Source organism: Roseovarius litoreus (assembly GCF_900142765.1).
GTDB classification, from domain to species: Bacteria; Pseudomonadota; Alphaproteobacteria; order Rhodobacterales; family Rhodobacteraceae; genus Roseovarius; species Roseovarius litoreus.
The window spans coordinates 1-112384 of the sequence record NZ_FRCB01000006.1 but is presented as its reverse complement, the minus strand read 5'-3'; the positions used below and the strand labels follow the sequence as shown (position 1 = coordinate 112384).

Sequence of the window (112384 nt, the reverse complement as noted above, 5' to 3'; positions counted from 1 at the left end):
GTTTCAGTGTCGAGCCAGATAGCGAAGTTCTCATGTGTGAAGACACCAAGAGAGAACTCGTTCGAAACGTCTTTCGCATCGACACCATCGAACCTGTATGCGCTTTGCGGTCCGAGATCTTCTGGACCTTTTGGCACAGGGTCACCCCAGGCAATGCGGCTTCCCTCGTCGGTGATCTGCAAGCCAAACACATCGTCAGGCGCAGCATTGGACCATGTGCCGGATGTACTTATATCAACCGTCGCCGCGTGCGCCATTGCGCCGGTCATGCAGGTAGCGGTTAGCATTATTGCTGCTGTCAGTTTCATCTTGTTTTCCTCAATGTGATCAGGCGCATTACAGGTTCGAACAAATATCGCAGGGCACGGCGTGGAGCGTCACCGCCTCAACCGGCGGGGCCTCTTCCACCACCGGCTCCACCACCGGCGCCGCCACCGGCTCCACCACCAGCGCCGCCACCGGCTCCACCACCAGCGCCGCCACCAGCGCCACCACCGGCTCCACCACCAGCGCCACCACCGGCTCCACCACCAGCGCCGCCACCGGCTCCACCACCAGCGCCGCCACCAGCGCCACCACCGGCTCCACCACCAGCGCCACCGCCGCCACGGCCACCTGCGCCGCCGACTCCCCCAGGGCCTCCGCCGCCATCGGCGCCGACACCCGGCCCGTTGCCGACGCCCGATGCGGCGGCAGTCGAGAAGGTCTCGACCTCGGTCAGCACAACGGCCAGACCGGGACATGCCAACTGGGTTTCGGCGAGGATGGATGCGAAACTGGCGCTGCGCTGAAGCTGGGCGACAAATCCACGGGTCACGCGATCACATTCGCACAGCTCTTCGACGGATTGCGTCGTCATGGCCGTCCAGGCGGTGCATCTTGTATCAGCGATTGCAGGGGCGGCCAAAGTTGCCAGAGAGCAAAATGCTCCAATCGTGGTCCAAGCCACAAATTTGCGTTTCAAAGTTATTCTCCCAAAGTCTGCTCTTTACGCCCCCACAGCGGAACACAAACTTTCACCTAATAAATGGTCTACACGTTATAACTGATCTAAACATTTTCGATTCTTAACGCATTCCCGCCAGATTTTCGACACATTCTGCCTGTTTCCAGAATGAAGGATTCGCGTATATATCAAAATGTTGATTTTTATCAGTGTAAATCACAACATATAGTGTGATTGTTGACAAATCTGGATATAAACTTTTTCCATTTTGGAAACGGCGTGACGCAATCTGCGTTTCACACGGCCGTGCAATGAGCCGGCGATGCGCCGAAAGTGCTCATATTTGAAACAATAAAGCCGCGCGCCACGCTTGCGCGGGGCGTGCGGCCTCCGGTCTTTCAGGTAAGTTTAGCTGGGTCAGCCTTGCTGAAAACCACCGACCCAGCTTCGTGGGTTTTGCGGGTTCTGCATTCTCAGAAAGATATATCTCGAGGATCGCCAATCGCGGATATCGTTAGTCAGATTGTCCAGCAGCAGGTCGCCCCGATCCGATCGGTAGACCAGGACGGCATGCGGCACCCTTTTGCGGTCAAGGACCGTCGCCAGCAACAGTTTGCGGTGATCCACGCCAAGGCGCACCAACTCGCGTTTCTTAAGAAGAGCGAAATCTTCGCAATCGCCCCCCGACGCCGTCGGCAAGGACCAGTAATCCCCGCTGCGGAACTGGCCACGGTCCGAGGCGGGCTTCACCGATGCATTGACCTGAGTGTTGATCTGTTTGACCAATGCCAGTTCTTGCTCGACGCTGAGCGATGCCTTGACCTGACCGCCACAAGCCCAATCGTATTTCGCGCAGATATTCCTTGCTCCGTTCGGCGGCGGCATCTCGACGCTTGCAAGCAGGAAGGTGTTGCCCGCGGTCGCGGCAGCGGCAGACATCACCATGCCGATCGCCCCGAAAAGAAGGGAGCGTGGCGCTTGGGACATTAAAAACTTCTGAATGATATGCATCTTACAGGTATCCTCACTATCGCGACAAATGGTCGACAGCGCCGAAACTCGGCATGGCGATACCGCAAGATCCGTGCCAAAGATGACGTAAGTTTGGCGAAACTATTTTGATCTCATGGCGCGGCCCGAGGCACAGAAGATCGCGGAGCGACCCTGTAAACGAGGCTTGATGCGAAATGAAAGGCGCGCTTCAGCCGCGCTCGACCAGCACCGAACCCACCGAGTATCCCGCCCCGAAGGAACAGATCAGACCGGCATCACCCGGCTGCAGGTCACTGGAATACTTGGAAAACGCGATGATCGACCCCGCGGACGAGGTATTGGCGTAATCCTGCAGGATATTGGGCTGTTCGTCGGGTTCGGGCACGCGGCCCATGACCTTCTTGCCGATGAAATCGTTCATCGACTTGTTCGCCTGATGCAGCCAAAGACGCCGCAGATCGCTGGCCTCCACGGATTCGTCCCACAGATGCGCCGCAATATGCGCCGAGACCATGGGCAGCACTTCCTTGAAGACCTTACGGCCTTCCTGCATGAACTGCATGTCGCGGCGATCCTTCAAGCCATCGGGCCGGGTGCGGCGCAGAAACCCGTTATTGTTGCGGATATTGTTGGAAAACTGCGTGGCGCAGCGCGTGGAGCGCACGACGAAATGTGCGCCTTTGGCGTCTTCGGCGCGTTCCAGAACAAGCGCCGTGCAGACATCTCCGAAGATGAAATGACAATCCCTGTCGCGCCATTCCAGATGGCCCGAGCAGATCTCGGGACTGACCACCAGCGCACAGCGCACTGACCCAGAGCGGATCATGTCGGAGGCCGCCTGAATGCCGAAAGTGGCCGAGGAACAGGCGACATTCATATCGAACGCAAAGCCGCCAGCCCCCAGAAGCTGTTGAATTTCAATGGCAATAGCGGGATAGGGGCGCTCATGGTTCGAGGCGGCACAGATCACCAGATCGACCTCATCGGCGCGCCGCCCGGCTTGTTCAAGCGCCTTGCGCCCGGCATCCAGCGCCATCTCTGCCATGATCGACGGCTCATCATCGCTTCGCTGGCGAAACTGTGGATGCATCACGGCAGGGTCCAGAACGCCGGTTTTGTCCATGACATGACGTTGCTCTATCCCCGAGGCTCCGAGGATGAATTCCGACGAAGACGGCGCCTTGGCCGAAACGTGGCCCGCCGCGATGGCGTCGGCGTTTTCGGCATTGAAACGCTCGGCATAGGCGTTGAAGGCAGCGACCAGCTCATCATTTGTGATAACCTGATCGGGCGTGAAAACGCCGCTGCCTGTAATGGCGGGTCTGTGCATCGGGCCCCTCCTCCGGATGACGCCATCAGATCATCCGATGGCTGCCGCAAGGTCAAGCGTGACGGCGCGGCAGCCCGGCTTTGATGCGTCTAATTCACAAGGTTCGGTGGCGTTTCGCCGTGCAAGGCCGCGTAAAGGTTATCGACCGCCATCATCCCCATCGCCTCGCGCACCTCGAGCGCGGCCGTGCCCAGATGCGGCAAGAGCGTCACGTTTTCCATGCTGCGCAAGGCATTTGGAACCTCGGGTTCGTGCTCATAGACATCCAAGCCAGCGCCTGCGATGCGACCAACCTGCAGCGCGGCGATCAGCGCCACCTCGTTGACCACGTCGCCACGGGCAATGTTGACGAAATGCGCGGTTGGCTTCATCGCGGCAAAAAGATCGGCGCCGATCATATGGTGCGTCTCGGCCCCACCCGGCACGGCGACAACGACGATATCGGCCTGTTCGGCCAGCGATTGCAGGCTGTCGGCGCGCGTGGCGGGAAAGGCCAACTCCTTTTCCGAGCGGTTGTAATAGACCACATCCATCCCGAACCCCATATGACAGCGCTGTGCGATCGCCTGACCGATCCGGCCCATGCCGATGATCCCCACCGTCTTGCCCGAGACATGCATGCCCAACATCTGCGTGGGGTGCCAGCCTTCCCATTTGCCGGCGCGCACCAGCCGCTCGCCCTCGCCAGCGCGGCGCGCACTCATCAGGATCAGGGTCATGGCGATATCGGCGGTGGCATCGGTGACGGCGCCAGGGGTGTTGGTGACCATGACGCCCGCCGCGCGGGCGGCGCGCACGTCGATATGGTTGTATCCCACCCCGAAATTGGCCAGCACCTTGCAGCGCGGGTTCTCGGTATCCAAAAACACCTCGGCCGAGAACATGTCGCCAAGCGTTGGCAAAACCCCATCATAGAGTGCCAGCGCGGCGCGCATCTGCCCTATCTTGAGTGGCGCGGTCTCTTCACGCACTTCGACCTCGTCGAAGAGATCCCGGGCACGCGCAAGAACGCGGTCTGGCAGGGGGCGGGTCAGGTATACGCGGCTCAATGCATCTTCTCCCCGTTGGGCACAGGTTTGTCGGGGGCCAGCAATACGATCTGGCCTTTTTCATCGGACAGGCCAAGCACCAGCACTTCGGACATGAAGGGGCCGATCTGGCGGGCCGGAAAGTTGGTGACGGCGATCACCTGACGCCCCGGCAGGTCGTCGGGGCTGTAATGCGCGGTGATCTGAGCACTGGTTTTCTTTTCGCCAAGCTCGGGTCCGAAGTCGATCCATAGCTTGATCGCGGGTTTGCGAGCCTCGGGGAAGGGTTCGGCGCGGATCACGGTGCCGACGCGGATATCGACCTTGAGGAAATCGTCGATCGAGATCAGGTCAGCCATTGCGCAGCTCCCGCGAGCGGTCGGCGGCGGCGGCGATGGTCTTTTTCATCAATAAAGGCAAGCCCTTGGCCTCGTCCATCAGCACCTCGAGACCGGCCTGCGTGGTGCCGTTGGGGCTTGTGACATTGACCCTGAGCTGCGCGGGCGTCTCGTCGGCGGCTTCGGCCAAGGCGCCGGCGCCGGCGACGGTGGCTTGGGCCAGCTGCATTGCAAGCTCGGGCGAGAGGCCCTGGGCTTCGCCGGCGCGGGCCATGCATTCTATCATGTGGAACACGTAGGCCGGACCGGAGCCGGAGACGCCGGTGACGGCATCCATCTGGTCCTCGTGATCGAGGCGCACCACCTGTCCTACGGCGGAAAGAAGCGTTTCGGCCAGATCAAGATGTTGTGGCCGGGCATGGGCGTTTCCGATGATCGCAGTGATGCCCCGACCCACGGCGGCGGGGGTGTTGGGCATCGCGCGGATGATCGGGCTTTGCGCGCCAAGTTCTTGTTCAAAAGAGGAAATCGGCGTTCCGGCAGCGACCGAGACAAAGAGCGTTTCGGCATTGCCCATCGCCGCAATGGCGGGAAGGGCATCCCCCATCATCTGGGGTTTGACGGCGATCAGCACGATGGCGGGGCTGGCGGGCAGATCGGTGTTGATGTTCACACCGGTCGATTGCAGCCACTCCGAGGGGTTGGGATCGATCACCCAGACGGATTTGGGGGGCAGTCCGCCGGACAGCCAGCCCTGCAGCATGGCCGATCCCATCTTGCCACAGCCCAATAAAACAAGGCCGCGGCGGGCCAATTCGTCCATATCCATGATCCGATTCCCATTCCCAATTTATGATCATGGTAGGGATACGCGCGGCGCCGGGGGTGTGCAATGGCGCCGCGGAGAGGGTTTTGGGCGGTCAGGCGCGGCCGAAAGCTTCGGCGATGGCGACCTGAATGGCCTGTTCCGGAGTTTGATCGCCCCAGACAACCAATTGAAAAGCCGGATAAAAACGCTCGCAATTGGTGAAGGCGGCATGAATCAGGGTGTCCACCTGATCGGGGCTGACGGCTTGGGCGCCGGTCATCACCAGACCGTAGCGGTAGACCATCAGTTTCTGTTCGTCCCAATAGGTGAAAGCGCCGGCCCAGCACTGATCGTTCACATCGTTAAGTATATGATAAAGTGCAGGAATTTTTTCTTCGGGAGGTTCCATCTCGAAGGTGCAGACCATGCGGAGGGTTTCATCATAGGAGGACCAGGCCAGCGTGATCGAGTAGGTGCGCCACTGGCCCTCTACGGCCATTGCGATCTGATCGTCGCCGATACGATCAAATTCCCAGTCGTGATGTTCGGCAAGATGTTCAACGATATCAATCGGATGGAGATCTTCCTGCAAGAACTGCTCGGACAGTGCCATGGCGCCACCTCATTTTGCTGTAGCGCCGGGGCTTTGCAGCGCCCCAAGCGCTAGGTGCCTGCTCTAAGGAAGGGGGAGGATTCCACCCGTCCTACAAGATATGGTGCGTGGTTTGGCATACCCTGTAAAGCTATTTGTTGAGGATAACCGCAATAAGTTGTGGATGACTTGAAAATGGCCTCAAGATGCAGCAGGCTGATCCAGAGGCGATATACACCAGTGTGACAAAGGCATGACAGCATGGCCCCGTCGCCGGAAAAAATGCGTAGGTTTGGTACAAATCCTACACGGGTTTGGGACGAAATAAGACGAGCGAAACGGGAGTTGTGTCCATCCCGTACACAACTCCCGTATTTCGCCCCCTGCGCGCCCCCTGCCCGCCCCCGCCGCAGATATCGGCCGGGCGCGTGCCCGAGGGGCATGGCGGCGCATGAGAACGTGACGCGGTCGTGATGATCGACCGGACGACGCGGGTCAGGCCCGGCCCACGGGCGAGGCGAAGAGGAAGTCCATACCGCCCATCGCGTCGATCTCGGACAGGAGGGTGGAGAGTTGCGAAAGCGTGTCGCGCAGCTCGGCGACAATCTGGGCACGTTCGGCCGGGTCGGACACTTGGCTCAGCTCTTCGCGCAGGCGGCGGGCCTGCGCCAGCATGTCTTCCAGAGCCCGCAGAAGATCGGAGGCTGGGTCGCAGTCGGTCATCGCGGACCATCCAAGAAAGGCTGACGGCAGGCTGCGCAACCTTGGGGGGCAACGGTATTTTCAGGTTCCTCGTCCACGCGCAAGCCACGATATTTGCGTCACCATTTACACATTGTGTAATCAATTAACCTTCTGGTCAACAACGGAGTTTCGTGCAAACTCGCGCCTGTGACACAGTTCAGTTTCGACATCCTGAGAGACGGTATCAACGAGGGCATCGCCCGGCACGGGTTGCGAGGCTATGCGCGGAAGCTGGGCATCGATCTGAACATGCTGCGCAGCATCCGGGACGGTCGCGATATCCAGACATCGAAACTGGTCGAGGTGTTGGACGCGATGGGCTTGCGGCTGACGCTGCACGATAATGGCGCGGAGCCGCGCAACGCCGCGCAACCGGGATTCGGCGAGCCGGGCGGCGGGGCCGAGGGGCCGAAACCGGGCTTTCTGCCGATTCCGTTCCACCCCAGCGAGCGGCGCTATGGGCAGACCGCGCCGATCGGCCTTGCGCGCGAGTGGCTGGAGATGCGCGGGCTGACGCCCGAAAAGCTGAGTTTCGTGATCGCGCCGGATGACCGGCTGTCACCGCTGGTGGTCGAGGGGGCGCTGTGCCTTGTCGATGGCGGGCAGCGCAAGGTCACGGGCCACGCGATCCGGGCCTATCTGCGCAACGGGCAGCTGGGGATGAGTTATGTGTCTCAGCCTGAGCCGGGGCTGATGGTTCTGTCGGGGCTGAAACGCTCCGAGCCGCCTTGTGTGGTCCGGGGTCCGGCGCTGGACGCCCTGACGATCCTGGGAACCGTGGTCTGGCGCGGGGCGGACACGGAAGCGGACAGCGGCACGAACACGGGCGTGCGGGCGCCCGCGCCCGAGGAGTAGAGCGCCGATCAGCCGCGAGATGCGGCTTCGAGGGCGTCGAGGCGGGCTTTCAGCGCCTCGTTTTCCTCGCGGGCCTTCTGAGCCATGGCGCGCACGGCGTCGAATTCCTCGCGGGTGACGAAATCACGGTCCGCCAGCCAGCGGTCGATCATGGATTTCATCGCAGTCTCGGCCTCTTCGCGCGCACCCTGAGCGACGCCCATGGCGTTGGTCATGAGTTGCGAGATATCGTCCAGAACCTTGTTGCGGGTTTGCATGGGTCTCTCCGGCGTTACAGTTTCCCCCTATATGGAGCCTGCGCCCGGCCGGGACAAGGATTGACTTCTTTCGACAACCAAAGGCACACAGACGCGCATGAAGGCCATGATCCCCTTTCCAGATATCTCGCCGGAGATTTTCACCATCGCGCTGTTCGGGATGGAATTTTCGCTGCGCTGGTATGCGCTGGCCTATATCGCGGGGATCGTGATCGGCTGGCGGCTGGTGGTGGCGGCGGTGCGCCGGCCGCATCTGTGGCCGAACGGCGCGGCGCCGATGGATGCGCGCGCGGTCGAGGACCTGCTGACATGGGTGATCCTTGGGGTGATCCTTGGCGGGCGGCTGGGATTCGTGCTGTTTTACCAGCCGGGCTATTATCTGGCGCATCCGCTTGAAATCCTGCAGGTCTGGCAAGGCGGCATGGCGTTTCATGGCGGGCTTCTGGGTGTGGTGGTGGCCTGTATCCTGTTCGCGCGCAAACGCGGCATCCCGATGCTGTCGGTGGCCGATGCGCTGTGCATGGCGACGCCGGTGGGGCTGCTGCTGGGGCGGATCGCGAATTTCATCAATGCCGAGCTTTGGGGGCGGCCCACGGACCTGCCTTGGGGCGTCGTTTTCCCGACGGCGCGGGCGCAGGATTGCCCGGGTATCGAGGGACCCTGCGCACGGCATCCGTCGCAATTATATGAGGCGGGGCTGGAAGGGCTTCTGCTGGGGGCGATCCTTTTGTGGATGGTCTGGGGGCGCGGCGCGCTCAAGCGGCCCGGTCTGGTGGCGGGCGTGTTCTTTGCGGGCTATGGGCTGTCGCGTTTCGTGGTGGAGTTCGTGCGGCAGGCGGATGCGCAGTTCATCACGCCCGACAACCCGATGGGCTATGCCTGGCAGATGGGACAGCTGGGGCTGAGCATGGGGCAGATCCTGTCGCTGCCGATGGTGGTGCTGGGTCTGGTGCTGATCGTGCGGGCGCGTCGCGCGGGCGCATGAGCGGGCTGCGCGATATCCTGATCGCACGCATCCGGGCGGACGGGCCGATGACGCTGGCCGAGTATATGGCCGACTGCCTGATGCATCCAGAACATGGCTATTACGCCACGCGCGACCCGCTGGGGGCGGCGGGCGATTTCACCACGGCGCCGGAAATCAGCCAGATGTTCGGAGAGCTTCTGGGCCTGTCGCTGGCGCAGGCGTGGATGGATCAGGGATCGCCGGAGGGGGTCACGCTGGCGGAATGCGGGCCGGGGCGCGGGACGCTGATGGCCGATGTGCTGCGCGCAACAAGGGCGGTGCCGGGGTTTCACGCGGCGATGCGGGTGCATCTGGTCGAGACCTCGCCCACGCTCAGGGCGGTGCAGGGGGCGACGCTGAGTAGGGCTTTGGGACGCGATGACATCACGTGGCACGATCATGTGGATGCGCTTCCCGATGCGCCGCTGTTTTTGCTGGCCAACGAGTTCTTCGACGCGCTGCCGATCCGGCAGCTTCAACGCGAGGGCGGGATGTGGCGCGAACGCTGTGTCGGGCTGAGCGGCGACGCGCTGGCCCTTGGGTTGAGCGCGCCCAAGCCGGTGGCGGCGCTGGCGCATCGGATGGAGGACACGCGCGATGGCGATATCGTCGAGATCTGCGTGGGCGCGCAGGCCATGGCGGGGGCGATCGGCGCGCGAATCGGGGCACGGGGCGGGGCGGCGCTGATCGTGGATTATGGCGACTGGCGGTCCCTGGGCGATACGTTTCAGGCGGTGGCGGGGCATGAAGCCGCCGATCCGCTGGCCGATCCCGGCGGGGCGGATCTGACCGCGCATGTGGATTTCGAGGCGCTGGCGCAGGCCGCTGCCCCGGCAAAGCATAGCCGTCTGACCCCGCAGGGGGTGTTTCTGGAGCGGCTGGGCATCACCGCGCGGGCGCAGGCGCTGGCGCATGGGCTTGAGGGTGCGGCGCTGGACGCGCATGTCGCGGCACATCGGCGCTTGACCCATCCCGCGGAAATGGGGACGGTCTTCAAGGTACTTGGGCTTTTCCCCGAAACGGCGGCGCCGCCGCCCGGACTTGAGACATGACGCTGGAAATCATCACCGCCGACAGCCTGTCGCCCTTCCGTCACGGGTTCTTCACCCGGCGCGGAGGCGCGTCTTCGGGGGTGTTCCAGGGCCTGAATTGCGGGCCGGGATCGTCGGACCAGTCCGAGATCGTGAGCATCAACCGCGCGAGGGTGGCCACGGCGATGGGGGTGGCGCCCGATCATCTGGTGACGCTGCACCAGGTGCATTCGGCGGATGTGATCCCGGTGAGCGGGCCATTGACCGAACGCCCGCGCGCCGACGCTCTGGTGAGCGCCACACCGGGCGTGGCGCTGGCAGTACTGACCGCCGATTGCCAGCCGGTGCTGTTCGCAGACCCGGATGCAGGCGTCGTGGGTGCGGCCCATGCAGGCTGGCGCGGCGCGCTGGACGGTGTGCTGGAGGCCACGGTCGACGCGATGGAGGCACTGGGCGCCAAGCGCTGCGCGATCCGGGCCGTCATCGGACCGTCGATCAGCCAGAGGACCTATGAGGTGGGGCCGGAACTGCTTGAGGATTTCATGGCCGATGACGCGGGCAATGCCCGTTTCTTCGCCAATGGAGAGGGCGACCGGTATCTGTTCGATCTGCCGGGCTTTGGGCTGCACAGGCTGCGGCAGGCCGGGGTCGGTCAGTGCGAATGGACGCGGCATTGCACCTATTCGGACCCGGAGCGGTTCTTTTCCTATCGCCGCACGACCCATGCGGGAGAGGCGGATTACGGGCGGTTGATCTCGGTCATCCGGATCTGAGGCGGGCGGATCCGAGATTGGGGCCGATCCGGGGCGGACACGTCCACAGGATTGCCAAAATTGGGGCTGGGACACAGCCGGGCGTGACTGCCTGACTCCCCTCAAGCACCTGATTTAAAAAGAAATTCCGAAATGCGGTCCAATTTCACAATTCGCCCGGCGGATTGGCAAAAAAATTGCACCTCCGCGTGTCGCGGTCAAATCGCGGCCCCAAAGCGCGGGCATAGTGATGCCGATGACGGACAAAGCGTCGAGCAGTGACAGTTGTATGAGGACAAGACCATGAAAAAGCGTTGGATGAAATCGGTGATCGAGACGAGCATGCAGCCGTTGCCCGCCCTGCCCTTTGGCCGCAATGCACGGCGCAAGGCCGAAACGCGCGCAGCCTGAGGCGGCAAGAGGGCCGACACAGCAGCGGCCCGATGTGATCCGGGACAGGCAGAGCGGCACAGCCGCGCGCCTGAGGTACGAATGCACACGGTTTCATGTCCTTTTGTCGTCGTCGGTGGGGGCCGGCGCGGTTGTAACGAGCCTGAAGGTGACACAACATGACGATCCCCTATTCGGCGGCCTCGATCGGAGTGGGCCGTCGCCCCGAAGACAGAACGCAGCCGGGCGGCGATACCCCGGCCAGCGGCACCGCGCGCAAGGCGCGGATGCTGCGCAAATATCGCATCATGGCGGAACTGGCGGACGGTTCGATCCAGGATTCCGAGAATATCGGGCCTGCGATCCCTGCCTTTGAATGCGCCTTTTCCGCCTTTGCGCGCGGCACGCTCATCCGCACGCCCCAGGGACAGGTCGCGGTCGAGGACCTGATGCCCGGCTGCGAGATCGACACCGCCGAGTATGGTCCGCAAAAGCTGATCTGGATCGGGTCGATGACGATGGTGCCGAATGTCGCGGGCGTGCCGGCACCGACATGCCGGGTCACCCGGATCATGCCGGATGCCTTTGGCATGGAGCGCCCGATGACCAATCTGATGGCGGGGCCCGGCGCGCGGCTCTTGTCGCGCCCGGCCAATCTGCGGGACAGTTTCGGCGGCGACCGGGTGCTGAGCCCGGTGCGCGATCTGGCCGATGGGGTCAATGTGGTCGAGATCACGCCGCCTGCGGCGATCACGGTCTATCACCTGTGCCTGCAGCAGCATGCCACGATCACCGCCGGGGGGCTGGACTTCGAGACATTCCACCCCGGCATCGGCTTCGAGCGGCAGATGGGGGCGCAGATGCTGGACCTGTTCCTGTCGTTCTTCCCGCATATCCGCGCGCCCGGGGATTTCGGCCCCCTGGCGCATCTGCGGCTGCCCTTCAGCTGGGGCGGGCAGATCGACGCCGCCTGAGGCGGCGCTGCCGAGGCTTGCCCGACGAACGGGGTGTCAGGCCGACTTGTTCAGCCGCGCTTCGAGAATGTCGAAAGGCACGCCCGGTTCATCCTTGGCGCCGCGGATCACGAGCGAGGTCTTGACGCTGGCCACATTGTCGGCGGCGGTCAGCTCTTCGGTCAGGAAGCGCTGAAAGGTGCTGAGATCGGGGGCCACGCATTTGAGGATGAAATCCACCTCGCCATTGAGCATGTGACACTCGCGCACCAAGGGCCAGTTGCGGCACCGGGTCTCGAAGGCGCTCAGATCGGCCTCGGCCTGACTTTGCAGACCGACCATCGCGAAGACCTGCACTTCGAAGCCCAGCTCGCGCGGATCGACATCGGCGTGATAGCCGCGAATATAGCCCTGCTCCTCGAGCGTGCGGACCCGGCGCAGACAGGGCGGCGCCGAGATTCCGACGCGGCGCGCCAGCTCCACATTGGTCATCCGTCCATCTGCCTGAAGTTCGGACAGAATCTTGCGATCGATCTCGTCCAGACGGGTTGCGGACATGATTCGCTCCAATGGTTTGAATTGGTGAAAGTTATAACGCCACCGCAGGCGCGCGCAATATTATTTCAATAACTCGCAACTTTGTTAGGCGCAACCGGAGAAATCAGGACAGAATGACTGTCTTTTCGGGGTGAAATCCCCGTGAAAATGGTCAATTCGGGCAGGAATGTGTTCTCCAAATGGTCAAAACGTGGTATTCTCATACCGTTTGATAGAGGGCAAACCCGTGTTTTGTGTAGCGGGTGCCGTCGTCTCGCGCCTGTTCCCATGTGCCTTGTTTCCTGTTCCCCGTGACGTCGGCTGTCGCTGCTTTTGACGCGGTCAATTATGGGCCGTTGCGGCCCTGAAAACATTTGAAAAGGGGGATACCCATGATTAAACACTTTATAGGTGCTATCACGATAGCCACCGCCGCGCTTACCGCGCAATCCAGCTACGCTGTGACTAACACTCAAGCCGATGTTGTTTTCATCGTCGATGAATCTGGCTCCATGGCAGGCGAGCAGGATTTTTTGGCCAGTACTATCACATCGCTGAACAGCGCACTCGGATTGGCAAATGTCACTGATGTGAAATATGGCGTGATCGGGTTCGGTGGCAGTACGGCAACCGGTGGCCTTTATGATGCTCCAAGACTTGTCACCGGTCTGACCACCGTAGATGCAGCGAAAACTGGAATCGAATCGTTGATCACTTCCGGTGGTTTCGAGGATGGATATGATGCGATCAAATTCGCGTTCGACAACCTCAGCTTTCGAGCCGGCGCTGCGCGAAACTTCATTTTGGTGACCGATGAAAACCGCGACGACACGCCCGGATCGACCAACACGATGTCGAGCATTGCATCTCTTCTTTCCAGCACCAAAACAGTCCTCAACGCGATTCTGAATGTAAGTTCCATCGAGGACGGGAACGGCAACACGACAGGTGTAATCGGCATCAACAATAACAATGATGCGTACACCGCCGATGGTTCAGGTGGCTTTTTCACAACCGCTCTTGGAACTCTGAATTCATCCTCGAACTCACTGGATTACGACAGCCTAGCGTTGAATTCCGGCGGTGCCGTTTGGGATCTAAACGTCCTTCGGCAAGCAGACGAGACAAATAAGTGGAATGATTCATTCAGCTCTGCATTCATTGACATCAAGGTGCAGGAAATCACCACCCAGCCCCCCTCGGGCCAGATACCGCTGCCGGCCGGTGGCTGGCTCTTGCTGACCGGTCTGGGCGGGCTGGCGGCGCTGCGTCGCAAGCGTCGGGCAGCCTGAGAGCGCCTCAGAACCTGAAAATCACCCAAGGGCCCGCCGCATCGCCGCGCGGGCCCTTCTTTCATCTCGCATGGGGTTTCCCCCGGACGCGGGCAAGGCTATATCCGGCCTGACCCGACCATACGGAGAGCCCAGATGTCCGAGACGCGCCACACCAAATGCCTCATCATAGGGTCCGGCCCCGCCGGTTATACGGCAGGCGTCTATGCCAGCCGCGCCATGCTGGAGCCGATCCTCGTGCAGGGGATCGAGCCGGGCGGGCAGCTGACCACCACCACCGAGGTCGAGAACTGGCCCGGCGACACCGAAGTGCAGGGCCCCGACCTTATGGTGCGGATGCAGGACCATGCGAAAGCGATGGGCTGCGAGATCATCGGCGACATCATCACCGAGCTCGATGTCGAGGCGCGGCCCTTCGTGGCCCGGGGAGACAGCGGCGCCACCTATACGGCGGATTCGGTGATCCTGGCGACGGGCGCGCGGGCCAAATGGCTGGGCCTGCCCTCGGAAGAGGCCTACAAGGGCTTCGGGGTCTCGGCCTGCGCCACCTGCGACGGGTTCTTCTATCGCGGCGAGGAGATCGTGGTGGTCGGCGGCGGCAACACCGCCGTGGAAGAGGCGCTGTTCCTGACCAATTTCGCCTCGAAAGTGACGCTCATCCACCGCCGCGACACGCTGCGCGCCGAACAGATCCTGCAGAACCGTTTGTTCAAGCACCCCAAGATCGAGACGCTTTGGTTCCACGAATTGCAGGAGGTGCTGGGCGAGGACGCCCCCAAGGGCGTCACCGGCATACGGGTCAAGAACACCCAGACCGGAGAGACACGCGACATCCCCTGCAAGGGCGTGTTCATCGCCATCGGCCACGCGCCGGCAAGCGAGCTGGTCAAGGGCAAGCTCGACATGCATCACGGCGATTACGTCAAGGTGGAGCCCGGCAGCACCCGCACCTCGATCCCCGGCATCTTCGCCGCCGGCGACCTGACGGATCATGTCTATCGCCAGGCGGTGACCAGCGCCGGAATGGGCTGCATGGCGGCCCTCGATGCCGAGAAATTCATCGCCGAACTAGAGAGCTGACGCCCGCGACATATGGGGGCTCTGCCCCCAACGTTGAAATCCTTGGGGGATTTCAACGCCTCCCCCGGGATATTTCCGGCCAGAAGAAACGCGGGCGCAGGCCCTCTTTCATCGTTCCCCAAATACTCCCGCCGGAGGCATCCGCGGCCTGCCCCACGCACTGACACGAGGATGGGCGGACAATAGAGAACCGGCGCGGGCGGGGCCTGCGCCGGTCTGGTGTCATCGGGGACGAGCCGGGGCTCAGTTGGGGATCACCTCGCCCGTCGGATGGGGTGTCGTGGATGTCTCCGCAGGCAGGAGCGGGTAGATCACCTCGGGCATCTTGCCGGTCAGCGCGCCGAGGAAAGCCACGATGTCATCGACCTCTGCGTCAGAGAGCTCGGCGCCCAATTGCGAGGTGCCCATGATCGCCACGGCGACACGAAGGTCCCACACCTTGCCGGAATGGAAATAGGGCGCGGTCTGGTCGATATTGCGCAGAGGCGAGGCGCGGAACACATAGGAATCGTCCGCCGTCTTGGTGACTTCGAACCGCCCCCTGTCATCGGGCGGCAGCACGTCGGCGCCGGGCTTTTCGATCAGGCCGAAGGGGAAATAGCCCGTGCCGCCCAGGTTGACGCCGTTATGGCAGGCCGAGCAGCCTTTTTCCATGAACAGATCGAGCCCCGCTTTCTGCTGATCGGTGAGCGCGTTGTCGTCGCCATTGAGGAAGGCATCGAACGGCGCGGGCGTGATCAGGGTGGCCTCGAACGCCTCGATCGCCTTGGCGAAATTGTCGAAGGTCACGGGATCGTCCTGACCGGGGAAGGAGGCGCGGAACCACTCCTGATATTGCGGCATGGAATTCAACGTGGCGAGCACGTTGTCGGGGGTGTTGGCCATTTCGACGCCTGCCTGCACCGGGCCCTTGGCCTGTTCGGCAAGATCGGCGGCGCGGCCATCCCAGAACTGCGCTTCGTTGAAGACGGCGTTGAGCACGGTGGGCGAGTTGCGCGGCCCCTGCTGCCAGCCATGGCCGATCGAGGTGGGCATGTTGTCATCGCCGCCGGTCGCCAGGTTATGGCAGGAATTGCACGAGAACACCCCCGAGGCCGACATCCGGGGATCGAAGAACAGCGCCTTGCCGAGATCGACCTTTTCATCGGTGATGATGTTGTCGTTCAGCGCCGGGACGGTCGAGGGCAGGGCCGCGAACATCTCGAGCGCGCGATCGCGCAAATCGGAGGCGTGGACGCCGCTTGCGACGGCGATGGCGATGGCGGACACGGTTCCCAGCGTGAGGGGGCGGTGTGAGGGCATTGAGGTCTCCAGGCAGTTGATATCGGTCGCGCGTCTGGAAGTATTCTAAGTCGAAGATGTGATCGTGGGTTTGATCTGGGTCAGATGAGCGCCGCGTTTCGCACCCGGCGGCTGCGACAAAACATCCTTCCGCCCAAGGCCCGGATGGTGGCATTGCTGCCTCGTTTCACGAAAAGGTCCAACTCAGCCTTGAATCCGGCCACAATGCGGGGCTAAGCCGCGTATCAGACAGGCGGTGCCCGGCCCGGGCGCCGCACATTCATGCAACAGCCATTCGAGAGTTCCGATGTACCAGCAAAATCTGGCCCCTATCCCCGAGTTGTTCGTTTCGTACGAGTCCGCCCAGAAGCTGAAGATCGAGGCCGGCGATCTGACAAGCTGGGATCTGACACCGCGTCAGATCTGCGATCTGGAACTGCTCATGAATGGCGGGTTCAACCCGTTGAAAGGTTTTCTGAGCGAGGCCGATTACGACAGCGTCGTCGAGACCATGCGGCTGGCCGATGGCACGCTCTGGCCGATGCCGATCACGCTCGATGTCTCGGAAAGCTTTGCCGAAAAGCTGGAGCTTGGGCAGGATATCGCGCTGCGCGATCAGGAGGGCGTGATCCTTGGCACTATGACGGTCACCGACCGCTGGACACCCGACAAGGCGCGGGAGGCCGAGAAGGTCTTTGGCGCGGATGATCTGGCGCATCCGGCGGTGAACTACCTGCACAACACGGCCGGCAAGGTCTATCTGGGTGGGCCGGTCACCGGCATCCAGCAACCCGTGCATTACGATTTCCGGGGGCGCCGCGACACGCCCAACGAATTGCGCGCGCTCTTTCGCAAGCTGGGCTGGCGCAAGGTCGTGGCCTTCCAGACCCGCAACCCGCTGCACCGCGCGCATCAGGAGCTGACCTTCCGCGCGGCACGCGAAGCGCAGGCCAACCTGCTGATCCATCCGGTCGTGGGCATGACCAAGCCGGGCGATGTGGATCATTTCACCCGGGTGCGCTGCTATGAGGCGGTGCTGGACAAATACCCCAACGCCACCACCACGATGAGCCTGCTGAACCTTGCGATGCGCATGGCCGGCCCGAGAGAGGCGGTGTGGCACGGGCTGATCCGGCGCAACCACGGCTGCACGCATTTCATCGTCGGGCGCGACCATGCCGGCCCCGGCAAGAACAGCGCCGGAGAGGATTTCTATGGCCCCTACGATGCGCAGGATCTGTTCCGCGAGCACGAGGCCGAGATCGGCATCGAAATGGTCGATTTCAAGCAAATGGTTTATGTGCAGGAGCGCGCCCAATACGAGGCGATCGACGAGATCGAGGATCGCGACACTGTCACCATCCTGAACATTTCGGGCACCGAGCTGCGCCGCCGGTTGCAGGAAGGGCTGGAGATTCCGGACTGGTTCTCGTTCCCCGAGGTGGTGGCCGAGTTGCGCCGCACCCGTCCGCCGCGCAGCCAGCAGGGCTTTACCGTGTTCTTCACCGGCTTTTCCGGATCGGGCAAATCGACCATCGCCAACGCGCTGATGGTCAAGCTGATGGAGATGGGCGGGCGCCCGGTGACGCTTCTGGATGGCGATATCGTGCGCAAGAACCTGTCGTCGGAGCTGGGCTTTTCCAAGGAGCACCGCGATCTGAACATCCGGCGCATCGGCTATGTCGCCTCGGAGATCACCAAGAATGGCGGCATCGCGATCTGCGCGCCGATCGCGCCCTATGCCACGACGCGGCGGGCCGTGCGCGAGGAGATCGAGCAATATGGCGCCTTTGTCGAGGTGCATGTCGCCACCAGCCTCGAGGAATGCGAACGGCGCGACCGCAAGGGGCTGTACCGGCTGGCGCGCGAAGGCAAGATCAAGGAATTCACCGGCATTTCGGACCCCTATGACGTGCCGGAAGATCCCGAATTGCGGGTCGAGACCGAGAATGTCGAAGTCGACAACTGCGCGCATCAGGTGCTTCTGAAGCTGGAGCAGATGGGGCTGATCGCGGGCTGAGGCCGGATCGGAACTGTCAAAGGGTTCTCACGCGAAGGGCCGCCCGGATCGGGGCGGCCCTTTGGCTTGAAAGCGGTGAAGCGCTCGGCGTGCAAGGCGCAAGCGGCGCCCGCGCTTTAGTGGACGGTGACCGGGGTCATGTTGTTCTGACGCGCCAGCACGAAGGCCAGACGGCGGTCGCGCACCAGCGCCAGACGCTCGCCTTCCGCGGAATGGAGCGCATAGAGCGTCGTGCTGCCCATCGCCTGCTCACGCATGTCCTCGGGCAGGTCGGCCACGTGTACGGGCCGGACATAGACGATGGGACGGCCCTCGTCGGCACCGAAATCATATCTTGTCTGCATCTTGCATTACCCCTTGTTGATCCGGATTCTCTGCACCACGGGTTCCGGCTCGGCGCGGGTCAGGTCCACATGCAGCAGACCGTTTTCCATGATCGCCTCGCCCACCTCGACACCGTCTGCCAGCACGAAGGAGCGCTGGAACTGGCGGGCCGCGATGCCACGATGGAGATAGATCCGGGTATCGGCGTCATCGCCCTGCCGGCCACGGATCACCAGTTGGCGATCCTCGACCGTGATCGACAGATCATCCTCGGAAAACCCGGCCACGGCCAAGGTGATCCGGTACGACGTCTGCGACGTCTGTTCGATATTGAACGGAGGATAGCCCTCATTGCCGGATTTCGCGCTGCGTTCCAGCATACGCTCAAGCTGCTCGAACCCCAGCATGTAAGGGTGCGACCCCAGCGTCAGTTTCGTCATCGACACGTCCTTCATCAAAGCGACAGTCCCTGCCGGACCCCGTTCTGGCGATCCGACGCCTTGAATATGGGCATCGAAAAGGACGGGTGCAAGGGCTTTGCCTGCGGGGGCAAAAGCGGTATCTTCAATGGCCCGGAGTTTGAAAGGAATCACGCAGATGAACGCCTTCAGCGATCTGTCCATGAAGTCGGACGAGGTGCTGCGCGTCGAGCTGGAGGAATTCCGCCGCCAGCATCGCGATCTCGACGAGGCGATCGGCGCTCTGCAGGCCATGGGCTCGGGCGATCCGCTGACGATCAAGCGGCTGAAAAAGCAGAAACTGCAGCTCAAGGACCGGATCGCCTATATCGAGGACCGGCTCTATCCCGACATCATCGCGTAACCGTGCAGGCGTGCGGAGCCTGCGTGACAGGGCAGGATCGACAGGGCCCGGTTGACAGGGTCCGGACCACGGGGGCGGCCTATCCCGGTCTGTCTGATTGCACCTGCCTGCGCGATGGGTATAGTGCGCGCGCAGACGGCAGGAGGCCAGTGACATGGGCAAGGTCAAAGTGGGCATCATCATGGGCAGCCAGTCGGACTGGCCGACCATGCGCGCGGCCGCGGATATTCTGGACGAGCTCGACGTGCCTTACGAGGCGAAGATCGTCTCGGCGCATCGCACCCCGGACAGGTTGTGGGACTATGGCCGCAGCGCCGCCGACCGTGGCCTTCAGGTGATTATCGCAGGTGCGGGCGGTGCCGCGCATCTGCCCGGCATGATGGCGTCGAAAACGCGGGTGCCGGTGATCGGCGTGCCGGTGCAGACCAAGGCGCTGTCCGGTGTCGACAGTCTTTATTCCATCGTGCAGATGCCGCGTGGCTTTCCGGTGGCCACAATGGCGATCGGTGCGGCGGGTGCTGCCAATGCAGGGCTGATGGCGGCGGCGATCCTCGCCAATGGCGATCCGTCGCTGGCCCAGCGCCTCGATGCGTGGCGTGCCGCGCTTTCGGCCTCCATTCCGGACGAGCCTCAAGATGACTGATCCCCTGACGACCGGCGCCACCATCGGTATCCTTGGCGGCGGCCAGCTGGGCCGCATGCTGTCGGTTGCCGCCTCGCGTCTCGGCTTCAAGACCTGTGTGTTCGAGCCGGGCGGCGATTGCCCGGCGAGCCATGTCTCGAACTACCATTTCCAGGCCGAGTACGAGGACGAGGACGCGCTGCGCCGCTTTGCCGCCGCGGTCGATGTGGTGACCTATGAATTCGAGAATATCCCGACCTCGGCGCTGGATGTGCTGGACAGCTTCGGCAAACCCGTACGGCCGGGGCGCAACGCGCTGCGGATCAGCCAGGACCGGCTGACCGAAAAGGCGTTCCTGTCGGAGCTGGGGCTGGCCACAGCCCCCTTTGCGGCGGTGGATGACGAGATCGATCTGGCCGAGGCGATCGCCGAGATCGGACTGCCCGCGATCCTCAAGACCCGGCGCTTCGGCTATGACGGCAAGGGGCAGGCGCGGATCATGACGCCCGAGGATGCCGATCAGGCGCTGGCCGATATGGGCGGGCAGCCCGCGATCCTCGAAGGCTTCGTGACCTTCAGCCATGAAGTCTCGGTGATCGGCGCGCGCAATGCGGCGGGCGATGTGGCCTGCTTTGATCCGGGCGAAAACGTGCATGAGGGCGGGATCCTGCGGACCACCACCGTGCCCGCCCGGCTGAGTGCCGCGCAGCGCACCGATGCGGTGCTGCTGACGGGACGCATTCTCAACAAGCTGGATTACGTGGGCGTGATGGGTGTGGAATTGTTCGTCACGGGCACAGGCCTGATCGTGAATGAAATCGCCCCGCGCGTGCATAATTCAGGACACTGGACCCAGCAGGGCTGCGCGATCGACCAGTTCGAGCAGCATATCCGCGCGGTCGCAGGCTGGCCCCTGGGCGATGGCAGCCGCTATGCGGATGTGGTGATGGAAAACCTGATCGGGGATGACATGGCGCGCCTTGCGCAAATCGCCGCAGAACCGGCAGCCTCGATCCATCTTTACGGCAAATCAGACGTGAAACCGGGCCGCAAGATGGGCCATGTGAACCGCATCACCCGGGGCTGATTCCCTGAAGGAAAACGCCGCGCGCGACTGGGGGCCCTGCCCCCAGACCCCCGGGATATTTTCGGCCAGAAGAAACGCGCGCGCGGCGCGTCTTTCATCGTTCCCGAAATACTCCCGCCGGAGGCATCCGCGACCTGCCACATCGCGTCAGCTTATGAAGCGGGCGGCCAGCTCGCCACTGAGATAGCTGACACAGCCACCCGAGAGTGTCGCACGGACTGTGCGGGTTTCGGCGTCGAGCACGAGGATATCGGCGCGCTGCCCAGGCGTCAGGCTGCCGCGATCGGTAAGCCCGAGAACCGCCGCCGGGCCTGCCGAGACGAGCCGCCAGGCGTCGGCGATGGGCAGCAGGCCCGCATCGGAGACGAGGAAGGCGGCGCGGCGCAAGGAGGGGTAGTGGTAGTCCGAGGCCAGCGCCGTGCACAGGCCCATGGCAATGAGGTCCGTTGCGCTGACATTGCCGTTGTGAGAGCCGCCGCGCACCACATTGGGCGCGCCGAGGATCACCGCATCGCCTGCGGCATGGGCCGCTTCGGCGGCTGCGAGGGTTTCGGGGAATTCGGAAATGCGCACGCCACGGGCGCGCCATTCGGCACGGGTTTCGGGGGTGCGGTCGTCATGGCTGCCCATGATCACGCCGGCTGCCGACAGATCGGCGCAGAGCGCATCGAGCGCGGGCGGCAGTTGGGGCATCCGCGCATGCAGGGCATGCATGTATTCGAGATGTTTTTCCGGGTTGCGGCCGATCCGGAGCGCCTGCCCCGTCAGGCGCGGCGGGCGTTTGCCTTGCGCCAGCGCCTCATGCGGGAGATGGTCGTTGAACACCACGTAAGGAATGGCATGGGCCGCCACCAGCGCCTGCAGCGCGGGGTAATCCTCGAGCATGGGCGTCTCGAAGCGGAGTTGGGCCAGCAGTCGGGTGACCAGACGCGGGCGGACCTGATCCAGCGCGGCGAGCACCCGGCGCGCGAAATCGGGGCCACGCATCCCGCCTTCCCAGCTGTAGAACTGGGCCAGAATGGCTGTGGTGATGCCGTTGGCGGCGAGCTCGGCCTCGGCGGCGATCAGCCCCTGATCCAGGTCCTTCATGGCGCCGCGCCGCGGGGCCAGGTGTTTTTCGAACGCATCGCCATGGATGTCGACGATCCCCGGCAGCACCAGATAGCCCGACAGGTCCACGACGCGCCCGACTTCACCCTCGACGATCCGGCCCGAGGACAGCGACAGGGGCGCGTCGCACAGCCCTTCGGGCAGCAGCACGCGGGCGCCCACCAGGTGCAGGTCCGGCAGGATCATCACTCGGTCCCCCAGATCAGATCGCCGAGGGTCAGGTCGTGATCGAAGCGGCCGAGGCGCAGGAATTCCAGCGTCTGGGCGATCACGAGGGGGTTGTTCATCATGAAGGTATGGGTCACCGGCAGCGTGATGTGATCGGCCATGCCCTCGACGCGGGTGGAGGCGACCGAGACCTTGCCATCGTCCGGGCCGTCGATCAGGCTGGAGAAATAGGGGTTGAGCGAGCGGGTTCCGGCGATCACGCCAAGCTCGAAATCTACCGGGGGCAGGCCTTCGGGCAGGCCGTCCGCGCCGGTTTCGAGCTGCATCCCCGCAGGTCCGTTGAGCCACGCGAAAAGATCGAGCCCACCCAATTCGTCCACCAACTCGGAGCCGTGATTTGGGGGGCCGAGCATCACGACGCGCCCCATGCGCGAGGGCCGGTTGTCGCGCAGCCAATGGCGCAGCAGGATGCCGCCCATCGAATGGGTGACGAAATGCACCCGCGCCGCGCCGCAGACCCGGACCGCGTAGGGCAGGGTTTCCTCGGCCAGCGTCGCGATATCGAGCTTGGTGGAGGGGTAATCGGTGCGGAACGTGGCATAGCCCGCGGCCTGGAGCGCCTCATCCATCACCAGAAAGGACGCGTCGGTGCGCGCCAGCCCGTGCAGCATCACCACGCAATCGGCGGCGCCGGGGCCGGGCTGATCGGCAGGGGGATCGGCGGGGGCGGCGTCCTGGGCTGCGAGCGGTGCGGCAAGGGGGGCGACCGTGAGCAGCAGCAGGGCAAGGGCGGTGAGCATTGCTTTCATGGCATCCGAGATAGGCGCATTTGGCGCCGGACAACAGCCCCAAACGCAGATCGGGGCGGTTTGGAGCGGATCAAAAAAGGGCCGCCCCGAAGGACGGCCCGATCGCTTTGCGCACTGCGCGGATGATTACATCATGCCGCCCATGCCGCCCATGTCGGGCATGCCGCCACCGGCGCCAGCGCCGTCTTTCTGGGGCTTGTCGGCGACCATCGCTTCGGTGGTGATCAGCAGGCCTGCGACGGAGGCCGCATCCTCGAGCGCGGTGCGCACGACCTTGGCCGGGTCGATCACGCCGAACTTGAACATGTCGCCATATTCTTCGGTCTGCGCGTTGTAGCCGAACTTCAGATCGTTGCTTTCGCGGATCTTGCCAGCCACGACCGAGCCGTCGACGCCGGCATTCTCGGCGATCTGACGCAGCGGAGCCTCGAGCGCCAGGCGCACGATTTCGATGCCGCGCATCTGGTCGGCATTGGCGCCCTTGAGGCCATCGAGCGTCTTGGCGCCCTGGATCAGGGCCACGCCGCCACCGACAACGATGCCTTCCTGAACGGCGGCACGGGTCGCGTTCAGAGCGTCATCGACACGGTCCTTGCGCTCTTTCACTTCGACTTCGGTCATGCCACCGACGCGGATCACGGCAACACCGCCGGCCAGTTTGGCCACGCGTTCCTGCAGCTTTTCGCGGTCATAGTCGCTGGTGGTTTCTTCGATCTGGGTGCGGATCTGACCAACGCGGGCTTCGATCTCGGCCTTGTTGCCGGCACCGTCGACGATGGTGGTTTCGTCCTTGGTGATCGACACTTTCTTGGCCGAACCCAGCATGTCCATGGTGACCGACTCGAGCTTCATGCCGAGGTCTTCGCTGATGACCTGACCGCCGGTCAGGATCGCGATATCCTGCAGCATCGCCTTGCGGCGATCGCCGAAGCCGGGTGCCTTGACAGCCGCGATCTTGAGGCCGCCGCGCAGCTTGTTGACCACGAGGGTGGCCAGGGCTTCGCCTTCGACATCTTCCGCGATGATCAGCAGGGGTTTCTGCGACTGGATCACCTGCTCGAGCAGGGGAACCATCGGCTGCAGCGAGCTGAGTTTCTTCTCGTGCAGCAGGATGAGGCAGTCTTCCAGCTCGGCGATCATCTTGTCGGAGTTGGTCACGAAATAGGGGCTGAGGTAGCCACGGTCGAACTGCATGCCTTCGACCACGTCGGTTTCGGTCTCGAGGCCCTTGTTCTCTTCGACGGTGATGACGCCGTCATTGCCGACTTTCTGCATCGCGTCGGCGATCTGGCGGCCGATTTCGGCTTCGCCGTTGGCCGAGATGGTGCCGACCTGAGCGACTTCGTCCGAGTTTTCGACCGGGCGGGCCGCGTCCTTGATCGCGGTGACGACCTTGGCTGTCGCGAGGTCAATACCGCGCTTGAGGTCCATCGGGTTCATGCCGGCGGCAACCGCCTTCATGCCTTCGCGGACGATGGCCTGGGCCAGAACGGTGGCGGTGGTGGTGCCGTCGCCGGCTTCATCGTTGGTGCGCGATGCGACTTCCTTGACCATCTGCGCGCCCATGTTCTCGAACTTGTCTTCCAGTTCGATTTCCTTGGCGACAGAGACACCGTCCTTGGTGATGCGCGGAGCGCCGAAGGACTTGTCGAGAACCACGTTGCGGCCTTTGGGGCCGAGGGTCACCTTGACCGCGTCGGCCAGGATGTTGACACCGCGAAGCATCTTGTTGCGGGCTTCGGTGTTGAATTTGACGTCTTTTGCAGACATGTCGATCTCTCCTGACTATCAGTTCAGTGTTGTTCGGAAAAAGCGGATCAGGCGATGACGCCCAGGATGTCGCTTTCCTTCATGATGAGCAGCTCTTCACCATCGAGGGTGATTTCGGTGCCCGACCACTTGCCGAACAGAACCTTGTCGCCGGCCTTGACGGCCATCTCGATCAGTTCGCCACTGTCCTTGCGGGCGCCTTCACCGATGGCGACGACTTCACCCTCCTGGGGCTTTTCTTTCGCGCTTTCGGGGATGATAAGCCCGCCTGCGGTTTTCTCTTCGCTTTCAACGCGGCGGACGAGCACACGATCGTGCAGCGGTTTGAATGCCATGTCTTTGGCTCCTTGGCTCAAAGTTATTACCTGATGGACCCTCATGGGGCCGTTAGCACTCACCCTGTTCGAGTGCTAACGGCGGATAGGTAAGGAGTTGCCAAGGGGCTGTCAACGCCCCGTCGTGCATTTTTTTGCACGCCGCAAGATTGCCACCCGAGCCAGGCGCCCCTAGCTTTTGGCAAACCCTTTGCCGGAGGCCGTCCCCGTGTCACGTATCCTGTTTGCCCTGCTTGTGTTTCTCGCGCCCCTGAGCGTCGCGGCCGCCCCCACGCAATGCGACGGCACCGACCTGATCGCCGCCCTGCCCCAAGAGGCGCAAGCCGATCTGCGCGCCGAGGCGATGGACATGCCCTATCCCGAGGGGCTGCTCTGGCGGGCGACGCGGGGCGACACCGAGATCACGCTCTTTGGCACCTATCATTTCCCGCATGAGGCGACAGAGGCCCATCTTGAGGCGCTGCGCCCGCTCATCGCGGAGGCCGAGGCGGTCTATCTGGAGATCTCGAACGCCGATCAGGACGCGATGCAGGAGGCGCTGGCGGAAGATCCGTCGCTCATGTTCATCACCGAAGGCCCCACCCTGCCCGATCTGCTGGGCGAGGACGACTGGGCGCTGTTCGCAGAAGAGATGCGCGCCCGCGCGATCCCGCCGTTCTTTGCCGCGAGGTTCAAGCCGGTCTGGGCGGCGATGATGATGGGGATCGGCCCCTGCGAGGCGCGCAATGGCGCCATGGACGGGGACGGGATCGACCATCTGATCGGGGTGTATGCCGGCGAGCTGGGCAATCCATCGCGCTCGCTGGAAGATTTTCGCGTGCTGATGGGCATGCTGGACGGGTTCGAGATGGACGAGCAGCTTGAAATGATCCGGCTGTTCTTTGCCTGGACAGGCAGCCCGGACGACATGGCCTATACGCTGCGCCAGAGATATCTGGCCGAGGAGATCGCGTTGATCTGGGCCTATTCCAAGAGGGTCTCGCTGGACTTCGGGGGCGACAGTGCGGCACAGGATTTCGAGCAGTTCGAAGAGATGCTGCTGACCCGGCGCAACAAGGACTGGATCGAGGTGCTGAGCGCAGCCCCTGAACGCCGGCTGTTCGTGGCGGCGGGTGCGGCGCATCTGCCGGGAGAGACAGGCGTTCTGCGCCTGCTGGAAAACGAGGGGTTCACGATCGAGCGTCTGCCGTTCGATCCGTGATCTCGGCCCGGCCTGCATCGCTGAGCGCATAGACGCCGCGCGCGACACGCGCGAACCAGCCGTGATGATTGTCGGCCATGATCCGTGTCGCGCGCCCCACACCGGTCGCGCGGGCCACCGCCGCACCCTGAAGCGGGCCATGTGCCGCCAGATGCGCCGCACAGCGCAGCGCGTCCTGCCGGTAGGCGGTCATCACCTGCCCCCGCGTGCCCCCGGCATTGGGATCGCCCTCGCGCGCCGCGAACTCGCCCAGAAGGGCGGCGCGGCGGCGGGCCGACCGGCGAGGCACGAAGGGCGCGGGATCGCAATGCAGCTGCACGAAGCCATCCTCGGTGCGCACGCTGAGCACGCCCAGCCCGAGACGGCGGCAGAGGCCCAGATTGCCCTTGAACGCCCGCCAGCCCGCCCGGCCCCGCCAGCGCGGCACCGCGACATAGACACAATCGGTGATCGCCTGACGGGCCACGGCCTGTTGCAGGAGGGTCAGCGAAAAGCCGGTTTTCAACTCAACCACCACAGGCTCGGCGCCGTCGCGGATGGCCAGAACGTCGGCCGCGCCCACCTCGGCCTTGACGGTATAGCCGAGCGCTTCAAGCCATGTCTTGACGGGGGGATACAGCGCGGTTTCGGCGGGTTTGCTCATGCGTGCAAAATGGCCGCAACGCGCATGGGTGACAAGCCCGCCCTGCCCTCATATAAGGCGCGCAAATCCGATCCAAACCCGTAAGGACAGTGACAATGACGACGCTTGTTTTCGGCCATAAATCCCCCGACACCGATTCCACCGGATCGCCGATCCTGTGGGCCTGGTATCTCAACGAGGTGGACGGCACCGACGCCGAGCCGGTTCTTCTGGGCGAGCCCAACACCGAGGCCGCCTTCATGCTGGAGCGCTGGTCGCTGCCCAAGCCGCGCATCATCGCCGATGTCGAGCCGGGCCAGCCCTGCGTGATCGTGGACACCAACAACCCCGCCGAACTGCCGGGTGCGATCAACGAGGCCGATATTCAAGGGATCATCGACCATCACAAGCTGGTGGGCGGGCTGGAGACCAAAGGCCCGATCGACATCACCGTGCGCCCGCTGGCCTGCACGGCGACGATCATGGTCGATCTGATGGGCGAGCATGCCGCCAAGATGCCCGACGCGATGAAGGGGGCCGCGCTGACCTGCATCCTGTCGGACACGCTTGAGTTCCGCAGCCCCACCACCACCGCGCATGACCGCGCCGTGGCCGAGCGTCTGGCCGCCGATCTGGGGGTCGATATCGCCAGCTATGCCGCCGAGATGTTCGCCGCCAAATCCGACGTGTCGGCGTTTTCGGATGCCGAGCTGTTGCGCATGGACAGCAAGGAATACGAGGTCGCGGGCACGAAATTCCGTGTCTCGGTGCTGGAGACGACGGCGCCGGCCACGGTGCTCGATCGCAAGGACAGCCTGATGCAGAGCATGCAGGACGTTGCCGCCGAAGATGGCGTGGATCAGGTTCTGCTGTTCGTGGTGGATATCCTGAACGAAGAGGCCACGCTGCTGGTGCCCAACGATCTGGTCAAGACGCTGGCCGAGAAAAGCTTTGGCGCGACTGTCGCGGGTGACCATGTGGTGCTGCCCGGCGTGATGAGCCGCAAGAAGCAGATCATCCCAAACCTCGCTCTCTGAGCAAGGCAGGGTCTGGGTTCGAGGGGCGTCCCGAGGGGCGCCCCTTTTTCTGTGTCTGGATCAGAGCGCCTGTTTGGGCCGCACCACATGGAAGGCGCCATGCATGTAGGTGAGCGGCCGTTCCCCGGCATTGGAAATTCCCGACACCGCCCCGATGCAGATCTGATGCGTGGCGTGGTTGTAGGTTTTCTGCAGCGTGCAGGTAAAGGCCGTGGCCCGTGGCAGGATCGGCCCGAATTCGTTGGGCGTGGCGATGACGCCATGAAAGCGATCGGGGTTTTCATGGTCGAACGCCCCCGCAAAGCGCTGCGCCACATCCACCGCGTCCTCGGGCAGGACATTGACGGTGAAGGTGCCGTTATCGGCCACTGCAAGCGCGATTCGGCTATCCGCCTTGAGGCACACGAGCACCGCCGGAGGGTCGGCGGAAAGCGAGGTGAAGGCGCTGACGGTCGCGCCCATCAGCCCGCCCGGGCCATCGGTGGTGACGACGGTCACCGTCGAGGCCACCTGCCGCATGGCGGCGACGAAAGCATCCCGCGCAGCGGTCATGCCTGCACCCCGGTTTCGAGTTCTGGCCGTGTCATTCGGTTCATGGTCCCCTGATTTCAACGGCATGTGCGGCCACGTCAATGTGCGCGCGAACATGCATTGCGCAACAGATAGTGGGTTTGCCGCCGATGCCCAAATCTTTCTTCGGGAAAGCTTGAGGCCCTTGCGGCCACACCCCATCACAGGACGGATTTTCAAGGTGGCCATTGCGGCGCGGGCCTGCCATAGCTGAGGCGTTTTTCGTCCCCAAGCTGCGCAGGCCCGTTCCATGACCCAGATCATCCAGTCGCTCTCCGAGATTTCCGACCGTTATGACGCGCTCTTCGTCGATCTTTGGGGGTGCCTGCATAATGGCGTGACCGCCTTTCCCGAGGCGGTCGCGGCCTTGCGGGCCTATCGCGAGGGTGGCGGGACCGTGGTTCTGGTGACCAATTCGCCGCGCCCCCGTGCCGGGGTGGAAAAACAGCTTGTGAGCTTTGATGTGCCGACCGATTGCTGGGATGTCATCACCACATCCGGCGACAGCGCGCGCGCGGCGATGTTTCAGGGGGCCGTCGGCGAGAAGGTCTATTTCATCGGCGAAGCGCGCGACACGAAATTTTTCGAGCCGCTGGAAGTGATCAAGGATCCCGTCGAGATCGAGACCGTGCCCCTGCAGGAGGCCCAAGGCATCGTCTGCACCGGGCCGTTCGATCCGATGGCCGATCCGTCGGAGTATCGCGCCGATTTCCTCTATGCAAAGACCAAGGGGATGAAGCTGCTCTGTGCCAATCCCGATATCGTGGTGGACCGGGGCGAGCGGCGCGAATGGTGCGCCGGCGCGCTGGCGCGGCTGTATACCGAGATGGGGGGCGAGAGCCTTTATTTCGGCAAGCCGCACCCGCCGATCTATGATCTGGCCCGCCGCCGTCTGGCCGCGATGGGGCGCGATGCCGAGACGGCCTCGATTCTGGCGATCGGTGACGGCATCCAGACCGATATCGCGGGCGCCGTGGGCGAGGATATCGATTCGCTGTTCATCACCGGCGGGCTGGCCGCGAAAGAGACGAAAACCAACCGGCATCCCGACGAAAGCGCGCTTGAGGCCTATCTTCAGGACGAGCAGATGCACCCCACCTATGCGATCGGCTTTTTGCGTTAAAGCGTTCCTTGAGCAGAAAAGGCTTGATTTTCTGCATCTGCAAAGTAATAAAGTTCCAACTTTGAGCGGCTGAGTGTCGCGATTATTACCCACCAGCCGGTCAGGAGGGGCGAATGTTGGACAACATGCCACGCGGAACCATCACCATCGAGCAAATCGAGATGGGCATGACCCGCAGCCTGCGCAAAGTCGTCACCGACGAGGATATCGAGATGTTCGCGCAGGTCTCGACCGACCGGAACCCGGTGCATCTGGACGATGCCTATGCGCAGGACACCATTTTCGAGGGCCGGATCGCCCACGGGATGCTGACCGCCGGGCTGATTTCGGCGGTGATCGGGGAACAGCTTCCGGGGCACGGTACGGTCTATATGGGCCAGACACTCAAGTTTTTGGCACCCGTGCGGCCCGGCGACATGGTGCTGGCCGAGGTCGAGGTGATCGGCATCGACCATGCCAAGCGCCGCGTGCAACTGGATTGCCGCTGTCTGGTCAACGGCAAGAAGGTGCTGATCGGCGAGGCCACGGTGCTGGCGCCATCGGGCAAATTCGACTGATCCTGCGCGCCATCCCGCCGCAAAACAGGGACGCTCCGCCTGCCCCTTGATCGGGCGGGCGCCCGTTGTGGTACACTTCTCCCCCATCCGGGCGCGTGCATCGCACCGTCCCGGTCAAAGGAGGAGACATCATGCAAACCGCAAAGACAACGGAATATGCCCGCGCGCTTCTGTCGTCCTATGGATCGAAGGCGCCGGTGATCGCCGCCCGCAGGATGCGCGAATCGGACGAGGCCGGCGAGACGCAGGAAGCCGAAAACTGGAAGCGTATCCGGTTGGCCATCGCCGAGATGCGCGGCCCGCATCAAAGCTGATCGCGAGGCACGGGACGCGGGCGCGTATCGCGCTTGCACCTGCGCGGACATGGGGCTACCCCTGCGCCATGCAGATTGTCCGCGACTATGACTATGTGGATCAGGCCGACCGGGGCGCATCCGTCGCCATCGGCAATTTCGACGGCGTGCATCTGGGTCATCAATCGGTGATCGACATCGCCCGCGAGCATGCCGCGGCACTGGGCGCGCCGCTCGGGGTGCTGACCTTCGAGCCGCACCCGAGGGAATATTTCGCCCCCGATTCGCCCCCCTTCCGGCTGATGAGCCGCGAGGCGCGCGCGCATCGCCTGCAGAAACTCGGGATCGAAAAGCTCTATGAGCTGAATTTCAACGCCGCGATGGCGGCCCTTTCGCCCTATGAGTTCGCGCGCAACGTGATCGCGCGCGGGCTTGGGTTGCGCCATGTGGTGGTGGGCGCGGATTTCTGTTTCGGCAAGGGGCGCGCGGGCGACGCGCGCGATCTGGAGCGGTTCGGCCGCGAGATGGGATTCGGCGTGACCATCGCAGAGTTGCTCGAGGGGCGGACCGGGCAGGTCTCGTCGACCGCGATCCGCGCCGCCCTGTCCGAAGGACGCCCGCGCGACGCCGCCGCCATGCTGGGGCACTGGCACCGGATCGACGGCCCGGTGGTGGGGGGTGAACAGCGGGGCCGCGAATTGGGCTATCCGACCGCGAACATGTCGATCGAAGGGCTGCATCCGCCGCGCTTCGGCGTCTATGCCGTGCTGGTCGAGGTGCGCGACGGCCCCCATGCCGGGCAGTATCACGGCGCGGCCTCGCTCGGCGTGCGACCGATGTTTCATGGTGAGGTGCCCAATCTCGAGACCTTCATCTTCGACTTCTCCGGCGATCTTTATGGCGCGGAGCTGTCGGTCGCGCTGGTGGAGTACCTGCGCCCCGAAGCCACCTTCGACAGTCTCGAGGCCTTCATCGCGCAGATGGATGCCGACTGCGCCCGCGCCCGCGACATCCTTGGCGCGTCATGAGCGACGATCCGATCGACCGCACGGGCCTTGCGCCGCGCTACTGGGAAACCAAGCCCCTGTCGCGCATGACCCGCCACGAATGGGAGGCGCTCTGCGATGGCTGCGGCAAATGCTGCCTCAACAAGCTCGAAGATGACGAGACCGGCGAGGTGGCGCTGACCCGCGTCGCCTGTCGCCTGTTCGACGACAGCACCTGCCGCTGTGCACAATACGATATCCGCCACCAGTTCGTGCCGGAATGCATCACGCTGGATGCGCGAAACCTTGAGGGCCATCTCTACTGGATGCCCGAAACCTGCGCCTACAAGCTGCTCCATCACGGCAAGCCGCTTTACGACTGGCACCCGCTGATCTCGGGCGATCCGGACAGCGTGCACCGCGCCGGCGTATCGGTGCAGAACGCCACCATCCCCGAGTTCGAGGTCGATGAGGACGACTGGGAAGACCATCTGATCGAGGAGCCAGGCACATGACATTCGCCTCCGACAATTGCGGTCCCGCACATCCGCGGATCATCGAGGCCCTGGCGCGTGCGAATGACGGCTATGCCGCGTCCTATGGCGCGGATGATCTGATGGCGCAGACCCGCGCCCGCCTGCGCGAGATCTTCGAGGCCCCCGAGGCGATGGTGCATCTGGTGGCCACCGGCACCGCGGCCAATGCGCTGGCGCTGGCGACGCTGGCACAGCCCTGGCAGACGATCTATTGCACCCCGCTCGCCCATATCAACTGCGACGAATGCCAGGCGCCGGAATTCTATACCGGCGGCTGCAAATTGTCGCTGGTTGGCGAGGCCGACAAGATGACCCCGACAGAGCTGTCCGCCGCCATCGCCGAGGCGGGCCATGGCAATGTGCATGTCGCCCAGCCCGGCCCGGTCTCGCTCACGCAGGTGACGGAAATGGGCCGGCTCTACACGCTCGAGGAATTGCAGGCCCTCTCGGGCGTGGCGGCGGCGCATGGGCTGCCGGTGCATCTGGATGGCGCGCGCTTTGCCAATGCGCTGGTGGCGCTTGGCTGCACCCCCGCCGAGATGACATGGAAGGCCGGGATCGACGCGGTCAGCTTCGGTGGCACCAAGAACGGCTGTCTCGGCGTCGAGGCGGTGATCGTCTTCAACCCCGTCCATTCGTGGGAATTCGAGCTGCGCCGCAAGCGTGCGGGACATCTGTTTTCCAAGCACCGGTTCCTCTCGGCGCAGATGCTGGCCTATCTCGCCGATGATCTGTGGCTCGACATGGCGCGCGCCGCCAATGCGCGCGCCGCGCGTCTGGCCGAGGGGCTGCGCAGCCTGCCGGACTGCGCCTTCCTGGCTGAACCTCAGGCCAACATGATCTTCGCCACCCTGCCCCGCGCCACCCATCAGCGCCTGCATGCGGCAGGTGCGCCTTACGGTTTGCGCGCGGGCCAGCTTGATGGCGCGGACCCGGCAGAGCCGCTGTCGATGCGGCTGGTCTGCGACTGGTCGGTCAGCGAGGCGGCGATCGACAGCTTCGTAGAGGCCGCGCGCGGCTAAAGCGTTTCGCGAAAACCCCAATCCCATATTTTCGCGAAATGCGGTGCTCGGTTCAATCGGTGCACGCGTTCCGCCTGTCGCTGAAGCCTCAGGCTAAAGGCGGAACGCTTTAGACCCGTCCGGCGCTCGCGTTTCTTCTGGCCTGAAATATCCCGGGGGAGTCGTTGAAATCCCCCTCTTCGGGATTTCAACGACGGGGGCTGGCCCCCAAATGCCCCGCTCAGACCCCGTCGAAAAACCGCTGCAGTTCCGAGGCCACCTGGCGCGGATGAGTGATCGGCGCCATATGGCCCGCACCACCGATCATCGCGCGCGCAGCATGCGGCAGGCGCGCGGCCAACCCCTCGGCGATCGCCTCGGTGATGCCGGGCGAGGCGCTGCCGCCCAGAAGCAGCACCGGGCAGGCCACGCGATCCAGACCGCCGGGGGTCAGCACCCCCGCCACATCCTCCATCAAGGCGGGCGCTGCCGCGTCGATCATGGGAATGGTGCGCGCGAGTGCTGCGCGCGCGGTCTCGGGCAGCGTGTCCCAGTCGCGCCCATCGCCCCAGATCGCGGTGAATTCCCGCGCCGCGGTCACGGCATCGCCTGCGGCGATGGCACGCGCATAGCCAGACATATCCGCCTCGTAGCGCGCCCGCGCCCCCGGATCATCCGCGAAGGCCACGGCGAAGAGCACCGGCTCGATCAGCACCAGCGAGCGCACCAGGTCCGGGCGTTCCACCGCCAGCCGCAGGGCCACGGTGGCCCCGAAGGAATGCCCCATCAGATCGACCGTCCCGGTGGCGATCTCTCCACTTGCCTCGGCGGCAAGATCGGTCGCGAAATCAAGCGCCATGGCGGCACTCAGGCCCTGCACCTCGCCCATGCCGGCATCCCATGGCGCCGTTTGCCCGTGCCCCGGCAGATCGAAGGCAATGAGCGTCATCCGCTCGGCCAGCCGGGCACCAAGACCGGCCCAGCTTCCGGCATGGGCCAGCGAGCAATGGATCGCGAGAACCCGGCGCGGGCCGTGCCCGAATGTCGTCCAGTGGGTCTCGATCCCCGCCCGCAGATCGCGCGGCATGGCTCAGAGCTTGCCCGCCAGATGCAGGTCCAGATCCCCCAGCCTGTCCTGTCCCCAAAAGCTTTGGCCGGTATCGACCACGTAGAACGGCGCCCCGAACACATTGGCCGCGACCGCCCGTTCCAGGTTGGCGGCATAGGTTTCCGCCCCGCTCAGAAGCCCGCTATCGGCCAGCGCCGGATCGAACCCCGCCGCCTGCAGGCAGTCGCGGATGACCTCGTCCTCGGCGATGTCGCGCTCTTCCAGCCAGCAAGCGCGCAGGATGCTGTGCACCAGCTTGCCCATATCGCCGCCGCCCGCCTCTTGGGCTGCGATGATCGCATAGGACGAGGGCGCGGCATTGGTCGGCCAATGGGCGGGCTGGAGGTTCAGCGCCATCTCCAGCTTGCGGGCCTGACGCGGCAATTCCTGATCGCGATAGGCCCGGCGCGAGGGGTGGCGATCCTTGGGCGCCTGACCGCCGGTGCGCGGGAAAAGCTGCATGATGTCCAGCGGGCGATAGGTGATGCTGGCGCCATGCCGGTCCGCGATCTCTTCCAGCCGCTCTCCTGCCAGATAGGCATAGGGCGACAATGTCGTGAAATAATAGTCGATATGGGCCATTTTTGCGGACTCCCCGGTTGGCACAGCTTTGCCCGACGCTACGCCCATGCTAAGCGGAGTTCAACGTCACGAATCTGTCATCTGCAGCCACTCCGGGGACATTCCTTCATGCCGACAACACCCGAGCCGAAACTCATCACCGGCAACGCCAACAAGCAGCTTTCCACGGCGATCGCCCGCCGCATGTCCATGCATCGCGGCGTGAATGTCGGACTGGTCGACGCCCGGGTCGAGCGGTTCAACGATCAGGAAATCTTCGTCGAGGTCTACGAGAATGTCCGGGGCGAGGATATGTTCATCGTCCAGTCCACCTCGAACCCGGCGAATGACAACCTGATGGAACTGCTGATCATGACCGACGCGCTGCGCCGCTCCTCGGCCAAGCGCATTACGGCGGTGATCCCCTATTTCGGCTATGCGCGGCAGGATCGCCGCTCCAAGGCGCGGACGCCGATCTCGGCCAAGCTGGTGGCGAACATGCTGGTCGGTGCGGGCATCGAGCGGGTGCTGACGATGGACCTGCACGCCACGCAGATCCAGGGGTTCTTCGACATCCCCGTGGACAACCTTTATGCGGCGCCGGTCTTTGCGCTGGATATCAAGCAGCAATTCAGCGCCACGATGGACGACGTGATGGTCGTCTCACCCGATGTGGGCGGGGTGGCGCGGGCGCGCGAACTGGCCAAGCGGATCGAAGCGCCGCTGTCGATCGTGGACAAGCGCCGCGAAAAGGCGGGCGAGATCGCCGAAATGACCATCATCGGCGAGGTGGCCGGCAAGAAATGCATCATCGTCGACGATATCTGCGACACCGCAGGGACATTGTGCAAGGCGGCGCAAGTGCTGATGGATAACGGCGCCTCGGAAGTTCACGCCTATATCACGCACGGGGTTCTGTCCGGCCCGGCCGTGGACCGGATCACCAAATCGGTCATGAAATCACTGGTCATCACCGACACGATCCAGCCGACCGAGGCGGTCAAGGGCGCGGCGAACATCCGGATCATCCCCACCGCGCCGATCTTCGCGCAGGCGATCCTGAACATCTGGAACGGCACGTCGGTGTCGTCGCTCTTCGAAACCGAGACGCTGGAGCCGATCTACGAAGGTCAGTTCGGCGGCTGAGGCAGGTACCGGGCGCGTCGGCCCGCAAGGGCCGGCAAGCCTTTGGCGTGGCAGGCAAAAGGATCAGTAAAGGTCCCAGTCGTCCTCATGCGCCAATTCGCCGATCGCCATCCAGCGGATGCGCGAGCGCGCCACGCGCGTATCGCCCCATGTGCGGAACACGATGTCGAAGCCGGTCGTGGTGATCTTTTCGGCGGCCACATCGGCGCGCGCGTTGGTGGCGCTGTCCATATCCCACATCGACAACGAGACATGCACCACAGGCGGGGTCTTGAACGGCTCGGAAAAGCGCAGGCTCTTGCGGCGCTCCCGCGGGCCGTTGCCGGTCCACATGACACCGCCATCCTCGTAATCCGAGAACAGCACGTCTTCGCCCTGATCTATGCCGATGGTGCGGCTCGTAAGATGCTTCATTTGCTCAACCTGTCATCGAAGCGAGACTAGTATCGGTTTGGGGCAAAATTTGGAACCAAAAAAGGAAAAGGGCCCACTATGGAGCCCTTTTCGACATCCGGAACCGGGCTGTGCTCAGTTGGGCGACAGGCCGATGTGATCGCCCATGGCGACCATGTCGGACAGGAGCTTGGCCGCGTCATCCACCGGGCCGGGCTCGTTGACGAAGGTTTCCTGCGCCTTGGCCAGCTTTTCGGTCGCTTCGTCCACCAGCGCCTTGTACTGCGCTTGCGTGATCTCGTCGCGCGGGATCGCACGCTCGGCAAGCACCGAGACGCTGCCGCCGTCGATCTCGGCGAAGCCGCCGGTCACGACGTAATCGGCGGTCCCGTTCGGACCGGTCACCGTCACGATACCGGGGCGCAGGGTCGTGATAAGCGGGCTGTGCTGGGCCATGGCCGTCAGGTCGCCTTCCGCGCCGGGAATGCGAACTTCGGTCGCGTCCACCGACACAAGACGCCGCTCGGGCGACACCAGATCGAAATGCACTGTATCAGCCATTCATGGGCCTCCTTGTGAGGCCCCCGCAAGCGCCGGACGGTTCGGTCCGACACGCACGGGGGCAGCAGTCATCAGGCTGCGTCAGCCGCCATCTTCTCGGCCTTGGCCTTCACTTCGTCGATGCCACCGACCATGTAGAAGGCGCCTTCGGGCAGATGGTCATACTCGCCGGCGACCACGGCCTTGAAGGACGAGATCGTTTCTTCCAGCGGCACCTGAACGCCGTCGGAGCCGGTGAACACCTTGGCCACGTCGAAGGGCTGCGAGAGGAAGCGCTGGATTTTCCGGGCGCGGGCCACGGTCAGCTTGTCCTCTTCGCTCAGTTCGTCCATGCCAAGAATGGCGATGATGTCCTGCAGCGACTTGTAGCGCTGAAGGATACCCTGAACGTCGCGGGCCACCTTGTAATGCTCTTCGCCCACGATGGAGGGGTCCATCAGGCGCGAGGTGCTGTCCAGCGGGTCCACGGCCGGGTAGATACCCAGTTCCGAAATCGCACGCGACAGAACGGTCGTGGCGTCGAGGTGGGCGAAGGTCGTGGCCGGGGCCGGGTCGGTAAGGTCGTCCGCGGGAACGTAGACGGCCTGGATCGAGGTGATCGACCCCGCCTTGGTCGAGGTGATGCGCTCCTGCATGGCGCCCATGTCGGTCGCCAGCGTCGGCTGATAGCCCACGGCCGAAGGAATACGGCCGAGAAGCGCCGACACTTCCGAGCCCGCCTGCGTGAAGCGGAAGATGTTGTCCACGAAGAACAGAACGTCGGTACCGGACTGGTCGCGGAACTGCTCGGCGAGCGTCAGACCGGTCAGGGCGACGCGGGCACGCGCACCCGGCGGCTCGTTCATCTGGCCATAGACCAGGGCCACCTGGCTTTCGGGCAGGTTGTCGGGCTTGATCACGTTGGATTCGATCATCTCGTGATAGAGGTCGTTGCCTTCACGGGTCCGTTCACCCACACCGGCGAAGACCGAGTAGCCCGAGTGCACCTTGGCGATGTTGTTGATCAGTTCCATGATGAGAACCGTCTTGCCCACGCCGGCGCCGCCGAACAGGCCGATCTTGCCGCCCTTGGCATAGGGAGCCAGCAGGTCGATCACCTTGATGCCGGTGACCAGAACCTCGGATTCGGTGGACTGTTCGCTGAATTCGGGGGCGGGCTGGTGGATCGAGCGCATTTCCTTGGCGACGATCGGCGCACCTTCGTCAACGGGCTCGCCCACGACGTTGAGGATGCGGCCCAGGGTGACATCGCCCACCGGAATGGTGATCGGACCACCGGTATCGGTCACGGTCTGACCGCGCACCAGACCTTCGGTTGCGTCCATCGCGATGGTGCGGACGGTGTTTTCGCCCAGGTGCTGCGCCACTTCCAGAACAAGGCGCTTGCCGTTGTTGTCGGTGTCCAGCGCGTTGAGGATTTCGGGCAGGTGATCTTCGAACTGAACGTCCACCACGGCGCCGATCACCTGGGTGATTGTGCCTTTTGCGTTTGCCATATCTCGTCTCTCCGGTTTCGTCAGAGCGCCTCGGCGCCCGAAATGATTTCAATAAGCTCGTTCGTGATGACGGCCTGACGCGAGCGGTTGTACTCGATTGTCAGCTTGTCGATCATGTCGCCGGCGTTGCGGGTGGCGTTGTCCATGGCGGACATCCGGGCACCCTGTTCCGAGGCCCCGTTCTCCAGCAGGGCGCTGAAGATCGCCGTGGCCACGCCGCGCGGCAGAAGATCGGCAAGGATCGCCTCCTCGTCGGGCTCATAGTCGTAGACAACGCCCGCTTCGGGGGCGTCATCGGCGGCAGCCTGGTCCACTTCGAACGGGATCACCTGCTGCATCGTCGGGATCTGGCTCACGACGTTCTCGAACTTCGAATAGAAGATCTTCGCGACATCGAATTCGCCCGCATCGAAGCGGTCCAGAACTTGGGCCGCGATCGCCTGGGCGTCCGCATAGCCGATATTCTTGACGTCGCTCAGATCGACATGGTGGATGAAGTGATCGCGCAGGTCGCGCTTGAGCGCGTCGCGCCCCTTCTTGCCCACCGTGATGATCTTGACGGTCTTGCCCTTGGCCAGCAGTTTTTCCGCCTCGACCCGCGCCTTCTTGGCGATGTTCGAGTTGAAGCCACCGCAGAGGCCACGCTCGGCGGTCATGACCACCAGCAGATGAACGTCATCCGAGCCGGTCCCGCGCAACAGGCGCGGTGCGCTGTCGCTGTCGCCCACAGAGGCGGCCAGCTTGCCCATCACCGCGTTGAAACGCTCGGTGTAGGGACGCGACATTTCTGCCGCGTCCTGCGCCCGACGCAATTTCGCCGCGGCCACCATCTGCATGGCCTTGGTGATCTTGCGGGTCGATTTGACCGACGCGATCCGGTTTTTCAGGTCCTTGAGATTCGGCATTGCCTTATCTCCCCCTTATGCGAAGTCGGCGGCGAATTCGTCCAGCGCTGCCTTGATCTTGTCCTCGGCTTCACCCTTGATCTTGGGGTCTTGCGTCGTGATGTGATCCAGCAGATCCTGATGCTTGCTGCGCAGGTGGTTCAGCAGACCCTGCTCGAAGCGGCCCACCTGATCGACGGCGATCTTGTCCAGATACCCCTTGGTACCGGCATAGATGACGCAGACGATTTCAGCGTTGGTCAGGGGCGAATATTGCGGCTGCTTCATCAGCTCGGTCAGGCGCGCACCACGGTTCAGCAGCTGCTGGGTCGCGGCGTCGAGGTCCGAACCGAACTGGGCGAAGGCGGCCATCTCGCGATACTGCGCCAGCTCCAGTTTCACCGGACCCGCGACCGACTTCATCGCGTTGGTCTGCGCCGACGAACCCACGCGGCTCACCGACAGACCGGTGTTCACGGCGGGGCGGATGCCCTGGTAGAACAGCTCGGTCTCGAGGAAGATCTGACCGTCGGTGATCGAGATCACGTTGGTCGGAATGAAGGCCGACACGTCACCGCCCTGGGTTTCGATGATCGGCAGCGCCGTCAGCGACCCCGAGCCGTTGTCTTCGTTCAGCTTGGCCGAACGCTCGAGCAGGCGGGAATGGAGATAGAACACGTCACCCGGATAGGCTTCGCGGCCCGGCGGACGACGCAGCAGCAGCGACATCTGACGATAGGCCACGGCCTGCTTGGACAGATCGTCATAGACGATCAGGGCATGACGGCCATTGTCGCGGAAATGCTCGGCCATCGCGGTGGCGGCATATGGGGCAAGGAACTGCATCGGCGCGGGGTCCGATGCGGTCGCGGCGACGATGATCGAATAGTCGATCGCACCCGATTCCTCGAGTTTCTTCACCAGCTGCGCCACGGTCGAGCGCTTCTGACCGACGGCGACATAGACGCAGTAGAGCTTCTTGCTCTCGTCGTCGCCGGCGGCGTCGTTGTAGGATTTCTGGTTCAGGATCGTGTCCAGAGCAACGGCGGTCTTGCCGGTCTGACGGTCACCGATGATCAGCTCGCGCTGGCCACGGCCGATCGGGATCATGGCGTCGACCGATTTCAGGCCGGTCGCCATCGGCTCGTGCACCGATTTACGCGGGATGATGCCCGGCGCCTTGCTGTCGGCGATGCCGCGGTTCTTGGTCTTGATCGGGCCTTTGCCATCCAGCGGATTGCCCAGACCGTCAACGACGCGACCCAGCAGCTCGTCGCCGATCGGAACGTCCACGATCGACTTGGTGCGCTTGACGGTGTCGCCTTCGCCGATTTCACGGTCGGACCCGAAGATCACGACGCCGACATTGTCCGTCTCGAGGTTCAGGGCCATGCCCATGACACCGCCGGGGAATTCGACCAGCTCGCCGGCCTGGACATTGTCCAGCCCGTGCACGCGCGCGATGCCATCTCCCACCGACAGAACCCGTCCAACCTCTGCAACCTCGGCCTCCTGGCCGAAATTCTTGATCTGGTCCTTAAGGATCGCAGAAATCTCTGCAGCTTGGATACCCATTTATCCGACCTCTTTCATTGCATTCTGTAGGGAATTCAGGCGCGAGCGGATCGAGGTGTCGATCATTTTCGAGCCCACCTTTACGACGAGACCGCCGATGAGACTTTCATCGACGGTCGCATTGATCTTGACGTCCTTGCCGACACGGGCGGTCAGCGTCTTGGCCAGCTTGTCGGACTGCGCCTTGGTCAGCGCCTTGGCGCTGGTCACGTCGGCGGTCACTTCACCCTTGTCGTCGGCGATCATCGCGCTGAGATGCTTCAGCAGATGCGGCAGAACGAACAGACGACGCTTGCCCGCCATGACCGCCAGGCCATTGGCCACAACGGTCTCGAGCTTCATCTTCTTGGCGATCGCATCCATGACCTTGGCCTGATCGGCCCGTGCCAGAACGGGCGACGAGATCACGTCGCGCAGTTCCGCACTTTCGGCCAGTGCGGCACGCAGATCGTCGATGTTGGATTCAAGCTTGGGCAGAGACTTGCTCTCTTTCGCAATCTCGAAAATGGCGGTGGCATAGCGCTCGGCGATGCCGGAGGAGATCGAAGCTGGTTCGGACACGTCCACCCTTCCGATTTTCTGGCCCCGGGTTGCAGTACGACGGATCGCGCCGTCCCGGGGGAGTTGACAGGCGTTCAAGTTTTCAAAACACCGGAATTCGGCGTGGGTGTAGCAGAGCCTTGCGCACCTAGCAAGCTACACGATCCGCGTTACCTGAAGCTGAATTTTCCATGATTTCAGATACTTGCCGATCCTGCGACCGTTTGCGCTCATTTTACCTACCGAAAAAGTCGCGAATTTCCACATATTTCGCGATTCCTGTGCACAAGCCCTGTGCAATACCGCCCCGCACACGTTAACGCTATCAACCAGCAGCCGTCTTTTCCTTGCACAATAAGGCGTGTATCCGGACGCTGCGGCAAGGCGCGGCAGTTCCACGGCGCGCCCGCACGATCCGATCCGTCCCACACCCGGCGCAAAAGGCCCCAATGACGCAGCGCATCACAACCGTTCTGACCCTTGCCCTGGCGCTCACGATCGCCTGGGGCACGCTCAGCCCGCCCGGTGGCGCCGGCATCCCCTGGCCTTTGAGCGACAAGCAGATCCATGCGCTGGCCTTCTGCCTTCTGGTGCTGCCCCTGTCGCTGACGCGGCCTGCGTCGATCCGCTGGCTGGCGCCTTGCGCCTTTGCCTATGGCGCGGCGATCGAACTGATCCAGCCGTTTGTCGGGCGCAGCGCGGAATGGGGCGATCTTCTGGCCGACGGGATCGGCATTGCGATCGGGATCGTGCCGGGGCTGATCCGTGCGCGCCTTGGCCGCGCCGCCTGATCGCGCGGCAGGGCGCGCTTCGCTCAGATCGGTTTCGCCTCGGGCTTGGGTTTGGGCTTGAGCGCCTCGAGCGGCTTGCGCACCGTCTCGCGCAGACCCGGACCCGACGAGGCATGCACCCGCTTGGTCGCCTCCACCAGCAGAACGCCCCCCGACAGCACCACCGACATCTTCACCCCCAGGGTTTCCCAGAACATCGAGGTCTTGCGCCAGATCCGCCGCTCCGAGGGCGGCTGATAAAGCGTCGTGGCATGGCGCAGCGGCAGGAAATTGTGCAGCTTCAATTGGCTTTCAAGCTGCGACTGGCTGTAGGGCCGGCCAAAGCCGAACGGCGTACGATCCGAGCGCGACCACAGCCCCGCCCGGTTCGGCACGATGAACAGCGCCGATCCCCCCGGCCCCAGCACGCGCCAGCATTCCTCCAGAAGCGCGCCGGGATTCTCGCTGGTCTCCAGCCCGTGCACCACCAGAAGCTTGTCCACATGCCCGGTTTCCAGCGGCCACATGGTTTCCTCGCACAGCACCGACACGTTGGGCAGGCCCTGCGGCCAGGCGATCACCCCCTGCGGCCCCGGCATGAGGCCGATCACCCGACGGGCATCCTCGAGGTAAGGCCTCAGGAACGGCACCGCAAAGCCATAACCCGCCACCGTCTGCCCATGCGCCTCGGGCCAGAAGGACAGCACTTCCTTTCGCACAGCCGCCTGTGCCGCGCGCCCCAACTGGCTGCGATAATAGAAGTTGCGAAGGTCCTGCACGTCGAGATGCATTGCAGACGGGTCCATGATCGGTCACTCTTGACGCTAACATTAACCGGCAAAGGGGAAAACACCATGGCCTTGCAGATCGAAACCATTCCCTGCCTGTCCGACAACTATGCCTTTCTGGCGCATGATCCCGACACCGGGCAGACCGCCGCGATCGACGTGCCCGACGCGGCCCCGATCCTCGCCATGCTCGAAGAGAACGACTGGACGCTCAGCCATGTGCTGCTGACGCATCATCACGCCGACCATGTTCAGGGGCTCGAGGCCCTGCTCGAGGCCGCGCCCGCCAAGGTCGTGGGGGCCGCCGCCGATGCGCACCGCCTGCCGCCGCTCGACATCGCGGTGGCGGATGGCGACAGCATCATCATCGGCAATCTCATCGCCGAGGTGATCGAGGTGCCGGGGCATACCGTGGGCCATATCGCCTTCTATTTCCCCGAAAGTGCCGCGCTCTTCAGTGCGGACAGCCTGATGGCGCTTGGCTGCGGCCGGGTGTTCGAAGGGACCATGGACCAGATGTATGACAGCCTCTCGCGCCTGGCTGCACTGCCCTCGGATACGACCGTCTATTCGGGCCATGAATACACGCAGGCCAATGCCAAATTCGCGCTGACCATTGACCCCGCGAACGCAGCGCTTACATCCCGTGCAGCCGCGATCGACGCGGCGCGCGAAAAAGGCCATCCTACCGTGCCCTCGAAACTGTCCGAGGAGCTGGCCACAAACCCGTTTCTGCGGGCGTCCGATCCGGACATTCAGGCCCATCTCGGCATGGTCGGGGCCGATCCTGCCAAGGTGTTCGCCGAAATCCGCGGGCGCAAGGATCGGTTCTGACGAACCAGATGCCGCAAATGCAGTCTTCTGCCATCAAAAGTGACCGGGCGGCTCCAGAAAAAACTTGAAGAGTCGTCCATATCGACCAAACTTTAATACTATGAGGCCAAGGTCGTCGGCATCCCGCCACGGCCCAGATCAGAAGGAGCACGACGTGCCTTCATTTTCGAACACGCTGGAACAGGCAATTCACGCGGCTTTGGCCTTGGCCAATGCGCGTCAGCACGAGTTCGCGACGCTCGAGCATCTTCTGCTCGCGCTGATCGACGAGCCTGACGCCGCGCGCGTTCTAAAGGCGTGCAGCGTCGACACCGAGGATCTTCGCGGCACGCTCGTGGAATTCATCGACGACGACCTGTCCAATCTCGTCACCGACATCGAAGGATCCGAAGCGGTGCCGACCGCCGCCTTCCAGCGCGTGATCCAGCGCGCGGCGATCCATGTGCAATCCTCGGGCCGGACCGAAGTGACGGGCGCCAATGTGCTTGTCGCCATCTTCGCCGAGCGTGAGTCGAACGCGGCCTATTTCCTGCAGGAGCAGGACATGACCCGGTATGACGCGGTGAATTTCATCGCGCATGGCGTGGCCAAGGACCCGGCCTATGGCGAATCCCGGCGCATCACCGGCGCCAGCGAATCCGAAAGCGAGAACACCCGCCGCGAACAGGAACCCGAGGCTGTCGAAGCCGGGGAATCCGCGCTGGCCAAGTATTGCGTCGACCTCAACGAGAAATCCCGCCGTGGCGATATCGACCCGCTGATCGGCCGCGACTCCGAGGTCGAGCGCTGCATTCAGGTGCTCTGCCGTCGGCGCAAGAACAACCCGCTTCTGGTGGGCGATCCCGGCGTCGGCAAGACCGCCATCGCCGAAGGTCTCGCCCTCAAGATCGTGCGCGGCCAGACCCCCGAAGTGCTGTCCAATACCACGATCTTCTCGCTCGACATGGGCGCCTTGCTGGCGGGCACCCGCTATCGCGGCGATTTCGAAGAGCGGCTCAAGGCCGTGGTGAACGAGCTTGAAAGCCACCCCGACGCGGTGCTCTTCATCGACGAGATTCACACCGTGATCGGTGCGGGCGCCACATCGGGCGGTGCGATGGATGCCTCGAACCTGCTCAAACCCGCGCTGCAGGGCGGCAAGCTGCGCTGCATGGGCTCGACCACGTTCAAGGAATTCCGCCAGCATTTCGAAAAGGACCGCGCGCTGTCGCGCCGGTTCCAGAAGATCGACGTGGTTGAGCCGACCACCGATGACGCCATCAAGATCCTCAAGGGTCTCAAGCCCTATTTCGAAGAGCATCACAGCGTCAAATACACCAATGACGCCATCAAGTCGGCGGTGGATCTGTCGGCGCGCTATATCACCGACCGCAAATTGCCGGACAAGGCGATCGACGTGATCGACGAGGCGGGCGCTGCGCAACATCTGGTGGCCGCCTCCAAGCGCCGCAAATCCATCGGCGCCAAGGAGATCGAGGCTGTCGTGGCCAAGATTGCCCGCATCCCGCCGAAAAGCGTGTCCAAGGACGATGCCGAAGTTCTCAAGGATCTGGAAAAGACCCTCAAGCGCGTCGTCTTCGGTCAGGATCCCGCGATCGAGGCGCTGGCCAGCTCCATCAAGCTGGCGCGCGCCGGGCTGCGTGAACCCGACAAGCCGATCGGCAACTATCTCTTTGCCGGCCCGACCGGCGTTGGCAAGACCGAGGTGGCCAAGCAGCTCGCCGACACGCTGGGTGTCGAACTGCTGCGCTTCGACATGTCCGAATACATGGAGAAACACGCCGTTTCGCGCCTGATCGGTGCGCCCCCGGGCTATGTCGGCTTCGATCAGGGCGGTCTGCTGACCGACGGGGTCGATCAGCACCCGCATTGCGTGCTGCTGCTGGACGAAATCGAGAAGGCACATCCAGACGTGTTCAACATCCTGCTGCAGGTGATGGACCACGGCACCCTGACCGATCACAACGGGCGGTCGGTGGATTTCCGCAATGTCGTGCTCATCATGACCTCGAACGCCGGCGCCGCCGAGCAGGCGAAAGCCGCGATCGGCTTTGGCCGCGACCGCCGCGAGGGCGAGGATACCGCCGCGATCGAACGGACCTTCACCCCGGAATTCCGCAACCGTCTGGATGCGGTGATTTCCTTCGGTCCGCTGCCGAAAGAGGTGATCCTCCAGGTGGTCGAGAAATTCGTCCTGCAGCTCGAAGCACAGCTGATGGATCGCAACGTCTCGATCGAACTGACGCAGCCTGCCGCCGAATGGCTCGCCGACAAGGGCTATGACGACAAGATGGGCGCCCGCCCGCTGGCCCGCGTCATCCAGGAGCACATCAAGAAGCCGCTGGCCGAGGAACTGCTGTTCGGCAAGCTGGCCAAGGGTGGCCTCGTTCAGGTCGGCATCAAGGACGACAAGATCGACCTGCGCATCGAAGGCCCGGACCGGCCGCGCCTGTCGGGCAAGAAGCCGCCCCTTCTGACCGCGGACTGATGCGCCCGCTCAACGGGGCAGGGTTTGCCCTTGCGATCAGCCTCCTGTCGGCCGCCGTTCCCGCGGCGGCCGAACCTCCGGTCTTGGACCTGCCCATCGACTGCGTTCTCGGGCAGACCTGCTATGTCGAGGATTATGTCGACGCCGATCCCGGCCCCGGGCAGCGCGATTACACCTGCGGTCTCAAAAGCCGTGACGACCACCGCGGCACCGATATCGTACTGATTTCCTTCGAAGCGATGGAGGCCGGTGTCAACGTGCTGGCCGCCGCCCCCGGCACAGTCGCCGCCACCCGCGACGGGATGGAGGATGTCGCCGTCACCGACGCCACCCGCGCCTCGATCGAAGGGCGCGAATGCGGCAACGCGGTGCGCATCGACCACGGCGGCGGCTGGCAGACGCTCTATTGCCACATGGCGCGCGGCAGCATCACGGTCGAGACCGGCCAGCAGGTCGCGGCGGGCGATGTGCTGGGCCTCGTCGGTCTCAGCGGTCTGACCAATGTGCCGCATGTGCATCTGGGCGTGCTCAAGGACGGTGCCATCGTCGACCCGTTCAACCCCGAAAACCGCGATACATGCGGCGTGAATGCAGGCGACGGGCTCTGGCGGGACGCGCCGGATTATGACCGTGCGGGGCTTTTCACCGCAGGCTTTTCGAACGGTGTGCCCGATTTCGAGGATGTGAAATCCGGCGCCGCCCGCCTGCCCGCCGCCACGCCCGACACGCCTCTCGTGCTTTATGGTCATGTCTTTTACGCCCGCCCGGGCGATGTGATGACGCTCACCGCCTCCGGCCCCGAGGGCGAGGTGTTCGCCCATGAGGTCACGCTCGAGGATCCGCAAGCCCAGCTTTTTCGCGCCTATGGCCGCCGCGCGCCGCAGTCGGGCTGGCAGCCGGGCGCGTATCGCGGCTATGTCCAACTGACGCGCGAGGGTCGCCTGATCGCCGTGCGCCACGCCGATATCACCATCAGCCCGAACTGATCCCGGCCCTCACTTGCCGGTGACCTACTTGCCGGTGAATTTCAACTCGATGCGACGGTTCTGCGCGCGAGCCTCGGGCGTGTCGTCCGGATTGACCGGCTGATACTGCCCGAACCCGTTGGCCGAGAGCCGCTCGGGCGGCAATCCCAGCGTGTCGATCATGTAGCGCACCACCGACAGGGCGCGCGCCATGCTCAATTCCCAGTTATCCTCGAAGGCAGCACCCGGGCGCACCGGCACATCGTCGGTATGCCCGTCCACCTGCAAGACCCAGTCGATCCCCTCGGGGATATCGTCGGTGACGCTGCGGAAGATTTCCGCGACCTTGGCAACCTCCCTCTGACCCGCGCCTGACAATTCCGCCTCACCGGGCGCAAACAGCACCTCGGAGGAAAACACGAACCGATCGCCTTCGATGCGGATGCCCTCCTGCGCGCCCAGAACATCGCGCAGCCGTCCAAAGAATTCCGACCGATACCGCTCGAGATCGGCATTCTGCTCTTCCAGCAAGCGGGCGCGCGCCTCTTCGGCCTCTCGGCGGCGGCGCTCTTCGGCGGCGACCCGCGCCAGCGCCGTGTTCAACTCGTTGCCCAGCGACTGCAGCTGCACATCCTGCGCCGCCTCGCGCGCCTTGGCGTCATCAAGAAGCGCCTGAAGCTGGCCCAGCTGATCGCGCAGCGCCGCCACCTGCCTGTTCAACAACGCCTGTTGCTTCTGCGCTTCGCTCGCCAGCTCCTGCTGGTCGGCCAGCCGGTCCCGGGCCTGCGCCAGAAGGGCCGCGCGCGCCTCGGCTTCGGTCAGGGCGGTGTCGGCCTGCTCTTCGGCGGCCAGTTTCTCCGCCAGCGCCGCCGTCAGACGCGCGCGCAACTCTTCGGCCTCCATCGACTGCGCCTCGGTCTGGGACAGCCGAGCCTCAAGCTCGGCGATCCGCGCATCCTTGGCCGCCAGCGTCTCATCGGCAGTCTCGCGCGCCGCAAGCGCCGCGGCCAGCCGCGCATCCAGATCCTCCTGCGCATCCTCGGCAGCCGCCAGCAGGGTCAGCGTGTCCTCGGCGCGGCGGCGCTGTTCCTCCAGCGCAAGGGTCATGGCGGTCAGTTCCGCATCGGCGTTCTGCAATCTTGCGCGCAGCGCCTCGGCGGCGGCGGCCTCGGCCAGTCGCGCCTGTTCCTCTTGGCTCAGTTCGGCCTCCAGATCGGCCACTTGCGCACTCAGCGCGGCGCGCGCCTCGTCGCTTTGCTCGGCCTCGGTCCGCAGATCGGCGATCAGCGCCTCCAGCGCCTCGCGGCGGGCCGCGGCCAGTCGCGCGGCCTCGGCCTGTGCATCCACCTCGCCGCGCAGATCCGCCAGCGCCAGTTGCAAAGCCTCCTGCTCGGACAACAGCTCGGCGCGTTGTCCTTCCAGATCGGCCACCTGCCCGAGCGCCTGATCGCGCGCGGCCAACAACCCGGCCACCTGTTCCTCGAAACTGGCGATCCGGGTGCGGGCCTCGTCCAGGGCCAACTCCTGCGAGGCGATCAGCGCCGCCTGCGCCTCCTGGCGCTCGCGCGCATCACTCAAGGTGCTGCTCAGTTCCCCGACCCGTTCGGTCAGCGTGGCATTGCGGTCCTGCTCCAGCCCCAGCGCCTCGGCCAGTGCGGCCACTTCGGCGGACAGCTCGTCCAATTCGCTCGCCTGTCCGCTGATGGTTTCGCGCAGCACGAATTGCACGACCATGAAGATCGTCAGAACGAACATCAGCACCAGCAAAAGCCCGGTCATCGCATCCACGAAACCCGGCCAGATCGAGGCCTGGAACCGTGCACCTGTGCGCCGGGAAAGCGCCATCGCCTAGCTCTCCTGCCTGTCGCCCGGACCCTGCGCCGGATCGCGCGCCGTATCACGGGCCAGATCACGGGCCGGGCTGCGCATCTGGTTGAACACCCGCGTCAGCGCCGCCAGATCGGTGCGCAACTCGGTCATCGTCTCCTGCCGGCCGGCGCTGATTTCTTCGAGGATGCGCAGCATCTGCACATCGATCGACCGGAGCCGCATCCGGCTTTCGGCATCCAGACCGTCACCGCCATGGGCCTGACGCTCGTACATGACTTCGATCAACCGCTCCTGCCCCTCGGCAACCCGGCTCAACGCGGCGGTGATCGGGTTTGTATCGCTCATCCGGTGCGTCAGACGTTCGATCGAATCCGCCAGCACGCCCAGCTTTTCATCCACCATGGCGCGGCTGACATCCGATTGGGTCAGCATCATCTGCAGGCTTTCCATCTGCTCGGCCATCTGGTCCAGCACGGGGGCCATGACATGCGCCTCGCCGCCCTGTTCGCCGTCACCACTGGAAAATCCCACCCGCGTGATGGTGGACATCCATTCCTCCAACTCGCGATAGAACCGGTTCTGCCCATGGCTTGCGAATAGCTCCAGAAGACCCACCACCAGCGATCCCGCCAGCCCCAGCAGCGACGAGGCAAAGGCCACGCCCATCCCGCCCAGCTGCGCCTCAAGCCCGGTCATCAGGCGGTTGAACACATCCACACCGCCCTCACCCTCCTGCGGCGCAAGGCTGCGGATGGTGTCCACCACGGCCGGAACCGTGGTCGCAAGACCATAGAACGTGCCCAGAAGACCAAGGAAGATGAGCATGTTGACGATATACCGGGTGATCTCCCGCTCTTCGTCGATCCGCTGCGCCACCGAATCGAGGATCGACCGCGCCGATCCCGAAGCGATCTGCATCCGCTTGCCGCGCTGGCGCAGCAAGGTGGCCAGCGGCGCCAGCAATTGCGGCGCCTTGACCATCTCGTGGCCGGGATGCTGTGCGGCGAATCCTTCGATCCAGCGCACCGATCCGATCAGCTGAACCACCTGCCAGAAACAGGCCACCACCCCGATGCAGAAGACGAACAGGATGAACCCGTTCAGCCACGGGTTCGCCTCGAAGACCGGCATCACCCTCGGCGCCGCCAGAACGGCCCCGGCCCCGGTCAGGCCAAGCACCACCAGCATCAGAACGATCTGGCGTACGGGACGTGAAAAATGCGGCTCGACCTCACGGTCCGGCTGGCCCATCTGGACGGCTCCCGGCTCTGACTTTCGTTGGGCCAACCCTACGCGCACGGACCGGTCAAGCCAAGGATTTATACGCTCAAGGCGCGCACTCTGCGCGCGAGCCAGTCCAACTCCGCATCGATGATGCCCAACTCGCCCAAGTGTGCGGCGGTGTTGAACAGATATTCGGTGTTCGGCCCCCGCCCGCCGACCGCCCGCGCGATGATCCGCGCCTGTTCCTCAAGGTCCAGACCCCCGCAATACTGCACGTGATCGGGGTCGATCACATAGGTCACCGCCTCGACCCTGCGGCCATCCGCCAGATCGATCTCGAGCATCTTCTCCAGATAGGCCGACGACACCAGCTCGCGCTCGCGCAGATAGGCCAGAACCGCCTCGGACCGATCCTCCGCCACCGACAGCGCGACACCGTGGCATTGCGCCTCCGCCTGCGCATCCAGCGCCAGCACCAGCCCCGGCTCTTCGGGCGTGCCGCGATGATGGATCGAGCGCATGCAGAAACTGCGGTGATAGCCCGGCAGCGTCGCGATCACCCTGTCCTGCACCTCGAAGCCCGGGTTCCACACCAGCGATCCATAACCGAACACCCACATCTGCATTTTGCTGTTCCTCTTGCTTTGGACGCCTTAAAGCGGTCCGCCTTTGACCTGAGGCATCAGCTAAAGGCGGAACGCGTGCAACGATTGAACGGAACACTGCATTTCGCGAAAATCTGTGATTCAGGTTTTCCGCGAAACGCTTTAAACACCATGCGCAGACAGCATGAAAGAGGCAGGAATGCTCAGAGGTCTTATCGGTCTTATGATGGTCGCGGCATTGGCGTGGTCGGGCTATTGGTTCATCATATCCTCCAGCCTTCAGCAGGGCTTCGAGGACTGGTTCGACGCGCGTCGCGCCGAAGGCTGGGTGGCCGATTACGGCGCGCTCGGCGTTCAGGGCTTTCCCAACCGGATCGACACGGTGATCGACGATCTTGACCTCGCCGATCCCGACACCGGGCTCGCCTGGAGCGCGCCGCGCTTCCAGATCAACGCCCTCAGCTACCGGCCCAATCACGTCATCGCCGTCTGGCCGAACAGCCAGCGCCTCGCCACCCCGCTCGAGAAATACGAGATCGAAAGTTCCGACATGCGCGCGAGCCTGGTGCTCGCCCCCGACGCCCAGTTGCAGATCGACCGCACGGCGCTGACCGCCGAGACGCTGGTGATCCGCGCGCTCGCGGGCGAAGGCCAGACCAGGATACAGGCGCTGCGTCTCGCGGCCGAGCATGTGCCGATACAGAACGCCGCCACCTACCGCCTTGGTCTGGCCGCCGAGGGTCTGGTCCCGTCGCTGCCATGGCGCAGAACGGTCGATCCCGACGGCTCGCTGCCCGAAAGTTTCGATGCGGTCAGCGCCGACATGACGGTCGAGTTCGACAAACCATGGGATCGCAGCGCCATCGAGGTCGCCCGCCCGCAACCCCGGCAGATCACCCTGAAACTGGCCGAGGCCCGTTGGGGCCGGCTGGAGCTTCAGGCCGCCGGCGAGCTCAGCGTCGATGCCCAGGGCCTGCCCACCGGCGAGATCACCATCAAGGCCCGCAACTGGCGTGAAATCCTTCAGGTTTCGGTCGCGGCGGGCGCGATTTCACCGGGTCTGGCCGGGGCGCTCGAAGATGGTCTGTCGCTGCTGTCGCAGCTGTCGGGCAATCCCAACACGCTGGATATTCCGCTTGGATTCCGCAACGGGCGCATGCTGCTTGGCCCCGTGCCGATCGGCCCTGCCCCGGTGTTGCGCCTGCGGTAAGCCGCCCTCCCAAAGACGGGGGCCCTGCCCCCGACGTTGAAATCCTTGGGGATTTCAACGTGCCCCCGGGATACTTGGGGCCAGAAGAAGCCGCCGCCGGTGCAGGCAAAAGAACAAAACTGCGTTTCTTCTGGCTTTAAGTATCCAAATCCCACCGGTCGAGTTACGACAGGTCACCGGCAATAGGGGCCGTATCCGTGATCGGCGGTGTCGAAATGAAAATGATCGCGGTGGTGGCGATCGGATTCGGGGCCAAGCACCGTGCCGAAGGGGCCACAGGCCGAGCGGTGCAGCTTGCGCAGCACGCGCCCCTTGCGGCCCTTGTCCCAATCCTCGAGCACCGAGATTTCCGATCCATCGGCCAGTTGGATCGCAGCGATGTCGATGGCGCGGCCCTTGGCATGTTCCGACAGGCGCCCGCCAGGCTGATGGTTGCGCGTCCGGCAGGCGTAATGCGCAGCCACCCGGATGCCGGTGGCGCCGCCGCCCATATTGCCCACCGTGGGCGTCATGTCGCGCGCGACCCAGTCGTTGAGGGTGCGCGCTGTCTGGCAATTCATGATCGACCCCTGGCTGAGCGTGATCCCGCCGACCGAGCGCACGCGCACCGCACTCGAGACCCCGCAGCCGCCTGAACTTGCCTGCGTGGTATCGGGATAGCTGCCCACGACTTCGCCCTTGATCGCGGGATTGCCGCAGACCGATCCGCGCGTGGAAGTCACCGGCTCGTCACCGCCGCGGCCGCCACCACCACCGGGCAGCAGAGAGCAGCCCATCAGAATGAGCGGGAAAAACAAGGCTTTACGCATGGGGTTACCCCTTTTTTACTCGTCCGAAATCCGGGGCATCGGTGTCCTGACCGGCCTCGATGATGCCGCGCCGGATGGCGCGGGTGCGGGTAAAATACGCGAAGAGGTGATCGCCGTCACCGGTGCGGATCGCGCGTTGCAGCGCAAACAGCTCTTCGGTGAAGCGTCCGAGGATTTCCAGCGTCGCCTCCTTGTTGTTCAGGAAGACATCGCGCCACATGGTCGGGTCGCTGGCCGCGATCCGGGTGAAATCACGGAAACCCGCGGCGGAATACTTGATCACCTCGCTGTCGGTGACGCGGCGCAGGTCATCGGCCACGCCGACCATCGTATAGGCAATCAGGTGTGGCGCATGGCTGGTGACGGCCAGCACCAGATCGTGATGCTCGGCATCCATCTCGTCGGTCTGCGCGCCCATCCCCTGCCAAAGCCGGGCGACGCGGGCCACCGCGTCGGGGTCGCTGCCGGTATCGGGCACGATCAGGCACCAGCGGTTGTCGAACAATTCGGCAAAGCCCGAGCGCGGGCCGGAATGTTCGGTCCCGGCCAGCGGATGGGCGGGGACGAAATGCACGCCTTGCGGCAGATGCGGCGCCACCGCCTCGATCACCGCCTTCTTGACCGAGCCGACATCGCTGACCGTGGCCCCGGGCTTGAGCGCCGGGGCGATCTCGGCGGCGACAGCGCCCATGGCGCCCACCGGCACGCAGAGCACCACCAGATCGGCGCCTTCGACCGCCTCGGCAGCACTGTCGCAGACCCGGTCGCACAGCCCGATCTCGCGCGCGGTGGCGCGGGTCTCCGAGGAGCGGGCATAGCCCGTCACCTCGCCGGCAAGGCCGCCGCGTTTCATCGCCCAGAACATCGACGAGGCGATCAGCCCCAGACCGATCAGCGCGACCCTGTCATAGACCGGCGCCATCACTCATCCCCCATGAACTGCCCCACCGCATGGGCCACCCGGCGGCAGCTTGGCTCGTCGCCCACGGTGATGCGCAGGCAGTTGGGCAGCTTGTAGCCCGCCACCCGCCGCACGATCAGCCCCTCGGATTTCAGATACTCGTCGCAGGCCTCGGCATCGGCGCGGCTTGGAAAGCGGGCGAGGATGAAATTGGCCATCGACGTATCCGAGGCCACGCCATGCCCGGCCAGCGCTTCGGCAAGCCAGGCACGCATGCGGGTGTTGTCGTTGCGGCATTTCTCGGCCCAGGCGGTGTCGCGCACCGCGGCCTCGGCGGTGACAAGCGCCGCCTGGCTGAGATTGAACGGGCCGCGGATACGGTTGAGCACGTCGATCACATGGCCCGGACCATAGCCCCAGCCGACCCGCAGACCGCCCAGACCGTAAAGCTTCGAGAAGGTGCGCGTCATCACGACATTGTCGCGCCGGTCCACAAGGCCCGCGCCGCCGTCATAGCCTTCGACATATTCGGCATAGGCGCCGTCGATCACCAGCAGGGTCTGCGGCGGCAGGCCGTCAGCAAGCCGGGTCAGCTCGCCCTCGCCGATCATCGTGCCGGTGGGGTTGTTGGGGTTGGCGACGAAAACCAGCCGGGTCCGCTCGGTGCAGGCGGCGAGAATCGCGTCCACATCGGTCACCCGCTCACGCTCGCGCACCTCGACGGGGGTGGCGCCATTGGCCATCGCCCCGATCTTGTAGAGCGCAAACCCGTGTTCGGTATGGATCACCTCATCGCCCGGCCCGGCATAGGCCTGACACAGAAAGGCGATGATCTCGTCACTGCCCACACCACAGATCACCCGCGCGGGGTCCACGCCGTGCACCTGGCCGATCGCCTCTCGCAGCGACGCGTGATCGGTCGAGGGATAGCGATGCAGATCGAACGCCGCCTTGCGAAACGCCTCCTTTGCGGCCTCGCTCGGGCCGAAAGGGTTTTCGTTCGAACTCAGCTTGACCACATTGGTCAGCCCCTCCACGTGGCTTGCGCCCCCCTGGTAGAGCTCGATATCCATGATGCCCGGCTGCGGCGTGATCTTCGTCATGATCGGTTCTCCTTGCCCTCGGTGTTCTAGCCTTGCCCCTGTGACTTGACCAGCCGGAAAAGCCCGATCCCGTGGCAAAGAAAAAGGCCGCGGCGGTTCCCCGTCGCGGCCCTCAGAAAGATATCTGCGACGCTTTAGTTCTGCGCGTAGAATTCGATGACGAGGTTCGGTTCCATGATCACCGGATAGGGCACATCGGCCAGACCGGGGGTGCGCACGAATGTCGCAACCATCTTGGAGTGATCCACCTCGAGATAATCGGGCACGTCACGCTCGGCCAGCTGCACCGCCTCGAGAAGCACGGCCAGCTGCTTGGAGCGGTTGCGCACCTCGATCACGTCGCCTTCCTGCACGCGGTAGGAAGGGATGTTGACCTTGCGGCCATTCACGCGGACATGGCCATGGTTCACGAACTGGCGGGCGGCGAACATGGTCGGCACGAACTTGGCGCGATAGACCACGGCGTCCAGACGACGCTCCAGCAGACCCACCAGAAGCTCACCCGTGTCACCGCGCTGACGCTCGGCATCGCGGAAGATGCGGCGGAACTGCTTTTCGGTCAGGTCGCCATAATAGCCCTTGAGCTTCTGCTTGGCGCGCAGCTGCAGGCCGAAATCCGAAATCTTGCCCTTGCGGCGCTGGCCGTGCTGGCCGGGGCCGTATTCGCGGCGGTTGACGGGCGATTTGGGGCGACCCCAGATGTTTTCGCCCATGCGGCGGTCGATCTTGTACTTGGCAGACGTGCGTTTGGTCACGGCTGATCTCCTTCTATGTGGTTCAGAAGGGCGTTGTCCTCTGCGTTGCGGATCAGATCCGGGCGGCCGACAGGCATCCCCTTGCGGGGGCCACCAACACCAATGAAAGCGCGCTTATACGCCCGTCGGGTCCAGAGTCAACCCGCCATGCCAGCTGATCTCGGGGCGGCCCGGTTCAGGCCGCCTCGTGCATCAGGATCGCCGCCTCCGAGGTGCTCAGGCAGCGCCGCGCAAACCGGCCATAGCTCTCGGGCCGGTCTTGCAGATCGGGCTCGCGCTCCAGCAGGCGCTTGCGGTCCCTCTCGCTCAACGTGGACAGGGCCGTGCCTGCGGGATGGAAACTTTCGGTCTCGACGCCATTGGCCCACAGGACCTGATGACGCGGCAACAACAGGTGAATATACGTCACCTCGCGCGCCATGACATCCACCACCACCGTCCGGTTATTGACCAGATCGCGCGCCGCGACCAGCACCTCCGAAGTATTGAACAGCGCCTGCGCCACCCGGCCCTTGACCAGCATCCGGTGCCCCGGCGACACCAGCAATTCTCTCTGCGGCCGGTCGATGCCCAGCGCGCCCGCGCTGATGCGGATCGGGCGCAGATGCGGCATCGCGAACAGGCGCGCACCGCTCATCCGGCGGCAGCCAACCCATTCGATCGGCTGCGCGCCATCGTCCTTGGTCTGCACCATGTCGCCTTCGCGCAGCTCTTCCACCAGCCTCGGCCCCTCGGGCGTCTCGATCCGCGTGCCGGGGGTGAAACAGATCACGCCTCCGGTTTCCGGGCCCGTACCCGACAGATGATCCATCCGCTCCATGGTGTGATGCACCACCCACATCTCGGTATGCGCGGGCGGGATACGATCCACGAACATCAGCAAGGGCGGCGTGCCGCCTCCGATCTCGATCACCGTGACCGTGTAACTCTGCGCGCCATCACTCACCACGAAGCCGCAATCGATCAGCGGGTCGTCTACGGTAACCTCGTTCAGATTTCTGGTATTGGTCTTGACCGCGCCCACCAAGCGCCGCACCAGCCGCGCAGCCCGTTTGCGACAGTCGATCTCTCCGTTTGCCCCTTCAAGCCGCAGTATTTCGCTCGGTCCATCCACCCTCACGACATCACCGCTCCAGGACCATGCGGCCCCGACGCTAAGCGTGTGTAAGGGAGCGGCGTTCAAACCGTCCACTTCCGTCTGCGACCAGGAGATGACAAACGCGCCACGAAAGCACGTATTCATTGCCTGTATAACCTGCCTTTAGTTTTTTTATTATCTAAAGATATAACAGACGGCCCACACTCTGCAAAGCCTGTAAACCCCTAAACAATCAGAATTTTATTCCCAGTCGCACAGAACCAACAAATTGGTTCTCGCGCTGCGCTTTGAATTCCTTGTCCAGCCAGGTCAGACCATAGAACAGCTCTGTGCCCCCCTCACCCTGCCAATGCGCCCCGGCCCTGACCCTCGTGCGCGCATCGGTCAGCTGATACCCCCGGCTCTTTGGCAGGAATTCGCTATGCTCCACATGCGCGATATCGGCGCCCAGAATGAACGACAGGCCCAGCCCCTCGCCCGGTATCGTGCGATAGCGTTGCCCCGACACCGGATCGCGCACCATAAGGCCCCCTTCGCCCAGCGACCCGATCACCATGTCGGCGCCCACTCTCAGCAAGGTCTCGGCGCCGACGCGCCCCTCGATGAAGGGCCGGATGCGCACCGGCCCGCCCATGCGGTATTCGCGCCCGATCTCGGCCACGGCGGTTGGAAAGACCTCGTTGCCGATCTGGGCGCGGCGCACCTGCAACGATGGATCGGTGCCATCGACCACGTTATGAACCGTCCGCTGAATATCCGTCAGACCCGTCTGCGATCCGGTCACCACCAGATCACCGCCCAGCGCGACCTCGGTCTGTCCGGCGTTGAAATGCGTGTGCAGGCCGAAGGACAGCGCATTGGCCAGCGGGCGGTCGCCCGCCGCGGGCCGGCGCAGATCCTCGGGCGCGATGATCTCGGCGTTCAGGCGCAGTTCCAGAAGGTCGCCGGCGCGCTCGGGCGCCCGGCCCTGCCAGTCACGGCTCCAGACATAGCTCGCCGCCACCGATCCGGTGCGCCAGCGATCATTGCCATCGCCGAACAGGTCGTTGGTCAAAAGACGGCCATGGCCCAAACGGTCGTAGCCATTCGCATCCGCCGCAGCCGGCGCCATGATGGCCCCGCAAAGAAGACACATTGTCAAGAAAGCATAGACGGGGCGCATCCCAAGTTCCCTTTACCTGTCGCCCCCCCGGACGCGTTTCTTTTAGCAGGGAATTTCCCCGCCGGTGATCCCTTTTTCGCAGGTGATCGACAGGATGTGGCGATTCTGCCGCAGGCTGAGCGGGCGGCGCAACGCACGCCCTGTTCACAGGCGCGATGCACCGATCCCGCACCGACGCGATACCGACGTGATACCGACGTGATACCGAAGCGGTTTTTTGCCATTTTTCAGAAGGTTAAGGGTGATTCGCCCCTCACAGCTCCCGCAACCAGAATTGCAGCGCATGTTCAGTTTCGCCCGGCTGGTCGATATCCTTCCAGCCGAACCGGGCCACCACCCCCTCCAGAGGCGCATATCCCCGCTTGCGCCAGAACGGGTCAAGCGGTTGATATTCCTCGGGTTTGAGCGGGTGATCAGCGGGCCTTACGACACTGCAGAACGCCGCATAGCGCCGCTCCATCGCACGCGCATGATCCTCGCGCGCGTCGAAAAACGCGTGCCCGATCCCCTGCCCGCGATATCCCGGCAGAAGAACGCTTTCGGCGCAATAGAAAACCTCTTTCAGATCAATACCTTGCCCCTCAAAGGCCGCCGCGAAATCCTGCGCGTGATCCTCCATCGGCGTCCCCGTCGACGCCCCCACCAGCCGGTCCCCATCGAAGGCACCCACCAGAATGGCGGCCTCGCTATCCCTGTAGGTCTGCAGGTACCGCGCCTCATAGGCCGCGTCCCCGTCATAGAGATAAGGCCAGGCCCGAAACACCTCGATCCTCAGCCTCGCGACATCCTCCAGCGCCCGCGCCAGATCGTCTCCGGTCAGCCGCGCGACGCGGATCACCTCAGCCCCCCACCTGCCGGATCCAGTCCGCCAGGTTGTAATAGGTCACGACGCGAGTTATCTTCCCGTTTTCCAAAGAAAAAAACGATCCGGCCGGCAAACGGTAGGTTTGCCCGCTGGCCTCTGGCAGCCCCTCATCGGTCTGCAGATAGGTGCCGTTGACGATGAATTCCGCCGCCGCGCGCGTCCCGCCTTCGGCCTCGAAAATGACCATATCGGTCAGCTCCTCGCGATAGCAGCGGTTCATATGCTCGCAGAACGCCCGGAACGCCGCCTTGCCACGCCGCACCTGCCCTTCATTGACATGATGCGCCACATCCTCGTCCAGACAGGCCAGCATCCCCTCGACATCGCCGCGCCCAAAGGCCTCGAAATAGGCTTTGACTGTTGAATTCATTCGATTTCCCTCGGTTCGCCCCACCGGTCCTTGAGGTGAGAGATGATCTGGTCGCGGGTCTGCCGATAGGCGTCCATCTTGGCCTCGCGCGTCTCGCCAAGCCCTGTCGGGTCCATGATCGGCCAATAGAGCACATCCAGATGAAACACCCGCGTCAGCTCCAGCGCCCTGCGCTGGCTGGCCGGGCTGAGCGCGACGATCAGATCGAAAGACGACAGGTCATCGCCCCATTGCTCCATCTCGTCGAAACTGCGCGTGCGGTGCCGGGCCAGCTCGACCCCGATCTCCTTGCAGACCGCGATCGAGAAACCGTCGATTTCCATATCGCCCTTGACGCCGGCGGACTGGACGTAAGTATCTGACCCATAGAACTTTTTCATGATGCCTTCGGCCATCGGCGACCGAACGGCATTATGGTCGCAGCAAAAGAGCACCGATTGTGGAAGCTCTTCGGCCATGCTCTCTCAGCCCCCGAAATGCAGGACGCAAATCAGCGTGAAAAGCCGCCGCGCCGTATCGGTGTCCACATCCGCCTTGCCGTCCAGCCGCTCTTCCAGAATGCGCGCACCCTCGTTGTGGATGCCGCGCCGGGCCATGTCGATCGTCTCGATCTGGGCGGGCGGCAGGTTCTTGACCGCGTCGAAATAGCTTTCGCAGATCTGCCAGTAATCCTTGACCACCTGCCGGAACGGGCTGAGCGACAGATGGAACTCCGCCGCCGGCTGATCGTCCTCGGTGCGGATGTCGAACACCAGCCGCTTGTCGCGGATCGACAAACCAACCCGGTAAGGCCCATCCGGCGTCACCCGGTCATCTCGCTTGGGCAGCGCGAACGAGTTTTCCTCGATCAGGTCGAACATGGCGACCTTACGTTCCTGTTCGATTTCGGGCGTGGGGGGCGGCAGGTTGGCGTCGTCCAACTCTATATGACAGATACGCGACATGGTCTCAGTGCTCGTTCAGATGGTTGAGGCGCGCAGTGACCGACAGTCCATGCGCCTCGAGGCTTTCGGAAATGGCCAGCGTCTCGGCCGCGGGACCGATGGCGCGCAAGGCCGCAGGCGTCATGCGGGCCATTGTGGTCCGCTTCACGAAATCCATCACGCTCAGACCCGACGAAAACCGCGCCGAACGCGCCGTGGGCAGCACATGGTTCGGCCCGCCCACGTAATCGCCGATCGCCTCGGGGGTCCATGCGCCAAGGAAAATCGCCCCGGCATGGGGGATCTTGTCGGCCAGACCTTCGGCATCGGCCACGCATAATTCCAGGTGTTCCGGCGCGATGCGGTTGGCCAGCTCTGCGGCGCGCTCCATGTCAGGCACGGTGATGATCGCGCCATTGTCGCGCCAGCTTGCCCCGGCGATCTCGCGCCGTTCCAGCGTATGCAGATAGCGCGTGATCGCGGCCTCCACGGCCTTGGCCATCGCCGGATCGTCGGTAATCAGGATCGACTGCGCGCTTTCGTCATGCTCCGCCTGGCTCAGCAGGTCCAGCGCGATCCAGTCGGGGTTGTTGTCGCGATCCGCGATCACCAGAATCTCCGAAGGTCCCGCGATCATGTCGATGCCCACACGCCCGAACACCCGCCGCTTGGCCGCCGCCACATAGGCATTGCCCGGCCCGGTGATCTTGTCCACCGGCGCGATGGTCTCGGTGCCATAGGCCAGCGCCGCAATCGCCTGCGCGCCGCCGATCCGGTAAATCTCGTCCACCCCCGAGATGCGCGCCGCCAGCAGGACCAGCGGATTGACCTGCCCATCGGGCGTGGGCACCGTGATGGCCAACCGCCCGACGCCCGCCACCTTGGCGGGAACCGCGTTCATCAGGACCGAAGACGGATAGGACGCAAGCCCCCCCGGCACATAAAGCCCCGCCGCCGACACCGGCGTCCAGCGCCAGCCAAGCGTCGCGCCGGCCTCATCGGTCCAGCTGGCATCCTGCGGCAATTGCCGTTCGTGATAGGCGCGGATCCGGTCCGCCGCCACCTGCAGCGCCTCGCGCTCATGGCGCGGCACATCGGCGATCAGCGCATCGATTTCTTCGGTCGAGAACCGAAGGGTCTCCGGTGTCAGGTCCAACCGGTCGAATTTCGCCGTCAACTCGATCAAAGCCGCGTCGCCGCGCGCGCGCACATCCGCGATGATCGCGGCCACCGTGTCATCCACATCGGCTGACTCTTCGCGCTTGGCCCCCAGCAGGGCTGCAAAGCGCGCATCGAAATCCGGGCTGTCGGCATCCAGAAAAACGGGCATTTCTCGTCTCCTTGCAGGCCGAACCCTTAGAACGAAGTGGGGCGCTTCACAAGCCACATGGCCCACCCCGCACAATCAAAACAACGCACCATTGACGCCCGTCAAAGCATGAACGCCAACGGATGCAAAGATGGCACCGGCAGACGCATCAGCAAAGCGCGCGACCTGAACCAAGGGAGATAAGGATGTTTTTTGCAAAGCAACACGGACTGGGAATTCTGGCAGCCCTCACACTGGCGGGGGCCGCAATAGCGGACGAGACCGGCAAGGAAGAATACATGAGCAGTTGTGCCTCATGCCACGGCGAAGCCGCCGACGGCAACGGGCCGCTGGCCGATCTGATGACGGTGACCGTGCCGCCGCTGACCAATCTCAGCGCACAGAATGACGGGGAATTCCCGATGCTGACCGTGATCCAGACGATCGACGGACGACAGGGCATCAAGGGCCACGGCTATCCCATGCCGGTCTGGGGCAAGCGGTTCCAGGCGGATATGGTAGATGCCGGACCCTATGGCCGCGAAGTGATGGTGCGCGGGCGTATCCTGTCGCTGGCGCTCTATCTGGAATCGATCCAGCAATAACGCCGTCACGGCTCGTGGCGCGGCACCTTGCGCGATGGCGCGCGATAGGGCCGCGTCACGTCTTTCAGCGTGACCTCGAGCGCCTCGATCTCAAGCCGGATCGCACCATCGCCCGCCAGTGTCAGCAGCACATGCCCCGCGCCTTCCTCGCCCGGCTCGAAGGTGACCGACAGCAGGGACAGGATGGTGTCGCGGTCGTCCCGGTCGATGCCTTGGCTCGCCACCTTCAGAACATTGTCGATCACCAGAACCGACTGCACCCGTTCGGGATCGTGCCGCCGCCGCCCCTCGTCTTCCCAGCGAAACCGGTTCAGCAGCAGCGCAAAGCGCCGCTCGGCCGGGCGCCACGTCATCTCGGTGATCGGAAAGATCGCATCCTGCGCAAGCGACGACATCACCTGCAGATCGTCCGGATCGAGCGCGCCAAGGTTCAGCGGCGCCTCGCGGCCCTCTTCGAATGTGGCGTCTCGTGTCATTGCCCCGATACCCGCTCTATATGGGCGCCCACATTGCCAAGCTTCTCCTCGACCCTCTCATATCCCCGATCGAGGTGGTAGACCCGATTGACGATCGTCTCGCCCTCGGCGGCCAGTCCGGCCAGAATCAGCGAGACACTGGCACGCAGATCGGTGGCCATCACCGGCGCGCCCTTCAGGCGCTCCACCCCGGTCACCCGCGCAACGCCGCCCTGCACGTCGATGCGAGCTCCCATCCGCATCAGTTCGGGCGCATGCATGAAGCGGTTCTCGAAGATCCGCTCTTCCAGAACGCTGGTGCCCTCGGCTGTGCACATCAGCGCCATCATCTGCGCCTGCAGATCGGTGGGAAAGCCGGGGAAAGGCTCGGTGACCACATCGACCGCCTTCACCCGCCCATCGCCGCGCGTCACCAGCAGGCCCTTTTCGGTTTCGGTCACATCGATCCCGGCCTCGTGCAGCTTTTCGCAGAACGCCCCCACCAGATCCATGCGCCCGCCAAGACACTCGACCTCGCCACCGCAGATCGCGGGGGCCAGCATATATGTGCCCAACTCGATGCGGTCGGCGACAACCGGATGGGTCGCCCCGTTGAGCCGGTCAACGCCCTCGATGGTGATCGTGCCGGTGCCCTCGCCTTCGATCTGCGCGCCCATGCGCCGCAGGCAGACGGCCAGATCGACGATTTCGGGTTCGCGCGCGGCATTCTTCAGAACGGTCGTTCCCTTGGCCAGCGTCGCCGCCATGAGCGCGTTTTCCGTGGCCCCCACCGACACCAGCGGAAACTCCACGATGCCACCTTTCAACCCTCCGGGCGCGCGGGCATGCACATAGCCTTCCTTCAGCTCAAGCTGCGCGCCCATCGCCTCGAGCGCGCGCAAATGCAAATCGACGGGCCGCGCGCCGATGGCGCACCCGCCCGGCAGCGACACCACCGCATGACCATCGCGCGCCAGCATCGGCCCCAGCACGAGGATCGAGGCGCGCATCTTGCGGACGATCTCGTAATCGGCCACGTGATTGTCCAGCGCATGGCTCGACATCACCAGAACCTGCCCGCCCTGCAATTGCGTCACCTCGGCGCCAAGCGATTGCAGCAGCAGCGACATGGTCTTGATGTCGCTCAGCCGCGGCGCATTGGTCAGGGTCAGCGGTTCTTCGCTCAGAAGCGTGGCGGGCATCAGTGTAAGACACGCGTTCTTTGCGCCGGCGATCGGGATCTGGCCCTTCAACGGACCATTGCCCGTGACGATAATCGAATCCATCTGCTCTAGTCCTTGTCCTCGGGGGCCTCTGGCCTGTCCGCCGCCTCGTCACCGGATCGGGCGCGTGCCTGCGCCTTACGTCGCGCAAGATTGGCCTTCAAGGCCGATTTCAAACGGTCTTCCCGGCTTTGCGCCGCGGTCGCGGCCTTTTTTATGGGGTCTTTCGGGTTCATTCTCCCTCTCTACAGCAGGGCTCAAAAAGCGTCCAGATTGGGCTTGCACCATTTGGAATTAGGGTCTAAGCACCGCGCCACACGTTGCTGCTGTAGCTCAGTGGTAGAGCGCACCCTTGGTAAGGGTGAGGTCGGGAGTTCAATCCTCCCCAGCAGCACCACCTCCCCTACGGCAGTTTGGCGCTGATGGCCGGGAAACACCCCCTTTCACCGGGTGCGGTGGCCCTCTATAACAGCATGTGGCCCCGACCATCCGAGTCGTGGGCCTTTAACTATTGACGACAGGACGCTGACCCATATGGCAATATTCCGAAACATCCCCGGTCTCTTCTCATCGGACATGGCAATCGACCTGGGCACCGCGAATACGCTGGTCTACGTCAAGGGGCGCGGCATCATCCTGTCGGAACCCTCGGTGGTCGCCTACCACGTCAAGGACGGCGTCAAGAAGGTGCTCGCCGTCGGCGAAGACGCCAAGCTGATGCTGGGCCGGACCCCCGGCTCGATCGAGGCGATCCGCCCGATGCGCGAAGGGGTGATCGCCGATTTCGACACCGCCGAAGCGATGATCAAGCACTTCATCCGCAAGGTTCACAAGCGCTCGACCTTTTCCAAGCCCAAGATCATCGTCTGTGTGCCGCATGGCGCCACACCTGTGGAAAAACGGGCGATCCGCCAGTCGGTCCTGTCGGCAGGCGCGCGCCGCGCCGGCCTGATCGCCGAACCCATCGCCGCCGCCATCGGCGCCGGCATGCCGATCACCGATCCCACCGGCTCGATGGTGGTCGATATCGGCGGCGGCACCACCGAAGTGGCGGTCCTGTCGCTTGGGGATATCGTCTATGCGCGCTCGGTGCGTGTCGGCGGTGACCGTATGGACGAGGCGATCATCAGCTATCTGCGCCGGCAGCAGAACCTTCTGGTGGGCGAATCCACTGCGGAACGGATCAAGACCTCGATCGGCACGGCGCGGATGCCCGATGACGGGCGCGGCACCTCGATGAAGATCCGGGGCCGCGATCTGTTGAACGGCGTGCCCAAGGAAACCGAGATCAGCCAGGCCCAGGTGGCCGAGGCGCTGGCCGAACCCGTGCAGGCGATCTGCGAGGCGGTGATGACCGCGCTCGAAGCCACCCCGCCCGATCTGGCCGCCGATATCGTCGATCGCGGCGTCATGCTCACCGGGGGCGGCGCGCTTCTGGGGGATCTGGATCTGGCGCTGCGCGAACAGACCGGCCTTGCCGTTTCGATCGCCGATGACAGCCTCAACTGTGTGGCCCTCGGCACCGGCAAGGCGCTCGAGTTCGAAAAGCAATTGCGCCACGCGATTGACTACGACAGCTGAAGCACCCAACCTTTGCATGGAAGGGGGCACCGTTGGCAAGGGACCGCGCAAAGGCTGACGACTACACCGGACCGCTCAAGCGTCTGCTGATCGGTGTTATTTTGTTGTGCCTGATCGCCCTGTTCCTTCTGTGGCGCATCGACAGCCCCCGGGTCGAACGGTTCCGCGCTCAGGTGATCGACACGGTCGTGCCCAGCTTCGACTGGGCCATGGCCCCGGTGACCGCGACGGTCAACATCCTGCGCGACTTCCAGAGTTATCAGCGCATCTATCGCCAGAACCAGGAATTGCGCCGCGAATTGCAGCAGATGAAAGCCTGGAGAGAGGCCGCTCTGCAACTCGAACAGGAAAACGCCCGCCTTCTGGACCTCAACAACGTGCAGCTCGATCCGCGCCTGACCTATGTCACCGGCGTCGTGATGGCCGATAGCGGCTCGCCCTTCCGGCAATCGGTGCTGCTGAATGTCGGCGGGCGCGATGGCATCGTCGATGGCTGGGCCGCGATGGACGGGCTGGGCCTCGTGGGGCGCATCTCGGGCGTGGGCGACAGGACCGCCCGGGTGGTGTTGCTGACCGACACCTCCAGCCGCATCCCCGTGACGGTGCAGCCCTCGGGCCAACGCGCCCTGCTGATCGGCGACAACAGCGCAGCGCCCTATGTCGATTTCATCGAAACCCCCGATCAGGTGCGCCCCGGCGACCGCATACTCACCTCGGGCGATGGCGGGGTGTTCCCCGCCGGTCTGCTGGTCGGGCAACTGGCGCAGGATCCCGGTGGCCGGATGCGCGCACGACTTGCCGCCGATTACGAACGGCTCGAGTTTCTGCGCGTGCTGCGCAGCTACGGCACCGAAACCATCGGCGATCCGGGCCGCCTGATCGCGCCGGCAAGCCTGCCCGAAAGCTCGGGCGGCCCCGATCCCGAAGCCGCGCCCGACGCCGCCCCGACGCCTGTGGAGGCCGGCAATGGCTGAGCGCAGACACCAAAGCCGCTGGGCCATGCGCATGCTCTTCGGGGTGCTCTGCCTGCTGCTGATCTTCCTGCACCTCTTGCCGCTGCAACTCCTGCCGCGGGGCTGGGCCGGGCCGGATGTCATGCTCGCCCTGACCTTCGCATGGGTGCTCAGGCGCCCTGATTTCGTGCCGCCCCTGCTGATCGCCGGACTGTTTTTGCTGACCGATCTGCTGTTTCAGCGCCCGCCGGGCCTCTGGGCGGCGCTGGTCCTGCTCGGCAGTCAGACCCTGCGCGCCCGTGAACCGGGCCTGCGCGATCTGACCTTCGCGGTGGAATGGGTCAGCGTCGCCACGACGCTGGTCGCCATGACGCTTGGCTACCGCATCATCCTTGCGATCCTGATGGTGGATCAGGCGCCGCTCGGCCTCAGCCTGATGCAGCTGGTCCTGACGCTCATGGTCTATCCCGTGGTCGCGCTGATCTCTCACACCGCCTTCGGGGTCCGCAAGATCGCCCCCGGCGATATCGACGCATTCGAGAGCCGCGCATGAGACGCCCTCCCAAGGATAACGCCGAAAGCCAGCGCCGGATCACCCGGCGCGGCCTGATCGTGGGCGGCGCGATGGCCGGCTTCGTCGGCCTGCTGGCGCTTCGGATGCGCTTCATGCAGGTCGAACAGGCCGATCAATTCCGCCTTCTGGCCGATGAAAACCGCATCAATATCCGCCTCATTCCCCCGGCGCGGGGCCGGATCTTCGATCGCGACGGCGCCATCGTGGCGGAAAACGTGCCCAGCTACCGCATCACCATGGTCCGCGAAGAGGCCGGCGATGTCGACGAGGTGATTTCCCGGCTGGCCAGACTGGTCGAACTGGACCCCGCCGAACTCGAGCGCGCCCGCCGCGCCCTGAACGAGCTGCGTGGCGACACGCCCGTCACCATCGCCGACCGCGTGACATGGGAAGACATAAGCCGCGTCGCCGTCAACACCCCCGCCCTGCCGGGCGTGACCCCCGAAGTGGGCCTCTCGCGGCGCTATCCCCAGGGGCCCGATTATGCCCATGTCGTGGGCTATGTCGGGCCGGTCAGCGAACGCGATCTGGAACGGATCGACGCGCCCGACCAACTGCTGCTGATCCCGCGCTTCCAGATCGGCAAGATCGGCCTCGAAGCCCGCCAAGAAGACCTTCTGCGTGGCAAGGCCGGCACAAAGCGGGTCGAGGTGAACGCCTCGGGCCGGGTCATGCGCGAACTGGACCGGGTCGAGGGCGAGGCCGGCGCCGATGTCCAGATCACCATAGACAACGACCTGCAATCCTATATCCATGCCCGCCTTTATGGCGAAAGCGCCGCCGCCGTGGTGATGGATTGCGAAACCGGCGATCTGCTGGCCTGCGCCTCGGCACCCAGCTTCGATCCCAACCTCTTCGTGCGCGGCATCTCGGTCGCCGATTACCAGGCGCTTCTGGACAACAAGTATCGCCCCCTGCCCAACAAGGCGGTGCAGGGGATGTATCCCCCCGGCTCGACCTTCAAGATGGTCACCGCGCTCGCCGCACTCGAAGACGGGCAGGTCGATCTCAACGAAACCGTCTACTGCCCCGGTCATCTCGAGGTCAGTGGCCGCCGCTTTCACTGCTGGAAACGCTCGGGCCATGGCAACATGGACATGCACGGATCACTGGTCGAAAGCTGCGATGTCTATTACTACGATGTCGCCCTGCGCACCGGGATCGAAAAGATAAGCGCCATGGCCCGCCGCCTTGGCCTCGGAGAGCAGTTCGACCTGCCGCTCACCTCGGTCGCCGCCGGCCTCATGCCCGACCGCGACTGGAAGCGCGCCAACCGTGGCGAGGACTGGGTGATCGGCGACAGCGTCAACGCCGCGATCGGTCAGGGCTTCGTTCTGTCCACCCCGCTGCAACTGGCGGTGATGACGGCCCGGCTCGCCACCAATCGCGCCGTCATGCCCCGACTCGTCAAATCCATCGACGGGGTCGAACAACCGATCCGCCCGCCCGAAGATCTGGGCCTGAACGAAAACATCCTGCGCGAGGTGCGCAAGGCGATGTTCGACGTGTCCAACCATCGTCGTGGCACCGCCTATTCCAGCCGCATCATCGAAGACGCCTTCCGCATGGCCGGCAAGACCGGCACCAGCCAGGTGCGCAACATCACCGCCGCCGAACGCGCGCGCGGCGTGACCCGCAATGCCGACCTGCCCTGGGAACGCCGCGACCACGCGCTTTACGTGAATTACGCGCCCTATGACGCGCCCCGGATCGCGGTGGCGGTGGTGGTCGAGCATGGCGGCGGCGGCTCGACCGCGGCCGCACCCATCGCGCGCGACATCACCCTGCAGGCGCTCTATGGCGAAGACCCGCCGCTTGCCGCCTATCCCGCCAAGGATCGCGCCCGCATCGAGACCCAGCAGGAAGAGCTGCGCCGCGCCCGCCCGGATCCCTCCCGCGACGGGAGCGACCGCGCATGAGCTATCTTGAATACACCGTCAAGACGACGCCCACGGGCCTGCGCAAGATCCTCTATCTCAACTGGCCCCTTGTGATCCTTCTGACCGCCGTGGCGGGTGTCGGCTTCCTGATGCTCTACTCGGTGGCCGGCGGCTCTTTCCGCCCCTGGCTCGAGCCGCAGATGAAACGCTACGCGCTGGGCCTTTCGGTGATGCTGGTCGTGGCCATGGTGCCGATCTGGTTCTGGCGCAACATGGCCGTGCTGGCCTATGGCGTGTCGCTGGTGCTGCTGATCGCGGTCGAGTTCTTCGGCACCGTCGGCATGGGCGCGCAGCGCTGGATCGATCTGGGCTTCATGCGGCTGCAACCCTCCGAGCTGATGAAGATCACGCTCGTAATGATGCTGGCCACCTATTACGACTGGCTGCCGATGAGCCGTGTGTCGCGCCCCTTGTGGGTGCTGGCGCCGGTAGGGCTGATCCTTCTGCCGGTGGCGCTGGTGTTGCGCCAGCCCGATCTGGGCACCTCGATCCTGCTGCTCGCGGCCGGGGGCATGTTGATGTTCGTGGCCGGCGTCCACTGGGCCTATTTCGCCGTGGTGGTGGCGCTGGGGATCTCGCTGATCGCCGCCGTGTTCCAGAGCCGCGGCACCGACTGGCAGATGCTGGCCGATTACCAGTATCGCCGCATCGACACGTTTCTCGATCCCTCCTCCGATCCGCTGGGCGCGGGCTATCACATCACCCAGTCCAAGATCGCCCTCGGCTCGGGCGGCTGGACGGGGCGCGGCTTCATGCAAGGCACTCAGTCGCGCCTGAACTTCCTGCCCGAGAAACATACCGATTTCATCTTCACCACCCTGGCCGAGGAATTCGGCTTCATCGGCGGCATCTCCCTTCTGGGGCTCTACACGCTGATCCTGGTGTTCTGCATCGCCACGGCCCTGTCCAACCGCGATCGCTTTTCCTCGCTTCTGACCCTCGGGGTCGCGGTCACGTTCTTCCTGTTCTTCGCCGTCAACATGTCGATGGTCATGGGGCTCGCGCCCGTCGTCGGCGTGCCCCTGCCCCTGGTCAGCTATGGCGGATCGGCGATGCTGGTGCTGATGATCGCCTTCGGCCTCGTGCAAAGCGCCCATATCCACAAACCAAGGTAATGCAATGACCCTCAACATCCTCTTCGCAGCCGCTTCGGAGCGCTGGGACGATTACGAACAGCCCTTGCGCCGCGCCCTGTCCGACGCGGGCCTTGGGGACGCGATCCTCTCCACGCAGCTGCCCGCCGCCGAGGTGGATTACATCGTCTACGCCCCCAATTCCGACCTTCGCGATTTCACGCCTTACACCCGCACCAAGGCCGTGCTGAACCTCTGGGCCGGGGTCGAGGATATCGTGACCAATCCCACCCTGACCCAGCCGCTCGCGCGGATGGTCGATGACGGGCTGACCCGCGGCATGGTCGAATGGGTGACCGGCCACACCCTGCGCCACCATCTGAACACCGATCTGCATGTGCTCCACCAGGACGGGATCTGGCGCAACGACGACGTGCCGCCCCTGGCCTGCGACCGGCCCGTGACGATCCTCGGCCTCGGCGCGCTCGGCTCGGCCTGCGCCCAGGCGCTCTGCACCCTCGGCTTTCCCGTCACCGGCTGGAGCCGGTCGCAGAAATCCATCGAGGGCATCACCTGCCTGTCGGGCGATGCGGGCCTTCGCACGGCCCTCTCGACCGCGCAAATCGTCATCCTGCTGCTCCCCCGCACGCCACAGACCGAGTCCATCCTCAACGCCGAAACCCTCTCGCTCATGGCGCCCGGCGCCATGATCCTCAACCCCGGGCGCGGCACGCTCATCGATGACGCAGCACTTCTCGCAGCCCTCGATACGGGCCATGTCGCCCATGCCACGCTGGATACGTTCCGCACCGAACCCCTGCCGGCGGACCATCCCTACTGGGCGCATCCCCGCGTCACCGTCACGCCGCATATCGCCTCGACGACCCGGCCCGCCTCGGCGGCCCGCGTCATCGTCGAGAACATCCGCCGCGGCGAAGCGGGCGAGCCCTTCCTGCATCTGGTGGATCGCGCCTTGGGCTACTGACCATCCCGGCCGCGCCACGGCGCGTCCTCGGGCGCAATCCAGGGTTTCTTCTGGCCATAAATATCCCAGGGGGTCCGGGGGACAGCGTCCCCCGGCCTTCGCTCGTCAAGGCAAAGACAAAACCTGAAACGCTTTACCTCAGACGGGGCGGCCTGTCGGGGTCCCGGCCCGGCCCGGCGCCGGGCCGGACCTGCGAGATCTCGGGCCTGGGCAGATCGAAGCGCAGCCCGACCCGTGCCAGCCGCGCCGCCGCCGGGTCCGTGGCGCGAAAGAACGCCACATCCAGCGCCGCCGCCTCCAGCCCCGAAAAGCTCAGCACTTCCGACACCGCCCGCGCCAGCGCATCCTCGGCTCCGGGCAGCGCGTCGATGATCCCCAGCATGTGCCCCGTGGCGCCCGTGTCGTAATCCACCGCCACGAGGTAAGCCAGATCGGCCAGCCCCCCGGCGCTGGCCAGCCGCGCATCGAGCCCCGTCAACAGCCGTTCCGGCAATCCCGCGGGCGGGCGAAACGATCTGGCGCGCGCCTGCAGCTCCACGGGCCGCTCCGACACGATCCCCGCCAGCCATGCGACCGCATCGGGCGGCAGCAGGATGGACGATGGCGCCACCTCCAGATTGACGCCCAGTCCAAGCCCGCCCTCGGTCAGCGCCTCGGCCACCGCCCGACCCGTCATCGCCGCATAGGGCGCCGGCCCCCCGGCGAAATCCGCCAACCTGTCCTCGCGGTCGAAGGCCAGCACGAAAGCATGCCCCTCCACCTCGAAACTGCGCGGCACCACGCTGTCGTCGCCCGTTCCGGGGTCGGCCTCGGCCTCCTCCAGCAGCACGAAAAGCTCGCTCGCCGCCAGTGCCTCGTAAAATCTCAGACGCGCCTGGCCGTCGTCCTGCGCGGCCTCCATCGCCGCATGGGCAAGATCGAGCATCGTCATGTCAGTCATCCAGAACCTCCCGCACCTGCGCGCGCAACACCGGCAAAAGCTCCGCCTCGAACCACGGGTTGCGCTTCAGCCAAGCCGTATTGCGCCACGACGGGTGCGGCAAGGGAAAGACGCGCGGCGCGTGGTCCCGCCAGGCGGCGACGGTCTCGGTCACATTGCCCGTCACCCCCATGTGATAGCGCTGCGCATAGCCGCCCACGATCACCGACAGCCTGACACGGGCCAGCCGCTCCATCACCTGCGCGTGCCATGTGCGCCCGCAGATCGCGGGCGGCGCCAGATCGGCGCCCTTGGCGTCATAACCCGGAAAGCAGAACGCCATCGGTACGATCGCCACCCGGTCCCGGTCGTAGAACTCCGCCCGCTCGAGACCCAGCCAGTCGCGCAGCCGGTCGCCCGACGGATCGTCGAACGGCACCCCCGAAGCATGCACCCGCGCCCCCGGCGCCTGTCCCGCGATCAACAGCCGCGCGCCGGGCCGAAACCACACCACCGGGCGCGGCGCATGGCCCGTCTCGGTCCTCGCAAAGCGCTCGGCACACAGACGACAGCCCTCGATATCCGCGATCAGGTCCGGCATGGCTCAGCTGATCCTGACCCCCGCATCCTTCATCGCATCCACCGCCGCCTCGAGCGAGCCGTCATGATCGATCGCCCGGCACAGCCCCTCGCGCACCAGCACGTCATAGCCCAGCCTTGCCGCATCCAGCGCCGAGTAACTGACGCAGAAATCCGTGGCCAGCCCCACCAGGGTCAGCTCCGAAATGCCGCGCTCCTGCAGATAGCCGTGCAGGCCCGTGGGCGTGCGCCGGTCATTCTCGAAAAACGCCGAATAGCTGTCGATCGCCGCTCGAAACCCCTTGCGCAGGATCAGATCGGCGCGCGTGGTGTCCAAGGCTGCGTGAAACGCAGCGCCCGCACTGCCCTGCACGCAATGATCCGGCCACAACACCTGTGGCCCATAAGCCATCTCGGCCATCTCCATCGGCGCGCGCCCCGGATGGGACGACGCGAACGACGAATGCCCCGCCGGGTGCCAATCCTGCGTCAGGATCACCGCGCCGAACGCCTCCATCAGCGCATTGATCCCCGCCACGATATCGTCCCCCCCGGGCACCGCCAGCGCGCCGCCGGGACAGAAATCGTTCTGCATATCGATCACGATCAGGGCTTGGGTCATAGGGGCGGTCCTCCTTCAGCCGACAGGTGGTCAGATGCGCAGCCTGCGTCAATGGCGCCGGTTTGTCCACTTGCCGAAATCCGCGGCACTTAGTACATCGCGGCCATGTACACGATCGCCGCCCTCTATCATTTCACACGGTTTCCCGACCCGGCCAGCCTTCAGGCCCCGCTCCTGAAGCTGTGCGAGGCCGAAGGGATCTCCGGCTCGCTCCTGCTGGCTCAGGAGGGCATCAACGGCACCATCGCCGGGCCGCGCTCGGGGATCGACGCGGTGCTCGCGCATATCCGCGCCCTGCCCGGTTGCTCGGATCTGGAGTGGAAGGAAAGCACCAGCGCGTATCAGCCCTTCCGCCGCCTCAAGGTGCGCCTGAAGAAAGAGATCGTGACCATGGGCCAGCCCGACGTGGACCCGCGCGCCCGCGTCGGCCATTATGTCGATCCCGCCGACTGGAACGACCTGATCCGCGCCCCCGATGTGGCGGTGATCGACACGCGCAACGATTACGAGGTGGCGATCGGCACGTTCGACGGCGCGATCGACCCCGAAACCGCCAGCTTCCGCGATTTCCCGGCGTGGTGGGAGGCCAACAAGCACCGCTTTCACAACAAGCGCATCGCGATGTTCTGCACCGGTGGCATCCGCTGCGAGAAATCAACAAATTACCTGCTCGGTCAGGGCGTCGAGGAGGTGTATCACCTCAAGGGCGGCATCCTGAAATATCTCGAAGAGATGCCCGAGGCCGACAGCACATGGCGCGGCGACTGTTTCGTGTTCGACGCGCGTGTCTCGGTGGGGCATGGCCTGCGCGAGGGGCCGCATGTGCTGTGCTATGCCTGCCGCCGCCCGATCCTGCCCGAGGACAGGACACGCCCCGAATATGAACACGGTGTCTCGTGCCATCACTGCGCCCATGAAACCAGCGCCGATGACAAGGCCCGGTTCCGTGAACGCCAGAAACAGATCGCCCTCGCCGAGGCGCGCGGCGAGCGCCACATCAAGATCGTCCACGAAGGCTGAAAGATTTTTCGCAGAAAAATCACACACCAGAAAATTCGCAGAATTTTCAGGCGCGCATCGCCGTTTCAGGCCGCCATCGCCACCGGCTTGCGCGGCCGGGTGCGCATCAGGATCAGCACCATGATCGCGATATTGAGCACGTTCCACACGATCCCGTTGATGAAGGCCATGTGATAGCCCCCCGTCACATCATAGATCCAGCCCGACATCCAGCCGCCAAGCGCCATGCCGAGGATCGTCGCCATGATGACGAATCCCACGCGCCGCCCGGCCTCCTGGCTGGGCATGTATTCGCGCACCACGAGCGCATAGCTCGGCACGATCCCGCCCTGCGCCAGACCGAAGATCAGGCTCACCATGTAAAGCGACACAAGCCCCCCCGAGGGCAGGTACAAAAACAGCGCCAGGCATTGCAGCGCCGACCCGATCAGCAGCGTCATCACACCGCCCAGCCGATCCGCCAGCAACCCCGACACCAGCCGCGAGGCCACGCCCCCCAGCAGCATCAGCGACAGCATCTGCCCGCCCACCGCCGGACCATAGCCCAGATCGACACACAGGCTCACGATATGGACCTGCGGCATCGACATCGCCACGCAGCATCCCACACCGGCGAGCCCCAGCATCAGCATCAGCGTGCGCGGCGGAAACCCCGCCGCCTTGGCCCGCAGGCTCGAGGCCGCATCGGCCCGCTCGGTGGCAGCCATCGGCACCCGACGGCGCAGGAACATCGCAAGCGGCAGAACGGTTGCGACAGTCACCACCGCCAGCACCATGTAGACCGCGCGCCAGCCCTGTTCGGCCAGCACCCCCGACAGGATCACCGGCCAGAACGCCCCCGACAGGTAATTGCCGCTGGCGGTGATCGCCACCGCGATCCCCCGGCGCTTGAGAAACCACAGCGACACATCCGCGATGAGCGGCCCGAAACTCGCCGCCGTGCCGAAGCCGATCACGAATTGCAGCGCCGACAGGATCAGAACCGACGGGGCAAGGGCCGCCAGCGCCGTCGAGCCCGCGATCAGCACCGCCGCCGCACTCAGCGCCAGCGTGATCCCGAACCTGTCCACGATTCGCCCGATCACCAGATTGCCCAACGCGAATCCCACCATGGTCAGCGTATAGGGCAACGAGGCATCCGCCCGGTCGATCGCGAACTCGGCCTGCACCGCGGGCATGATGACGATGATCGCCCACATGCCCACATTGCCGATCGTCGCGATCGCCAAGGAGATGGCCAGCCTTGTCCAGGCATAGCGGCTGTCGAGAATATCCGCATCCGTCATGGCGCGACGTTAGTGCGGCCCGCATCCATGCACCAGCCCGATTTGCAGGCCCAATTTGCAGGCCCGATTTGCAGGCCCGGTCACAGGACTGGTCACAGGACTGGGCGCGCGCCCTCTCGTCGATGCCCGATCTCGAGCAGGGCTTGGCCTCGATCCGCCCGCGCGCTATGACCGCAGCTGACACAGCCCTGCCCGGAGCCCGTCCATGACATCCACGCCCCGCCCCTCCGATATCGCCCGCGATGTGCTCACCATCGAGCGCGACGCCCTGGGCACCCTGCTGGATGCCCTGCCGCATGATTTCGACGCGGTGGTCGAGCTGCTGCTGACGGTGCCCGGCCGGGTGATCGTGTCGGGCATGGGCAAATCGGGGCATGTGGCCGCCAAGATCGCCGCCACAATGGCCAGCACCGGATCGCCCGCGCAATATGTCCATCCCGGCGAGGCCAGCCATGGCGATCTGGGAATGATCACCGCTCAGGACGCGGTGATCCTGATCTCGAATTCCGGCGAAACCCGCGAACTGGCCGACATCATCGCCCATACCCGGCGCTTTTCCATACCGCTGATCGGCATCACCAAACGCGCCGACAGCACGCTCGGCACCCAGTCCGATCATCTTCTCGCCCTGCCCGACGCGCCCGAAGCCTGCGCCATCGGCATGGCCCCCACCACCTCGACCACGCTGACCATGGCGCTTGGCGATGCGCTGGCCGTGGCGCTGATGCATCTGCGTGGCTTCGAGCGTGAGAATTTTCTGGCCTTCCATCCCGGCGGCACGCTGGGGGCGCAATTGCTCAAGGTCTCCTCGGTGATGCATAGCGGCGCGGACCTGCCCGTGGTCCATGCCGGCACGCCGATGGGCGACACGCTGCTGGAAATGACCGCCAAGGGCTTCGGCGTGGCAGCCCTGGTCGAAGAGGATCGGCTGATCGGCGTCATCACCGATGGCGACCTGCGCCGCAATCTGACCAATCTGATGGAGCGCACCGCCGGCGAGGTGGCCACCCGCGGCCCGCGCACCATCTCGCCGGACGCGCTCCTGTCCGAAGCCCTCGGCGTCATGAACGCCAACAAGATCAGCGCGCTCTTCGCCGTGGATGACGCGGGCAGGCTGCGTGGTCTCGTCCATATCCACGACGCCCTGCGCGCCGGCGTCGCCTGAAAGCGGCCCTTCGTGATCGCCCCCCGCAATGATCAAGGCAGTGGCGTTCCCGCGCCCGACTTGCTAAAGCGTTGCGCGAAAACCCTCACTCGCAGCCTTTCGCGAAACGCCGTGCTGCATCCAATCGTTGCACGCGTTCCACCTGTCGCTGATGTCTCAGTTCACAGGCGGAACGCTCCAATCAGACCCGCAACCCCCTTGATCCGGTGACCAGACCATGAGCGCAACCGCCAAGAAAACCGCCCCCCTGCCCGATGACATCAAGTCGATGAAAGGCACCACGCCGATCGTCAGCCTGACGGCCTATACCACGCCGATGGCCCGGATGATGGACGGGGTCTGCGATTTCGCCCTGGTGGGCGATTCGGTGGGCATGGTGCTGCACGGGATGCCCTCGACCCTCGGGGTGACCATGGAGATGATGATCCTGCACGGTCAGGCGGTGGCCCGCGGGCTGACCACCACCATGCTGGTGATCGACATGCCCTTCGGCTCTTACGAGGAAAGCCCCAAACAGGCCTTCGCCAATGCCGCGCGGATCATGCGCGAAACCGGTGCCGCGGCGGTCAAGCTCGAAGGCGGACGGCACATGGCCGAGACGATCGCCTTTCTGGTGGCGCGCGGCGTGCCGGTGATGGCCCATATCGGACTGACCCCGCAATCGATCAACACGCTCGGCGGCTACAAGGTTCAGGGCCGTGCCGATCAGGCCGACGCGCTTCTGGCCGATGCCCGGGCCGTGGCCGATGCCGGCGCGTTTTCCGTGGTGCTCGAAAAAGTCCCCGCCACGCTCGCCGACCGGATCACCGCCGAGATCTCCATCCCCACCATCGGGATCGGCGCCTCCGTGGGCTGCGACGGGCAGATCCTCGTGGTCGACGACATGCTCGGGCTCTTCACCGCCTTCAAGCCGAAATTCGTCAAGCGCTATGCCACGCTCGGCGCCGATGGCGAGGCCGCGATCCGTGCCTATGCCGACGAGGTCCGCGCCCGCAGCTTCCCGGCCGCCGAACACACCTTCTCCGACAAGGCGCCCGGCCAATGAGCACGCCCGCGCCCATCGTCCGCACCTTGGGCGATCTGCGTGCCGCCACCGACGGATGGCGCCGGGCCGGCGAGACGATCGGCGTGGTGCCCACGATGGGCGCGCTGCATGACGGGCACCTGTCGCTGGTGGCGGCGGCCAAGGCGCGCTGCGACCGGGTGATCGTCACGATCTTCGTGAATCCCAAGCAGTTCAACAATCCCGAGGATCTGGCGAACTACCCCCGCACCGAGCTAGAGGACGCGGCCAAACTGGCCCGCTTCTCGGTCGATGCGCTCTATGTGCCGGATGCCGACCAGATCTATCCCGCGCATTTCGCGACCACCGTCTCCGTCGCCGGGCTGACGGATGTGATGGAAGGCGCGCACCGCCCCGGCCATTTCGACGGGGTGGCCACCGTGGTGACCAAACTCTTCCTGCAGACCTCCGCCGATCATGCCTTTTTCGGCGAAAAGGATTTCCAGCAATTGCAGGTGGTGCGCCGCATGGCCGCGGATCTCGATATCCCGATCACCGTGCATGGCTGCCCCACGATCCGCGAGATCGACGGGCTGGCGATGGCCTCGCGCAACCTGCTTTTGTCGGACCGTGCCCGCACCATCGCGCCGCGCCTGCACGAGGAAATGGAAACCATCGCCGCCGGCATCGCAGAGGGTCAGCCCTTCGCCACCCTGCAGGCCGCCGCCATCGCCCGGCTCGAACGGGCGGGCTTCACCCAGGTCGACTATCTCGAGATCCGCGCCAATGACGACCTGTCGCTGTTCGATACCCCGAACCGCCCCGCGCGGCTCTTCGCGGCCGCATGGCTGGCCGGCGTGCGGCTCATCGACAACATCGCGATCTGACCCCCCCCTGCCCGGCTTCACCGTTCCGGAAATACTCATATCGCATCCCTGCGCCCCGCGACCTGCTCTTTGAGTATTTCCGGAACGGTGAAGTCAGGGCCGGGTACCTTCGGTCAACAGGTCGTGCAGCGCCAGCGACATGACGGTCGCGGATTGCATCATGTCCTCGACCCCAACCCATTCGTCGGGCTTGTGCGCCAGATCAAGGATGCCCGGCCCATAGGCGATGCAGTTCTTCAGGCGTCCGATACGGTCGATATGCTTCTGGTCATAGGTGCCGGGGCTGACCACGTATTCGGCCTCGCGGTCGAAGACGGCGCGGACGGCGCGCGCCACCGCGCCCACCACGGGGGCGTCGCGGCGGGTCATGGTGGGCAGCACCCGGTGCATTTCGCGAATGTCATAGTCGAAACCGGGCCGGCCTTCGCGCAGTGTCTCCAGCAGCTCGCGGATTTCGGCCTCGACCTCGGCGATATCCTCTTCGATCAGGAAGCGGCGGTCGATCACCATGCGGCAGCGATCCGGCACGCAGGGCGATGGCAGGCCGGTATCGTCCTCGGGCGGTTCGGGCGCGCCGCCATGGATCGAGTTGATGTTCAGCGTGGATTGCCGCGCGCCTTCCGGGACCACCGGCATCTCGGTGCGCTTTTGCGCAAGCGCCGGGAAAAGGCGCGCTTCCATCTCGGCGATCACGGCGCCCATGTGGCGCACCGCGCAATCGCCCAGAAACGGCATCGAGCCATGGGCGATCTCGCCCTTGGTTTCGATCTCGGCCCACCAGACGCCGCGATGACCAAGGCAGATGCGGTCCTTGTTCAGCGGTTCGGGGATGATGACATGCTGCACGCGCGCAGGGTCGAACCAGCCACGCTCGGCCAGATAGGCCACGCCGCCGAAGCCGCCCGATTCCTCGTCCGCCGTGCCGCTGATCTCGATGGCGCCGGCAAAATCGGGCAGCACGGCGATGAAGGCCTCTGCCGCCACGATGCTCGCGGCCAGCCCGCCCTTCATGTCGCAGGCCCCCCGCCCATAGATGCGCCCCTCGCGCAGCAGGCCGCCGAAAGGATCCACCGTCCAGCCGTAACCGGCCTCGACCACGTCGATATGCGAATTGAAATGCACGCAAGGCCCGGCCCGCGCGCCGCTTTTCCGCGCCACGATGTTCCAGCGCGGATATCTGTCGCTGTCGCCGGGCGCGCCGGTCGCGCGGACAAGCTCGGTGGCAAAGCCAGAAGCCCTGAGCCGGCGGTCCAGATAATCGCAGATCTCGCGGTAATTCGCGCCGGGTGGGTTCAGCGTCGGAGTACGGATCAGATCCTGCGTCAGCGCCACCAGATCGTCGCGCCGCGCCTCGATCTCGGCCCGCAGCCTGTCTGCGATGCTCATGCCCTCTCCCTCATCCGGTCATGGCAGAGCCTAGCATCCAAGGCCGCATCACGCCACGCCGTTCAGCCCCAGGCACCCCTGCACGATCCCCGGCAGGTCGGCGAAATCATCAAACGCCGCGTCATGCGGCAGATCCGAGACCGGCGCCTTGCGATAGCCTTCGGTATAAAGCGCGAAAGCCACGCCCGCGCGCTGCGCCGTTTCGGCATCCACCTCGCTGTCGCCCACGAAGACCGTGGCCGTTGCCCCCAGACCGGCGATCGCCGCCTGCAAGGGTGCCGGATCGGGCTTGCGCTGCGCCAGGCTGTCGCCGCCGATCACCACCGCGAAATGCCCATCCAGCCCCAGATGGCGCAGCACCGCATGCGCCGGGGCCGCGGGCTTGTTGGTGCACACACCAAGGCTCAGCCCCATGCCCGCCAGCTGCCCGAGCGCCGCGACAACCCCGGGATAGGGCACCGTCAGGCTCACGGCGCTTTCGTAGATGTCCAGAAACCCCGCCAGCACCTCGGCCTTCAGCCCCGGCCGGTCCGCCACGCCACGCGCCGCAAGACAACGCTGCACGAACTGTTCGGCCCCGTGGCCCACATAGCTGCGCGTCTGCTCGAGTGTCAGCGGCTCCAGCCCATGGCGCGCGATCACCGAGCCCGCGGCGGCGCAGATGTCGGGCGCGCTGTCCACCAGCGTGCCATCGAGATCGAAGATGACAGCGCCGCTCATGCCATGGTCGCGCATGCGGCCTTGATGGCGCGGATATTGTCGCCATAAGGGGCCGGGTTGCTCACGCTGCCGCCCTTGAACACCGCCGATCCCGCCACCAGCACATCGGCGCCGGCCTGCGTCATCAACGGCGCTGTTTCCGGCGTGATGCCGCCATCGATCTCGATATGGATGGGCCGGTCGCCGATCATCTGGCGCAGGCGGCGGACCTTCTCGATCTGGCTGTGGATGAATTTCTGGCCCCCGAAGCCCGGATTCACCGTCATCACGCAAATCAGATCCACCATATCCAGCAGATGCTCGATATCGCCGATGCCCGTGCCCGGGTTCAGCGCCAGACCCGCCTTGCAGCCCGCGCCGCGAATGGCCTGAAGGGTGCGGTGCACATGCGGTCCCGCCTCCAGATGGGCGGTCAGGATATCGGCGCCCGCGGCGGCGAAGGCGTCGATATAGGGATCGACCGGCGCGATCATCAGATGCACATCCATCACCGTCTTGATATGCGGGCGGATCGCGGCGCACATCGGCGGCCCGAAGGTCAGGTTGGGCACGAAATGCCCATCCATCACATCGACATGGATCCAATCCGCGCCCTCGGCTTCCACCGCCCTGATCTCGGCGCCGAAATTGGCGAAATCGGCAGAGAGGATCGACGGCGCGATCTTCAGGGAACGGTCGAATGTCATGACGGCACCTCCTTGGTCGTCCTGCACATGCGGCCTGATCGGGCCAAGGTCAAGACCCCGGCGGAATTGATCCCGCTCCGCTTTCGTGCCACGGTCACCGTCACCGCGCGACAGGCAGGAGACAGGACGCCGATGAAAGGCATGATGCAGCACCGCCCGCTGAGGATCATCGACATCCTGATCCATGCCGCCGAAGCCTTTGCCGAGCAGGGCATCGTCTCGGCCCGCGACACCGGCGACATCCACAGCCAGAGCTATCCCGAAACGCTCGCGCGCGCGGCACAGGCCGCCCATGCGCTGCGCGCCATGGGCATCGCGCAAGGCGACCGCGTCGCCACGCTGGCATGGAACGGTCACCGCCATGTGGAGCTCTATTACGCCATTTCCGGGATGGGCGCGGTGTGTCATACGCTCAACCCCCGCCTGCCCGCCGAACAGCTGGCCTATATGATCGCCCATGCCGAGGACCGCATCCTCTGTGTCGATGCCAGCCTCGTGCCCGTGGCCGAGACGCTGCGCGATGCGCTGCCCGAAGGGATGCGCGTGATCGTCCTCACCGATGCCGGCGCGATGCCCGAAACGCCGCTCGATACGCTGTGCTACGAGGATCTGCTGCAGGGCCAGCCCGATACATTCGACTGGCCCCACCTGCCCGAGGACACCGCCTCGGGCCTGTGCTACACGTCGGGCACCACCGGCCACCCCAAGGGCGCGCTTTATTCGCAGCGCTCGACCGTGCTTCATGCGCTGACCGTGCCGCTGGCGCAGACCTCCAGCTTTGTCGCCGGACGGCGGATGATGCCCGTGGTGCCGATGTTCCATGTCAACGCCTGGGGCCTGCCCTATACCGCGCCGCTCACCGGCATGACGCTGGTGATGCCCGGCCCGCATCTCGACGGCGCCAGCCTCTGGCGGCTGATGGAGGATCAGAATGTCTATTCGTCATGGGGCGTGCCGACCGTCTGGGCCGGGCTCTTGTCGGAAATCACGGCGCAGGGCCGCGCGCCTTCGGCCTTTCGCGACCTGATCGTGGGCGGATCGGCAGCCCCCCCTTCGATGATCGAGGCCTACGAGGGATATGGCGTCACCGTCTCGCAGGCCTGGGGCATGACGGAAATGAGCCCCATCGGCACCCATGGCATGATCCCGCCCCCTCTGCAGGGCGCGCCTCTGGACCGGCAAATGCCGATCAAGACCAGCGCGGGCCGCCGCAAATTCGGGCTGGAGTTCAAGATCGTCGACGATCACGGCACCGCGATGCCGCATGACGGCACCACCACGGGCGAGCTTTACGTGCGCGGCAATACCGTGATTTCCGGCTATTTTCGCAACGATCAGGCCACCGCCGCCGCGATGGATGCCGAAGGCTGGTTCGGCACCGGCGATGTCGCCTCGATCTCGGCGCAGGGGCAGTTGGTGATCCGCGACCGGGCCAAGGATCTGGTGAAGTCGGGCGGCGAATGGATCAGCTCGATCGACCTTGAAAACGCGGCCACCTCGCATCCCGGCATCCGGGCCTGTGCGGTGATCGCGGTGCCCCATCCCAAATGGGACGAACGGCCCGTTCTGGTCGTCGTCCCGCAGGGCGACGCGCGTCCAACGTTGAGCGATATCCACGCCCATATGGCCCCGCATTTCGCCAAATGGCAGCTGCCCGACGATATCCTCTTTGTCGATGCGCTGCCGCTGACCGCGACCGGCAAGATCTCGAAGCTGACGCTGCGCCGGCAGTTCGCCGATTACGTCCTGCCCGATCTGCGCGGGGGCACGACATGAGCCAGCCGCTTGACACCGACGCCCTGTCGCTCTGGCTGGCCGCGCATCTTCCGGGGTTTCGCGGACCGGTCACCGCCACCAAGTTTTCCGGCGGACAGTCGAACCCGACCTACCGGCTGGATACGCCCTCGGGCGCCTATGTTCTGCGCCGCAAGCCGCCCGGCGTGCTGCTGAAATCCGCCCATGCGGTCGAGCGTGAGTTTCGGGTGCAACAGGCGCTTGGCGCCACCGATGTGCCCGTGGCACGGATGCATGTGCTCTGCGAAGATCCCGACGTGATCGGCTCGGCCTTCTATGTGATGCAGGCCGTGGCGGGCCGCAATTTCGACGATCCCGCCCTGCCCGACGTCTCGCCGGGTGACCGCTCCGCCATGATCGGCGCGATGAATGCCTGCCTTGCCGCGATTCACGAGGTGGATATCGACGCCGTCGGCCTGTCGGATTTCGGCCCCTCGGGCAATTACTACGCGCGCCAGCTGGATCGCTGGACCAAGCAATATCGCGCGACGCAAACCGACGATCTGCCCGACATGGACGCGCTGATCGGCTGGCTCGGCGCCAACATGCCCGCCGATGACGGCCAGCGCCGCCTCGTGCATGGCGATTACCGGCTCGACAACCTGCTTTTCGCGCCCGACAGCCCCCGGATCGCCGCCGTGCTGGACTGGGAGCTGTCGACCATCGGCCATCCCTATGCCGATCTCGCCGCCGTCATCATGCAATGGTCGATGCCCCACACCGCCGAAGGGCGCGGGCTTGCCGGGGTCGACCGTGCCGCGCTCGGGCTTTGGGAGGATGCGCGCTTCATCGACGCCTATTGCGCCCGTCGCGGCCTTGCCGGGATCGAGCGGTTTGAGTTTTACCTCGCCTTCTGTCATTTCCGCATGGCCGCGATCCTTCAGGGGGTCCGCAAACGCGCCCTTGATGGCAACGCGTCCGATCCCGAACGCGGCCTGCAACTGGGCGCATATGTTCCGCAATTCGCCCGTCAGGGGCTCGAGGCAACCCGCAAATGACCGACAAAGACCAGCACCACGACCACGACACCGGCTCCGTTTCCCCCGACCTGTTCGAGCCGCCCTCGCCGCTGGCCACCCACCTGGGTATCGCCATGACCGGCTGGCGCAAGGGCTGGGCGCGCGTCGAGGCGCCCATGATGCCCGAACTGCTGAACCGTCAGGGCCTGCCGCATGGCGGGCTGCATGCCACGCTTCTGGATACCGCGATGGGGTTTTCGGGCTGCTTCACCGGCGATCCGGACCTGCGGCAGATGGCTCTGACCCTGTCGCTCACGGTCAATTACCTGGGCCAGGCGCAAGGCGACCGCCTGATCGCCGAGGCCCGCGTCACCGGCGGCGGCCGCAAGACCTTTTTCGCCGAAGGCACGGTGCAGGACGACACCGGCCGGCTTATCGCCACCGGCACCGGGGTGTTTCGCTATCGCGGCGCGCCCGGCGCCTGAAAATTCGCCGTTTCCATTCCCCCGGCTTTCGCGTTTAAATACCGCCGGATTCACAAGAGGTCACACCATGCGCCCCGTGTTCGTCAACATCCGCTGCAAACCCGGCACCTCCTACCGTGTGGCCGAGGATATCGCCCTGCGCGAAATCCATTCCGAGCTTTATTCCACCTCCGGCCCGTTCGACCTTCTGCTCAAGCTCTACATTCCCGACGAACAGGACACGGGCAAATACATCAACGATCACCTGCTCGATATCGACGGGATCGAACGCACCGAGACAACGCTGACCTTCAAGGCGTTCTGACACATAAAAACAACCTCAAGGGAGAGACGATCCGATGACATTCAAATCACTCGTGGCCGCGGCCTGCATGGGCCTCATGGCCACCGCCGCGACGGCACAGGACAGCTCGGTCAAGGTCGGCATGATCACCACCCTGTCGGGCGGCGGCGCCGGGCTTGGCATCGACACCCGCGACGGCTTCATGCTGGCGATGAAAATGGCCGGCGACGCGGCCCCCGAAGTGGTGATCGAAGACGATCAGCGCAAGCCCGACATCGCGGTGCAACTTGCCGACAAGATGATCCAGTCCGACAAGGTCGACGTGCTCACCGGCATCGTGTGGTCCAACCTCGCCATGGCCGTGGTCCCCGCCGCCACCGCTCAGGGCAAATTCTACCTGTCCACCAACGCCGCTCCTTCGGCGCTTGCGGGCAAGGGCTGCCATCCCAATTACTTCTCGGTCTCCTACCAGAACGACAACCTGCACGAGGCCGCGGGCGCCTATGTGAAGAACGCAGGCTACACCAACCCCTTCATCCTCGCCCCCAACTACCCGGCAGGCCAAGACAGCCTCACCGGATTCAAACGGCTTTATGGCGGGGATCTCGCCGGCGAGATCTACACCCAGCTGGGGCAGACCGACTACGCCGCCGAAATCGCCCAGATCCGGGCCTCGGGCGCCGACAGCGTGTTCTTCTTCCTGCCCGGCGGCATGGGGATTTCCTTCCTCAAGCAATATGCCGAAAGCGGTCTGGACATCCCCGTGGTCGGCCCCGCCTTCAGCTTCGATCAGGGCATCCTTCAGGCCGTCGGCGACGCGGCGCTCGGCGTGATCAACACAAGCCAGTGGAACAAGGACATCGACAACGCCGCCAACGCCACCTTCGTCGAGGCGTTTCAGGCCGAATATGGCCGCCTGCCCTCGCTCTATGCAGCGCAAGGCTATGACACCGCCAACCTCCTGCTGTCGGCACTGGCCAGCGCCGACATCTCGGATGCCGAAGCGTTCCGCGCGGCCCTGAAAGCCGCCGATTTCGACAGCGTCCGGGGCGATTTCTCGTTTGCCGCCAACAACCACCCGGTGCAGGACATCTACGTGCGCGAAGTGATCAAGGAAGGCGATATCTTCACCAACAAGATCGTCGGTGTCGCGCTCGAGGATCACTCCAACGTCTACGTGGACGAGTGCAAGATGTAACCTCTTTCGGGCGGGTGCCCCTCGCGCCCGCCCGCAACCGGAGACCGGTTTTTCGTGACAGTGCTGCTTTTCATCGAACAGGTCCTGAACGGGCTTCAGTTCGGGGTCATGCTTTTCCTCATGGCCGCGGGGCTGACGCTCGTGTTCGGGGTGATGGGGCTGATCAATCTGGCGCATGGCTCGCTCTACATGATCGGCGCCTTCGCCGCCGCGGCCGTGGCCGGGGCGACCGGCTCGTTCCTGCTGGCGCTCGCTGCGGCGCTGACGGCAGCGGCCGCCGCGGGCGCGCTGGTCGAAATGCTGGTGATGCGCAGGCTTTATGACCGCGACCATCTCGATCAGGTGCTCGCCACCTTCGCGCTGATCCTGATCTTTTCGGAAACCACCCGTTGGATATTCGGGTCCTTCCCGCTGTTTCTCGACATTCCCGACTGGCTCTCGGGACCGGTCAGCCTGCCCGGCGGGATCGAATATTCGCTCTATCGCCTGGCGATCATCGGGACGGGGCTTGCGGTGGCGGCGGCGCTCTTCTGGCTGATCTCCCGCACCCGGCTGGGCATACGCATCCGCGCGGGCGAATCGGACCGCGAGATGATCGCGGCGCTCGGCATCGACATCTCGCGGCTCTACACGATCGTGTTCGCGCTTGGCGCGGCCCTTGCCGGTCTCGCCGGGGCGATGGTGGGCGCGATCCAGTCGGTGCAGGTCGGCATGGGCGAGCCGGTGCTGATCCTCGCCTTCGTGGTGATCGTGATCGGCGGCATCGGCTCGATTCGCGGCGCCCTCGTGGGCGCGCTGCTGGTCGGTCTGACCGATACGCTGGGCGGGCTGCTCTTGCCGGAACTCTTCAAGCTCTTCATGGAGACCTCTTCGGCCTCCACCACCGGGTCGGCGCTGGCATCGATGCTGATCTATATCCTGATGGCCTGCGTGCTGATCTGGCGTCCCCGCGGCCTCTTCGGAGGCAGCGCATGACCCCCCTCTCCCGCCCCCCTCATCAGACGCTTGCGCGCCCGCCTCGGAGCCAAGCCGGGGCCAGCATCCCCGTGACGCTGGACGCCACCGGCACGCACACCACCGCCCCGCAAAGCACACCAACGCTCGGCTCTGTGCATGGACAGCCCGTGACCCGCGCAGCCCTCGCCCCGCCCCCGACACGCGCGCGCCACAGCCACGGCAGCCCCACAGCGCCCGCCGACCCGCGCAGCCCCGGCGCAAGGCGCCTGGCCGCTGCGCGCACCCGGACAGCGCGCCCTTCCATTCCCCCGCGCCATGGCACCCCCAAATACAATCCCAGAGGCAGCCTATGACCCGCGAACGCCTGATCAACACGGCCCTTCTGCTGGGGCTTCTGGCGGTACCGCTCTGGGCCTGGGTCGCGGACGAGCCCTTCACCATCACCCTTGCCACCCGCGTGGCGATCCTCGCGCTGGCCGGTGTCGGGCTCAATATCGCGCTCGGCCTCGGCGGTCTGGTCAGCCTCGGCCATGCCGCCTTCTTCGGGATCGGCGGCTATGCGATGGGCATCCTCGCCAGCCATGCCCAAAGCTTCAGCCCCCTGATGGACAGCCCCGTCCTGATCGAAGGAACCAAATCCATGCCGGTGATATGGCTCGTCGCCATCATCACATCGGCCCTCGCAGCCCTGGTGATCGGCACCCTGTCGCTGCGCACCTCGGGGGTCTATTTCATCATGATCACACTCGCCTTCGGGCAGATGTTCTATTTCTTCGCGATCTCATGGCCCGCCTATGGCGGCGAGGACGGGCTGTCGATCTATGTGCGCAACGACTTTCCGGGCCTCAACACGCTCGATCCGATCCAGTTCTTCGGGATCTGCTTCGCCGCCCTTGCCCTGGCGCTATGGTTCAACGCCCGGCTGGCGCGCTCGCCCTTCGGACTTGCGCTCAACGCCGCGCGGCAAAACCCCACAAGGGTCGAGACGATCGGCCTCAGCCCGTTCCGCCTGCGGCTCACCGCTTTCGTGATCTCCGGCGCGATCACCGGTCTGGCCGGCGCGCTCTTCGCCGATCTCAACCGCTTCGTCAGCCCCACGATGTTCTCCTGGCAGATGAGCGGCGAGATCATGGTCTTCATCATCCTGGGCGGCGTCGCGCGGCTCTATGGCCCGGTCGCGGGCGCGGCGCTCTTCATCACGCTCGAACACATGCTGGGCGGGCTCTCCGAGTTCTGGATGATCTGGCTCGGCCTCCTTCTTCTGCTGGTGGTGCTCTTCGCGCGCGGCGGGGTGATCGGGCTTCTGGCGGGCAGACAGGTGGCCCATGACTGACACCATTCTTGCCACAGAAGGGTTAACGAAAGCCTTCGGCGCCGTGCGCGCCTCCGACAATGTCAGCCTCGACCTGCGCCCGGGCGAAATCCATGCCATCATCGGCCCCAACGGCGCCGGCAAATCCACCCTGATCGCGCAGATCTGCGGCGGCCTTGCGCCCGATGCAGGCCGCATCACCTTTCTGGGGCAGGACGTCACCGGCCTTTCCACCCGCGCCCGCGCCCGCATGGGTCTGGCCCGCACCTTCCAGATCTCGGCGCTGGCGATGGAAGACACGGTTCTGCAGAACGTCACCCTGGGCGCCTTGGGCGCGCGCGGCGGCCCCTTGGGGCTGATCCGCCCCGCATTGGCGCAGCGCGACCTGCGCGACACCGCCCTCGCGGCTCTCGACCGTGTCGGGCTGGCCGATCAGGCCGCCACCGTCACCGCCGAACTCAGCCACGGCCAGCGCCGGCAACTCGAAGTCGCGGTCGCCCTCACCCTAAAGCCCCACGCCTTCATCATGGACGAGCCGATGGCCGGCATGGGCGCCGAAGGCTCACGCCAGATGACCGGCTTTCTCGACAGCCTGCGCGACGAGGCCCCGATCCTGCTGGTCGAACACGACATGGACGCGGTCTTCGCACTCGCCGACCGGCTCAGCGTGCTGGTCTATGGCCAGATCATCGCCACCGGCACGGTGGACGAGATCCGCGCCAATGCGGATGTGCGCGCCGCCTATCTGGGGGAGGGATCATGACCGCCCGCCCCATGCCCGCCCGTGCCTCTTGGCGGCTTGCCCCGGATGCCTCCGGCGGGAGTATTTCGGGAACGATGAAAGCCTGTCTGCAGATTTCACCGTTCTTCAAATACTCGAAAAGCGCCGCAACCCGCCACGGAGACCCGCGATGAGCCTGCTTCGCCTTGACGCCGTCACGGCCAGCTATGGCGCGACGCAGGCGCTTTTCGGGGTGTCGCTCGATCTGGCCGAGGGCGAGGTGCTGGCGCTCATGGGGCGCAACGGCATGGGCAAGTCCACCACCATCAAAACGATCTGCCGGATGATCCCGGTACGCTCGGGCCGGATCACATTTGACGGAACCGATATCCTGCGCCTGCCCTCGCACCGGGCGGCGCGGCTTGGCCTGGGGCTGGTGCCCGAGGGGCGGCGTGTCTTTCCCAATCTCAGCGTGCATGAAAACCTGATCGCCGCCGCCCGACCCGGGCATTGGGATGTCGCGCGGGTGACCGGGCTTTTCCCGAGGCTGGCCGAACGGCGCACTCAGGGGGCTGCGACATTGTCGGGAGGCGAACAGCAGATGCTGGCCATCGGGCGCGCGTTGATGACCAATCCGCGTCTTCTGATCCTCGATGAGGCGACCGAGGGTCTGGCCCCCATCGTCTGGCAGGAAATCTGGTCGGCCATCGCCCGACTGCGCGCCGAGACCGGTCTGTCGATCCTGCTGGTGGACAAGTCGCTGGCCGAGCTGGGCCGGGTGGCCGACCGGGCCGTGATCCTGCAGCGCGGCGAGTCGGTCTGGTCCGGGGCCTTCGCCGAGCTCACGCCCGAGATCACCACCCGACTGATCGGCGTGTAACCCGCAGGCCCAAAGCCGTTTGCGTACGGGATGGACACAAATCCGGGCGTGCCGTGGCCTTTTCGTACCAAAGCCGTGTCGGTTTGTTACGGATCGTACGAAACCCGCAGCGTCGCAGGATCGCCGACAGCGACGAGAGCGATCTCGCCATCCCAGACCTGCCGCAACCGCTCGGCCGCCTGCCAGGATCGCAGCCCCGACCGGCAGACCAATACTGCACGTTGTGACGGACCGGGACGCGGCCCGTCCGGGCCGAAAGCCGCGACGGGCAGGCGGTGGGCATCGGCGCGGATCAGCGGGGCTTCGTCCTCGCTTCGTAAATCCACAATGAAATCATCGGTCTCGATGGTCCGGGGCGCAATGAAGCGCGGCGACCAGTCCGGCTCGGGCGCATCCGAAAACCGAAAGCCGCCAAACCGCATCGTCACCGCATCGACCGTCACCAACTGCCCAAGCGGGCTTGGCGCCAGCCCCGCCAGCACCGAAAGGGCCATCTGCGCCTGAAGGCTGCCGACCATGCCCACGACCGGCCCCAGCACGCCATCCTCGGCGCAATTTCCCATGGTTTGCGGCAAATCCGGGAAAATCGCCCGCAAACTCGGGGCACCTGCGCAAAACCCGCCTGCATATCCCGACATTTGCGTGACGGACGCGCTGATCAGCGGAAGGGTCTGAGCCAGGCAATGATCCGACAGGATGTAACTGGCGGCGAAACTGTCCGCGCAATCCAGAACAAGGTTAACGCCATGGCACAGATCGGCGGCTGTGGCCGGGTCCAGCTTGTCGCAGACCGGCTCGATCACCGTCTCGGGATTGAGCGCGCGCATCGCCTCGGCGGCAGCAACCGCCTTGGGCCGTCCGACATCGCTGGAGCGGAAAATCGTTTGGCGGTGCAGGTTTGTGACATCCACCACATCGTCGTCGACCAGCCGGATATGTCCCAGCCCGGCCCCCACGAGATACTGCAGCACCGGGGCTGCCAGCCCGCCTGCGCCCACGACCAACACGCGCGCGCTCTGTAAACGCGTCTGTGCCGGCGGGCCAAAGCCGGGGACCGCGATCTGGCGGGCATATCGGCTCATCGCGTCGCGTCCAGCCATGCGCGCACCCGGTCTTCGGGGCTGTCGTGCCATGTGATATCGGTGACCGCCGAAACGATATCGGCCCCCGCCTCGAAGGCGCCGGGCGCGCGTTCCACGCTCATGCCACCGATGGCGACCAGCGGGATATCTCCGATCAACCCCTTCCATTCGCTCAGTTTTTCCAGCCCCTGCTGATGCCACTTCATCTTCTTGAGCTTGGTGGGATAGATCGGGCCGAGCGCCACATAGTCGGGATCATGGCCAAGCGCCCGGTCCAGCTCGTCGCGGTCATGGGTGCTGATGCCGATCCGCAGACCGGCCCGGCGAATCGCCGCCATGTCGGCCACATCCAGATCCTCCTGACCCAGATGAATCCAGTCACAGTCCAGATCCATCGCCAGCTTCCAATAATCGTTCACGATCAATGTGATACCGGAATTCTGACAGATGGTTTTCGCTTTGGCGATCTGATCGCGCAGCTCTGGCTCGGGCTGGTCCTTGATCCGCAGCTGCACCAGTTTGATGCCAAGGGGCGCCATTCGTTCCAGCCAGCGGACATCGTCGAAAATGGGATAGAACCGGTCCAGCGTCATTCCAGAAAGGCCTTTCCTATCAGAGGAGTAGAGGGGGCCGCCATATCGCGCGGCTCCATCGGATCGGCCTCATACGCCAGCCTCCCGGCCTCGACCGCGCGGGCAAATCCTTCGGCCATGGCCGCAGGGTCTCCGGCCTTGGCCACGGCGGTGTTGAGCAGCACGGCGTCAAACCCCATCTCCATCGCCTGAGCGGCCTGACTGGGCAGGCCGAGCCCGGCATCCACCACCATCGGCACATCGGGAAACTGCGCCCTAAGTGTCCGCAAACCATAGATATTCGTGAGCCCCAGGCCTGTGCCGATCGGGGCGCCCCATGGCATCAGCACCTTGCATCCCGCCTCGAGCAGCCGGTCGGCCAGCACGATATCCTCGGTGGTGTAGGGAAACACCTCGAAGCCATCATCGGTCAGGATGCGGGCCGCCTCGACCAGTCCGAAGGGATCGGGCTGCAGCGTGTCGGCATGGCCGATCACCTCGAGTTTGATCCAGTTGGTCTCGAAAAGCTCGCGCGCCATCTGCGCCGTCGTCACCGCCTCGCGCACCGAATGGCAACCGGCGGTATTGGGCAGCACCTTGACGCCAAGCTGGCGCACCAGATCCCAGAAGGCGGCACCGGCGCGCTCGGTCCCGGCTTCGCGCCGGACCGACACCGTGGCGATCCCCGCGCCCGAGCGGCGAAATGCCTGTTCCAGAATGGCGGGCGACGGATAGAGCGCCGTGCCCAGCATCAGGCGCGACTGCACCTCGGTTCCGTAAAACGTCACCATGTCTCAGCCCCCCTGCCTTGGTGCGACGATCTCAAGCCGGTCGCCGTCCTGCAAGGTCGTTGCGGCACGGCTCGCCGCAGGCACAAAGGCCTCGTTCACTGCCGTCGCGACCTTGGCCTCACCATAGCCCAGTTCGATCAGCACCGCATCGAGCGTCGTGCCCGAAACCTCGTGGCTGTCACCGTTCACCGTGATCTTCATCCATCACCTCCGGAATTTTGCCATCCAGCACCAGATCCGCCACCATCCGCGCCAGCGCTGGCGCCAGAAGAAAACCGTGGCGAAACAGGCCGTTGACAAGGATCGTATCGCCCCACCGCCGAATACGCGGCAGGTTGTCGGGAAAGGCCGGGCGCGCATCCACACCGATCTCGAGGATCTCCGCCTCGCCGAAGGCGGGATGCAGGGCATAGGCCGCGCTGAACAGCTCGGTCACCGAGCGCAGGGTCGCGCGATGCCGTTCGCCGCTTTCGATCTGGGTGGCGCCCAGCATGAACACCCCGTCGCCGCGCGGCACGATATAAAGCGGATGGCGCGGATGCAGCAGGCGCACGGGGCGACGAAGGTCTATGTCCGGAGCGCGCAGTACCGCCATTTCCCCCTTTACCCCACGCAGATCGCTCAGCACATCCCGCGCCGCAAGTCCCCGGCAGTCGATCACCAGCCCGCCCACATCATCGGCGCGCTCGAGCACCGGCACATTCCGGTCATCCAACCGCTGGCGCAGATGCGCGAGCGCGGCGCGCGGCGCGATATGGGCCTCGTCGGGGAAAAACAGCGCCCGGTCGAAGCGCCCTTCGAGCTGCGGTTCCTTCTCGGCGAGGGTCACGCGGTCGAGCCGTTCGTGCCGTTCGGTCCGGCGCGCGAAGCGGTCAAGCTCGCTGCGGTCGCGGCCAAGCGCCACGACAAGCGAGCCTTCGTGGCTCACGTCGACGCCCTGCGCCTGCCACCAGCCCGCCGCTTCCTGCCCCAGCCTGACCACGGGTTCTTCGGCTGACTCGCCCTCGCAGAACGGCGCAAGCATCCCCCCGGCCCACCACGAACAGGCATGTGCGCCGGGGCTGGGCTGCGGATCGACCAGACGCAGCTCTATTCCGCGCGCGACCAGCTCCGTGGCAACGCACAGACCAGCGACGCCAGCGCCGAATATGGTGACGTCAGCGCTCATGTCCAAAGCTCGTGGAAGTGATGTACCGGTCCATGCCCCTGTCCAACCTGTAGCGTATCGGCCGCGGCAATCGCCCCATGCAGCCAGCCATGCGCGCGGCGCAGCGCTTCATCCAGCGGGTGCCCATGCGCCAGTTCGGCCGCAATCGCCGAGGATAGCGAGCAACCGGTGCCATGGGTATTCCCCGTCGCGATGCGTGGCGCCTTGATGGAAACCGTACCCGCCTTCGTGACCAGCATATCGGTGCAGACCGGCCCATCGGAATGGCCACCTTTCATCAGAACCGCCGCCGGCCCCATCGCCAGCAGCGCATGGCCCTGCGCCTCTACCTCTTCCGGAGAGGCCGCCGGCGCGCGCCCCAGAAGGCGCGCGGCTTCGGGCAGGTTCGGGGTGAGGACCGTGGCACGAGGCAGCAGGTGTTCGATCAAAGCGCCAACCGCGTCATCGGCCAGAAGCGGATCACCGGACTTGGCCACCATGACCGGATCCAGCACGATCGGGCCGCTATAGCCTGCAAGCGCATGCGCCACGGTTTGCGCGACCGCCGCGGTGCCCAGCATCCCGATCTTGATGGCATCGGGCGGGATGTCCGTCAGGACCGACGCGATCTGCGCGGCGATCATCGCCTCCGACACAGGCTCCACCGCCTGAACGCCGATGGTGTTCTGCGCCGTGATGCCAGTGATCGCGCTTGCGCCATAGACTCCGCGCGCCGAAAAGGTCTTGAGATCGGCCTGAATACCCGCACCTCCGCCACTGTCGGAGCCTGCGATCGTCAGCGCCTTGGGCGGGCTGGCCTTGGGTGATGGTGTCATCATGCGCTCCCCCGGTGAGGGAAGACGGATTGTCCGACGCTTGGCTCTGTGGCCTCAGGTCAGGTCCGTTCCCTACGCCGGCATTGTCCGGATCAGGTTCGATGGGTTGGCTGCGCCTCTCAGCCCCATGACGGGACACCCCAACGGATACGGCTCAACCTAGAACCATGCCAAACGAAGTTCAAGCGGCACGAAGCGGATTTACGTCTCGAGCCCAAGGGCCTTGCGGCGGCGATTGGCCCAGACAGTAATCAGATGATCCACCATCAGCCCCATGAACGCCACGGCCAGCCCCAGAACCAGCCCCTTGCCCACATCGCTGGACGACAAGGCGCGCTGCATTTCCTGCCCAAGATCCTGCGTGCCGATGAAGGCCGCGATAATGACCATGAAAAGCGAGAACATCACCGACTGGTTCACCCCCACCATGATCGTCGGCAAGGCCAGCGGCAGGCGCACCGACCACAAGGTCTGCCGCCGCGAGGCACCCGACATGTTCGCCGCCTCGATTTGCGCCACGGGCACATTGCGCAGCCCCTCGATCGTGTAGCGGATCAGCGGGACTGCCGCGAACAGCACCACCGCGCCCACCACAGCCACGTCATTGACACCGAACAGCATGATGACCGGGATGAGGTAGATGAAGCTTGGAAAGGTCTGCAGCGTGTCGCAGATCAGCAGAACGGCGCGCGCGCGGCTTTCGCTGCGGCTTCCCCAGATGCCAAGCGGGAACCCGATCAGCGTGGCCAGAAACACCGCGAAAGTGACCGTGTAGACGGTAATCATGGCGCGGTCCCACCATCCCGTCATGGCGATCAGGCCGAAATACGCCAGACAGATCAGCGCCGAGCGCCGTCCGCCAACGGCCCAGCCCACCGCCATCAGGAACACCAGCACCGCCGAGAACGGCAACCACAGCATCGCATCGCGCAACGGGATCAGCACCCAGACGATCAGGAACCACCGGAGCCACTGGGTCACCGGGTCCAGAACCATGATGACCCAGTCCATCATCGCATCCAGAGGATCCGCCAGACTGAACGCGTCGCGTCGCCCGATTTCATGGAGGACCGGGAACATCAAAGACAGCCCCCAGAAAACACCGACCAGAACGGCCCAGACCAACAACAGACGGTGACGGATCAGCCATGAGGTGCCCTTTTCGATATGCTCCGGCTGGCGCGTGGCCCAGGCTTTGGAACACCGGTCCAGCATGACCGCCAGCAGCACGATCGTGATGCCGATCTCGATCGAGCGGCCGATCTTGAGCGCCTGCAGAAGTTGCAGCAATTTCTGCCCCAGTCCCGGCATCCCGATGAAGCTTGCCAGAACGACCATTGCAAGACACTGCATGATGACCTGATTGACGCCCACCAGAATTTCGGTCCGCGCGGTCGGCAGGCGCACATGGCGCAGCAATTGCCAGCGCGTGGCGCCGGCCATATGCCCCGCCTCGACCACTTCGGGCGGGACTTTTTGAAGACCCAGCAGGGTCATGCGGATCATCGGCGGGACAGAAAAGATGATCGTGACGATCGCGCCGGCCTTCGGCCCGACCCCGATGAACACCACAACCGGGATCATATAGGCGAAATGCGGCAGGGACTGCGCGACATTCAACAGGGGATTGAGCACCATCCGAAACCCTGCGCTGCGCCATGCCATCGTGCCAAAGACCAGCCCGAGCAGGATCGACAAGGGGGCTGCCACGATGATGACCGACAGGGTCTCCATCGTCCATTCCCACTGGCCCATCACCGCCACCCAGACAAAGGTCAGCCCGGCGAACATCGCCAGCCGCCAGCCGCTCAGGTAATAGCCGATCATGGCGGCGGTAATGGCGATCACGCTCCAGGGGATCGGGCCAAGTCTCGGCCAGCGGTTCTTGCCGTAAAGCAGGTTGGCCGTGATATCCAGCAGCCACTCCACCCCATCGGCGAAGGCGCGGGTGACGTGGATCAGGCCGAGATCGTCGCGCAGAAAGTCGAAAAAGGCGTTGATCCAATCCGCAAACGGCCAGACCATCCATGCGGGTGGACGCACAAGACCCTCGGGCAGAACGCCCTTGCCCACCGTCAGGACCAGTGCCGCCATCAACAGGATCTGGGCCACACGCATCCGCACGTCATGACGGGCATCGACATGATGCGCGTTTGTCGACAGTGCCGTCATTCCTTGGCCCCCAGCAGGACATCAAGCGCCTTTTGCCGGTCCAACCCCCCGATGATCGCGCCATCCGGTCCGGCCACCGGCAGGATCAGACGATCATCATTGACCAGCAGCCGCGCCAGCTGGGATATGGTCTTGCCGCCATCCACGGCCGCGCCGGTCAGGTCATGGCCATTGACGGGTTGCATCATCGCGCTGGCATGAACCACGCGGGCTTTCTCGATATCCTCGATGAACTTCGCGACATACTCTGTGGCGGGTTCCATCACGATCCGGTCGGGCCGGTCGCATTGTTCGACAGCACCGTCCTTCATGATCGCGATCCGGTCGGCAAGGCGCAGCGCCTCGTCGAAATCATGGGTAATGAACACGATGGTCTTGCCCAACAGCCCCTGCAGGCGCAGGAATTCATCCTGCATCTCGCGGCGGATCAGGGGATCGAGCGCCGAGAATGGCTCGTCCAGAAACCAGATATCCGGCTCGATCGCGAGGCTGCGGGCGATGCCGACGCGCTGTTGTTGGCCACCGGACAATTCGCGCGGGAAGTAATCCTCGCGGCCGCCCAACCCCACGAGCTCGATCACCTCGAGGGCGCGGGCACGGCGGGTGTGGATATCCTGCCCTCGCATCTCAAGCGGAAAGGCGACGTTCTCGAGCACCGTGCGGTGCGGCAGAAGCCCGAAGCTCTGAAAGACCATACCCATCTTGTTGCGGCGCAGGTCGATCAGTTCTTTCTCGGACAGATCGCCGATCACCTGCCCCTCGACCCGGACCTCGCCCCCGGTGATCTCGATCAGGCGCGACAGGCAGCGCACAAGCGTCGACTTGCCCGATCCGGAAAGGCCCATGATGACCAGCATTTCGCCCTTGGAAATGTCCAGAGACACATCCCTGACGGCGGGCACATATCCATCGGCCCGGATTTGGTCGAAGCTGGCGGCAGGATCGAGACCGGCAAGATAGGCGCCCGGCCGCGGCCCGAACAGTTTCCAGACTTTACGACAGGACATCACCATATCGGTGTCGGTCATCTAAGGGTCTCCTTGCGCAGATCATGCCGCCCCGCCAGACATGGCGGGGCGACCAGTCAGGATTTGAAAGGCAGGGACTTATGCGCCGCCTTCGACCCAGGGCTTCCAGATGGCCTCGTTCTGCTCAAGCCATTCGGCGGCAGCATCTTCCGGCTCGAACTCGTCGATATCGACAAGCTTGGCCATTTCAGCGATCTGGGGATTGGTGAAGCTGATCTTCTCGAGAACCGAGTACGCGTTGGGCCACTTGTCTTTCATCCCGTCCCATGCAGCCTTTTTCAGATAACCGTTCGCAGGGTTGCCACAGTCGTAGGTTGCCGAGGGGTTCGGGCCGACAGCAGGATCAGTCTTGCAGCCCTCACTGTATGTCGGAAACTCGACAAACTCGCCTGGATAGAGTGCTTCGACAAAGTTGGGCGTCCAGTTGAAGATCACGACTGGGCGCTTGTCACGTTCGGCGGCGGCCACTTCAGCCCACAAAGCCGAAGCGGAACCGGCATTCACGACAACGAAATTCATGCCAAGCGCATCGACACGCTCTTGGTCGTGCTTCAGCCAGTCAACCGGACCGCCAAGAAAGCGCCCTTTGTCGCCCGTTTCGGGCGTGGCGAAAAGTTCGGCGCAGGCGTTGAGGGCTTCCCAGTCAGGCAGACCCGGGCACGATTCCTTGGTCCATTCCGGATACCACCAATCCTCGCGGGTGACGGCATCATGGTCACCCACATCATGCAGGCCGCCTTTTGCCAGCGCCGCTTCGAAGGACGGCCCGAACGCACCTTCCCAGACTTCAAGCTCGAGCGTCACATCGCCAAGACGTACGGATTCATACACCGCCTGACTGTCGGTCGAGACATATTCGACGCTGTTGCCCATGGATTCAAAGATCTGACCGACGACATGGCTCATGACGATCTGGCTGGACCAGTTGTGAGTCGGAATGATGATCGGATCGCTACTGTCCTCGGCAAAGGATGCCGTTGCGGACGAGACGGCCAGCACAGCAGCCGACATGATGACTTTGGTTCGCATTTTCTTTCCCCGTTGTTTGACTCGTTTTTATTCTTCGAGCGCGGACATGATTGGCAAACCAGGCCCGTGCTGGGGAAATCCTAGGCATCGTTTGTGAACAGGTAAGGCGCATGGGGTGAACAGCCTATACTAAGATGTATAAATTTGTTAATGGAGTGGTCGTCCAATACCTCCGAGGCAGATGTCACACATCCTCATCATAGAAGACGAGCCTGTCACGCGCGCCACCCTGACAAGTTATCTCGAAGCACAGGGATATGACGTGTCCGAGGCGGCAAGCGCCGACATCGCCGAGCGGATCCTTCGGGATCAGCCCGTGGATCTGCTTCTTGTGGACATCAATCTGCCGGGCAAGGACGGCTTGAAGATCACGCGCGAACAACGGGCGAAATCCGATATCGGTATCATTCTGGTCACCGGGCGCGATGATGACGTCGATCGCATCGTCGGGCTGGAGATGGGTGCGGACGATTATGTTTGCAAACCCTTCAACCGTCGCGAGCTTTTGGCACGGATCAAGAACCTGCTATACCGCACCAGCCGGTCGGCGCACGGATCGCGGCAGGTTTATCGGTTCTCCGGCTATGTCTTCGATCTGCGCGCCCGGCGACTGGAAAACGAAGACGGGGCGGCCGTGACCCTGACGCGGGCCGAATTCGAGGTTCTGCAGCATTTCGTGACACGCCCCGGCGAGGTGGCAAGCCGTGATGCTCTGATGGCGCGGGTCACACATCGGCAATATGGCACCAATCCCCGCACCGTCGACGTTCTGATCCGCCGCCTGCGCACCAAACTGGAGCAGGACCCGGCAAGCCCCGCGATCATAACTACCGTGCATGGCGAGGGATATGCTTTCACATCGCATGTGACCTGACGGCTTCGTTCTGCCGTAATGCGGCGGCCATGGCGTCTCCCAGTTGCGGCATCAATGCCGACAAGCGCTGAACAAGGATGCGCGCGCGGTCATGTTGCGCGGCACTGGCATTGGCCTCGAGCTGGGCCAGAACCTGAACCACGTCATGCTGATCGTAGTTGCCGATCGCACCTTTCAAACGGTGCGCGATCTTTTTCAACTCGTCCCAGTCTTCGGCCTCGAGCGCGGCTTCCAGCGCCGCCTGCTCGATCGCGATCTGTTCGATGAAAAGCCCGGCGATCCGGCGCGCGGAGTCGGCGCCGAAATCCTCGATATTGCGCCGCAGCACCGTCTCGAGCGAGACCATGCGCGACATCGCCTTGGAGACCGGCATACGCGACGACAGGAAAACCGCGCCCTGCTGGCCCTGCCTGACACTGTCCAAGGCGCGGGCCAGACGCTCTGGCGCCACGGGTTTGGCCACAAAGCCGTTCATGCCCGCCTGCAAATGGCTTTCGATCTGCTCCTCCTGCACATGCGCCGAAATGCCGATGATCGGCGTTGCCGAAACAGCCACATTCGCATGGGCGCGGATCTGGCGTGTCGCCTCGACCCCGTTCACTCCCGGCAGGTTCACATCCATCAGGATCACATCGAAGCGACGATGCTGCAAAAGCGCGAGCGCCGTCTCGGCATCGGACAGGCAATGGCATGTATGCCCCATCCGCTCCAGATAGCCGCGGGCAACCATCTGGTTGATCTCGTTATCCTCGACCACCAGAATATCCAGTGCGACCTCGGCACGGTCGATTGTTTCGGGGCGGGCCATGTCCTCAAGATCCGATGGATTGCCGGATTCCAGATCAACCGCCAGCGTAAAGACCGACCCCACCCCCTTGGTGCTTTCAAGGGTCAGGGTCGCACCGATGGCATCGGCAAACCGCTTGCTGATGGCAAGGCCAAGCCCCGTGCCGCCAAACTTGCCGCTCGTGGCGCCATCCTCCTGTTCGAAGGCCTCGAATATCCGGGCCTTGGCCGCCTGCGCGACACCGCGCCCCGTATCGCTGATCTCGAAGATCACCCGGTGCGCATCGCCTTGTGCCCAGCCGGCACGCAGCCGCAGGATCACTTCTCCTTCCTCGGTGAATTTGAGCGCGTTGGACAACAGGTTGAACAGGATCTGCCGCAGCTTGGCGACATCGCCCCAGACGACATCCACAAGCGTATCCGGCATATCCAGAAGCAAGTGCAGACCCTTTGAATCGGCACTAGGACGGATAAGCGCCATCACGTCGGTGACCAGATCATGCAGCGAAAAAGTGGCATTCACCGGCTGAATGCCGCCATGCTCGATCTTGGAATAATCGAGGATGTCATTCAGAATCTGCAGCAGGTTCTGCCCCGATGCATAGGCCGCGCCCAGTCTATGGCGCTGTTCGGGATCCAGCCGATCCTCGGACAGGCTGTGCAGCAAGCCCAACATGCCGTTCATCGGCGTGCGGATTTCATGGCTCATCATCGCCAGGAATTCCGACTTGGCTCTGTCGGCGGCCTCGGCCTCGCGGCGGGCTTCGTCATGGGCGGCCACTTCAAGACGCAAACGCTCGGTCTGCTCGGACACCATTTTCTGCAGATTGTTGCGATGCTCCAGCAATTCGCGTTCGTTGCGGTCGCGCTGCCTTTCAAGATCGCGTTTGGCGATGGCTTGCTGGCGGAACACCTCGGTCGCTTCTTCCATTCGGGCGATCTCGTCATTGCCGCGCGGACGGATCTTGCGGTCGAGATTGCCCCGTGCAAGGGCCGTCATCTCCCCATGCAGTCGGTCAAGCCGACGGGTGATGTGGCCACGCACGAAAAACCACAGAACGGCCATTGCAAGAACAAGCCCCACAATGGCGGCGGCGCTGTTGCGGATCTGCGCCTGCCGCATGTCCTGTGCAACGATCTCGCCGGAGGTGACAGCGACCTGCTGCAACTGGTCCGCCACGGCCGAGGCCTCTTCGCCAAGCCGAATGGCGGCATCCTGAAGCTCTTTTTTCAGGGCGTCGATCCCAAGTCCACTCAACAGGATGCTGCGCTGCAGATCGAACAGGGTTACGTCATCCTCGGTGACCGACTGCAATTCCGCCAGAAGGCGCTCCGCCTGCTGCAGACGCCCCGGATCACGGATGGCGGCGATCCGGCGCGACACCACGGCAAGCTCGGGCAGGAACGCCGCTTCCACCGCTTCCAGCTCCTCGACGGTCGCGGTCTCTTCGATGCGGTTGATCAACAACCCCACCTCGGCCGCCCGCGAGCGCAGTTCGAACATCAGGCCAAGCTGGAACAGATCGACTTCCAGAAGCTTGTCCAGCGCGGCAACCGTGCCTGCGCCTTCCAGCCCGGCATTGGTCTCGCCATAGAGACTGGAGATGACAGCCGTCGTCGCCATTTCGGCGTTGGCGACAAGCGTATCGGCCATATCGAGAAGCATGTTGGCCGCGTCCAGATTCAGCGCAACGCGGCCATGAAACACGTCGCGTTCCGCAATCCGCTGCTCGACCATATCGTCCAGCATCGCAAGTGCAGTTTCCACCTGGGCGATGGTTTCGCGCAAGGTGACGATACGGGCACCGCTGTTGCCCTCAAGCCGTTCAAGACGTGTGGCAAGGGCTTCGACCTGCTTGCGCAGATCACCCGACAGCGCCTCGCGATCGGGCTGGTTGTCCACATCGGCCAGCCGCGGAACAAGCGCCACGATACTCGTGCTTTCCTCGGCAATGCCACGGACATCGGTAATTGCCGGGATCGTCTGACGGATCACGTCGGACTGTTTTCTGACAAGGTCGCGCAGCTCGATCAGCCCGAGAAAACCCGCCAAGGTCGGAAGCCCCGCGATCAACACGAAGGCGAACAGCAGCTTTCCCCGCAATCCCGCTTGTCTCAACACGTGTTCGCCCCGAGTGCCGTCCCATCCGCAAAAGTGCGGGCTTGCCGCTTGAAACAGTTGCTGCGGACCCACATTGCTGCAACCATATCACCCATGCGCTGGTTCTGTGTTCTTTTTCTCGTCGTGGCCCCGTTGGCGGCCGCATCCTCTCCTTGGCAGTTGCAGGTTCCTCAGGCGCCTTTCGACTACGAGGGGCCAAGCGATATCGTGACCTACACGCCACTCGACACCGCGCAGCAGGACTGGTCGCTTTGTGTCGCCTACCCGCATCTCAAGGATGCCTATTGGCTCAGCGTCAATCACGGGATGGTCGAAGAGGCGCGCAGGCTGGGTGTGTCCTTCAAGCTGGTCGAGGCGGGCGGCTATCCCAATCTTGACCGTCAACGACAGCAGATCATCGACTGCGTGGCCGAAGGTGTGGATGCGCTTATCCTCGGAACCGTCGCCTATGACGCGTTGACCGATACGATCCTCCAGATCGCCCGGGATATCCCCGTGATCGCAGCGGTCAATGATATCGCCGATCCCGGCATCACCGCCAAGGTGGGCGTATCCTGGGTGGAAATGGGCGCCGCCGCTGGCCGTGTCATTGCGCAACGCCACCCCAAGGGAAGCCCGGCAGTGAAAGTGGCCTGGTTTCCCGGTCCGAAAGGGGCGGGCTGGGTGCAATTCGTCGAACGCGGCTTCCACGCCGCGATCGCCGCGAGTTCAGCCGAGATCGCGGTGACCAAATACGGAGATACAGGCCGCAAGGATCAGGTTTTGCTGGTCGAGCAGGCCTTGCAGGAAGTTCCCGATCTCGACTATGTCGTCGGGTCCGCGCCCACCGCCGAAGCTGCGGTGTCTTTGCTGCGCACGCGGGGCCTTGAAGGGCAGGTGCAGATCGTCTCGGACTACATGACCCATGCGGTCTATCGCGGAATATACCGCCAGAAGATCCTTGCCGCGCCGACGGATTTCCCGGTTCTGCAAGGCAGGCTTGCCGTGGAATTCGCCGTGCGCGCCATCGAAGGCAGCCTTATCCATCGTCAGGCTGGGCCGGTCATCTTCCCTGTCGTGGAAGGCCAGATCACCGAGGAGCAGTTGTCCGAAACCCTTGCGCCAGCCAGTTTCATACCGGTTTTCGAATTCTCGCCCTGACCGGGGCGAGGATACCGACGCATCTGCGTGCTCTCAGCCATGCGCAGCGGCGTAGAGGCACAGCATGTCATTGGCGATCGTCGCGGCCGCCAATGCCGTGATATCGGCCACATCATAAGCCGGAGCGACTTCGACGACGTCCATGCCCACAAGGTTCACGCCAACCATATTCCTAAGCGTTTCCTGCGCCTGGTAAGGGCTTAGACCACCGATCACCGGCGTGCCGGTACCTGGGGCCGAGGCGGGTTCCAGCGCGTCGATATCAAAGGTCAGATAGGTCTTCTGGTCCCCGACGATGCGCTTGATCTTTTCGGCAACCGCCTGCGGCCCGGTCCGGTGCATTTCGATCGCGTCTATGATGTTGAAGCCAAGTGGCTCGGGATTGTGCGTCCGGATGCCGACCTGAACCGAGCGCGAAGGATCAACCAGCCCGTCGCGGACTGCGTGCCACAGCATCGTGCCATGATCGATCCGTCCCGCCTCATCGGCCCATGTGTCGGTATGCGCATCGAATTGAACAAGGCTCAGAGGCCCGTGTTTCTCGGCATGGGCTTTCAGCAGCGGGTAAGTGACGAAATGATCGCCACCGATCGACAGAAGCGCCGTATCCGTTGCCAGAACCGCGCGCGCCTGATCGGCGATCTCATTGGGGATATTCGCCGGATTTCCGTAATCGAACTGGCAATCCCCGTAATCCACCACGGCAAGTTGCTCGAACGGGTCCTTTTCCCAAGGCCATGGGGCAGACCAGGCAATATGGCTCGAGGCGGCCCTGACAGCCCGTGGCCCAAGGCGCGCGCCCGAACGGCTGGACACCGCCAGATCAAAGGGCACACCCATAATGGCGACATCGGCACCGCTCAGATCGCGGGTGTAACGCCGCCGCATGAAGCTAAGAGCACCTGCATAGCTGGCTTCAGCCACGGTCCCAAAGTCCGACGTTCGGGTAAAGGCCTGATCGCCCGTTCTGGGGGTAACGTTGGACTCCTTTGCCATAGGTGCTTTTCTCTTCTTCAAATCCGAATGGGACCAGATTGCATGAGATGGCCTATATATGTAAATCGCGCCACAGATATATATTTTTACGTATGTGAGAGCCTGTCACGTCCGACACGAAGAACGATGCGCGGCTTGCCGCCTTGTGCTCCACGCGGGACGATACTCTGGACTTGGCGCGTCTGTTCCGAACCGTCGGCACGGGTCCGTTTTCCCGTGACGCCAAGTCTGCTTCTGCGCCGGATCTGTCACGTCGAGACTATCGTCGCGACCAGACATCCAGCATCGCATCCGCCCATATGGGCTTCAGCTTATTGTGCTCACCTTCCTGCGCCCGCAGCTTCTTGGCATCCAATAACGTCATGCCGCCAAACCAAGCTTTTATATGTATAGAAGGTCGCGCCGATGAGGCTGTAGCGCGGTTTTGTGCCGGGGTTCTCAGCCGGAAGAAATGCGGATGGCAAAAGGCACACGCAAACCCGGTGATCCAAGAACTTTGGCTCGACACCTCCCCCTTCATAGGGATCAATTAAGTTCTATTTTTTAGAACTAAAATGGCCGAAAGATGTATTTTTATTTATACTCGCTTTGCGCCAAATGAGGGCCAACGCAATCAGAAATGGCTTAGCCCTCATGGAAATCATCGTCGAAATCTTGACCACTATCCTGTCTCAGTTTCAGAAGCCAACACTTGCCTTTCTGATCGGCGGTATGCTTTTGGCAGCCCTTGGCAGCCGCCTCGAGGTTCCCGAACCCGTTTACAAACTGGTCGTTCTCCTTTTGTTGATGAAGGTCGGCTTGGGTGCAGGCATCGCGGTGCGTGGCGCAAATTTAATGGAACTGGCGGTTCCGGCACTCGGAGCGACCATTGCCGGGATCGTTATCGTCTTGATCGGACGAGCAATTCTCTTGCGGCAGCAAGGTGTGTCTCCAATGGACGGCATGGCAACAGCCGGTCTCTTCGGAGCCGTGTCTGCCTCCACTCTTGCAGCGGCAATGGGCATGTTGGACGCCGAAGGCGTGGCCTATGAAGGCTTTATCGGCGCCTTGTATCCCTTCATGGACGTGGCCGCTCTTTTAACTGCCATAACACTGGCAAGAATGAGTGCAGCGCGTAGCATTGTGTCCACTCCGGATGAGGCCGGTACGGCCACGATGACCATGGGCGGCAATGGAAGTGGCTTCAACGGAACGTTTGTTAAGGACATCCTGGTTGATACACTCAAGAGCCCGGCAATATCGGCGCTTTTGCTTGGCTTGGCGCTTGGTCTGTTTGCAAGGCCGGAAACGGTCTACGCCAGCTTCTATGAGCCACTGTTTCACGGCCTTCTGTCACTGCTGATGCTTGTGATGGGAATGGAAGCTTGGGCGCGGCTGGCGGATCTTCGCAAAGTAGCCCATGTGTATATTCTTTACGGCATTCTTGCACCATTCGTGCATGGCGCGATCGGGTTCGCGATCGGTATGGCCGCCAATCACTTCACAGGATTTTCAGCAGGTGGCGTTGTGCTTCTCGCCGTGATGGCATCTTCGAGCTCGGATGTTTCCGGACCACCGACGCTGAGAGCCGCATTGCCCGAGGCAAATTCCTCTTCCTATATCGGGACCTCGACAGCACTCGGAACTCCAATCGCGATCCTGTCAATCCCGCTTTGGATGGCCCTTGCCGAAGCAATGATCGCCGGATGAGATCCATGGATAGCACAGCACGCCGTTTTCTGCCCAAAGTGGCGGTTCTGGCGATGATGCATGGAAAAGAGCCAGCGCTTGGCCCGCGTCAATGTGAACGACCCTTCGCGGTCCCTCATCACAAGTGGAGCGAACGACCGCTTGACTGCCCTACTTGCTGTTTTGGTCCTTTCTGAAAACGCTTTAAGCCCGCTTGATCTCTTCGAAGACCAGTTCAGGCACAACGACTTCCCAATTGGCGCGTTTCAGCAGGTAGTGAAAACGCTCATCGGCATCTTCTTTGCGCCAATGAATGATGGCCGCGATCTCGCCGGTGACAAACTTCGTGCCAATCGGTGGCGCAAATGCTTTTGACATCCGCCCGAGGGCCCGTCCTCGAACATCCTCGATCTGCCAGCGATCCCCGACTCTGGAGAGCCTGACTGGCGCGCCGACCTGTGCTTGGGCAATCGCGTCATGAACAATGTGCCGATCACCCTGGCGCCCTGCGAATGACAGGTCGACCATCTTCATTTCTGGAGATTGAAAGAACCGGCGGGGGCCGGGGACTGTCGCCAAGTCGGACACCACGTGCCGCTTGACCACGGAAGGCGACTCGGTGGGAAGGTATTCGTGATTGTCGTTGCTCATGACGATCAAATTGCGCCGTGCACGTGTCATGGCCACATAGAACAATCGTCTCGGCGCGTCCTGATCTTCGTTTCGCGAGGGCCGTTCCCAACCGCCATCCATGATCACCACATCGTCGAATTCGAGCCCCTTAGAGCGGTGTGCTGTCAACAATTTTAGGCCACGCTGTTCGCCCCATGAATCCTTCGACCATTCAGCGAACCATTCAATCACGTCAGGGGTCGGGAGCGATTTGCCATCAACTTCACGCGCGAGTTGACCAAGCCCCTCGCCGATCCGGTCAGTCCAACGGCTTGCCGGTATCGCGTTCAGGTTTTCGGTCAGGTCGCCCAAGCTGACCATGGCCCCGTGCCTCTCGCGCAGGCCACCGATAAACCTTTGCATCTCACGGGTGCGCCACACACTAGGCAAGCTCTCGTTCGCCATTTCGACGGGAATTCCATGCGCCTCGGCAAAGTCTCGGACCGGCAGAAGCTTGCGCCAATCACGCGAAATGATTGCCGCCCTCTTCCAGCTCCAATCCGGGATCAGTTTTGACAGGCGGATCATCTCGTTGACCGCCGCAAGGGCCTGCGCGTCATTTCCGGCCGGGCAGCCAAGGATTTGGACCCGTCCCTGTGCAACCGGGTCGAGGTCTTCCATAATACCCCCAGCCGGCTCCTTTTGCCGCGCTTGGTCTACTGTAATCCCATGCGCTGTTTTCATACGTTCCCGAGATCCTTCGATCACGGCGTTCGCTGCGCTGATGATATTTTTCGACGAGCGGTAATTGTCGGTCAGAAAGACCGGCTTGGCTGAATAATCCTGTTCGAATTGCCGAATGTGGCGCACCGATGCGCCAGCAAATGCATAGATATTCTGATCGTCATCGCCGACAGCGAACAGGCTGATCCGTTGATCGGGATCATCGATGCTGCGGCCGGCCACCGCAGCAATCAAGGCGTATTCCTCGGGCCCCACGTCCTGATATTCGTCCACGAGAATCCAGCGAAATCCCTGGATCAAGGTCTCTCGCAAGGCTTCGGCCTCGACTTTGTCCAGCCCGTCGCCACGCAAAAGACGCGCCGCATCGGTCAGAAGCGTCTCAAAATCAGGGTCATCGGCCGCTTCCCGTCCGGCGAAACTCGCACCAACCAAGCGCATGGCTAAGGCATGGATGGTCAAGACCGTAACGAAGCGTGCATCTTCACCAATCAATAGCCGCAGGCGTTCCCGGATCTCGGCGGCCGCGTGACGATTGTAGGCGAGCACCAATATACCGTTTGGATCTTCACGCTTGATCCTGACCAGATAGGCAACACGATGGACCAGCACGCGAGTCTTGCCTGATCCGGGCCCCGCGAGCACTAGAACATTGGTCTGTTCCCGGTCGTCACGCACGATCTGCTCTTGTGTCGAGTTCCCCAGATTGTCGACGATCTCGGCATAGGACTGGGGCGTTGCCTGCCGTCTGAACTCCGAAATTTTCCCCGGCATCCAAGCTTTCATGAAATCGGACTGCTCCATTGCGAAATAGTCATGCGCGAGCCGTTGGGCCTGATCGATATCGTCGATGCCTTTGGTCGCATAAGCCGCCATCACGTGGGTCTGGACGGTCTGTTCGCTATAGTGATCTTCGAGCGGCGCAAAATGCTGGGTGGTAAAGCCGCCGCCTTTCGGATTGATGTGCAACGTCATGGCGGAGCGGAACACGGACAATCCCTTGCCCAGAGTGACCACCTGCTGTTCGTGCAGCCAAAGAAGCGCGCGGTCCATCAGTTTCGACGGATCATTGACGGATGCCCTTAACAGCGCATCGCTGTTGACCGCCGCAAGAAGGTCGCCAAGCGTGGTCTCGACAGGAACATCCTTGCCACGCAGGCCGGCCTGAACCTTGTCGATCAAGTATGAAACCAACCGCTCTGCGGCCTGCCTGCGAAGCTGAGCGGTCTGCTCGATTACAGCCCATGATCTTTGCATCCGCACCATGAGGCTGCCTTTGGACACCTTGCGCAGGCCGATATTGCCTTTGCCGCCATCCATGTCGCGGCCATCCTGCGCAATCCCACGGAGCAACCCCTCGACGATATCGGGCCGTACGGAGGCGTGTCCCTGCTCCCGCAGGGCCTGCGCCACCGAGGCCAGGTGGCAGGGCCAAGCCTCGTTGATGTCCGTGTCCGGCGCTTGCTCTCTAAGGATCGCAATCAGGTCGGCTTCCAACCGGGATGCCGCTTCGAACCGCTTCGGCGAGGCGTTCTCGACACGCACATGCACGAAAATGGTGATGTTTGTATCATCCTTTGCAATCCCCAGAGCCTCAAGATCCGCCAAAGCCTTGCGCACGCCAGACGCCGTCAGCCCACTCACCCCACAAAGCTCGTCCGTAGTGATGCCCTCTTCTTGCGGCGCGTTGATGATATGCTGCACGATGGTGGCCAGATCCCCGCGCCGCCGCTCAGTGATCTCGGCGGTCGCAAGGATGTCAACGACCTCCTGCATGCTCCTTACCCGGAGCGAGGCGGGAAACACCTGCACCCGGTTTTCTTCGCGGTTCAGAAGGTGCGATTCTTCCAGCCAGGCGACGGCAGTTTTCACCCGCGTATCGTCGGTATTGCTGTCCCTCTGGAAATCCCGCTCTTTCTCTTCGTGAACAATCTCACCGGGAGTGGCGACTATTTCACCGCCTTTTCCGGTTCGAGTATCAAGGCGCCGAAGCGCCTTCAGGATCGCGCCGATTTCATGCCGCGCGAGTCGAGACCGCGCACTGAGGCTGAACTGACGATCAACGTCTTCGGTATTGAACAGAAGAACGCAGTTTGCAGACTCGCGATCCCGTCCGGCGCGCCCTGCCTCTTGAAGGTAGTTTTCCAGCGACCCAGGCACGTCAGCGTGAACCACGAGGCGAATGTCCGGCTTGTCGACCCCCATCCCAAAGGCATTGGTGGCCGCGATCACGCGCAGATTGCCGATACGGAAGTCCTCCTGGATCTCTCGCTTGTCATCGGCGCTAAGTCCCGCATGATACCGCTCCGCGGCGATGCCTTGTTGCTTTAAGAACTCCGCCACGCGCTCGGTGGCGTTTCGCGTCGCACAATAAACAACAGCCCCCGACACGCCCTCGCGCGGAAGCCGGGCCTCTATCGTGTCGAGTATATCGGCCATCTTGGTTGCGCGCTGCGTTGGCAGCACTTGGAAGCTCAGGTTCGACCGCGATGCGCCACCGTCGATCAACACCAGTTCGGCCCCCAACCGCTCTTTGAAATGACTGCGTATGTCCTGCACAACGTCCGGCTTTGCCGTTGCGGTCAAACAAAGCACCGGAGCCGGTTCGTCGCCTGAGCTTTCCTTGATAAACCGCGAAACGTAGCGATAGTCGGGTCGGAAATCGTGTCCCCATTTGGACACGCAGTGTGCCTCGTCCAGCACCCAAAGCCCCACCTCGCGCTGTGCCAGAACGGACCGAACTGTTATGCTGCGTAATTGTTCGGGGGAAATCAAAAGGATCGCTGCATCCCCAAGCCGCACCTTGTCGAGCGCATCCTGACGCTCGGGCAAAGACAATAACCCGTTTATCGTAACCGCCGAGGAAATTCCGGCACGTACCAAACCCTGTACCTGGTCCGCCATCAGCGCCACAAGCGGCGATATGACGACGGTCAAGGCCCCGGTCTTGTCAAACCGAGACAGCGCGGGGATCTGATAGCAGATGGATTTGCCCGTGCCGGTCGGCAGGATGCCCAACAGGTTGTCGCCTTCCATGGCCGCGGCCACGATCTTTTCCTGAAGCGGGCGTCCGTGCTCGTCGACCGGTTCCGGGCGGAAACTTGGAAAGCCGAACCAGCGTTCGAGTGCACGCGTGGGATCATTGTGCTCCGCGCAATAGGCACAGTGCGGATCACGACAATTCGTGTCCCTCAGGTCTTTGACGAGCCGTGCTGCGTCACGGAACTGCGCACGCACCCAAGGCGGCATGACAGAATCCCCACCAGCTACCGAAACCCAGGCCAGGGCATATGCCATCGGCCAGCCCAGGCCCGTGTCGGCGAGCCGCTCGAGCAAAGCGTCCAGCTGGACGTCGCAGACCGCCCGTTTTAGCAGCGTCCGAATGGCCACGTGCGCTTCAGCTTCAGTCGGGATGGGCGCCCCGCGCACGTCGCTGAACAACCGATCAAACCCGTTGCTAGCGGGTCCTCGGCAGCAAAGCCAGTGATAGGCAATCATCGTCTCTGGCGACGCCATGTTCAGCGATACGAACGCATCGATCTGGTTGCGAAGGACCTCGAACACAAGACGCGCGTCGAACTCAGGATCGTTGACGTGACCACTTTGAAGCCGCCCATCGCGGTAGTGTTTGACCAGATGATGATATGGATTGCGTGGGAACGCCAAGGGGTTGAGCCAAAGCGTGTCAATCGGTCCATCCGCAAGCTTTGCGAAGCGCGGCGAGACCGCCATGAGATGCGGCAGGTCATGGCGCAGAATATTGTGTCCAATGACATGTGCGAAACCGGCGCAATACAGGTCGAGTTTTTCGAGCGCGGCCTTCGGGTCACCTTTCCGATGAACAACCCCCTCTTCCTCGCCTTCCGGCACCGCTGCAAAGGCGAATATCCGGGCCTCCTTGGGATCGACCTCCAGATCAATCGACAGACAGCGTGACAAGATTTTGGATTGTTCCCGCCGCATTTGAATACTGCTCATTCCCGGCAGATCAGCCTTGGGCGCTTCGGGCTGCTGTGGTCGGCTACGGCCAAGCGCTTTCGATATGCCGCGGGAAATTATGTTTTTCATAATGCCAGATTAATCTTTATTTCCAAGGAGCGGACCCCGCGGCAGCCATTTGAGCAAAAATGTTCTCCCGATGCCATGCCAGATTTGCGGGATGTAGCCAGTTTCTTTTGCCCTCAGGCTTCCAGATCTTTCCATCCGGACCTGACAGCCGGTCGACGACATCACCCAGCACCTTGTCGCGAGACACGAGGATGGTTTCGTTGTCATCAGCAACCGAGATCAGCCCGGGATCAAACATCCAATGCAATGTACCTGACAGCGCCAGCCCGTTTCCTACGAAGTCGCTGCCATTGCGTTGGATCGGGCGGATATGGCCTGCGTGCACCTCCGGGCGCCTTCCGCCGTTTCTGAGCTTAAGCCCGGACACGGCGCAGCGGTCGTCGTAAGCCTCGCGCACCTTCCACTAAACGCGACGTCCCGGTATGGGCGCCGTGCGAGACGTGCCAGAACCGGACGCTCGAAAATTCCGGCCTCCGCGGCCACCTCAAAACCCTCCGACTCGTATCGTGTCGCCTCTTGCCTCTTCAGGCCTTCAGGCAGCCCCAATCGCACAATCCGAGCGAAATCCTCATCCATGAGGCGCCGAACCGCAAGCTGCGCGCCTCCACCCCTCTTCGGGCTGCCGGGGCCGGCAGCAAAGTGGCATCACGAGTTATTTGAAGCCAGATACTTGGATCTAGAAAAATTGTGTAGTTACCGCCGCTTATTGCAAGAACTCTGACATTTCCCGCTGTCGTTTTCCGGGCCCTTCAGCCCATTCCCCCAAGTTGTTCACAATGTTGGTCGATGCAGCTGGATGAAACCCGTGGGGTCACCAGGAAGGCGCCGCAAGAGATTGACGGGGCCTGTAAAATCGTAGCGAATTATGGAAGCCACACTTCCAAACCAGAGAAACCGTCAGGGAGGGCCTGTGAAACCGGCGGCATTCTTTCGCATCATCGGACCTGTATGTGTGCCGAGCCTCTTGCTGGGTCTGGGATTTTTCGCCG

Annotated in this window: 114 protein-coding genes, 1 tRNA gene and 1 riboswitch (1 of these 116 cut by a window edge); of the genes, 49 read left to right on the top strand and 66 right to left on the bottom strand. The window is 63.8% G+C overall.

Annotation, left to right across the window (positions count from 1 at the left end; genetic code table 11):
* From F3H35_RS12725 to F3H35_RS12685, 9 genes are all read right to left on the bottom strand, one after another.
* On the bottom strand, window positions 1-308 hold the start of the coding sequence (locus tag F3H35_RS12725; RefSeq protein ID WP_149779943.1) for a choice-of-anchor K domain-containing protein. 463 nt of this gene lie to the left of the window's left edge; only the first 308 of its 771 coding nucleotides appear in the window; its start codon is at window positions 306-308; its stop codon lies beyond the left edge, outside the window.
* Window positions 309-336: 28 nt separating this feature from the next.
* The gene (locus tag F3H35_RS18880; RefSeq protein ID WP_188129962.1) at window positions 337-591 is read right to left on the bottom strand and encodes a hypothetical protein; all 255 of its coding nucleotides are present in this window, start codon (window positions 589-591) and stop codon (window positions 337-339) included.
* Between the two features lie 772 nt (window positions 592-1363).
* On the bottom strand, window positions 1364-1957 hold the full coding sequence (locus tag F3H35_RS12715) for a transglutaminase-like cysteine peptidase (RefSeq protein ID WP_149779942.1): 594 nt from the start codon (window positions 1955-1957) through the stop codon (window positions 1364-1366).
* A 190-nt stretch (window positions 1958-2147) separates the two neighbouring features.
* Window positions 2148-3269 carry a beta-ketoacyl-ACP synthase III gene (locus F3H35_RS12710; protein ID WP_149779941.1) on the bottom strand — a complete coding sequence of 374 codons (1122 nt, stop codon included), beginning with the start codon at window positions 3267-3269 and terminating at the stop codon, window positions 2148-2150.
* A gap of 89 nt (window positions 3270-3358) precedes the next feature.
* Window positions 3359-4318, bottom strand: a complete 960-nt coding sequence (locus F3H35_RS12705; RefSeq protein ID WP_188129961.1) for a 2-hydroxyacid dehydrogenase — start codon at window positions 4316-4318, stop codon at window positions 3359-3361.
* Entirely contained in the window at window positions 4315-4656 is a 342-nt protein-coding gene (locus tag F3H35_RS12700) for a tRNA-binding protein (protein WP_149779940.1), read from the bottom strand. The genes F3H35_RS12705 and F3H35_RS12700 overlap by 4 nt, the downstream gene beginning before the upstream one ends.
* A complete protein-coding gene (gene proC / locus F3H35_RS12695) occupies window positions 4649-5464 on the bottom strand; it encodes a pyrroline-5-carboxylate reductase (RefSeq protein WP_149779939.1) in 816 nt (271 codons plus the stop codon). The genes F3H35_RS12700 and proC overlap by 8 nt, the downstream gene beginning before the upstream one ends.
* A 91-nt stretch (window positions 5465-5555) precedes the next feature.
* Window positions 5556-6056 (bottom strand): type III secretion system chaperone family protein, encoded by a 501-nt coding sequence (locus tag F3H35_RS12690; protein ID WP_149779938.1) that lies wholly within the window; start codon window positions 6054-6056, stop codon window positions 5556-5558.
* 474 nt (window positions 6057-6530) lie between these two features.
* Entirely contained in the window at window positions 6531-6758 is a 228-nt protein-coding gene (locus F3H35_RS12685) for a hypothetical protein (RefSeq protein ID WP_149779937.1), read from the bottom strand.
* Between the two features lie 168 nt (window positions 6759-6926).
* Between F3H35_RS12685 and F3H35_RS12680 the strand changes: the two genes are divergently transcribed.
* Window positions 6927-7634, top strand: coding sequence for a hypothetical protein (locus F3H35_RS12680; protein WP_149779936.1), 708 nt, complete (start codon window positions 6927-6929; stop codon window positions 7632-7634).
* An 8-nt stretch (window positions 7635-7642) separates the two neighbouring features.
* Here F3H35_RS12680 and F3H35_RS12675 read toward each other — a convergent pair whose 3' ends face one another.
* A complete protein-coding gene (locus tag F3H35_RS12675; protein ID WP_007817563.1) occupies window positions 7643-7891 on the bottom strand; it encodes an accessory factor UbiK family protein in 249 nt (82 codons plus the stop codon).
* A 97-nt stretch (window positions 7892-7988) separates the two neighbouring features.
* Between F3H35_RS12675 and lgt the strand changes: the two genes are divergently transcribed.
* The 4 genes from lgt (at window position 7989) to F3H35_RS12655 (ending at window position 12044) form a co-directional block, all read left to right on the top strand.
* Window positions 7989-8876, top strand: coding sequence for a prolipoprotein diacylglyceryl transferase (lgt, locus tag F3H35_RS12670; protein ID WP_149779935.1), 888 nt, complete (start codon window positions 7989-7991; stop codon window positions 8874-8876).
* Window positions 8873-9949 (top strand): class I SAM-dependent methyltransferase, encoded by a 1077-nt coding sequence (locus tag F3H35_RS12665; protein ID WP_149779934.1) that lies wholly within the window; start codon window positions 8873-8875, stop codon window positions 9947-9949. The genes lgt and F3H35_RS12665 overlap by 4 nt, the downstream gene beginning before the upstream one ends.
* A complete protein-coding gene (gene pgeF, locus F3H35_RS12660) occupies window positions 9946-10701 on the top strand; it encodes a peptidoglycan editing factor PgeF (protein ID WP_149779933.1) in 756 nt (251 codons plus the stop codon). Before F3H35_RS12665 ends, pgeF begins: the two co-directional genes overlap by 4 nt.
* A gap of 548 nt (window positions 10702-11249) precedes the next feature.
* On the top strand, window positions 11250-12044 hold the full coding sequence (locus F3H35_RS12655; RefSeq protein WP_149779932.1) for a Hint domain-containing protein: 795 nt from the start codon (window positions 11250-11252) through the stop codon (window positions 12042-12044).
* A 36-nt stretch (window positions 12045-12080) separates the two neighbouring features.
* Here F3H35_RS12655 and F3H35_RS12650 read toward each other — a convergent pair whose 3' ends face one another.
* Window positions 12081-12581 (bottom strand): Lrp/AsnC family transcriptional regulator, encoded by a 501-nt coding sequence (locus F3H35_RS12650; protein ID WP_007817557.1) that lies wholly within the window; start codon window positions 12579-12581, stop codon window positions 12081-12083.
* 371 nt (window positions 12582-12952) lie between these two features.
* On the opposite strand from F3H35_RS12650, the gene F3H35_RS12645 reads away from it, so the two are divergent.
* Together F3H35_RS12645 and trxB are read left to right on the top strand one after the other, a co-directional pair.
* Window positions 12953-13852, top strand: a complete 900-nt coding sequence (locus tag F3H35_RS12645; protein ID WP_149780063.1) for a VPLPA-CTERM sorting domain-containing protein — start codon at window positions 12953-12955, stop codon at window positions 13850-13852.
* Between the two features lie 135 nt (window positions 13853-13987).
* Complete coding sequence (trxB, locus tag F3H35_RS12640) at window positions 13988-14932, top strand: thioredoxin-disulfide reductase (RefSeq protein ID WP_149779931.1); 945 nt, start codon at window positions 13988-13990, stop codon at window positions 14930-14932.
* A 243-nt stretch (window positions 14933-15175) separates the two neighbouring features.
* Here trxB and F3H35_RS12635 read toward each other — a convergent pair whose 3' ends face one another.
* Window positions 15176-16234 carry a cytochrome-c peroxidase gene (locus tag F3H35_RS12635; RefSeq protein ID WP_149779930.1) on the bottom strand — a complete coding sequence of 353 codons (1059 nt, stop codon included), beginning with the start codon at window positions 16232-16234 and terminating at the stop codon, window positions 15176-15178.
* Between the two features lie 286 nt (window positions 16235-16520).
* Between F3H35_RS12635 and F3H35_RS12630 the strand changes: the two genes are divergently transcribed.
* Window positions 16521-18233, top strand: a complete 1713-nt coding sequence (locus tag F3H35_RS12630; protein WP_149779929.1) for a bifunctional sulfate adenylyltransferase/adenylylsulfate kinase — start codon at window positions 16521-16523, stop codon at window positions 18231-18233.
* A gap of 116 nt (window positions 18234-18349) precedes the next feature.
* Here F3H35_RS12630 and F3H35_RS12625 read toward each other — a convergent pair whose 3' ends face one another.
* Complete coding sequence (locus F3H35_RS12625) at window positions 18350-18577, bottom strand: DUF1150 family protein (RefSeq protein ID WP_149779928.1); 228 nt, start codon at window positions 18575-18577, stop codon at window positions 18350-18352.
* A gap of 6 nt (window positions 18578-18583) precedes the next feature.
* On the bottom strand, window positions 18584-18997 hold the full coding sequence (locus F3H35_RS12620) for an Hsp20 family protein (protein ID WP_037296239.1): 414 nt from the start codon (window positions 18995-18997) through the stop codon (window positions 18584-18586).
* Window positions 18998-19154: 157 nt separating this feature from the next.
* On the opposite strand from F3H35_RS12620, the gene F3H35_RS12615 reads away from it, so the two are divergent.
* From F3H35_RS12615 to F3H35_RS12605, 3 genes are all read left to right on the top strand, one after another.
* Window positions 19155-19379, top strand: coding sequence for a YdcH family protein (locus tag F3H35_RS12615; RefSeq protein WP_037296224.1), 225 nt, complete (start codon window positions 19155-19157; stop codon window positions 19377-19379).
* 154 nt (window positions 19380-19533) lie between these two features.
* Entirely contained in the window at window positions 19534-20022 is a 489-nt protein-coding gene (gene purE / locus F3H35_RS12610; protein ID WP_149779927.1) for a 5-(carboxyamino)imidazole ribonucleotide mutase, read from the top strand.
* Complete coding sequence (locus F3H35_RS12605) at window positions 20015-21088, top strand: 5-(carboxyamino)imidazole ribonucleotide synthase (RefSeq protein WP_149779926.1); 1074 nt, start codon at window positions 20015-20017, stop codon at window positions 21086-21088. Before purE ends, F3H35_RS12605 begins: the two co-directional genes overlap by 8 nt.
* A gap of 147 nt (window positions 21089-21235) precedes the next feature.
* Here F3H35_RS12605 and F3H35_RS12600 read toward each other — a convergent pair whose 3' ends face one another.
* The 4 genes from F3H35_RS12600 to groES form a co-directional block, all read right to left on the bottom strand.
* Complete coding sequence (locus F3H35_RS12600) at window positions 21236-22384, bottom strand: alpha-D-ribose 1-methylphosphonate 5-triphosphate diphosphatase (protein WP_149779925.1); 1149 nt, start codon at window positions 22382-22384, stop codon at window positions 21236-21238.
* Entirely contained in the window at window positions 22384-23166 is a 783-nt protein-coding gene (locus F3H35_RS12595) for an esterase/lipase family protein (protein ID WP_149780062.1), read from the bottom strand. The genes F3H35_RS12600 and F3H35_RS12595 overlap by 1 nt, the downstream gene beginning before the upstream one ends.
* Before the next feature lie 135 nt (window positions 23167-23301).
* The gene (gene groL / locus F3H35_RS12590; protein WP_149779924.1) at window positions 23302-24945 is read right to left on the bottom strand and encodes a chaperonin GroEL; all 1644 of its coding nucleotides are present in this window, start codon (window positions 24943-24945) and stop codon (window positions 23302-23304) included.
* 47 nt (window positions 24946-24992) lie between these two features.
* Window positions 24993-25280 (bottom strand): co-chaperone GroES, encoded by a 288-nt coding sequence (groES, locus tag F3H35_RS12585; protein ID WP_007813304.1) that lies wholly within the window; start codon window positions 25278-25280, stop codon window positions 24993-24995.
* Window positions 25281-25488: 208 nt separating this feature from the next.
* Here groES and F3H35_RS12580 point away from each other — a divergent pair, with 208 nt between their 5' ends.
* Window positions 25489-26481 carry a TraB/GumN family protein gene (locus F3H35_RS12580; RefSeq protein WP_149779923.1) on the top strand — a complete coding sequence of 331 codons (993 nt, stop codon included), beginning with the start codon at window positions 25489-25491 and terminating at the stop codon, window positions 26479-26481.
* On the opposite strand, the gene F3H35_RS12575 is transcribed toward F3H35_RS12580, so the two are convergent.
* A complete protein-coding gene (locus F3H35_RS12575; RefSeq protein WP_149779922.1) occupies window positions 26450-27124 on the bottom strand; it encodes a DUF2161 domain-containing phosphodiesterase in 675 nt (224 codons plus the stop codon). The genes F3H35_RS12580 and F3H35_RS12575 overlap by 32 nt on opposite strands.
* 95 nt (window positions 27125-27219) lie before the next feature.
* Between F3H35_RS12575 and F3H35_RS12570 the strand changes: the two genes are divergently transcribed.
* Window positions 27220-28140, top strand: coding sequence for a manganese-dependent inorganic pyrophosphatase (locus tag F3H35_RS12570; RefSeq protein ID WP_149779921.1), 921 nt, complete (start codon window positions 27220-27222; stop codon window positions 28138-28140).
* Between the two features lie 60 nt (window positions 28141-28200).
* On the opposite strand, the gene F3H35_RS12565 is transcribed toward F3H35_RS12570, so the two are convergent.
* Entirely contained in the window at window positions 28201-28692 is a 492-nt protein-coding gene (locus F3H35_RS12565) for a flavin reductase family protein (RefSeq protein WP_007813298.1), read from the bottom strand.
* A gap of 268 nt (window positions 28693-28960) precedes the next feature.
* On the opposite strand from F3H35_RS12565, the gene F3H35_RS12560 reads away from it, so the two are divergent.
* From F3H35_RS12560 to F3H35_RS12535, 6 genes are all read left to right on the top strand, one after another.
* Window positions 28961-29833, top strand: coding sequence for a TIGR01459 family HAD-type hydrolase (locus F3H35_RS12560; RefSeq protein WP_149779920.1), 873 nt, complete (start codon window positions 28961-28963; stop codon window positions 29831-29833).
* A 113-nt stretch (window positions 29834-29946) separates the two neighbouring features.
* Window positions 29947-30390: a MaoC family dehydratase gene (locus F3H35_RS12555; RefSeq protein ID WP_149779919.1), complete on the top strand. Its 444-nt coding sequence runs from the start codon at window positions 29947-29949 to the stop codon at window positions 30388-30390.
* A gap of 131 nt (window positions 30391-30521) precedes the next feature.
* Window positions 30522-30704, top strand: a complete 183-nt coding sequence (locus tag F3H35_RS12550; RefSeq protein WP_007813293.1) for a hypothetical protein — start codon at window positions 30522-30524, stop codon at window positions 30702-30704.
* A 68-nt stretch (window positions 30705-30772) separates the two neighbouring features.
* Entirely contained in the window at window positions 30773-31711 is a 939-nt protein-coding gene (locus F3H35_RS12545; RefSeq protein WP_149779918.1) for a bifunctional riboflavin kinase/FAD synthetase, read from the top strand.
* Window positions 31708-32184 carry a YcgN family cysteine cluster protein gene (locus F3H35_RS12540; protein ID WP_149779917.1) on the top strand — a complete coding sequence of 159 codons (477 nt, stop codon included), beginning with the start codon at window positions 31708-31710 and terminating at the stop codon, window positions 32182-32184. Before F3H35_RS12545 ends, F3H35_RS12540 begins: the two co-directional genes overlap by 4 nt.
* Window positions 32181-33227, top strand: a complete 1047-nt coding sequence (locus F3H35_RS12535) for a threonine aldolase family protein (protein ID WP_149779916.1) — start codon at window positions 32181-32183, stop codon at window positions 33225-33227. The genes F3H35_RS12540 and F3H35_RS12535 overlap by 4 nt, the downstream gene beginning before the upstream one ends.
* Before the next feature lie 220 nt (window positions 33228-33447).
* Here F3H35_RS12535 and F3H35_RS12530 read toward each other — a convergent pair whose 3' ends face one another.
* Together F3H35_RS12530 and F3H35_RS12525 are read right to left on the bottom strand one after the other, a co-directional pair.
* Entirely contained in the window at window positions 33448-34293 is an 846-nt protein-coding gene (locus tag F3H35_RS12530) for an alpha/beta fold hydrolase (protein WP_149779915.1), read from the bottom strand.
* Between the two features lie 3 nt (window positions 34294-34296).
* The gene (locus F3H35_RS12525; RefSeq protein ID WP_149779914.1) at window positions 34297-34896 is read right to left on the bottom strand and encodes a 2-hydroxychromene-2-carboxylate isomerase; all 600 of its coding nucleotides are present in this window, start codon (window positions 34894-34896) and stop codon (window positions 34297-34299) included.
* A 108-nt stretch (window positions 34897-35004) separates the two neighbouring features.
* Here F3H35_RS12525 and F3H35_RS12520 point away from each other — a divergent pair, with 108 nt between their 5' ends.
* Window positions 35005-36021 (top strand): ribose-phosphate pyrophosphokinase, encoded by a 1017-nt coding sequence (locus F3H35_RS12520; protein ID WP_149779913.1) that lies wholly within the window; start codon window positions 35005-35007, stop codon window positions 36019-36021.
* A gap of 63 nt (window positions 36022-36084) precedes the next feature.
* Here F3H35_RS12520 and F3H35_RS12515 read toward each other — a convergent pair whose 3' ends face one another.
* From F3H35_RS12515 to F3H35_RS12490, 6 genes are all read right to left on the bottom strand, one after another.
* Complete coding sequence (locus F3H35_RS12515; protein ID WP_149779912.1) at window positions 36085-36435, bottom strand: H-type lectin domain-containing protein; 351 nt, start codon at window positions 36433-36435, stop codon at window positions 36085-36087.
* A gap of 114 nt (window positions 36436-36549) precedes the next feature.
* Complete coding sequence (locus F3H35_RS12510) at window positions 36550-36975, bottom strand: F0F1 ATP synthase subunit epsilon (protein ID WP_149779911.1); 426 nt, start codon at window positions 36973-36975, stop codon at window positions 36550-36552.
* 71 nt (window positions 36976-37046) lie between these two features.
* Window positions 37047-38471, bottom strand: a complete 1425-nt coding sequence (gene atpD / locus F3H35_RS12505) for a F0F1 ATP synthase subunit beta (RefSeq protein WP_149779910.1) — start codon at window positions 38469-38471, stop codon at window positions 37047-37049.
* A gap of 20 nt (window positions 38472-38491) precedes the next feature.
* Window positions 38492-39376 carry a F0F1 ATP synthase subunit gamma gene (locus F3H35_RS12500; protein ID WP_149779909.1) on the bottom strand — a complete coding sequence of 295 codons (885 nt, stop codon included), beginning with the start codon at window positions 39374-39376 and terminating at the stop codon, window positions 38492-38494.
* A gap of 15 nt (window positions 39377-39391) precedes the next feature.
* Window positions 39392-40930 (bottom strand): F0F1 ATP synthase subunit alpha, encoded by a 1539-nt coding sequence (atpA, locus tag F3H35_RS12495; RefSeq protein ID WP_149779908.1) that lies wholly within the window; start codon window positions 40928-40930, stop codon window positions 39392-39394.
* Window positions 40931-41491, bottom strand: coding sequence for a F0F1 ATP synthase subunit delta (locus F3H35_RS12490; RefSeq protein ID WP_149779907.1), 561 nt, complete (start codon window positions 41489-41491; stop codon window positions 40931-40933). It lies immediately after the preceding gene.
* 428 nt (window positions 41492-41919) lie between these two features.
* Here F3H35_RS12490 and F3H35_RS12485 point away from each other — a divergent pair, with 428 nt between their 5' ends.
* Window positions 41920-42261 (top strand): VanZ family protein, encoded by a 342-nt coding sequence (locus F3H35_RS12485; protein WP_149779906.1) that lies wholly within the window; start codon window positions 41920-41922, stop codon window positions 42259-42261.
* A gap of 23 nt (window positions 42262-42284) precedes the next feature.
* On the opposite strand, the gene F3H35_RS12480 is transcribed toward F3H35_RS12485, so the two are convergent.
* Window positions 42285-43031, bottom strand: coding sequence for a class I SAM-dependent methyltransferase (locus F3H35_RS12480; RefSeq protein ID WP_149780060.1), 747 nt, complete (start codon window positions 43029-43031; stop codon window positions 42285-42287).
* A 63-nt stretch (window positions 43032-43094) separates the two neighbouring features.
* Between F3H35_RS12480 and gloB the strand changes: the two genes are divergently transcribed.
* From gloB to F3H35_RS12465, 3 genes are all read left to right on the top strand, one after another.
* Entirely contained in the window at window positions 43095-43862 is a 768-nt protein-coding gene (gene gloB / locus F3H35_RS12475; RefSeq protein WP_149779905.1) for a hydroxyacylglutathione hydrolase, read from the top strand.
* Between the two features lie 154 nt (window positions 43863-44016).
* Window positions 44017-46350: an ATP-dependent Clp protease ATP-binding subunit ClpA gene (gene clpA / locus F3H35_RS12470; RefSeq protein ID WP_149779904.1), complete on the top strand. Its 2334-nt coding sequence runs from the start codon at window positions 44017-44019 to the stop codon at window positions 46348-46350.
* Window positions 46350-47336 carry a M23 family metallopeptidase gene (locus tag F3H35_RS12465; RefSeq protein WP_149779903.1) on the top strand — a complete coding sequence of 329 codons (987 nt, stop codon included), beginning with the start codon at window positions 46350-46352 and terminating at the stop codon, window positions 47334-47336. The genes clpA and F3H35_RS12465 overlap by 1 nt, the downstream gene beginning before the upstream one ends.
* 24 nt (window positions 47337-47360) lie before the next feature.
* Here F3H35_RS12465 and F3H35_RS12460 read toward each other — a convergent pair whose 3' ends face one another.
* The 3 genes from F3H35_RS12460 to F3H35_RS12450 all read right to left on the bottom strand — a co-directional run bounded on the left by F3H35_RS12460 (window position 47361) and on the right by F3H35_RS12450 (window position 50995).
* A complete protein-coding gene (locus F3H35_RS12460) occupies window positions 47361-49160 on the bottom strand; it encodes a peptidoglycan -binding protein (protein WP_149779902.1) in 1800 nt (599 codons plus the stop codon).
* A gap of 3 nt (window positions 49161-49163) precedes the next feature.
* Window positions 49164-50396, bottom strand: a complete 1233-nt coding sequence (locus F3H35_RS12455; RefSeq protein WP_149779901.1) for a biopolymer transporter ExbB — start codon at window positions 50394-50396, stop codon at window positions 49164-49166.
* Between the two features lie 68 nt (window positions 50397-50464).
* Entirely contained in the window at window positions 50465-50995 is a 531-nt protein-coding gene (locus tag F3H35_RS12450; RefSeq protein WP_188129960.1) for a gamma-glutamylcyclotransferase, read from the bottom strand.
* Window positions 50996-51173: 178 nt separating this feature from the next.
* Between F3H35_RS12450 and F3H35_RS12445 the strand changes: the two genes are divergently transcribed.
* On the top strand, window positions 51174-52184 hold the full coding sequence (locus tag F3H35_RS12445) for a DUF2125 domain-containing protein (RefSeq protein ID WP_149779900.1): 1011 nt from the start codon (window positions 51174-51176) through the stop codon (window positions 52182-52184).
* 173 nt (window positions 52185-52357) lie between these two features.
* Here the strand turns inward: F3H35_RS12445 and F3H35_RS12440 are convergent, their stop codons facing one another.
* From F3H35_RS12440 to hisD, 11 genes are all read right to left on the bottom strand, one after another.
* Window positions 52358-52993, bottom strand: coding sequence for an extensin-like domain-containing protein (locus F3H35_RS12440; RefSeq protein ID WP_149779899.1), 636 nt, complete (start codon window positions 52991-52993; stop codon window positions 52358-52360).
* Window positions 52994-52997: 4 nt separating this feature from the next.
* Entirely contained in the window at window positions 52998-53915 is a 918-nt protein-coding gene (locus tag F3H35_RS12435; protein ID WP_149779898.1) for a prephenate/arogenate dehydrogenase family protein, read from the bottom strand.
* Window positions 53915-54997, bottom strand: coding sequence for a histidinol-phosphate transaminase (gene hisC, locus F3H35_RS12430; RefSeq protein ID WP_149779897.1), 1083 nt, complete (start codon window positions 54995-54997; stop codon window positions 53915-53917). The genes F3H35_RS12435 and hisC overlap by 1 nt, the downstream gene beginning before the upstream one ends.
* A 134-nt stretch (window positions 54998-55131) precedes the next feature.
* Window positions 55132-55752 carry a 30S ribosomal protein S4 gene (gene rpsD / locus F3H35_RS12425; protein WP_007813240.1) on the bottom strand — a complete coding sequence of 207 codons (621 nt, stop codon included), beginning with the start codon at window positions 55750-55752 and terminating at the stop codon, window positions 55132-55134.
* 175 nt (window positions 55753-55927) lie between these two features.
* On the bottom strand, window positions 55928-56995 hold the full coding sequence (locus F3H35_RS12420; protein WP_149779896.1) for a Hint domain-containing protein: 1068 nt from the start codon (window positions 56993-56995) through the stop codon (window positions 55928-55930).
* An 88-nt stretch (window positions 56996-57083) separates the two neighbouring features.
* Complete coding sequence (locus F3H35_RS12415; RefSeq protein WP_223228403.1) at window positions 57084-57962, bottom strand: lipid A-modifier LpxR family protein; 879 nt, start codon at window positions 57960-57962, stop codon at window positions 57084-57086.
* Window positions 57963-58266: 304 nt separating this feature from the next.
* On the bottom strand, window positions 58267-58851 hold the full coding sequence (locus F3H35_RS12410; RefSeq protein ID WP_149779894.1) for a GNAT family N-acetyltransferase: 585 nt from the start codon (window positions 58849-58851) through the stop codon (window positions 58267-58269).
* 1 nt (window position 58852) lies between these two features.
* Window positions 58853-59248 carry a ketosteroid isomerase-related protein gene (locus tag F3H35_RS12405; RefSeq protein ID WP_149779893.1) on the bottom strand — a complete coding sequence of 132 codons (396 nt, stop codon included), beginning with the start codon at window positions 59246-59248 and terminating at the stop codon, window positions 58853-58855.
* Window positions 59245-59706, bottom strand: a complete 462-nt coding sequence (locus F3H35_RS12400; RefSeq protein ID WP_007813229.1) for an arsenate-mycothiol transferase ArsC — start codon at window positions 59704-59706, stop codon at window positions 59245-59247. Before F3H35_RS12400 ends, F3H35_RS12405 begins: the two co-directional genes overlap by 4 nt.
* 6 nt (window positions 59707-59712) lie before the next feature.
* On the bottom strand, window positions 59713-60192 hold the full coding sequence (locus F3H35_RS12395) for a UPF0262 family protein (protein WP_149779892.1): 480 nt from the start codon (window positions 60190-60192) through the stop codon (window positions 59713-59715).
* Window positions 60193-60196: 4 nt separating this feature from the next.
* Window positions 60197-61501, bottom strand: coding sequence for a histidinol dehydrogenase (gene hisD, locus F3H35_RS12390; protein WP_149779891.1), 1305 nt, complete (start codon window positions 61499-61501; stop codon window positions 60197-60199).
* Window positions 61502-61686: 185 nt separating this feature from the next.
* On the opposite strand from hisD, the gene F3H35_RS12385 reads away from it, so the two are divergent.
* Window positions 61687-62085, top strand: a complete 399-nt coding sequence (locus F3H35_RS12385) for a c-type cytochrome (RefSeq protein ID WP_149779890.1) — start codon at window positions 61687-61689, stop codon at window positions 62083-62085.
* A gap of 5 nt (window positions 62086-62090) precedes the next feature.
* Here F3H35_RS12385 and F3H35_RS12380 read toward each other — a convergent pair whose 3' ends face one another.
* The 3 genes from F3H35_RS12380 to F3H35_RS18875 are packed head-to-tail and all read right to left on the bottom strand — an operon-like array spanning window position 62091 to window position 63999.
* A complete protein-coding gene (locus F3H35_RS12380; protein WP_149779889.1) occupies window positions 62091-62561 on the bottom strand; it encodes a DUF2948 family protein in 471 nt (156 codons plus the stop codon).
* Window positions 62558-63826, bottom strand: a complete 1269-nt coding sequence (murA, locus tag F3H35_RS12375) for a UDP-N-acetylglucosamine 1-carboxyvinyltransferase (RefSeq protein WP_007813220.1) — start codon at window positions 63824-63826, stop codon at window positions 62558-62560. The genes F3H35_RS12380 and murA overlap by 4 nt, the downstream gene beginning before the upstream one ends.
* Before the next feature lie 5 nt (window positions 63827-63831).
* Window positions 63832-63999, bottom strand: coding sequence for a hypothetical protein (locus F3H35_RS18875; protein ID WP_188129959.1), 168 nt, complete (start codon window positions 63997-63999; stop codon window positions 63832-63834).
* Between the two features lie 86 nt (window positions 64000-64085).
* On the opposite strand from F3H35_RS18875, the gene F3H35_RS12370 reads away from it, so the two are divergent.
* From F3H35_RS12370 to F3H35_RS12340, 7 genes are all read left to right on the top strand, one after another.
* Window positions 64086-64160, top strand: a tRNA-Thr gene (locus tag F3H35_RS12370).
* 137 nt (window positions 64161-64297) lie between these two features.
* Window positions 64298-65344 carry a rod shape-determining protein gene (locus tag F3H35_RS12365; protein WP_007813218.1) on the top strand — a complete coding sequence of 349 codons (1047 nt, stop codon included), beginning with the start codon at window positions 64298-64300 and terminating at the stop codon, window positions 65342-65344.
* A 32-nt stretch (window positions 65345-65376) separates the two neighbouring features.
* Entirely contained in the window at window positions 65377-66318 is a 942-nt protein-coding gene (gene mreC, locus F3H35_RS12360) for a rod shape-determining protein MreC (RefSeq protein ID WP_149779888.1), read from the top strand.
* Complete coding sequence (locus tag F3H35_RS12355; RefSeq protein ID WP_007813216.1) at window positions 66311-66850, top strand: hypothetical protein; 540 nt, start codon at window positions 66311-66313, stop codon at window positions 66848-66850. The genes mreC and F3H35_RS12355 overlap by 8 nt, the downstream gene beginning before the upstream one ends.
* Entirely contained in the window at window positions 66847-68790 is a 1944-nt protein-coding gene (gene mrdA, locus F3H35_RS12350; protein ID WP_149779887.1) for a penicillin-binding protein 2, read from the top strand. The genes F3H35_RS12355 and mrdA overlap by 4 nt, the downstream gene beginning before the upstream one ends.
* A complete protein-coding gene (rodA, locus tag F3H35_RS12345) occupies window positions 68787-69926 on the top strand; it encodes a rod shape-determining protein RodA (protein WP_149779886.1) in 1140 nt (379 codons plus the stop codon). Before mrdA ends, rodA begins: the two co-directional genes overlap by 4 nt.
* Before the next feature lie 4 nt (window positions 69927-69930).
* Entirely contained in the window at window positions 69931-70869 is a 939-nt protein-coding gene (locus tag F3H35_RS12340; RefSeq protein WP_149779885.1) for a 2-hydroxyacid dehydrogenase, read from the top strand.
* 133 nt (window positions 70870-71002) lie between these two features.
* On the opposite strand, the gene F3H35_RS12335 is transcribed toward F3H35_RS12340, so the two are convergent.
* Genes F3H35_RS12335 through pncA form a run of 3 tightly spaced genes read right to left on the bottom strand, consistent with a single transcriptional unit; the run spans window position 71003 to window position 72989 of the window.
* Window positions 71003-71809, bottom strand: a complete 807-nt coding sequence (locus F3H35_RS12335; protein ID WP_149779884.1) for an SseB family protein — start codon at window positions 71807-71809, stop codon at window positions 71003-71005.
* A complete protein-coding gene (locus F3H35_RS12330) occupies window positions 71802-72389 on the bottom strand; it encodes a uracil-DNA glycosylase family protein (protein ID WP_149779883.1) in 588 nt (195 codons plus the stop codon). The genes F3H35_RS12335 and F3H35_RS12330 overlap by 8 nt, the downstream gene beginning before the upstream one ends.
* A 3-nt stretch (window positions 72390-72392) precedes the next feature.
* Window positions 72393-72989: a bifunctional nicotinamidase/pyrazinamidase gene (gene pncA / locus F3H35_RS12325; protein ID WP_007813208.1), complete on the bottom strand. Its 597-nt coding sequence runs from the start codon at window positions 72987-72989 to the stop codon at window positions 72393-72395.
* A 105-nt stretch (window positions 72990-73094) separates the two neighbouring features.
* Here pncA and trhO point away from each other — a divergent pair, with 105 nt between their 5' ends.
* Window positions 73095-74009: an oxygen-dependent tRNA uridine(34) hydroxylase TrhO gene (trhO, locus tag F3H35_RS12320; protein ID WP_149779882.1), complete on the top strand. Its 915-nt coding sequence runs from the start codon at window positions 73095-73097 to the stop codon at window positions 74007-74009.
* 65 nt (window positions 74010-74074) lie between these two features.
* Here the strand turns inward: trhO and F3H35_RS12315 are convergent, their stop codons facing one another.
* Window positions 74075-75295, bottom strand: a complete 1221-nt coding sequence (locus tag F3H35_RS12315) for an MFS transporter (protein WP_149779881.1) — start codon at window positions 75293-75295, stop codon at window positions 74075-74077.
* Window positions 75296-75500: 205 nt separating this feature from the next.
* On the opposite strand from F3H35_RS12315, the gene F3H35_RS12310 reads away from it, so the two are divergent.
* From F3H35_RS12310 to panC, 3 genes are all read left to right on the top strand, one after another.
* The gene (locus F3H35_RS12310) at window positions 75501-76460 is read left to right on the top strand and encodes a KpsF/GutQ family sugar-phosphate isomerase (protein WP_149779880.1); all 960 of its coding nucleotides are present in this window, start codon (window positions 75501-75503) and stop codon (window positions 76458-76460) included.
* A gap of 217 nt (window positions 76461-76677) precedes the next feature.
* Entirely contained in the window at window positions 76678-77505 is an 828-nt protein-coding gene (gene panB / locus F3H35_RS12305; RefSeq protein WP_149779879.1) for a 3-methyl-2-oxobutanoate hydroxymethyltransferase, read from the top strand.
* Window positions 77502-78350, top strand: coding sequence for a pantoate--beta-alanine ligase (gene panC, locus F3H35_RS12300; protein ID WP_149779878.1), 849 nt, complete (start codon window positions 77502-77504; stop codon window positions 78348-78350). Before panB ends, panC begins: the two co-directional genes overlap by 4 nt.
* A gap of 93 nt (window positions 78351-78443) precedes the next feature.
* Here the strand turns inward: panC and F3H35_RS12295 are convergent, their stop codons facing one another.
* From F3H35_RS12295 to rpe, 3 genes are read right to left on the bottom strand one after another with little or no spacing between them, the layout of a single operon-like run.
* Entirely contained in the window at window positions 78444-79736 is a 1293-nt protein-coding gene (locus tag F3H35_RS12295) for an acetylornithine deacetylase/succinyl-diaminopimelate desuccinylase family protein (RefSeq protein WP_149779877.1), read from the bottom strand.
* Window positions 79737-79784: 48 nt separating this feature from the next.
* A complete protein-coding gene (gene gph, locus F3H35_RS12290) occupies window positions 79785-80456 on the bottom strand; it encodes a phosphoglycolate phosphatase (RefSeq protein WP_149779876.1) in 672 nt (223 codons plus the stop codon).
* Window positions 80453-81142: a ribulose-phosphate 3-epimerase gene (rpe, locus tag F3H35_RS12285; RefSeq protein WP_149779875.1), complete on the bottom strand. Its 690-nt coding sequence runs from the start codon at window positions 81140-81142 to the stop codon at window positions 80453-80455. Before rpe ends, gph begins: the two co-directional genes overlap by 4 nt.
* A 132-nt stretch (window positions 81143-81274) precedes the next feature.
* Here rpe and F3H35_RS12280 point away from each other — a divergent pair, with 132 nt between their 5' ends.
* The 9 genes from F3H35_RS12280 to F3H35_RS12240 all read left to right on the top strand — a co-directional run bounded on the left by F3H35_RS12280 (window position 81275) and on the right by F3H35_RS12240 (window position 89731).
* Window positions 81275-82918, top strand: a complete 1644-nt coding sequence (locus F3H35_RS12280) for a long-chain fatty acid--CoA ligase (RefSeq protein WP_188129970.1) — start codon at window positions 81275-81277, stop codon at window positions 82916-82918.
* A complete protein-coding gene (locus F3H35_RS12275) occupies window positions 82915-83934 on the top strand; it encodes a phosphotransferase family protein (protein ID WP_149779874.1) in 1020 nt (339 codons plus the stop codon). Before F3H35_RS12280 ends, F3H35_RS12275 begins: the two co-directional genes overlap by 4 nt.
* Window positions 83931-84380, top strand: a complete 450-nt coding sequence (locus F3H35_RS12270; protein WP_149779873.1) for a PaaI family thioesterase — start codon at window positions 83931-83933, stop codon at window positions 84378-84380. The genes F3H35_RS12275 and F3H35_RS12270 overlap by 4 nt, the downstream gene beginning before the upstream one ends.
* Window positions 84381-84447: 67 nt before the next feature.
* A complete protein-coding gene (locus F3H35_RS12265) occupies window positions 84448-84684 on the top strand; it encodes an Lrp/AsnC ligand binding domain-containing protein (protein WP_007813189.1) in 237 nt (78 codons plus the stop codon).
* Window positions 84685-84718: 34 nt separating this feature from the next.
* Window positions 84719-85861 (top strand): ABC transporter substrate-binding protein, encoded by a 1143-nt coding sequence (locus tag F3H35_RS12260; RefSeq protein WP_149779872.1) that lies wholly within the window; start codon window positions 84719-84721, stop codon window positions 85859-85861.
* 54 nt (window positions 85862-85915) lie between these two features.
* The gene (locus F3H35_RS12255) at window positions 85916-86836 is read left to right on the top strand and encodes a branched-chain amino acid ABC transporter permease (protein WP_149779871.1); all 921 of its coding nucleotides are present in this window, start codon (window positions 85916-85918) and stop codon (window positions 86834-86836) included.
* Window positions 86837-87167: 331 nt separating this feature from the next.
* On the top strand, window positions 87168-88151 hold the full coding sequence (locus F3H35_RS12250; protein ID WP_149779870.1) for a branched-chain amino acid ABC transporter permease: 984 nt from the start codon (window positions 87168-87170) through the stop codon (window positions 88149-88151).
* Complete coding sequence (locus F3H35_RS12245) at window positions 88144-88893, top strand: ABC transporter ATP-binding protein (protein ID WP_149779869.1); 750 nt, start codon at window positions 88144-88146, stop codon at window positions 88891-88893. Before F3H35_RS12250 ends, F3H35_RS12245 begins: the two co-directional genes overlap by 8 nt.
* Window positions 88894-89041: 148 nt before the next feature.
* Complete coding sequence (locus F3H35_RS12240; protein WP_149779868.1) at window positions 89042-89731, top strand: ABC transporter ATP-binding protein; 690 nt, start codon at window positions 89042-89044, stop codon at window positions 89729-89731.
* An 86-nt stretch (window positions 89732-89817) separates the two neighbouring features.
* Here F3H35_RS12240 and F3H35_RS12235 read toward each other — a convergent pair whose 3' ends face one another.
* The 9 genes from F3H35_RS12235 to F3H35_RS12195 all read right to left on the bottom strand — a co-directional run bounded on the left by F3H35_RS12235 (window position 89818) and on the right by F3H35_RS12195 (window position 98388).
* Window positions 89818-90831, bottom strand: coding sequence for a HesA/MoeB/ThiF family protein (locus tag F3H35_RS12235; protein WP_223228402.1), 1014 nt, complete (start codon window positions 90829-90831; stop codon window positions 89818-89820).
* On the bottom strand, window positions 90810-91406 hold the full coding sequence (locus F3H35_RS12230) for a thiamine phosphate synthase (RefSeq protein WP_149779867.1): 597 nt from the start codon (window positions 91404-91406) through the stop codon (window positions 90810-90812). Before F3H35_RS12230 ends, F3H35_RS12235 begins: the two co-directional genes overlap by 22 nt.
* The gene (locus F3H35_RS12225) at window positions 91403-92176 is read right to left on the bottom strand and encodes a thiazole synthase (RefSeq protein ID WP_007813173.1); all 774 of its coding nucleotides are present in this window, start codon (window positions 92174-92176) and stop codon (window positions 91403-91405) included. Before F3H35_RS12225 ends, F3H35_RS12230 begins: the two co-directional genes overlap by 4 nt.
* A 3-nt stretch (window positions 92177-92179) precedes the next feature.
* Window positions 92180-92377 (bottom strand): sulfur carrier protein ThiS, encoded by a 198-nt coding sequence (thiS, locus tag F3H35_RS12220; RefSeq protein WP_149779866.1) that lies wholly within the window; start codon window positions 92375-92377, stop codon window positions 92180-92182.
* Window positions 92355-93344, bottom strand: coding sequence for an FAD-dependent oxidoreductase (locus F3H35_RS12215; RefSeq protein ID WP_149779865.1), 990 nt, complete (start codon window positions 93342-93344; stop codon window positions 92355-92357). The genes thiS and F3H35_RS12215 overlap by 23 nt, the downstream gene beginning before the upstream one ends.
* Window positions 93341-94159 (bottom strand): bifunctional hydroxymethylpyrimidine kinase/phosphomethylpyrimidine kinase, encoded by an 819-nt coding sequence (gene thiD / locus F3H35_RS12210; RefSeq protein ID WP_149780056.1) that lies wholly within the window; start codon window positions 94157-94159, stop codon window positions 93341-93343. The genes F3H35_RS12215 and thiD overlap by 4 nt, the downstream gene beginning before the upstream one ends.
* 52 nt (window positions 94160-94211) lie before the next feature.
* Window positions 94212-94312: riboswitch (TPP riboswitch) on the bottom strand.
* A 48-nt stretch (window positions 94313-94360) separates the two neighbouring features.
* Complete coding sequence (locus F3H35_RS12205; RefSeq protein ID WP_149779864.1) at window positions 94361-96331, bottom strand: ABC transporter permease; 1971 nt, start codon at window positions 96329-96331, stop codon at window positions 94361-94363.
* Window positions 96328-97359, bottom strand: coding sequence for a quaternary amine ABC transporter ATP-binding protein (locus tag F3H35_RS12200; RefSeq protein WP_149779863.1), 1032 nt, complete (start codon window positions 97357-97359; stop codon window positions 96328-96330). The genes F3H35_RS12205 and F3H35_RS12200 overlap by 4 nt, the downstream gene beginning before the upstream one ends.
* A 78-nt stretch (window positions 97360-97437) precedes the next feature.
* A complete protein-coding gene (locus tag F3H35_RS12195; protein WP_149779862.1) occupies window positions 97438-98388 on the bottom strand; it encodes an ABC transporter substrate-binding protein in 951 nt (316 codons plus the stop codon).
* 181 nt (window positions 98389-98569) lie between these two features.
* On the opposite strand from F3H35_RS12195, the gene torR reads away from it, so the two are divergent.
* A complete protein-coding gene (torR, locus tag F3H35_RS12190) occupies window positions 98570-99262 on the top strand; it encodes a two-component system response regulator TorR (RefSeq protein WP_149779861.1) in 693 nt (230 codons plus the stop codon).
* On the opposite strand, the gene F3H35_RS12185 is transcribed toward torR, so the two are convergent.
* Entirely contained in the window at window positions 99243-102170 is a 2928-nt protein-coding gene (locus tag F3H35_RS12185; RefSeq protein WP_223228401.1) for a response regulator, read from the bottom strand. The genes torR and F3H35_RS12185 overlap by 20 nt on opposite strands.
* Before the next feature lie 93 nt (window positions 102171-102263).
* Here F3H35_RS12185 and torT point away from each other — a divergent pair, with 93 nt between their 5' ends.
* Window positions 102264-103310 (top strand): TMAO reductase system periplasmic protein TorT, encoded by a 1047-nt coding sequence (torT, locus tag F3H35_RS12180; RefSeq protein ID WP_223228400.1) that lies wholly within the window; start codon window positions 102264-102266, stop codon window positions 103308-103310.
* A gap of 33 nt (window positions 103311-103343) precedes the next feature.
* On the opposite strand, the gene speB is transcribed toward torT, so the two are convergent.
* Window positions 103344-104306, bottom strand: coding sequence for an agmatinase (speB, locus tag F3H35_RS12175; protein ID WP_149779860.1), 963 nt, complete (start codon window positions 104304-104306; stop codon window positions 103344-103346).
* A 633-nt stretch (window positions 104307-104939) separates the two neighbouring features.
* Here speB and F3H35_RS12170 point away from each other — a divergent pair.
* The gene (locus F3H35_RS12170; protein WP_149779859.1) at window positions 104940-105995 is read left to right on the top strand and encodes a sodium-dependent bicarbonate transport family permease; all 1056 of its coding nucleotides are present in this window, start codon (window positions 104940-104942) and stop codon (window positions 105993-105995) included.
* A gap of 183 nt (window positions 105996-106178) precedes the next feature.
* On the opposite strand, the gene F3H35_RS12165 is transcribed toward F3H35_RS12170, so the two are convergent.
* Both F3H35_RS12165 and F3H35_RS19190 read right to left on the bottom strand, forming a co-directional pair.
* Window positions 106179-111290, bottom strand: a complete 5112-nt coding sequence (locus F3H35_RS12165) for a RecQ family ATP-dependent DNA helicase (RefSeq protein ID WP_149780053.1) — start codon at window positions 111288-111290, stop codon at window positions 106179-106181.
* A 121-nt stretch (window positions 111291-111411) separates the two neighbouring features.
* Window positions 111412-111792 carry an HNH endonuclease gene (locus F3H35_RS19190; protein ID WP_317510561.1) on the bottom strand — a complete coding sequence of 127 codons (381 nt, stop codon included), beginning with the start codon at window positions 111790-111792 and terminating at the stop codon, window positions 111412-111414.
* Window positions 111793-112384: the final 592 nt, after the last annotated feature.

Bases quoted from the DNA above. Each gene is read 5' to 3' on its own strand.
- atpA (WP_149779908.1), bottom strand. From the start codon at position 40,930: ATGGGTATCCAAGCTGCAGAGATTTCTGCGATCCTTAAGGACCAGATC.
- atpD (WP_149779910.1), bottom strand. From the start codon at position 38,471: ATGGCAAACGCAAAAGGCACAATCACCCAGGTGATCGGCGCCGTGGTG.
- F3H35_RS12545 (WP_149779918.1), top strand. From the start codon at position 30,773: ATGCAGATTGTCCGCGACTATGACTATGTGGATCAGGCCGACCGGGGC.
- F3H35_RS12245 (WP_149779869.1), top strand. From the start codon at position 88,144: ATGACTGACACCATTCTTGCCACAGAAGGGTTAACGAAAGCCTTCGGC.
- F3H35_RS12540 (WP_149779917.1), top strand. From the start codon at position 31,708: ATGAGCGACGATCCGATCGACCGCACGGGCCTTGCGCCGCGCTACTGG.
- F3H35_RS12260 (WP_149779872.1), top strand. From the start codon at position 84,719: ATGACATTCAAATCACTCGTGGCCGCGGCCTGCATGGGCCTCATGGCC.
- proC (WP_149779939.1), bottom strand. From the start codon at position 5,464: ATGGATATGGACGAATTGGCCCGCCGCGGCCTTGTTTTATTGGGCTGT.
- F3H35_RS12165 (WP_149780053.1), bottom strand. From the start codon at position 111,290: ATGCGGCGGGAACAATCCAAAATCTTGTCACGCTGTCTGTCGATTGAT.
- F3H35_RS12230 (WP_149779867.1), bottom strand. From the start codon at position 91,406: ATGACGCTGGACCGGTTCTATCCCATTTTCGACGATGTCCGCTGGCTG.
- groES (WP_007813304.1), bottom strand. From the start codon at position 25,280: ATGGCATTCAAACCGCTGCACGATCGTGTGCTCGTCCGCCGCGTTGAA.
- purE (WP_149779927.1), top strand. From the start codon at position 19,534: ATGGGCAAGGTCAAAGTGGGCATCATCATGGGCAGCCAGTCGGACTGG.
- trhO (WP_149779882.1), top strand. From the start codon at position 73,095: ATGTACACGATCGCCGCCCTCTATCATTTCACACGGTTTCCCGACCCG.
- F3H35_RS12630 (WP_149779929.1), top strand. From the start codon at position 16,521: ATGTACCAGCAAAATCTGGCCCCTATCCCCGAGTTGTTCGTTTCGTAC.
- hisD (WP_149779891.1), bottom strand. From the start codon at position 61,501: ATGCCCGTTTTTCTGGATGCCGACAGCCCGGATTTCGATGCGCGCTTT.
- F3H35_RS12550 (WP_007813293.1), top strand. From the start codon at position 30,522: ATGCAAACCGCAAAGACAACGGAATATGCCCGCGCGCTTCTGTCGTCC.
- thiS (WP_149779866.1), bottom strand. From the start codon at position 92,377: ATGAAGATCACGGTGAACGGTGACAGCCACGAGGTTTCGGGCACGACG.
- F3H35_RS12525 (WP_149779914.1), bottom strand. From the start codon at position 34,896: ATGGCCCATATCGACTATTATTTCACGACATTGTCGCCCTATGCCTAT.
- F3H35_RS12235 (WP_223228402.1), bottom strand. From the start codon at position 90,831: ATGGCTGGACGCGACGCGATGAGCCGATATGCCCGCCAGATCGCGGTC.
- speB (WP_149779860.1), bottom strand. From the start codon at position 104,306: ATGGCAAAGGAGTCCAACGTTACCCCCAGAACGGGCGATCAGGCCTTT.
- F3H35_RS12595 (WP_149780062.1), bottom strand. From the start codon at position 23,166: ATGCTCACCGCCCTTGCCCTGCTGCTGCTCACGGTCGCCCCCCTTGCC.
- pncA (WP_007813208.1), bottom strand. From the start codon at position 72,989: ATGACCCAAGCCCTGATCGTGATCGATATGCAGAACGATTTCTGTCCC.
- F3H35_RS12365 (WP_007813218.1), top strand. From the start codon at position 64,298: ATGGCAATATTCCGAAACATCCCCGGTCTCTTCTCATCGGACATGGCA.
- mrdA (WP_149779887.1), top strand. From the start codon at position 66,847: ATGAGACGCCCTCCCAAGGATAACGCCGAAAGCCAGCGCCGGATCACC.
- F3H35_RS12250 (WP_149779870.1), top strand. From the start codon at position 87,168: ATGACCCGCGAACGCCTGATCAACACGGCCCTTCTGCTGGGGCTTCTG.
- thiD (WP_149780056.1), bottom strand. From the start codon at position 94,159: ATGACACCATCACCCAAGGCCAGCCCGCCCAAGGCGCTGACGATCGCA.
- F3H35_RS12605 (WP_149779926.1), top strand. From the start codon at position 20,015: ATGACTGATCCCCTGACGACCGGCGCCACCATCGGTATCCTTGGCGGC.
- F3H35_RS12405 (WP_149779893.1), bottom strand. From the start codon at position 59,248: ATGAATTCAACAGTCAAAGCCTATTTCGAGGCCTTTGGGCGCGGCGAT.
- F3H35_RS12635 (WP_149779930.1), bottom strand. From the start codon at position 16,234: ATGCCCTCACACCGCCCCCTCACGCTGGGAACCGTGTCCGCCATCGCC.
- F3H35_RS12380 (WP_149779889.1), bottom strand. From the start codon at position 62,561: ATGACACGAGACGCCACATTCGAAGAGGGCCGCGAGGCGCCGCTGAAC.
- groL (WP_149779924.1), bottom strand. From the start codon at position 24,945: ATGTCTGCAAAAGACGTCAAATTCAACACCGAAGCCCGCAACAAGATG.
- F3H35_RS12340 (WP_149779885.1), top strand. From the start codon at position 69,931: ATGACCCTCAACATCCTCTTCGCAGCCGCTTCGGAGCGCTGGGACGAT.
- F3H35_RS12445 (WP_149779900.1), top strand. From the start codon at position 51,174: ATGCTCAGAGGTCTTATCGGTCTTATGATGGTCGCGGCATTGGCGTGG.
- F3H35_RS12710 (WP_149779941.1), bottom strand. From the start codon at position 3,269: ATGCACAGACCCGCCATTACAGGCAGCGGCGTTTTCACGCCCGATCAG.
- F3H35_RS12565 (WP_007813298.1), bottom strand. From the start codon at position 28,692: ATGACCGCTGCGCGGGATGCTTTCGTCGCCGCCATGCGGCAGGTGGCC.
- F3H35_RS12240 (WP_149779868.1), top strand. From the start codon at position 89,042: ATGAGCCTGCTTCGCCTTGACGCCGTCACGGCCAGCTATGGCGCGACG.
- F3H35_RS12600 (WP_149779925.1), bottom strand. From the start codon at position 22,384: ATGATCCTGCCGGACCTGCACCTGGTGGGCGCCCGCGTGCTGCTGCCC.
- F3H35_RS12170 (WP_149779859.1), top strand. From the start codon at position 104,940: ATGGAAATCATCGTCGAAATCTTGACCACTATCCTGTCTCAGTTTCAG.
- F3H35_RS12400 (WP_007813229.1), bottom strand. From the start codon at position 59,706: ATGGCCGAAGAGCTTCCACAATCGGTGCTCTTTTGCTGCGACCATAAT.
- F3H35_RS12200 (WP_149779863.1), bottom strand. From the start codon at position 97,359: ATGACCGACACCGATATGGTGATGTCCTGTCGTAAAGTCTGGAAACTG.
- F3H35_RS12625 (WP_149779928.1), bottom strand. From the start codon at position 18,577: ATGCAGACAAGATATGATTTCGGTGCCGACGAGGGCCGTCCCATCGTC.
- F3H35_RS12275 (WP_149779874.1), top strand. From the start codon at position 82,915: ATGAGCCAGCCGCTTGACACCGACGCCCTGTCGCTCTGGCTGGCCGCG.
- F3H35_RS12480 (WP_149780060.1), bottom strand. From the start codon at position 43,031: ATGCATCTCGACGTGCAGGACCTTCGCAACTTCTATTATCGCAGCCAG.
- F3H35_RS12690 (WP_149779938.1), bottom strand. From the start codon at position 6,056: ATGGCACTGTCCGAGCAGTTCTTGCAGGAAGATCTCCATCCGATTGAT.
- F3H35_RS12310 (WP_149779880.1), top strand. From the start codon at position 75,501: ATGACATCCACGCCCCGCCCCTCCGATATCGCCCGCGATGTGCTCACC.
- F3H35_RS12645 (WP_149780063.1), top strand. From the start codon at position 12,953: ATGATTAAACACTTTATAGGTGCTATCACGATAGCCACCGCCGCGCTT.
- F3H35_RS12510 (WP_149779911.1), bottom strand. From the start codon at position 36,975: ATGGCTGATACAGTGCATTTCGATCTGGTGTCGCCCGAGCGGCGTCTT.
- F3H35_RS12685 (WP_149779937.1), bottom strand. From the start codon at position 6,758: ATGACCGACTGCGACCCAGCCTCCGATCTTCTGCGGGCTCTGGAAGAC.
- F3H35_RS12265 (WP_007813189.1), top strand. From the start codon at position 84,448: ATGCGCCCCGTGTTCGTCAACATCCGCTGCAAACCCGGCACCTCCTAC.
- F3H35_RS12575 (WP_149779922.1), bottom strand. From the start codon at position 27,124: ATGAGCAAACCCGCCGAAACCGCGCTGTATCCCCCCGTCAAGACATGG.
- F3H35_RS12440 (WP_149779899.1), bottom strand. From the start codon at position 52,993: ATGCGTAAAGCCTTGTTTTTCCCGCTCATTCTGATGGGCTGCTCTCTG.
- rpe (WP_149779875.1), bottom strand. From the start codon at position 81,142: ATGACATTCGACCGTTCCCTGAAGATCGCGCCGTCGATCCTCTCTGCC.
- F3H35_RS12675 (WP_007817563.1), bottom strand. From the start codon at position 7,891: ATGCAAACCCGCAACAAGGTTCTGGACGATATCTCGCAACTCATGACC.
- F3H35_RS12560 (WP_149779920.1), top strand. From the start codon at position 28,961: ATGACCCAGATCATCCAGTCGCTCTCCGAGATTTCCGACCGTTATGAC.
- F3H35_RS12205 (WP_149779864.1), bottom strand. From the start codon at position 96,331: ATGACGGCACTGTCGACAAACGCGCATCATGTCGATGCCCGTCATGAC.
- lgt (WP_149779935.1), top strand. From the start codon at position 7,989: ATGAAGGCCATGATCCCCTTTCCAGATATCTCGCCGGAGATTTTCACC.
- F3H35_RS12485 (WP_149779906.1), top strand. From the start codon at position 41,920: ATGACGCAGCGCATCACAACCGTTCTGACCCTTGCCCTGGCGCTCACG.
- F3H35_RS12650 (WP_007817557.1), bottom strand. From the start codon at position 12,581: ATGTCCGCAACCCGTCTGGACGAGATCGATCGCAAGATTCTGTCCGAA.
- rodA (WP_149779886.1), top strand. From the start codon at position 68,787: ATGAGCTATCTTGAATACACCGTCAAGACGACGCCCACGGGCCTGCGC.
- F3H35_RS12715 (WP_149779942.1), bottom strand. From the start codon at position 1,957: ATGCATATCATTCAGAAGTTTTTAATGTCCCAAGCGCCACGCTCCCTT.
- F3H35_RS12620 (WP_037296239.1), bottom strand. From the start codon at position 18,997: ATGACGAAACTGACGCTGGGGTCGCACCCTTACATGCTGGGGTTCGAG.
- F3H35_RS12500 (WP_149779909.1), bottom strand. From the start codon at position 39,376: ATGCCGAATCTCAAGGACCTGAAAAACCGGATCGCGTCGGTCAAATCG.
- F3H35_RS12195 (WP_149779862.1), bottom strand. From the start codon at position 98,388: ATGCGAACCAAAGTCATCATGTCGGCTGCTGTGCTGGCCGTCTCGTCC.
- F3H35_RS12455 (WP_149779901.1), bottom strand. From the start codon at position 50,396: ATGGGCCAGCCGGACCGTGAGGTCGAGCCGCATTTTTCACGTCCCGTA.
- F3H35_RS12420 (WP_149779896.1), bottom strand. From the start codon at position 56,995: ATGAATACGTGCTTTCGTGGCGCGTTTGTCATCTCCTGGTCGCAGACG.
- F3H35_RS12295 (WP_149779877.1), bottom strand. From the start codon at position 79,736: ATGAGCATCGCAGACAGGCTGCGGGCCGAGATCGAGGCGCGGCGCGAC.
- F3H35_RS12520 (WP_149779913.1), top strand. From the start codon at position 35,005: ATGCCGACAACACCCGAGCCGAAACTCATCACCGGCAACGCCAACAAG.
- F3H35_RS12225 (WP_007813173.1), bottom strand. From the start codon at position 92,176: ATGGTGACGTTTTACGGAACCGAGGTGCAGTCGCGCCTGATGCTGGGC.
- F3H35_RS12530 (WP_149779915.1), bottom strand. From the start codon at position 34,293: ATGCCGCGCGATCTGCGGGCGGGGATCGAGACCCACTGGACGACATTC.
- F3H35_RS12665 (WP_149779934.1), top strand. From the start codon at position 8,873: ATGAGCGGGCTGCGCGATATCCTGATCGCACGCATCCGGGCGGACGGG.
- F3H35_RS12555 (WP_149779919.1), top strand. From the start codon at position 29,947: ATGTTGGACAACATGCCACGCGGAACCATCACCATCGAGCAAATCGAG.
- F3H35_RS12460 (WP_149779902.1), bottom strand. From the start codon at position 49,160: ATGGCGCTTTCCCGGCGCACAGGTGCACGGTTCCAGGCCTCGATCTGG.
- F3H35_RS12385 (WP_149779890.1), top strand. From the start codon at position 61,687: ATGTTTTTTGCAAAGCAACACGGACTGGGAATTCTGGCAGCCCTCACA.
- F3H35_RS12515 (WP_149779912.1), bottom strand. From the start codon at position 36,435: ATGAAGCATCTTACGAGCCGCACCATCGGCATAGATCAGGGCGAAGAC.
- F3H35_RS18875 (WP_188129959.1), bottom strand. From the start codon at position 63,999: ATGAACCCGAAAGACCCCATAAAAAAGGCCGCGACCGCGGCGCAAAGC.
- murA (WP_007813220.1), bottom strand. From the start codon at position 63,826: ATGGATTCGATTATCGTCACGGGCAATGGTCCGTTGAAGGGCCAGATC.
- torT (WP_223228400.1), top strand. From the start codon at position 102,264: ATGCGCTGGTTCTGTGTTCTTTTTCTCGTCGTGGCCCCGTTGGCGGCC.
- F3H35_RS12280 (WP_188129970.1), top strand. From the start codon at position 81,275: ATGAAAGGCATGATGCAGCACCGCCCGCTGAGGATCATCGACATCCTG.
- F3H35_RS12465 (WP_149779903.1), top strand. From the start codon at position 46,350: ATGCGCCCGCTCAACGGGGCAGGGTTTGCCCTTGCGATCAGCCTCCTG.
- F3H35_RS12700 (WP_149779940.1), bottom strand. From the start codon at position 4,656: ATGGCTGACCTGATCTCGATCGACGATTTCCTCAAGGTCGATATCCGC.
- F3H35_RS12355 (WP_007813216.1), top strand. From the start codon at position 66,311: ATGGCTGAGCGCAGACACCAAAGCCGCTGGGCCATGCGCATGCTCTTC.
- F3H35_RS12450 (WP_188129960.1), bottom strand. From the start codon at position 50,995: ATGCAGATGTGGGTGTTCGGTTATGGATCGCTGGTGTGGAACCCGGGC.
- F3H35_RS12215 (WP_149779865.1), bottom strand. From the start codon at position 93,344: ATGAGCGCTGACGTCACCATATTCGGCGCTGGCGTCGCTGGTCTGTGC.
- F3H35_RS12655 (WP_149779932.1), top strand. From the start codon at position 11,250: ATGACGATCCCCTATTCGGCGGCCTCGATCGGAGTGGGCCGTCGCCCC.
- gloB (WP_149779905.1), top strand. From the start codon at position 43,095: ATGGCCTTGCAGATCGAAACCATTCCCTGCCTGTCCGACAACTATGCC.
- F3H35_RS12415 (WP_223228403.1), bottom strand. From the start codon at position 57,962: ATGGCGCCGGCTGCGGCGGATGCGAATGGCTACGACCGTTTGGGCCAT.
- F3H35_RS12335 (WP_149779884.1), bottom strand. From the start codon at position 71,809: ATGACTGACATGACGATGCTCGATCTTGCCCATGCGGCGATGGAGGCC.
- F3H35_RS12570 (WP_149779921.1), top strand. From the start codon at position 27,220: ATGACGACGCTTGTTTTCGGCCATAAATCCCCCGACACCGATTCCACC.
- F3H35_RS12435 (WP_149779898.1), bottom strand. From the start codon at position 53,915: ATGGCGCCGGTCTATGACAGGGTCGCGCTGATCGGTCTGGGGCTGATC.
- F3H35_RS12395 (WP_149779892.1), bottom strand. From the start codon at position 60,192: ATGTCGCGTATCTGTCATATAGAGTTGGACGACGCCAACCTGCCGCCC.
- panC (WP_149779878.1), top strand. From the start codon at position 77,502: ATGAGCACGCCCGCGCCCATCGTCCGCACCTTGGGCGATCTGCGTGCC.
- F3H35_RS12315 (WP_149779881.1), bottom strand. From the start codon at position 75,295: ATGACGGATGCGGATATTCTCGACAGCCGCTATGCCTGGACAAGGCTG.
- trxB (WP_149779931.1), top strand. From the start codon at position 13,988: ATGTCCGAGACGCGCCACACCAAATGCCTCATCATAGGGTCCGGCCCC.
- F3H35_RS12615 (WP_037296224.1), top strand. From the start codon at position 19,155: ATGAACGCCTTCAGCGATCTGTCCATGAAGTCGGACGAGGTGCTGCGC.
- F3H35_RS12270 (WP_149779873.1), top strand. From the start codon at position 83,931: ATGACCGACAAAGACCAGCACCACGACCACGACACCGGCTCCGTTTCC.
- panB (WP_149779879.1), top strand. From the start codon at position 76,678: ATGAGCGCAACCGCCAAGAAAACCGCCCCCCTGCCCGATGACATCAAG.
- F3H35_RS12535 (WP_149779916.1), top strand. From the start codon at position 32,181: ATGACATTCGCCTCCGACAATTGCGGTCCCGCACATCCGCGGATCATC.
- torR (WP_149779861.1), top strand. From the start codon at position 98,570: ATGTCACACATCCTCATCATAGAAGACGAGCCTGTCACGCGCGCCACC.
- gph (WP_149779876.1), bottom strand. From the start codon at position 80,456: ATGAGCGGCGCTGTCATCTTCGATCTCGATGGCACGCTGGTGGACAGC.
- hisC (WP_149779897.1), bottom strand. From the start codon at position 54,997: ATGACGAAGATCACGCCGCAGCCGGGCATCATGGATATCGAGCTCTAC.
- F3H35_RS12330 (WP_149779883.1), bottom strand. From the start codon at position 72,389: ATGCCGGACCTGATCGCGGATATCGAGGGCTGTCGTCTGTGTGCCGAG.
- pgeF (WP_149779933.1), top strand. From the start codon at position 9,946: ATGACGCTGGAAATCATCACCGCCGACAGCCTGTCGCCCTTCCGTCAC.